This window comes from Pseudomonas sp. FW507-12TSA (assembly GCF_058781435.1).
This window is the reverse complement of the sequence record NZ_JBYSWT010000030.1, coordinates 1-96,200: the sequence shown is the minus strand read 5'-3', so window position 1 is coordinate 96,200 and position 96,200 is coordinate 1. Positions and strand designations below refer to the sequence as shown.

At 64.6% G+C, this 96,200-nt stretch carries 98 protein-coding genes, 1 tRNA gene and 1 riboswitch; of the genes, 49 read left to right on the top strand and 50 right to left on the bottom strand.

What is annotated here, in order from left to right; genetic code table 11:
* From AC3WK8_RS24950 to AC3WK8_RS24940, 3 genes are all read right to left on the bottom strand, one after another.
* Positions 1–763, bottom strand: a 763-nt coding sequence (locus AC3WK8_RS24950) for a glycine betaine ABC transporter substrate-binding protein (protein ID WP_103326109.1), incomplete at its 3' end; no start/stop codon positions are given.
* A gap of 126 nt (positions 764–889) precedes the next feature.
* Complete coding sequence (locus AC3WK8_RS24945; protein ID WP_022643983.1) at positions 890–1,096, bottom strand: hypothetical protein; 207 nt, start codon at positions 1,094–1,096, stop codon at positions 890–892.
* On the bottom strand, positions 1,093–1,563 hold the full coding sequence (locus tag AC3WK8_RS24940; RefSeq protein ID WP_083456875.1) for a hypothetical protein: 471 nt from the start codon (positions 1,561–1,563) through the stop codon (positions 1,093–1,095). The genes AC3WK8_RS24945 and AC3WK8_RS24940 overlap by 4 nt, the downstream gene beginning before the upstream one ends.
* A gap of 638 nt (positions 1,564–2,201) precedes the next feature.
* On the opposite strand from AC3WK8_RS24940, the gene AC3WK8_RS24935 reads away from it, so the two are divergent.
* Complete coding sequence (locus tag AC3WK8_RS24935; protein ID WP_022643981.1) at positions 2,202–2,432, top strand: hypothetical protein; 231 nt, start codon at positions 2,202–2,204, stop codon at positions 2,430–2,432.
* 15 nt (positions 2,433–2,447) lie between these two features.
* On the opposite strand, the gene AC3WK8_RS24930 is transcribed toward AC3WK8_RS24935, so the two are convergent.
* From AC3WK8_RS24930 to AC3WK8_RS24875, 12 genes are all read right to left on the bottom strand, one after another.
* Positions 2,448–2,663, bottom strand: coding sequence for a hypothetical protein (locus AC3WK8_RS24930; RefSeq protein ID WP_085599938.1), 216 nt, complete (start codon positions 2,661–2,663; stop codon positions 2,448–2,450).
* 124 nt (positions 2,664–2,787) lie between these two features.
* Positions 2,788–4,023 (bottom strand): methyl-accepting chemotaxis protein, encoded by a 1,236-nt coding sequence (locus tag AC3WK8_RS24925; RefSeq protein ID WP_371857928.1) that lies wholly within the window; start codon positions 4,021–4,023, stop codon positions 2,788–2,790.
* A 690-nt stretch (positions 4,024–4,713) separates the two neighbouring features.
* The gene (locus AC3WK8_RS24920; RefSeq protein WP_022643977.1) at positions 4,714–5,118 is read right to left on the bottom strand and encodes a TraR/DksA family transcriptional regulator; all 405 of its coding nucleotides are present in this window, start codon (positions 5,116–5,118) and stop codon (positions 4,714–4,716) included.
* 353 nt (positions 5,119–5,471) lie between these two features.
* A complete protein-coding gene (locus tag AC3WK8_RS24915) occupies positions 5,472–6,494 on the bottom strand; it encodes an ABC transporter permease (RefSeq protein WP_178088055.1) in 1,023 nt (340 codons plus the stop codon).
* A gap of 70 nt (positions 6,495–6,564) precedes the next feature.
* Entirely contained in the window at positions 6,565–8,112 is a 1,548-nt protein-coding gene (locus tag AC3WK8_RS24910) for a sugar ABC transporter ATP-binding protein (RefSeq protein WP_103326107.1), read from the bottom strand.
* 66 nt (positions 8,113–8,178) lie between these two features.
* Entirely contained in the window at positions 8,179–9,105 is a 927-nt protein-coding gene (locus AC3WK8_RS24905; RefSeq protein WP_103326106.1) for a sugar ABC transporter substrate-binding protein, read from the bottom strand.
* Positions 9,106–9,540: 435 nt separating this feature from the next.
* Positions 9,541–10,551 carry a bifunctional inositol 2-dehydrogenase/D-chiro-inositol 1-dehydrogenase gene (gene iolG, locus AC3WK8_RS24900; RefSeq protein ID WP_103326104.1) on the bottom strand — a complete coding sequence of 337 codons (1,011 nt, stop codon included), beginning with the start codon at positions 10,549–10,551 and terminating at the stop codon, positions 9,541–9,543.
* A 33-nt stretch (positions 10,552–10,584) separates the two neighbouring features.
* Positions 10,585–12,522, bottom strand: coding sequence for a 3D-(3,5/4)-trihydroxycyclohexane-1,2-dione acylhydrolase (decyclizing) (gene iolD / locus AC3WK8_RS24895; protein WP_085599928.1), 1,938 nt, complete (start codon positions 12,520–12,522; stop codon positions 10,585–10,587).
* Positions 12,523–12,562: 40 nt separating this feature from the next.
* A complete protein-coding gene (locus tag AC3WK8_RS24890) occupies positions 12,563–13,384 on the bottom strand; it encodes a TIM barrel protein (RefSeq protein WP_103326103.1) in 822 nt (273 codons plus the stop codon).
* 30 nt (positions 13,385–13,414) lie between these two features.
* On the bottom strand, positions 13,415–14,224 hold the full coding sequence (iolB, locus tag AC3WK8_RS24885) for a 5-deoxy-glucuronate isomerase (RefSeq protein WP_085599924.1): 810 nt from the start codon (positions 14,222–14,224) through the stop codon (positions 13,415–13,417).
* Positions 14,221–15,126, bottom strand: a complete 906-nt coding sequence (gene iolE, locus AC3WK8_RS24880) for a myo-inosose-2 dehydratase (protein WP_053130668.1) — start codon at positions 15,124–15,126, stop codon at positions 14,221–14,223. The genes iolB and iolE overlap by 4 nt, the downstream gene beginning before the upstream one ends.
* Before the next feature lie 68 nt (positions 15,127–15,194).
* Positions 15,195–17,132, bottom strand: a complete 1,938-nt coding sequence (locus AC3WK8_RS24875) for a bifunctional 5-dehydro-2-deoxygluconokinase/5-dehydro-2-deoxyphosphogluconate aldolase (RefSeq protein ID WP_103326102.1) — start codon at positions 17,130–17,132, stop codon at positions 15,195–15,197.
* A gap of 308 nt (positions 17,133–17,440) precedes the next feature.
* Here AC3WK8_RS24875 and AC3WK8_RS24870 point away from each other — a divergent pair, with 308 nt between their 5' ends.
* Positions 17,441–18,361: a MurR/RpiR family transcriptional regulator gene (locus tag AC3WK8_RS24870; protein ID WP_103326101.1), complete on the top strand. Its 921-nt coding sequence runs from the start codon at positions 17,441–17,443 to the stop codon at positions 18,359–18,361.
* Positions 18,362–18,377: 16 nt separating this feature from the next.
* Here the strand turns inward: AC3WK8_RS24870 and AC3WK8_RS24865 are convergent, their stop codons facing one another.
* From AC3WK8_RS24865 to pdxR, 3 genes are all read right to left on the bottom strand, one after another.
* Positions 18,378–18,620 carry a DUF7660 family protein gene (locus AC3WK8_RS24865; RefSeq protein ID WP_022643966.1) on the bottom strand — a complete coding sequence of 81 codons (243 nt, stop codon included), beginning with the start codon at positions 18,618–18,620 and terminating at the stop codon, positions 18,378–18,380.
* 2 nt (positions 18,621–18,622) lie between these two features.
* The gene (locus AC3WK8_RS24860) at positions 18,623–19,555 is read right to left on the bottom strand and encodes a DHH family phosphoesterase (RefSeq protein WP_103326100.1); all 933 of its coding nucleotides are present in this window, start codon (positions 19,553–19,555) and stop codon (positions 18,623–18,625) included.
* Between the two features lie 76 nt (positions 19,556–19,631).
* Positions 19,632–21,104, bottom strand: a complete 1,473-nt coding sequence (gene pdxR / locus AC3WK8_RS24855; protein WP_103326099.1) for a MocR-like pyridoxine biosynthesis transcription factor PdxR — start codon at positions 21,102–21,104, stop codon at positions 19,632–19,634.
* Positions 21,105–21,194: 90 nt separating this feature from the next.
* Between pdxR and AC3WK8_RS24850 the strand changes: the two genes are divergently transcribed.
* Positions 21,195–22,415 (top strand): multidrug effflux MFS transporter, encoded by a 1,221-nt coding sequence (locus tag AC3WK8_RS24850; protein ID WP_103326098.1) that lies wholly within the window; start codon positions 21,195–21,197, stop codon positions 22,413–22,415.
* Between the two features lie 59 nt (positions 22,416–22,474).
* On the opposite strand, the gene AC3WK8_RS24845 is transcribed toward AC3WK8_RS24850, so the two are convergent.
* Together AC3WK8_RS24845 and AC3WK8_RS24840 are read right to left on the bottom strand one after the other, a co-directional pair.
* Entirely contained in the window at positions 22,475–23,653 is a 1,179-nt protein-coding gene (locus tag AC3WK8_RS24845) for a pyridoxal phosphate-dependent aminotransferase (protein ID WP_103326097.1), read from the bottom strand.
* 83 nt (positions 23,654–23,736) lie between these two features.
* A complete protein-coding gene (locus AC3WK8_RS24840; RefSeq protein WP_085599908.1) occupies positions 23,737–25,362 on the bottom strand; it encodes a methyl-accepting chemotaxis protein in 1,626 nt (541 codons plus the stop codon).
* Between the two features lie 22 nt (positions 25,363–25,384).
* Between AC3WK8_RS24840 and AC3WK8_RS24835 the strand changes: the two genes are divergently transcribed.
* The 7 genes from AC3WK8_RS24835 (at position 25,385) to AC3WK8_RS24805 (ending at position 32,389) form a co-directional block, all read left to right on the top strand.
* Positions 25,385–25,573 (top strand): hypothetical protein, encoded by a 189-nt coding sequence (locus AC3WK8_RS24835; protein WP_103326096.1) that lies wholly within the window; start codon positions 25,385–25,387, stop codon positions 25,571–25,573.
* Positions 25,574–25,761: 188 nt separating this feature from the next.
* On the top strand, positions 25,762–27,324 hold the full coding sequence (hpaB, locus tag AC3WK8_RS24830; RefSeq protein ID WP_085599906.1) for a 4-hydroxyphenylacetate 3-monooxygenase, oxygenase component: 1,563 nt from the start codon (positions 25,762–25,764) through the stop codon (positions 27,322–27,324).
* A gap of 54 nt (positions 27,325–27,378) precedes the next feature.
* Entirely contained in the window at positions 27,379–27,891 is a 513-nt protein-coding gene (hpaC, locus tag AC3WK8_RS24825; protein ID WP_053130693.1) for a 4-hydroxyphenylacetate 3-monooxygenase, reductase component, read from the top strand.
* 171 nt (positions 27,892–28,062) lie between these two features.
* Positions 28,063–29,040, top strand: a complete 978-nt coding sequence (locus AC3WK8_RS24820) for a helix-turn-helix transcriptional regulator (protein WP_103326095.1) — start codon at positions 28,063–28,065, stop codon at positions 29,038–29,040.
* Positions 29,041–29,177: 137 nt separating this feature from the next.
* Positions 29,178–30,050, top strand: coding sequence for a transporter (locus tag AC3WK8_RS24815; protein WP_085599902.1), 873 nt, complete (start codon positions 29,178–29,180; stop codon positions 30,048–30,050).
* 23 nt (positions 30,051–30,073) lie between these two features.
* Complete coding sequence (locus AC3WK8_RS24810) at positions 30,074–31,240, top strand: MFS transporter (protein ID WP_103326094.1); 1,167 nt, start codon at positions 30,074–30,076, stop codon at positions 31,238–31,240.
* A gap of 27 nt (positions 31,241–31,267) precedes the next feature.
* Positions 31,268–32,389: a class II histone deacetylase gene (locus AC3WK8_RS24805; RefSeq protein WP_178088054.1), complete on the top strand. Its 1,122-nt coding sequence runs from the start codon at positions 31,268–31,270 to the stop codon at positions 32,387–32,389.
* A gap of 182 nt (positions 32,390–32,571) precedes the next feature.
* On the opposite strand, the gene AC3WK8_RS24800 is transcribed toward AC3WK8_RS24805, so the two are convergent.
* Positions 32,572–33,546, bottom strand: a complete 975-nt coding sequence (locus AC3WK8_RS24800) for an AraC family transcriptional regulator (protein ID WP_103326092.1) — start codon at positions 33,544–33,546, stop codon at positions 32,572–32,574.
* Positions 33,547–33,827: 281 nt separating this feature from the next.
* Between AC3WK8_RS24800 and AC3WK8_RS24795 the strand changes: the two genes are divergently transcribed.
* The 5 genes from AC3WK8_RS24795 to AC3WK8_RS24775 are packed head-to-tail and all read left to right on the top strand — an operon-like array spanning position 33,828 to position 39,772.
* Complete coding sequence (locus tag AC3WK8_RS24795; RefSeq protein ID WP_103326091.1) at positions 33,828–34,361, top strand: 2,4'-dihydroxyacetophenone dioxygenase family protein; 534 nt, start codon at positions 33,828–33,830, stop codon at positions 34,359–34,361.
* A 32-nt stretch (positions 34,362–34,393) separates the two neighbouring features.
* Positions 34,394–35,659: an MFS transporter gene (locus AC3WK8_RS24790; protein ID WP_103326090.1), complete on the top strand. Its 1,266-nt coding sequence runs from the start codon at positions 34,394–34,396 to the stop codon at positions 35,657–35,659.
* Positions 35,656–36,720 (top strand): 2,3-butanediol dehydrogenase, encoded by a 1,065-nt coding sequence (locus AC3WK8_RS24785; protein WP_085599891.1) that lies wholly within the window; start codon positions 35,656–35,658, stop codon positions 36,718–36,720. Before AC3WK8_RS24790 ends, AC3WK8_RS24785 begins: the two co-directional genes overlap by 4 nt.
* A gap of 53 nt (positions 36,721–36,773) precedes the next feature.
* Complete coding sequence (locus AC3WK8_RS24780) at positions 36,774–38,075, top strand: carbohydrate porin (RefSeq protein ID WP_103326089.1); 1,302 nt, start codon at positions 36,774–36,776, stop codon at positions 38,073–38,075.
* A 35-nt stretch (positions 38,076–38,110) separates the two neighbouring features.
* The gene (locus AC3WK8_RS24775; protein ID WP_103326088.1) at positions 38,111–39,772 is read left to right on the top strand and encodes a GMC family oxidoreductase; all 1,662 of its coding nucleotides are present in this window, start codon (positions 38,111–38,113) and stop codon (positions 39,770–39,772) included.
* Between the two features lie 8 nt (positions 39,773–39,780).
* Here the strand turns inward: AC3WK8_RS24775 and AC3WK8_RS24770 are convergent, their stop codons facing one another.
* The gene (locus AC3WK8_RS24770; protein ID WP_103326087.1) at positions 39,781–40,872 is read right to left on the bottom strand and encodes a DUF1176 domain-containing protein; all 1,092 of its coding nucleotides are present in this window, start codon (positions 40,870–40,872) and stop codon (positions 39,781–39,783) included.
* A gap of 110 nt (positions 40,873–40,982) precedes the next feature.
* A complete protein-coding gene (gene hpaA / locus AC3WK8_RS24765) occupies positions 40,983–41,903 on the bottom strand; it encodes a 4-hydroxyphenylacetate catabolism regulatory protein HpaA (protein WP_103326086.1) in 921 nt (306 codons plus the stop codon).
* A 204-nt stretch (positions 41,904–42,107) separates the two neighbouring features.
* Here hpaA and AC3WK8_RS24760 point away from each other — a divergent pair, with 204 nt between their 5' ends.
* The 8 genes from AC3WK8_RS24760 (at position 42,108) to hpaI (ending at position 49,483) form a co-directional block, all read left to right on the top strand.
* Positions 42,108–42,779: a fumarylacetoacetate hydrolase family protein gene (locus tag AC3WK8_RS24760; RefSeq protein ID WP_103326085.1), complete on the top strand. Its 672-nt coding sequence runs from the start codon at positions 42,108–42,110 to the stop codon at positions 42,777–42,779.
* Complete coding sequence (locus AC3WK8_RS24755) at positions 42,776–43,555, top strand: fumarylacetoacetate hydrolase family protein (RefSeq protein WP_103326084.1); 780 nt, start codon at positions 42,776–42,778, stop codon at positions 43,553–43,555. Before AC3WK8_RS24760 ends, AC3WK8_RS24755 begins: the two co-directional genes overlap by 4 nt.
* A complete protein-coding gene (gene hpaE, locus AC3WK8_RS24750; RefSeq protein ID WP_103326083.1) occupies positions 43,552–45,012 on the top strand; it encodes a 5-carboxymethyl-2-hydroxymuconate semialdehyde dehydrogenase in 1,461 nt (486 codons plus the stop codon). Before AC3WK8_RS24755 ends, hpaE begins: the two co-directional genes overlap by 4 nt.
* Before the next feature lie 114 nt (positions 45,013–45,126).
* Positions 45,127–45,984: a 3,4-dihydroxyphenylacetate 2,3-dioxygenase gene (gene hpaD / locus AC3WK8_RS24745; protein WP_085599879.1), complete on the top strand. Its 858-nt coding sequence runs from the start codon at positions 45,127–45,129 to the stop codon at positions 45,982–45,984.
* Between the two features lie 133 nt (positions 45,985–46,117).
* Positions 46,118–46,504: a tautomerase family protein gene (locus AC3WK8_RS24740; RefSeq protein WP_068588180.1), complete on the top strand. Its 387-nt coding sequence runs from the start codon at positions 46,118–46,120 to the stop codon at positions 46,502–46,504.
* A gap of 54 nt (positions 46,505–46,558) precedes the next feature.
* Positions 46,559–47,866 carry an MFS transporter gene (locus AC3WK8_RS24735; protein WP_103326082.1) on the top strand — a complete coding sequence of 436 codons (1,308 nt, stop codon included), beginning with the start codon at positions 46,559–46,561 and terminating at the stop codon, positions 47,864–47,866.
* Positions 47,867–47,868: 2 nt separating this feature from the next.
* On the top strand, positions 47,869–48,672 hold the full coding sequence (hpaH, locus tag AC3WK8_RS24730) for a 2-oxo-hept-4-ene-1,7-dioate hydratase (protein WP_031319953.1): 804 nt from the start codon (positions 47,869–47,871) through the stop codon (positions 48,670–48,672).
* 10 nt (positions 48,673–48,682) lie between these two features.
* Entirely contained in the window at positions 48,683–49,483 is an 801-nt protein-coding gene (gene hpaI, locus AC3WK8_RS24725; protein WP_103326081.1) for a 4-hydroxy-2-oxoheptanedioate aldolase, read from the top strand.
* 172 nt (positions 49,484–49,655) lie between these two features.
* Here hpaI and AC3WK8_RS24720 read toward each other — a convergent pair whose 3' ends face one another.
* Both AC3WK8_RS24720 and AC3WK8_RS24715 read right to left on the bottom strand, forming a co-directional pair.
* On the bottom strand, positions 49,656–50,807 hold the full coding sequence (locus tag AC3WK8_RS24720; protein ID WP_103326080.1) for a glycerate kinase: 1,152 nt from the start codon (positions 50,805–50,807) through the stop codon (positions 49,656–49,658).
* A gap of 208 nt (positions 50,808–51,015) precedes the next feature.
* Entirely contained in the window at positions 51,016–52,149 is a 1,134-nt protein-coding gene (locus AC3WK8_RS24715) for a sugar diacid recognition domain-containing protein (protein ID WP_103326079.1), read from the bottom strand.
* Between the two features lie 190 nt (positions 52,150–52,339).
* Here AC3WK8_RS24715 and AC3WK8_RS24710 point away from each other — a divergent pair, with 190 nt between their 5' ends.
* Positions 52,340–53,650 carry an MFS transporter gene (locus AC3WK8_RS24710; protein WP_103326078.1) on the top strand — a complete coding sequence of 437 codons (1,311 nt, stop codon included), beginning with the start codon at positions 52,340–52,342 and terminating at the stop codon, positions 53,648–53,650.
* A 62-nt stretch (positions 53,651–53,712) separates the two neighbouring features.
* Here AC3WK8_RS24710 and AC3WK8_RS24705 read toward each other — a convergent pair whose 3' ends face one another.
* Positions 53,713–54,123 carry a VOC family protein gene (locus tag AC3WK8_RS24705; protein WP_022639094.1) on the bottom strand — a complete coding sequence of 137 codons (411 nt, stop codon included), beginning with the start codon at positions 54,121–54,123 and terminating at the stop codon, positions 53,713–53,715.
* Entirely contained in the window at positions 54,120–54,851 is a 732-nt protein-coding gene (locus AC3WK8_RS24700) for an SDR family oxidoreductase (RefSeq protein WP_103326077.1), read from the bottom strand. The genes AC3WK8_RS24705 and AC3WK8_RS24700 overlap by 4 nt, the downstream gene beginning before the upstream one ends.
* 100 nt (positions 54,852–54,951) lie before the next feature.
* Here AC3WK8_RS24700 and AC3WK8_RS24695 point away from each other — a divergent pair, with 100 nt between their 5' ends.
* The 3 genes from AC3WK8_RS24695 to rarD all read left to right on the top strand — a co-directional run bounded on the left by AC3WK8_RS24695 (position 54,952) and on the right by rarD (position 58,012).
* Entirely contained in the window at positions 54,952–55,851 is a 900-nt protein-coding gene (locus tag AC3WK8_RS24695; RefSeq protein ID WP_103326076.1) for a LysR family transcriptional regulator, read from the top strand.
* 76 nt (positions 55,852–55,927) lie between these two features.
* A complete protein-coding gene (locus AC3WK8_RS24690; protein ID WP_103326075.1) occupies positions 55,928–56,941 on the top strand; it encodes an aldo/keto reductase in 1,014 nt (337 codons plus the stop codon).
* Positions 56,942–57,130: 189 nt separating this feature from the next.
* Positions 57,131–58,012 (top strand): EamA family transporter RarD, encoded by an 882-nt coding sequence (gene rarD, locus AC3WK8_RS24685; protein WP_085599867.1) that lies wholly within the window; start codon positions 57,131–57,133, stop codon positions 58,010–58,012.
* Positions 58,013–58,091: 79 nt separating this feature from the next.
* Here the strand turns inward: rarD and hpaR are convergent, their stop codons facing one another.
* The 3 genes from hpaR to AC3WK8_RS24670 form a co-directional block, all read right to left on the bottom strand.
* Positions 58,092–58,514 carry a homoprotocatechuate degradation operon regulator HpaR gene (hpaR, locus tag AC3WK8_RS24680; RefSeq protein WP_085599865.1) on the bottom strand — a complete coding sequence of 141 codons (423 nt, stop codon included), beginning with the start codon at positions 58,512–58,514 and terminating at the stop codon, positions 58,092–58,094.
* Positions 58,515–58,642: 128 nt separating this feature from the next.
* Complete coding sequence (hppD, locus tag AC3WK8_RS24675; RefSeq protein WP_022639100.1) at positions 58,643–59,719, bottom strand: 4-hydroxyphenylpyruvate dioxygenase; 1,077 nt, start codon at positions 59,717–59,719, stop codon at positions 58,643–58,645.
* A gap of 247 nt (positions 59,720–59,966) precedes the next feature.
* Positions 59,967–60,923, bottom strand: a complete 957-nt coding sequence (locus tag AC3WK8_RS24670) for a DMT family transporter (protein ID WP_103326074.1) — start codon at positions 60,921–60,923, stop codon at positions 59,967–59,969.
* 86 nt (positions 60,924–61,009) lie between these two features.
* On the opposite strand from AC3WK8_RS24670, the gene AC3WK8_RS24665 reads away from it, so the two are divergent.
* The 3 genes from AC3WK8_RS24665 to AC3WK8_RS24655 all read left to right on the top strand — a co-directional run bounded on the left by AC3WK8_RS24665 (position 61,010) and on the right by AC3WK8_RS24655 (position 64,112).
* Complete coding sequence (locus tag AC3WK8_RS24665; RefSeq protein ID WP_103326073.1) at positions 61,010–61,903, top strand: LysR family transcriptional regulator; 894 nt, start codon at positions 61,010–61,012, stop codon at positions 61,901–61,903.
* 62 nt (positions 61,904–61,965) lie between these two features.
* A complete protein-coding gene (locus AC3WK8_RS24660) occupies positions 61,966–63,504 on the top strand; it encodes an EAL domain-containing protein (protein ID WP_103326072.1) in 1,539 nt (512 codons plus the stop codon).
* A gap of 242 nt (positions 63,505–63,746) precedes the next feature.
* Entirely contained in the window at positions 63,747–64,112 is a 366-nt protein-coding gene (locus AC3WK8_RS24655) for a histone-like nucleoid-structuring protein, MvaT/MvaU family (protein ID WP_022639105.1), read from the top strand.
* 244 nt (positions 64,113–64,356) lie between these two features.
* On the opposite strand, the gene AC3WK8_RS24650 is transcribed toward AC3WK8_RS24655, so the two are convergent.
* Complete coding sequence (locus AC3WK8_RS24650; RefSeq protein WP_085599948.1) at positions 64,357–64,884, bottom strand: DUF4946 domain-containing protein; 528 nt, start codon at positions 64,882–64,884, stop codon at positions 64,357–64,359.
* Positions 64,885–65,081: 197 nt separating this feature from the next.
* Between AC3WK8_RS24650 and gloA the strand changes: the two genes are divergently transcribed.
* Positions 65,082–65,603 (top strand): lactoylglutathione lyase, encoded by a 522-nt coding sequence (gene gloA, locus AC3WK8_RS24645; RefSeq protein WP_022639107.1) that lies wholly within the window; start codon positions 65,082–65,084, stop codon positions 65,601–65,603.
* An 87-nt stretch (positions 65,604–65,690) separates the two neighbouring features.
* Here gloA and ahpF read toward each other — a convergent pair whose 3' ends face one another.
* From ahpF to AC3WK8_RS24630, 3 genes are all read right to left on the bottom strand, one after another.
* Positions 65,691–67,256: an alkyl hydroperoxide reductase subunit F gene (ahpF, locus tag AC3WK8_RS24640; RefSeq protein WP_103326071.1), complete on the bottom strand. Its 1,566-nt coding sequence runs from the start codon at positions 67,254–67,256 to the stop codon at positions 65,691–65,693.
* Between the two features lie 120 nt (positions 67,257–67,376).
* A complete protein-coding gene (ahpC, locus tag AC3WK8_RS24635) occupies positions 67,377–67,940 on the bottom strand; it encodes an alkyl hydroperoxide reductase subunit C (protein ID WP_017907017.1) in 564 nt (187 codons plus the stop codon).
* A 150-nt stretch (positions 67,941–68,090) separates the two neighbouring features.
* The gene (locus AC3WK8_RS24630) at positions 68,091–69,029 is read right to left on the bottom strand and encodes a site-specific integrase (protein ID WP_103326070.1); all 939 of its coding nucleotides are present in this window, start codon (positions 69,027–69,029) and stop codon (positions 68,091–68,093) included.
* Between the two features lie 179 nt (positions 69,030–69,208).
* Here AC3WK8_RS24630 and AC3WK8_RS24625 point away from each other — a divergent pair, with 179 nt between their 5' ends.
* Positions 69,209–70,213 carry a DNA-binding protein gene (locus AC3WK8_RS24625; protein WP_103326069.1) on the top strand — a complete coding sequence of 335 codons (1,005 nt, stop codon included), beginning with the start codon at positions 69,209–69,211 and terminating at the stop codon, positions 70,211–70,213.
* Here the strand turns inward: AC3WK8_RS24625 and gorA are convergent, their stop codons facing one another.
* Both gorA and galU read right to left on the bottom strand, forming a co-directional pair.
* A complete protein-coding gene (gorA, locus tag AC3WK8_RS24620) occupies positions 70,214–71,572 on the bottom strand; it encodes a glutathione-disulfide reductase (RefSeq protein WP_085599855.1) in 1,359 nt (452 codons plus the stop codon).
* Between the two features lie 132 nt (positions 71,573–71,704).
* Positions 71,705–72,544, bottom strand: coding sequence for a UTP--glucose-1-phosphate uridylyltransferase GalU (gene galU, locus AC3WK8_RS24615; RefSeq protein ID WP_022639112.1), 840 nt, complete (start codon positions 72,542–72,544; stop codon positions 71,705–71,707).
* Positions 72,545–72,971: 427 nt separating this feature from the next.
* Here galU and AC3WK8_RS24610 point away from each other — a divergent pair, with 427 nt between their 5' ends.
* Positions 72,972–73,253: a hypothetical protein gene (locus tag AC3WK8_RS24610; RefSeq protein ID WP_103326067.1), complete on the top strand. Its 282-nt coding sequence runs from the start codon at positions 72,972–72,974 to the stop codon at positions 73,251–73,253.
* Positions 73,254–73,259: 6 nt separating this feature from the next.
* On the opposite strand, the gene AC3WK8_RS24605 is transcribed toward AC3WK8_RS24610, so the two are convergent.
* From AC3WK8_RS24605 to AC3WK8_RS24590, 4 genes are all read right to left on the bottom strand, one after another.
* Positions 73,260–73,490, bottom strand: a complete 231-nt coding sequence (locus AC3WK8_RS24605; RefSeq protein ID WP_103326066.1) for a hypothetical protein — start codon at positions 73,488–73,490, stop codon at positions 73,260–73,262.
* A 69-nt stretch (positions 73,491–73,559) separates the two neighbouring features.
* Positions 73,560–74,411, bottom strand: coding sequence for a c-type cytochrome (locus AC3WK8_RS24600; RefSeq protein ID WP_404696088.1), 852 nt, complete (start codon positions 74,409–74,411; stop codon positions 73,560–73,562).
* 65 nt (positions 74,412–74,476) lie between these two features.
* Positions 74,477–75,127 (bottom strand): c-type cytochrome, encoded by a 651-nt coding sequence (locus AC3WK8_RS24595; protein ID WP_085599847.1) that lies wholly within the window; start codon positions 75,125–75,127, stop codon positions 74,477–74,479.
* A 208-nt stretch (positions 75,128–75,335) separates the two neighbouring features.
* Positions 75,336–75,689, bottom strand: coding sequence for a hypothetical protein (locus tag AC3WK8_RS24590; RefSeq protein WP_022639118.1), 354 nt, complete (start codon positions 75,687–75,689; stop codon positions 75,336–75,338).
* A 215-nt stretch (positions 75,690–75,904) separates the two neighbouring features.
* On the opposite strand from AC3WK8_RS24590, the gene AC3WK8_RS24585 reads away from it, so the two are divergent.
* The 5 genes from AC3WK8_RS24585 (at position 75,905) to ada (ending at position 79,051) form a co-directional block, all read left to right on the top strand.
* A complete protein-coding gene (locus AC3WK8_RS24585; protein WP_022639119.1) occupies positions 75,905–76,207 on the top strand; it encodes a DUF1883 domain-containing protein in 303 nt (100 codons plus the stop codon).
* Between the two features lie 38 nt (positions 76,208–76,245).
* Positions 76,246–76,416, top strand: a complete 171-nt coding sequence (locus AC3WK8_RS24580) for a hypothetical protein (protein ID WP_022639120.1) — start codon at positions 76,246–76,248, stop codon at positions 76,414–76,416.
* Positions 76,417–76,505: 89 nt separating this feature from the next.
* Positions 76,506–77,222, top strand: a complete 717-nt coding sequence (locus AC3WK8_RS24575; protein WP_085599845.1) for a 2OG-Fe(II) oxygenase — start codon at positions 76,506–76,508, stop codon at positions 77,220–77,222.
* Positions 77,212–77,946, top strand: a complete 735-nt coding sequence (alkB, locus tag AC3WK8_RS24570; protein ID WP_085599843.1) for a DNA oxidative demethylase AlkB — start codon at positions 77,212–77,214, stop codon at positions 77,944–77,946. The genes AC3WK8_RS24575 and alkB overlap by 11 nt, the downstream gene beginning before the upstream one ends.
* Before the next feature lie 31 nt (positions 77,947–77,977).
* Positions 77,978–79,051: a bifunctional DNA-binding transcriptional regulator/O6-methylguanine-DNA methyltransferase Ada gene (gene ada, locus AC3WK8_RS24565; RefSeq protein ID WP_085599946.1), complete on the top strand. Its 1,074-nt coding sequence runs from the start codon at positions 77,978–77,980 to the stop codon at positions 79,049–79,051.
* On the opposite strand, the gene AC3WK8_RS24560 is transcribed toward ada, so the two are convergent.
* On the bottom strand, positions 79,015–79,503 hold the full coding sequence (locus tag AC3WK8_RS24560) for a GyrI-like domain-containing protein (RefSeq protein ID WP_022639124.1): 489 nt from the start codon (positions 79,501–79,503) through the stop codon (positions 79,015–79,017). The genes ada and AC3WK8_RS24560 overlap by 37 nt on opposite strands.
* A 214-nt stretch (positions 79,504–79,717) precedes the next feature.
* Between AC3WK8_RS24560 and AC3WK8_RS24555 the strand changes: the two genes are divergently transcribed.
* The 7 genes from AC3WK8_RS24555 (at position 79,718) to AC3WK8_RS24525 (ending at position 87,054) form a co-directional block, all read left to right on the top strand.
* Complete coding sequence (locus AC3WK8_RS24555; protein ID WP_103326064.1) at positions 79,718–80,782, top strand: NAD(P)H-dependent flavin oxidoreductase; 1,065 nt, start codon at positions 79,718–79,720, stop codon at positions 80,780–80,782.
* Between the two features lie 178 nt (positions 80,783–80,960).
* Positions 80,961–81,728 (top strand): molybdate ABC transporter substrate-binding protein, encoded by a 768-nt coding sequence (gene modA / locus AC3WK8_RS24550; RefSeq protein WP_103326063.1) that lies wholly within the window; start codon positions 80,961–80,963, stop codon positions 81,726–81,728.
* Positions 81,729–82,409, top strand: coding sequence for a molybdate ABC transporter permease subunit (gene modB, locus AC3WK8_RS24545; RefSeq protein ID WP_103326062.1), 681 nt, complete (start codon positions 81,729–81,731; stop codon positions 82,407–82,409). It begins immediately after the preceding gene.
* A gap of 4 nt (positions 82,410–82,413) precedes the next feature.
* Positions 82,414–83,496 carry a molybdenum ABC transporter ATP-binding protein gene (gene modC / locus AC3WK8_RS24540; protein WP_085599836.1) on the top strand — a complete coding sequence of 361 codons (1,083 nt, stop codon included), beginning with the start codon at positions 82,414–82,416 and terminating at the stop codon, positions 83,494–83,496.
* Between the two features lie 238 nt (positions 83,497–83,734).
* Entirely contained in the window at positions 83,735–84,772 is a 1,038-nt protein-coding gene (locus tag AC3WK8_RS24535; protein WP_103326061.1) for a DNA topoisomerase IB, read from the top strand.
* Between the two features lie 175 nt (positions 84,773–84,947).
* Positions 84,948–86,588, top strand: a complete 1,641-nt coding sequence (locus AC3WK8_RS24530; RefSeq protein WP_103326111.1) for an ABC-F family ATP-binding cassette domain-containing protein — start codon at positions 84,948–84,950, stop codon at positions 86,586–86,588.
* Between the two features lie 76 nt (positions 86,589–86,664).
* Positions 86,665–87,054: a VOC family protein gene (locus AC3WK8_RS24525; RefSeq protein WP_103326060.1), complete on the top strand. Its 390-nt coding sequence runs from the start codon at positions 86,665–86,667 to the stop codon at positions 87,052–87,054.
* A gap of 21 nt (positions 87,055–87,075) precedes the next feature.
* Here AC3WK8_RS24525 and AC3WK8_RS24520 read toward each other — a convergent pair whose 3' ends face one another.
* From AC3WK8_RS24520 to AC3WK8_RS24500, 5 genes are all read right to left on the bottom strand, one after another.
* Positions 87,076–87,396, bottom strand: coding sequence for a YbjQ family protein (locus tag AC3WK8_RS24520; protein ID WP_022639133.1), 321 nt, complete (start codon positions 87,394–87,396; stop codon positions 87,076–87,078).
* Between the two features lie 120 nt (positions 87,397–87,516).
* Complete coding sequence (locus tag AC3WK8_RS24515) at positions 87,517–87,675, bottom strand: hypothetical protein (protein WP_177409191.1); 159 nt, start codon at positions 87,673–87,675, stop codon at positions 87,517–87,519.
* A 221-nt stretch (positions 87,676–87,896) separates the two neighbouring features.
* Positions 87,897–88,283, bottom strand: coding sequence for an MliC family protein (locus tag AC3WK8_RS24510; protein ID WP_085599830.1), 387 nt, complete (start codon positions 88,281–88,283; stop codon positions 87,897–87,899).
* Between the two features lie 74 nt (positions 88,284–88,357).
* Positions 88,358–89,134 (bottom strand): APH(3') family aminoglycoside O-phosphotransferase, encoded by a 777-nt coding sequence (locus AC3WK8_RS24505; protein WP_103326059.1) that lies wholly within the window; start codon positions 89,132–89,134, stop codon positions 88,358–88,360.
* A 6-nt stretch (positions 89,135–89,140) separates the two neighbouring features.
* Positions 89,141–89,767 carry a GNAT family N-acetyltransferase gene (locus AC3WK8_RS24500; RefSeq protein ID WP_256592368.1) on the bottom strand — a complete coding sequence of 209 codons (627 nt, stop codon included), beginning with the start codon at positions 89,765–89,767 and terminating at the stop codon, positions 89,141–89,143.
* Between the two features lie 187 nt (positions 89,768–89,954).
* Here AC3WK8_RS24500 and AC3WK8_RS24495 point away from each other — a divergent pair, with 187 nt between their 5' ends.
* From AC3WK8_RS24495 to AC3WK8_RS24485, 3 genes are all read left to right on the top strand, one after another.
* The gene (locus tag AC3WK8_RS24495) at positions 89,955–90,890 is read left to right on the top strand and encodes a hypothetical protein (protein WP_103326058.1); all 936 of its coding nucleotides are present in this window, start codon (positions 89,955–89,957) and stop codon (positions 90,888–90,890) included.
* A gap of 196 nt (positions 90,891–91,086) precedes the next feature.
* Positions 91,087–91,173, top strand: a tRNA-Leu gene (locus AC3WK8_RS24490).
* A gap of 258 nt (positions 91,174–91,431) precedes the next feature.
* Positions 91,432–91,851 carry a hypothetical protein gene (locus tag AC3WK8_RS24485; protein ID WP_103326057.1) on the top strand — a complete coding sequence of 140 codons (420 nt, stop codon included), beginning with the start codon at positions 91,432–91,434 and terminating at the stop codon, positions 91,849–91,851.
* 166 nt (positions 91,852–92,017) lie between these two features.
* Here the strand turns inward: AC3WK8_RS24485 and AC3WK8_RS24480 are convergent, their stop codons facing one another.
* From AC3WK8_RS24480 to AC3WK8_RS24470, 3 genes are all read right to left on the bottom strand, one after another.
* Positions 92,018–93,202, bottom strand: coding sequence for an MFS transporter (locus AC3WK8_RS24480; RefSeq protein ID WP_256592367.1), 1,185 nt, complete (start codon positions 93,200–93,202; stop codon positions 92,018–92,020).
* A 174-nt stretch (positions 93,203–93,376) separates the two neighbouring features.
* Positions 93,377–93,760 carry a fluoride efflux transporter CrcB gene (gene crcB, locus AC3WK8_RS24475; RefSeq protein ID WP_085599680.1) on the bottom strand — a complete coding sequence of 128 codons (384 nt, stop codon included), beginning with the start codon at positions 93,758–93,760 and terminating at the stop codon, positions 93,377–93,379.
* Positions 93,761–93,899: 139 nt separating this feature from the next.
* Positions 93,900–93,960: riboswitch (Fluoride riboswitch) on the bottom strand.
* A gap of 180 nt (positions 93,961–94,140) precedes the next feature.
* The gene (locus AC3WK8_RS24470; protein ID WP_085599678.1) at positions 94,141–94,404 is read right to left on the bottom strand and encodes a DUF1652 domain-containing protein; all 264 of its coding nucleotides are present in this window, start codon (positions 94,402–94,404) and stop codon (positions 94,141–94,143) included.
* Positions 94,405–94,758: 354 nt separating this feature from the next.
* On the opposite strand from AC3WK8_RS24470, the gene AC3WK8_RS24465 reads away from it, so the two are divergent.
* Positions 94,759–95,247, top strand: a complete 489-nt coding sequence (locus AC3WK8_RS24465; protein ID WP_103326054.1) for a P-loop nucleotide/nucleoside kinase family protein — start codon at positions 94,759–94,761, stop codon at positions 95,245–95,247.
* 49 nt (positions 95,248–95,296) lie between these two features.
* Here the strand turns inward: AC3WK8_RS24465 and AC3WK8_RS24460 are convergent, their stop codons facing one another.
* Positions 95,297–95,566, bottom strand: coding sequence for a hypothetical protein (locus tag AC3WK8_RS24460; RefSeq protein ID WP_103326053.1), 270 nt, complete (start codon positions 95,564–95,566; stop codon positions 95,297–95,299).
* Positions 95,567–96,200: the final 634 nt, after the last annotated feature.

Sequence of the window (96,200 nt, the reverse complement as noted above, 5' to 3'; positions counted from 1 at the left end):
GACGGGGGTTGGGCTCGGCGGGATCGGTCAGGGTCTTCCAGGCCTGGGCATCGAAGGGCGGCTCCTGCAACTGGACCAGCTTGAAACGCCCCAGCAACGGCGTTGGCGACCAGTAGTAGAACAGCACCGGCTTGCCACGCCGGATCGACGAGCTGATCTCGGCGTCCAGGGCCGCTCCGGAGCCGCTACGAAAGTTCACGTAGCTGTCCTGCAGGCCATAGGCCTTGAGCTTCTGCTTGTTGACGATCTCCGAAGTCCAGCCGATGGGGCTGTTGAGAAAGCGTCCCTTGTCGGGGCTTTCCGGGTCCTTGAACACTTCCTTGTAGCGCTTGAGATCGGAGACGCTACGCAGCTCGGGGGCCAGGGGCTTGATGCCCCGCTGCGGATCGCCCTTGATCACGTATTCGGGAACCCACCACCCCTCGGTGGCGCCCTTGACCGTGTCCCCCAGCGCCACCACCTTGCCCTCGGCCTCGGCCTTGACCCATACCGGGCTGCGCCCTGCCCACTCCTCGCCGATGACCTGGATGTCGTTGTTGGCCAGGGCGGTTTCCAGGGTGATGGTGGTGCCGGGCAAGGTATCGGTGGGCAGGCCATAGCCGCCCTCGACCACCGTGCGCAGGATCTCGGTGATCAGGCTGCCGCTCTCCCAGTTCAGGTCGGCGAAATGGATCGGCTGCGGCGCCGCAGTCGCCGCTGGCGCCGCGCCAAGAGCAGCAAGGGTCAACAGGCTGCTGGCCAGCAGCGCACGTAATCCGTTCATGGCAAGCACCTCTCTAGGTCGAGTCCTGGGCAAGAGGGACAGCGACGCACCAGCGCAAGGCCCCTGAAGCATTAAGTCAACTGACTGTAGTAGAGGTTCCGTGTTTTCAAGCACCCACGGATGGCATCAGGAGTCCGGCGGCTCCTGCAGGCACTGCAATTCGCGGCGCACCATGCTGGCGTAGGCCGCTGGCCGCAGGTTGTAGATCTGCGCGGCCACCCAGCTCAACCAGGCACCTTGCAGGACGGGCTTCTGTGCGAACAGGCGCTGGGCCTCGCTACGCGCAGCGGCCAGATGCTGCTGGTGGAATTCGGCGCGGCTCTGGCTCGTCACTCGCTGGCCTTGAAGCTGATCAGTTCGCCCTTGCGCCACTTGGCGGCCTTGGCGGATATGGCCTTGAGGGTCTTGGTCAGGCCTTCCTGCAACTGCTCGTTGGCGGCGAAAACCATCACCACCGATTGCCCTTCCCTGAACACTATCCCCTGCCCCAGGGGGCTGGCGACGAAGGCGTAGTCGCCCAGGCCATAGACCGTCAGCTTGATCTCGCGAAAGCGGATTTCCATCTTGCCGCCTTCGCGGCTGGGCAATACCGCAGCGCGAAAATGATCTCCCACTTTCAGTTCCAGGCGGGGCTTGTCGTCCACCACCATGGCCGTCTCGGTATCGAGTTCGGCGATGTAGATGCCTTCGGCGGATTGTTCGGTGACATAGACAAAACGAGATTGAAACTGCTTGACCAGCTTTGCGCGCAAATCACCCAAGACAAACAACGCGTGCATTTCAAGATTACTTACTGCCAAGGAAAGGCTCCCCGATACTCAAAATGATGCTGTCCTTAAAAAAACGGGCAGCACAAAAAAACGCCATGACGGCGTACTCACTCCAATCACTCAACCAGAAGTTCATTCAGTTGGACCTGCTACTCCGGCGGCCATGGACACTGGGCAAGGGGAGATTCCACCATTGCATAGGCACATGTCGAAGGCTGGAGAATAGGCTCTGAACCCGAAAAACGTGGCGCCGCGCAGTAGGGAACGAGTGCTGGAACAGGCCTGCTGGCCGCAAACACCCTGGTCAATTCCCGAAATCGGCAGCCACTTCGGGCGGCTAGGGGCAATTCTAGAGCAACTTTGTGTACTTCGACTATGCAAAGCGCAGGTCCATCACCCTTTGCACCAGTCAAGCAAAGACCAGTACCGCACTCCAACCGGTAACGTTATCCCAGGCATGTTACCGGCTGGCGTCATTCCAGTGCGCCGCCTCACTCCTGTCGTGGCATGACTGCTGCCTATACTTGAGCACAGCTCTTTAGGAAAATACTTACAAGCTGATCTGACTCAGGATCCGGTTTGCCCATCCACGCAATACTCGACGCCGGGTCCACCGGCCAGACTCCGTGGGCACCCGAGACTCAACGAGCCAAAGGAGCAGAGAGGAAATGAAAGAGCTGGATATTGGCGAATTCTTCATCCGCGGCCAGTGCCGGGAAGTCAGGGGCGAATACCAGGCCGTGATCGCCCTGCGCACCAAGGTGCCCAAGAGCCGGTTCCACTTCTACCAGGTGGAACGCGACCGCTGGTTCAAGACCTCGGAGGAAGCCGCGGCAGCAGCCCGGGAACAAGCCAGGGCCCTCAAGCAAGCGATCGACCAGGGCGCGCTGGCCCCTTGAGCCAGTGGAGCCGGCCTAGGCCGAGTGCTTGAAACGCTCCCGGTCGGGGGCAAGCCCTGCCAGTTGCTCCTGCCAGGCCAGCTGGCATTCCTCGGCGTCGGCGCGACTGGCGAACGCGGTACCCCGTTGTTCGCCATTGACCAGCACCACCCAGCACACCTTGCGCCCCAGTGCTTGCAACGAGCCGGGCACGCCGCTGCCTATCATCACCGCTACATCGACCTTGTACATGGCTATCCCCGCGGAAATAGTTAGCAACCTAACGATATAGGCATGCTAAATGATTTCCGTCTCTGGACAACAGCCGGTTATTGCACATCAGCATTACGCCAACGGTAACAATCGCCGCTCGCCATCAGGTCCGTCGGGATGGCGCCTGCTCGGGTTTGTAGCCCAGGCGCAGGCCGCCCCAGTGGCGTCCCTGGACCATGATCGGCACCGAAAGATCGTGCATCAGCTCGCCGGTATCACGGGTGTAGGTCTGCAACAACAGCGGCTGCTGATGGCTGCCGCAGCGAATACCGGTGCGATCGGCGAACTTGCGCTTGCTGCGGTTGTGCAGGTTGTCCACCTGGGGATCGCCGGTCAAGGGTTGGGAAAACGCCTGGTTATGGGTCGGCACGTAGCCTTCCTGGGTACAGGCGATGGCGAACACCAGGCCGTCATGGCGTGGCAGCAAGGACTCCTGGATCGCTGGCAGCACCTGGTCGGTATAGCGATCGAAGCGGGTGTGATACCTGCTTGGCTCGGTGTTGGGAATCAACTGGTAATTGCGGTCGAACAGCTCGTCGAGGCTGATGCGCTGGGCCGCGAGGTCGGCCTCGAACTGCTCGGCGATGCGTCGCGCGCCTTCGCGGGCCAGGTCGTAGATGCGCTGGTGATATTCATCCAGGCCCACCGCGGCCAGGCGCTCGCTGATGGTTTCCGCCTGCCCTTCCATTTGCACCGCCGCCTCGGCAAGGCTGCGGGTCTGCTGGTCACTGACCGCCAGGTCGCTGCGCATCTGCTCCACCGCGTGGAACAGGCTATCCAACTGTTCGCGATTGGTCTCGGCGCCCCGGGCGATCTCGCTGACCTGCTCCTCGACCCCGGCCGCCAGGCGGGCGATGTTGTCCAGGTGGCGACCGGTATGCTCCACCTGCTCGACCCCAAGATTCAGGTCATCGGACAACTGGCGGATCTGTTCCACTACATCACCGGTGCGCTGCTGGATATCGGCCACCATCACCCCGACCTCATCGGTGGCCACCGCCGTGCGCCCGGCCAGTCCGCGCACCTCGTCGGCGACCACGGCGAAACCGCGGCCATGCTCGCCGGCCCGGGCCGCCTCGATGGCGGCATTGAGGGCCAGCAGGTTGGTCTGGCTGGCAATGGACTGGATCACCAGGGCCACGCGCTGGATCTCCTCGCTGCGCTGGCTGAGGGCCTCGATCGACTCACGGCTGTCGTTGGCGCGCTGGCTCAGAAGGTGCATGCGGTTGATGGACTCGCCCAGCACCGTGCGCCCTTCGGCACTGCTGGCATGGGCTTCGCTGGCGGCTCCCAGCGCTTGGCGGCTGAGCTGCGAGGTGACCTGCTCGGTCTTGATCATCACCTCGGCGTTGCCGACGATACGCACCGCTGCATCCAGCTGGGATTGCAGCTTGTCGGCCAAGCGGGTTACCGAATAGGCCACGCCAGCGGCGGACAATGCATTGTGGGAAGTGCTGTAGGACAGATCGCGGGTCAGCGCCGACATTTCGCCATCGCTGGCCGCCAGCACCGCCCCCGTCACCTTGCGGCTACGCAGCCGGGGCAACCAGATCACCACCACCGCCAGCGGCAGGCACAGGTACAGCGGCCAGTCGCCCAGGGCCTGGCCGGCCAACAGCGCCATCAGGGCCGCACTCTGTAGCGCCGGAGCCCACCAACGGGCAGGTTCGGGAGTTGCCAGCGCCTGCGCCACAGGCACCGCGAGAGATCCATCTCTTGACATGTTGCTCACCCCATATCGTTCTAATTGTTTTGCCGCATTAAACGCCACTATAACGCCATGATCCATGGTCCCTTAGTCGGAACAGGCACAGCGGCAAGCTTGCAGCCTCAAGCGGCAAGAAGCGCGTGCGGGGCATTATTCAGGCTCTGGCGGGATGGGTATTGCAACAGATCAAGGGAACGGTGGCCGTGGCGCGGCTCCCGAAGGGAAGGCAATTGTAGCGAGGGGTTTGCACTCCAGGGACGCAGCGCCGGCTAGGCTGCGCCCCTGAAGGCATCAATGCACTTGAAACACTTGCAGCGGCTGTCAGGCCTGGCGCTGGTGCTTGTCGATCTGCTCGTGACGCTCTTGGGCTTCGATGCAGTACTTGGTGGTAGGACTGATCAGCAGGCGCTTGAGGCCGATCGGCTCGCCGCTGTCGTCGCACCAGCCGAAGCTGTCGTCACTGATCCGGCCCAGGGCCTGCTCCAGCTGCGGCAACATGCGCTGGTCGCGATCGATGGCATTGACCAACCAGGTGCGCTCTTCTTCGACGGAAGCGGCGTCGGCCGGGTCAGCCGGGGTATCCAGGCTTTCAATGGCGATCCGGTTCTGCTCGATGCGCTCGTGGGTTTCCACCTTCATGGCTTGCAACAGCTCAGTGAAAAAAGCGTGTTGCTCGGCATTCATGTAGTCATCCGCCGGCATGGCCAGCAACTTTTCCTTGGTCATTGATTTCTCTATAAAAAATACGTGCATTAAGGCGAATTCAAACTGTTTCCGGTTGACCTTCAAGGTCATCAGAAAGGCGCCATACCTTCCAAGCGCCACCCGGCACTCAATTTACGAGGGGCGGCAGTCTAAGGCCGGTTTGAGGGCTCAGCAACTGAAATGACAGCGAATCTGTCCGACAAACCGCACAAAGCCCGCAATTGCGGGCTTTGGGGCTGGTGATCGGAGTGCTTTTATAACAAAAAATTCCATGCGCGCAGGTCTTTTAGAAGACAAACGGCAGTACCGGACAGCGGATTTGGCCATTTTTGCGACAGATTACCGCCCTGCCCGTCCGCCTCCAGGCATCGACATCAGCGTTTGAGCTTGCGTTTGTTGCGGTACTGGTCGATGACCACCGCCACCACGATGATCAACCCCTTGATGATGTCCTGGATGTAGGCATCGATACCGACGAAAGTGAAACCGCTGGCCATCACCCCCAGGATCAGCGCGCCGATCACCGTGCCGGTGATGCGTCCCACGCCTCCGGCCAGGCTGGTGCCGCCGATCACTGCAGCGGCGATGGCATCCAGTTCGTAGGACATGCCCATCCCCGCCTGCCCGGTGGCGGCCCGCGCCGAGGCCACCACCCCGGCCAACCCGGCCAGCAACCCGGCGATGCTGTAGACGATCACCAGGTGGCGCTTGACGTTGATCCCCGACGTGCGTGCCGCCTGCATGTTGCCGCCGATGGCGTAGGTGTACTTGCCATAACGGGTGTAGCGCAGGGCGACATGGAAAATCACCGCCACCACCAGGAAGATCACCACAGGCATCGCCCCATGGCCAATGGCAGTGTAGGAATCGGACAGCATGCTCACCGGCTGGCCCTGGGTGTAGTAGCGCGCCAGGCCACGGGCCGAGACCATCATTCCCAGGGTGGCGATAAAGGGCGGGATGCCACTGAGGGCGATGATGCTGCCGTTGATCGCCCCCGCCAGCAGGCCGACTCCCAGCCCCGCCAGTACCGGGATCCATACCGGCAGATCGGTCAACCCGGGGAACACCGCGCGGCTGAAGTCGGAAGTCTGCGCCAGGCTGGCGGCGATCATCGCCGACAAGGCCAGCACCGAGCCCGAGGACAGGTCGATGCCGGTGGTGATGATCACCTGGGTCACGCCGATGGCCAGCAGGCCAATGACCGAGACCTGGAGGATCATCAGCACCAGGCGCTGGGAATTGAGCAAGAAGCTCTGCTCGCGGACCACCCAGCCGGACAGCTCGAACACCAGGGCGATGCCGATCAGCACCAGGAAGATACTCAGTTCGGTCGGCAGGCGCCGACGGCTCTTGGCCGGTGCCAGGGCCGGTTTGTTTTCCAGTATTGCGTTCATCACCGTCCACCTTGATCAGGGGCGGCGCCATTGCAGGCGGCCGGCCCAGGTTGAATGTCGTGTGTCGCCGCTAGTGTTCCAGGGCCAGGCCCGAGGCCAGCTGCATCACCCGCTCCTGGCTCGCTTCGCTGCGGTCCAGGGTGCCCATCAGTTGCCCCTCGTGCATGACCAGCACCCGGTCGCTCATGCCCAGGACCTCGGGCAGCTCCGAGGAGATCATCAGCACCGCCATGCCTTCGCCGGCGAGTGTGGCGATCAGGCGATAGATCTCGGCCTTGGCCCCGACATCGATGCCTCGGGTCGGCTCGTCGAGGATCAGGATCCGTGGCCGGGTCATCAGCCAGCGGGCCAACAGGGCCTTTTGCTGGTTGCCGCCAGACAGGGTGTCGATGCACTGCTCCAGCGACGGGGTCTTGACCCGCAACTGGCGACACATGTCCTCGCACAGCGCGCGCAGGGCCTTGTGCTTGACGAAACCCGCCCCGGCATAGTGCTTGAGCACCGCCACTTCCATGTTCTCCAGCACCGAGAGGCAGGGGAACAAACCACTGAGCTTGCGATCTTCGGTGAGCAGCGCCAGGCCCTGGCTGATGGCCACGTGGGGCTCGCCAATGCGCAACACCTGGCCATCGAGGATGATCTGCCCGCCATCGGCCGGGGTGATGCCGAACAGGGTCTCGGCCACGTTGGTCCGCCCCGAGCCCATCAGCCCGGCGATACCGAGGATCTCGCCGGCATGCAGGTCGAACGACACCCCCTCGAACACCCCGTCCAGGCGCAGGTCGCACACCTGCAGCAAGCGCTCGCCGATGGGCTGGTCACGCGTGGGAAACAGCTGGCTCAACTCGCGCCCGACCATCATCGAGATCAGGCTGTCGCCGTCCAGGTTCTCGGCCCGTTGCAGGCCGATGTAGGTGCCATCGCGAAACACCGCCACCTCATCGGCGATGGCGAACACTTCGTTCATCTTGTGGGTGATGTAGATGATGCCCTTACCCTGGGCCTTGAGGTCGGCGATGATCGAGAACAGATGCGCCACCTCCTTGTCGGTAATGGCCGAAGTCGGCTCATCCATGATCAGCACATCGGAGTCATAGGACACCGCCTTGGCGATCTCCACCATCTGCCGCTCGGCGATGCTCAGGTGGCCCACCTGCTCCTGGGGATCGAGCTCGATGCGCAGGCGCGCCAACAGCGCGGCGGTGGCGCGATGCATCGCCCGATGATCGACCAGGCCCAGCCGGCCCAGCGGCTCGCGGCCGATCCAGATGTTCTCGGCAACGCTCATGTGCGGCATCAGGTTGAGCTCCTGGTGGATCATCGCGATCCCCGCCTCCAGGGCCGCTAGTGGCGAGGCGAAGCTCACTGGCCGGCCCTTGAGGCGCAACTCGCCGGCATCGGGCTGGTAGATCCCGGCGATGATCTTCATCAGGGTCGACTTGCCGGCGCCGTTCTCCCCCATCAACGCCAGCACGGTGCCGGGACGCACCCGCAGCTGCACCTCGGACAGGGCCACCACCCCGGGAAAGCCCTTGCTGACATTGATCACCTCCAGCAGGTAAGGCTCGATGACGGGGGTGATCCCGGCCGGATTCGAAACGGACGCACAGGCGTTCATGCTCAGTTACTCCCGCCGCCAGGCACCCAGGGCACCCGGTCGGCTTGCTCGGTGAATGAGGCCCGGCTACTTGAACTGGGCGACGTTGTCCGGGGTGATCAACCGATACGGGATCCACACCGCAGCCTCCACCGGCTGCTGCTTGATCATCTTCATCGCGGTCTCCACCGAACCTTCGGCCTGGCCCTTGGCGTCCTGGAATACCGACATCGCCAGCTCGCCGCGCTGCACCGCGCGCAGCCCGTCGGGGGTACCGTCGACCCCGGCGATCAGCACGCTGCCGCGTTCCACCCCGGCCTGGTTCAAGGCCATGGCGGCGCCGATGGCCATCTCGTCGTTGTTGGCCACCACGGCGTTGAACTCGCGGCCCTGGGTCAGCCAGTCATTGACCAGGGTCATGCCGCGGTCGCGCAGCCAGACCCCGGTCTGCTCCTGGTCGATCCGGATGCCCGGGTACTTGGCCAGCACCTCCTTGACGCCCTTGGTGCGATTGGCCGTGGAGTTGTTGGCCAGGTCCCCCAGCAGGATCACCACGCTGCCCTTGCCACCCATCTTGTCCGCCAGGTACTGCATCTGCATCCGCCCGGCCTCCAGGTCGTCGGAGGCCACGGTGACCACCCCCTTGGGCAGGGCCAGGTCATCCGGGCGACGGTTGACGTAGACCAGCGGGATCCCGGCCTTGACCGCCGCCTCGGTGATCTTGCGAGTGGCGGCGGTATCCACCGGGTTGACCACGATGGCGTCGACCTTCTGGCTGACGAAGCTTTCGACCTGGCTCAACTGCTTGACCACGTCGCTGCGGGCGTCCTCGAACTGCAACTGCACGCCCTCGGGCATGGACTTGGCCTTCTGGTCCATGGACTCGCGCAAGTAGGTCAGCCAGGTGTCGTCGAACTGCGACATGCTCACGCCGATCCGCACCTGGGCCTGGGCCACGCCGCTGGACAGCAGCAAGGCCAGGGCCAGGGAAACCACTCGGGTCTGGATATTCATCAAGGGTGCTCTCCACGTTGTTGTCGGTTGGCGGCTCGGGCACCGCCGCGGCTCAGGCGCGTGAATACAGGACCGGGGCGCCGGGCATGCAGCCCAGCAGCGAACCTTGGTGTTCGACACACAGGCAACCCAGCAGCGACAGCAAGCGGGAGGACCAGGGAGTGCGAGGCATCTCGCAAGAAGGAATTGCACCTGCCCGGGAGGGCAATGGCGTGGCAGAGCGAGGGATCTTCATCGACGGCACCTGTGTTGTTTTTGTTGGATGGCTGTCCAGGGCACCAGGCAAAACCTGAGGACCCCGGCAGCCTGGGTAGTCGGCAACCTGGAAATGACTCTATTGGAAAATATTTTCTATATCAACTCATTTTAGAATTTTGTTGCAGACGCTATTCAATCCCCATTCAAGGGCCTGCCCAGGGCCCTGGCCCGGGCCTCTCAGCCATAGAATGCGGGGCGCGGCGGCAAGTGCACCGGCACGATGGCCCCGCCCTGCTGGGCCTGGATGCAAGCGTCGGCAGCCACCGCCGCCGCCAGGCCGTCCCAGGCCGAGGGGCCTCCCACCTGCCCTGCCGCCACGGCATCGATGAAGGCTTGCAGCTCGACGTCATAGGCGGCGATGAAGCGCTCCTTCCAGTCCATGAGGATGGCGCTGGACAGGTTGGCGGCGCTGCGCAGTTGCACCTGGGGCGGCTCGGGCAGGCGCGCGATACCGCTCTCGCCCACCACCTCGCACTGGATGTCGTAGCCGTATTGGCAGTTGACGAAAATCTCCACATCGATCCGCACCCCACGGGCGGTCTCCAGCAGGACGATCTGCGGGTCGCGCAGTTGCCCATGGGCCTTGCTCGAAACCCGGGGGAACAGCACCTGCACCGAGACGTAGTCGTCGTCCAGCAACCAGCGCAGCACGTCCAGTTCGTGGATCAGGGTGTCGGTAATGGCCATGTCGGTCTTGTAGTTCGGCCCTACCCGCGGATTGCGGTGGGCGCAGTGCAGCATCAGCGGCGTGCCGATCCGACCGCTGTCGACCACGGCCTTCAGCGCCTGGTAGCCAGCGTCATAAGGGCGCATGAAGCCCACCTGGACCAGGCGCTTGCCGTGGGCCAGCTCGGCCTCGACGATGCGCCGGCAGCCTTCGGCGGTCACCGCCAGGGGTTTCTCGCAGAACACCGGCTTGCCGGCGGCGATGGCCGCCAGCACGAACTCCTCGTGGCTGGGGCCCCAGGACGTGACCAGCACCGCCTGCACCTGCGGCGAGCGGATCAAGGCATGGCCGTCTGCATGGACTTCAGCCTGCAATTGCAGGTCGTCGACCACCCGCGCCGCCTGTTGCCGATCGATGTCGGTCACGGCCACGACCCGGCTGCCCTGCAGGGTCTGGCTGCAACGCCGGATGTGATCCTGGCCGATGGCCCCGGTCCCGATAACGCCTAGCTGCAAAGACATGGATGTACTCCTGTGGTTGTTCGTGGCAAAGGATCAATACTGGCGAGCCCTGGCCAGTTCGGCGGCAATGGCCCGGGACGCGGCGGCAACCCGCTCGCTGTCAGAGACTTGGGCCACCCCCACATGCCACCAGGACTGGTAGCCATGGAGCATGGTCTTGGGCAGGACCTTGATGTCGATCAGGGTCGAGACCGTCTGCCGGCGGGCATCCGCCAGGGCCGCCTGCAACTGCTCGAGGCTGGTGACCCGGTAGGTCTTGCAACCGTAGGCCGCGGCGCTCATGGCGTAGTCCACCGGGATCAGGCCGCCGTCGAGCCGGCCCGTGAGCGGGTCGCGATAGCGAAATTCAGTGGCGAAGCTGTCCTGGCCCTGGCCCAGTTGCAGGTTGTTGATGCAACCGAAGGCCATGTTGTCCAGCAATACCAGGTTGATCTTGCGCCGCTCCTGGAGCGAGGTGACCAGCTCCGAATGCAGCATCAGGTAGGAGCCGTCCCCCAGCAGCGCATAGACCTCGCGCCCAGGCTCGGCGAGCTTGACCCCCAGGGCCGCGCCGACCTCGTAGCCCATGCACGAATAGCCGTACTCCACGTGGTAGCTGTTGAGCCCCTTGCTGGCCCAGCTGCGCTGCAAGTCGCCGGGCAGGCTGCCGGCGGCGGCGACGATCACCGCGTCTTCGTCCAGCACCTGGTTGAGCACGCCCAGGACCTGGCTCTGGGTCAGGCAGGAGCCGGTGAGCTCGATGAACTCGCGCAGCACCGCCGGGTCCAGTGAGTCGTCGACCTCGGGCACGAAGGCCTGCGCCGAATACTGCACGCCATGCAGGCGCTGCACCTCGGCCGCCAGCTGCGCCTTGGCCGTCGCCACCTGCTCGCCCCAGCCGGCGCGATAGTCACGCTCCACCAGGACCTGCGACAGGCCCTGCAAGCCGGCGCGGGCATCGGCCAACAGTTGCACGCCATCGAGCTTCAGGGCGTCGCCGGGGTTGACGTTGAGATTGAGGAACTGCACCTGCGGATGCTGGAACAGCCATTTCGAGGACGTGGTGAAATCGCTGTAGCGCGTCCCCACGCCGATGATCAGGTCGGCCTCCCGGGCCAACAGGTTGGCCGCCAGGCAGCCGGTCTCGCCAATGCCGCCGACGTTCAGCGGATGGCTCGAGAGCAGCGCGCTCTTGCCCGCCTGGGTCTCGGCCACGGGAATCGCGAAACGCTCGGCGAACGCCTGCAGCGCCTCGCCGGCGGCGGAGTACTTGACCCCGCCACCGCAGATGATCAGCGGCCGGCGCTTGCCCAGCAGCAGCGCCGTGGCATCGGCCAGCATGGCCGCGGTGGGCAGGCGCCGATCGATACGGTGGACCCGGCGGGCGAAGAACGCCTCGGGATAGTCGTAGGCCTCGGCCTGTACGTCCTGGGGCAGCGCCAGGGTCACCGCGCCAGTTTCCGCCGGGTCGGTCAGCACCCGCATGGCCTGCAATGCGGCACTCATCAATTGTTCCGGACGGTTGATCCGGTCCCAGTACTTGCTCACGGCCTTGAAGGCATCGTTGGTGCTGATGCCCAGGTCATGGAACTGCTCGATCTGCTGCAACACCGGGTCCGGCTGGCGGCTGGCGAACACATCGCCGGGCAACAGCAGCAAGGGGATGCGATTGGCCGTGGCGGTGGCGGCCGCGGTCAGCATGTTCGCCGCACCAGGCCCCACCGAGGCGGTACAGGCATAGACCTGCCGACGCAGGCGCTGCTTGGCGAAACCGATGGCCGCGTGGGCCATGCCCTGCTCGTTGCGCCCCTGATGCACCTGCAGGCCACCCGGGTCCTGCTGCAGGGCCTGGCCGATGCCCAGCACGTTGCCGTGGCCGAAGATGGTGAAGACTCCGGCGACGAAGCGGCTCTGTTGTCCATCCACCTCGACGTACTGGTTGTCGAGGAACTTCACCAGGGCCTGGGCCATGGTCAGGCGTAGCGTGCTCATTTCAGCTCCTTGCAAGGTATAGGGACGTCGCGCCGGGCACTCATTCCAGGGCCCGGCGCAGATGGTCGATGCTGGCGCCCAGGGCCTGGCGGACATCCACCAGGCCATGGACGCAGGCGGCGAAAGGCTCGAACGACAGGTAGCCGGTGTAGCCCTGGTGCAACAGCGCCTTGAGTTGCGCCACGTTGCCGAGCCGATCCGCCGCGCCCACCAGCACCCGATGGCCATCGCGCAACAGGCCCAGGGGCGCCTGCGCATCCTCGACCCCAGAGATATGCACCAGGCCGGTCAGTTCGGCGAACAGCTCCTGCTCTCCAGCCAGGCGGTGATGGAAGGTGTCGTGCAGCAGGCGCAGGACATCCAGGCTGGCGGTATCGCGGACCGCCTCCAGCGCCAGGCGCTTGCTGCGCAAGGCGCTCTCCTGAAAACCCAGGGGCTCGATGAAGCCGTACAGGCCATGCCGGCGCAGTACCGGGGCGATTCCCTCGAGGGCACTGCGCAGCGCCAATGCCCGCTGCGCGGCATCGCGCGGGTCCCCGGCCTCATTCAGCGGACACAGCACCAACCCCCTGGCACCGCAGGCCACGGCATACTCGGCCAATTGCCGCAGTTGCCGCTCGCGCTCCGGGTTCCAGACATCGAAGGGGTACAGCGCATTGATCGACAGCACCCGCACGCCACGGCTCGCGCACAGCTCGCGAACCCGCTCCGGCGGCGTGCCATCGGTGATTTCCACGCCCGGCAGGTCGTTGCGCAACTCGATGGCATCGATCCGCAACTCCAGCGCCAGGTCGAGGAATTCCACCAGCGACAAGCTCGGCGCGACCATCCGGTTCAAGGCAAAACGCAAGGGCCGGGGCATGTGGCTGACTCTCCCTATGGCGTGGCGCTCTCAGAGATCGAGCAGCCAGCTGTGCTGCGGATCGTTGTGGAATTGCCAGGCGCGTTTCGGCCCGGCCATGACATTCAGGTAGTAGGACTGGTAGCCGTACGGCACGCACACCGGGTGATAGCCCTCGGGGACCACCACCAGGTCGTGGTGCTCCACGGCCATGGCTTCGTCCAGTCGTCGATCGTCGGTGTACACCCGCTGGAACACGAAGCCCTGGGGCGGGTCGACCTGGTGGTAGTAGGTCTCTTCGAGAAAGCTCTGGTGCGGCAGGTCGTCGGTATCGTGCTTGTGGGGCGGGTAGCTGGAGGAATGCCCGGATGGCGTGCGCACCTCCACCACCAGCAGCGAATGCGCAGGCTCGCTGGCCGGCAGGATGTCGCAGACATAACGGGTATTGGCGCCCTTGCCCCGTACGCTGCGCGCGCACTGCTGCGGGCGGATCAGCCGCGGCGCCAGCCCGGCCTCGCGGCAACCGGGGGCTGCGCAGACCGCCAGCTGCACCGGGTCCAGCGCGGTGATCCGGGCCTGGCAGCCCGGCGGCAGGTAGACGGCGAACGGCGCCAGGTCCTCGAACACCGATTGGCGCTCGCCGATCCCCTCCCAACGGAACGCACCATGCCCCGGTGCCTCGCCCTCGACCCGCACATGCCCGGCCAGCAACACCAGGCATAGCTCGCGTTCACCGGCACTGACCGGCAGGCTTTCGTCCGGGCCCAGGCGGTAGGCGGCGAAACCCACGTACTGCAAACGGCCTTCCTCAAGTCGCACCAGCTCCTGGCCCGCGCTCGTGCCCTTGACCAGCAGGCTCATCGAGCAGCCCTCCCGTGCCCGGCACTGGCCAGCAAGGCGCGCAGGGTGTCATAGCCTTTGCGGGCATAGACCTCGCTGGGGGCCACCGCCGGGTCCTGCTCGGCCTCCACCACCAGCCAGCCCTGGTAACCAGCGCCCAGCAACACCTGCAGCAACGCGGCAAAATCCAGGTCGCCATCACCGGGCACGGTAAAGGTGCCGTTGACGATACAGTCGGGAAAACTCCAGAGCTGGTTGCGCGCCAACTGCACCACCGGCTTGCGCACATCCTTGAAATGCACATGGCAGACCCGCCCGACATGCCGGCGCAACACTTCCAGGGGCTCGCCACCGCCCATGTAGCAATGCCCGGAGTCGAACAGCAGGCCCACCTCGGGGCCGCTGCGGCGCATCAGTTGGTCGATGTCCTGCGGCGATTCGACGTAGGCGCCCATATGGTGGTGATAGGCCAGGCGCACGCCCTGGGAGAGGGTGAAACGGGCCAGCTCGGTGAGCTTGTCGGCATATTCCTGCCAGGCCTGTTCGGCGTGAAAGCGCGGGCGCTCCACCAGGGCGATGGGTTGGCCCTGGATCGAGTCGGCCACCTCGCCATAGACCAGCACCGTGGCGCCATTGTGCGCCAGCAACTGCACGTGGGCGGCGATGGCTTCGATCTCCTCGGCCACCGAGCGCCGCGCCAGCTGGCCGCTGTACCAGCCGGAAACCAGCGCCAGCTCGTAGGGCCGCAGCACCTCGGCCACCCCCTGGGCATCCCTGGGGAACTTGCCGTTGAGCTCGAAGCCCTCGTAGCCGATGGCCTTGCCTTCGGCCAGCGCCGTGTCCAGGGGCGTCTCGCCCCCCAGGGACGGCAGGTCGTCATTGCTCCAGGAAATCGGGTTGATGCCAATTCGGATCGCGGGCATGGCTGCACCTTTTATTGTTGTTCGGATCGCACTCTAAAAAACCGCCTTGCCACCAAGGCCTGGGGCGTTCACGGGCGGGCGCTGCGCCAGGCCTCGATCAACTGGACGAACGTGCCCTGTACTTGCTTGATCAGCTGCTGGTCGTCGATCTCCCCTGCCAACCAGGCACGGCTGGGCTCCTGGAAGATCGTGCGACCCACGGCGAAGCCCCGGCAACTGCTGCTGCCGGCAGCCTGGCGAAAGCCCTCGGCCAGGGCCTGGGGCGAGGCGTTGAGCCCCAGCAATACCACCCCGCGGCAGTAGGGATCACGCTCCTGGATCAACTGGTCCAGGCGCTGCCACTGCTCGCGATCCTGGGCCTCGATCTTCCACCAGGCCGGGTAGATGCCCAGGTTGTAGAGGCGCTTGATGGCCCGGTACAGCACCTCGGGATGGGCCCCGGGCAAGTCCTTGGGCGGGATGACCTCCAGCAGCAACTCATGGCCGCTGGCCTGGGACGCCTGGTACAGGGCGCGGATCTGCGCCTCCTGCTCCAGGCGCAGCATGGGTTCGTCATCGGGATGAAATTGCACCAGGCACTTGATGATCTGCTCCTGAGGCCAGGCAATCAGGTTGCTGCCAATGGCCCGGCCCTGCTCGAACACCAGGGGCCGCGAACCCTGCAGTTCCACCGGGCGTGCCACCCACCAGCCACGACCGGTGGCGGCGTTCAATGCATCCTGGCCGAAGCGCTGGTCCGCCAACACGCCGACATCAGCCTCGACGCCTTCGCGTCGCAGGCCGGCCTCGACCCGCTGCACCGCCTCGACGAACAGCAGCTTGAGTTGCTCGATGACCTTGAGCTCGCGCCCACCCTGGCGGGCCAGCTCCACCAGTTGCCCGCGATGATCGAAGGCGAAGATGAACAGCGGCCGCCACGCCTTGCGCGGCACGCTGACCTGGTGCAGGCGCCGCAGGGTCGGGTCTTGGTCCGGACGGGTGATGGGCCGCGGGCTGCCGAACAGGTAGTCGAGCTCGGCACGGGTCGGCATCGCCGGGGCACAGGCATGGCGCGAGACCACCAGGGCGCCGCAGGCATTGGCCAGTTGGCAGCAGCGCTCATCGTCCGCCCCCTCCAGCCAGCCACTGAGAAAGCCGGACATGAACGCATCGCCGGCGCCCAGCACGTTCAGCACCTCGACCTGCACGCCCTGGTGCACCTGCAACGCCTCCAGATGGCCGGGAATGGCCCCATGGATCACCGTGCAGCCCCTGGGCCCGAGCTTGACCACCAGGGTCGCGGCCGTGAGCTCGCGCACCCGGCGCAGGGCCGCCAGCAAATCCGGCTCGCCCCCGGCGATCAGGAACTCCTCCTCGGTGCCGACGATCAGTTCGAAGCGCGGCAGGATGCCCTGCACATGCTGGCTGACCTGGCGGTCGGCGACGAAGCGGGTCTGGCCATCGGCCTTGGCCGCCAGGCCCCAGAGCACCGGCCGATAGTCGATGTCCAGCACTCGCCGCACCCCGTGGCGCTGGGCATAGTCGAGGGCCTGGATGCTGGCCCGGTAGACCTGGTCGCTGGAAAAATGCGTGCCGGTGATCAGCAGCGCCTTGCTGGAGGCGATGAAGGCCTCGTCGATGTCCTCGGCGGCCAGGGCCATGTCGGCGCAGTTCTCGCGATAGAACACCAGGGGAAAACTCTCGCGGTCCTTGAGGCCCAGCAGGACCAGGGCCGTCAGGCGCTCGGGATCGACCCGCACGGCGCGGGTGTCGCAGCCTTCGCGCTGCAACGACTCCAGCAGGAAGCGCCCCATGTGGTCGTCGCCGACCCGGGTCAGCATCGCCGACTTCAGGCCCAGGCGCGCGGTACCGAAAGCGATGTTGGCGGACGAGCCGCCAAGGTACTTGGCAAAACTGGCGACATCTTCCAGGCGGGCCCCCACTTGCTGCGCATAGAGGTCGACGCCCAGGCGTCCGAGGCAGATCAGATCCAATTGACGCCCACTGGCAAAGCGGTCCTGGCCCATGCTGGCTCCTGTTATTGTTATCAGCCGCTGCCTGCCGCCGGTTCCTCGGCAAGCACTCTTGATGGGTGCAGACTAGAACGGCTTTCACTGCCAGATCAATATTTATTCTAAATTTTTTTACATGGAATATTTTTTCCACTAAAGTTCGCTGCACGCCGGAATCTGTGCCCTGCATCGTTTCAGCAATGCGCTGCAGGCCCCGGCCGGCAAGATTTTCCCGGCGCCGACCCTGTAGACTGCCCGCAGTCCGCCTAGTCTCAGGGGCACTACCCAGGCTCGCCCCATCAGCACCGCAAGAAGGATTGACCATGCCCCATACCGATCAGCCGGCCTTGTCCGAAGGCACCCCGGACAGCGACCTCGCCACTCGCCCGCTCGATGCCGAGGGCCTGCTGCAACTGATCGCCCGGGAATACGAAAGCCTGCCGCGCCAGCTCAAGCGTATCGCCAGCTACATGAGCCAGCAGCGCGACCGGATCATGGTCGATCGCATCAGCGACATCGCCCGCGAATGCGAAGTGCACCCCTCGGCCATCGTGCGTTTCTCCCAGCGCCTGGGCTTTCGCGGCTTCAGTGACATGCAGGCGTTGTTCCGCGAGGCCTATACCCACAAGGCCACGCCGGTACAGAACTACCAGCAGCGCATCCGCAGCCTGATCGCCAACAAATCACAGAAGGCCAGCAGTGCCGACCTGGCTCGCGACTGCATCGGCGCCACCCTCTCGGGGATCGAGCGCCTGGAACAGGAGCTGGACGAGGCGGCCCTGGAGCAAGCCGTGGACCTGGTGGTCAATGCCGAGAACATCTACGTGGTGGGGGTGCGGCGCTCCTTCGCGGTGGCCGACTACCTGGTCTACAACCTGCAGCACACCAACAAGCGCATCCACCTGGTCTCGGGGCTCGGTGGCAGCTACCGCGAGCAGATGCGCAGCATCCGCCCCGGCGACCTGGTGATCGCCATCAGCTTCACGCCCTACGCCAAGGAAACCCAGCACTGCCTGCGGATTGCCCAGCACCACCAGGCCAGGACCCTGATCATCACCGACAGCACCCTCTCGCCCCTGGCCAAGCGCGCCAACAGCGTGCTGCTGGTCAACGAGGGCAGCTCGTTCGCCTTCCGTTCGCTGAGCGCCACCTTGTGCCTGTGCCAGGCGCTGTTCATCGCCGTGGCCTACCGCCTGGAGCTGAAGATGGATGAAATCCACGAGCAGAGCGGCTTCGAGGATTAGCCGCGCAGCGGGCGCCTCATTCGTAGATCTTGCCGCAGTACAGGAACACCGCGAAGCGCTTCCACGGTGAGGCGTCGGCCAACCCCTGGCTGGCGCCCATGGCACTGGCTTCGGCCCAGGCATGGGCGGAGTCGAGGAAGTCCTCGATGGAGTCGTTCTGCCAGTCGCTGGCTTGGCGCCGGTCGGCACTCAAGGCCTGGACGAACGCCAGGAAACTGTGCTCATCCACCACTTGCTGCAAGGCTTGATCCAGGTCCACGGTTACCTCGGGGTCATCGGTGCCTGCCAGGCCAGGCCCATGCGCAGCAACTCCTTGCGCAAGATCGGCCGGTCCAGGCAGTGCAGGCCATTCACGGCCGGGCACTCTAGCAGCCGGTCCAGCTTCTGCGCACTCGCGGCTCCACCACTGAGCAAGTAGCTGCGCCCCTCGCCGAGGCTGATCAGGTTCAGCAGCCAGTCATCGCCCCACTGCCCCAGCACCTTTTCGATCAAGGGCCGTTGCTGGCGCAGCAAGCGATCGGCATTCCACAAGGTCAACTGGGCGAAACGCCTGGGCAGGTTGCTCTCTTCCCCGAGGACTTTCAGGTCCTTGTGCAGGGCCTGCTCCAGTTGTTCCTCGATCTGACGCTGGCACTGGTCGAAGTAGCATGCAGGCCATTGCTCGTCCAACCCGGCGTGCCGGGCCAGCATGGCATAGGCCTGGCGATCGGCATCGGTGCAGATCCGGGCGGTGAAGTTCAGGGTGTTGTCGAGAATTCCCGCTGCCAGCAATTGCGCACTGTCGCGGCTCATCTGCGCCAGCAGCCCCGAGTCGCGCCAGCGCTCATAGACCTGGGTGCAGGCGGCGCCGATCCGGCGGATATCCGCACGCGGCCCCAGGCGCTCGGCCCAGAACCCTTCGAACCCGGGATGATGGTCGATGACCTCCACCACCCGTGCAAGATCCACCAGCGGGTCCAGGTGCAGGTGATTGGAAACGTCCACCAGCACGAACACATCGTCGTCGCCGATCGGCACCGATGCATCCAGCCCCTTGCAGTTATGGCGCAGGGCCTGGGGAATGCTTTCATTCAGCGGCGCGCTGCTCAGGGCCCGGGCCGGCTGGCCGCGCAGGTTGAGCCATTCGGCGTAGGCGATGCAGCCGGCGTAGGCGTCCATGTCCAGGTAGGCCGCGCCGGAGGTGACAATGATCATGACGTCCTTGTGCAATACGAAGGCCCTGGGGCCGGGGTGCCGAGCATGGCCGGCGAATATGACAGCGCCATGACAGTCATGCCCCGGCCCGGGCTTGCCGGGCCTCATCCACCAACAGGGCCGCCAGGCGCGAGCCACTGAAGCGGATCTGCGCCAGGCTCAAGGCGGCATAGCCGATGATCACCGCCGGGCCCGGGCGCACCTGCTGGCAATGCTCGGCCAGCCCTTGCAGGACGATCCCGAGCGCAGCGGCGCGCTGGCGCAACCGCGCTTCATCGCCACCCGGCGGCAGGTGCAGCAGCAGGTGCAGGCCCGCTTGTTGCCCGCTGATGCTGTAGCAGCCCGGGGCCTCCCGGGCCAGGATCGCCAGCAGCAGGTCGCGGCGCTCCTGGTAGGCCTGGCGGGCGGCCCGCAGGTAACGCAAAAAGGCGCCGCTGGCGATGTAGTCGGCCAGGGCAAGTTGCTCGATCACCCCCACTGAGCGCCCGGTGCTCTGCAAAGTGGCCAGCAGCCGCTCGCGCAAGGCGTCGGGCACCAGCATGAAGCCCACCCGCAGGCCGGCGAACAGGGTCTTGTTGAAGCTGCCGCAGTAGATCACCCGATCGTCGCGATCCAGGGACTTGAGCGCCGCCAGGGGGGCGCTCTGGTAATTGAACTCGCTGTCGTAGTCATCCTCCACCACCCAGGCGCCACTGCGCCGCGCCCACTCCAGCAACGCCAGGCGCCGAGACACCGGCATGGTCATGCCCAAGGGCGCCTGGTGCGCTGGCGTGACGTAGACCATCCGCGCCGCGCCATGCTCATGCAGGCGGTCCACATCGATGCCCTCCTCCAGCACCGGCACCGGTATCGCCTGTGCCCCGGCCAGGGCGAACAGCTCCCTGGCCGACAGGTAGCCGGGGTCTTCCAGGCAGACCTCGTCCCCCGGTCGCAGCAGGCTGCGGGCCAGCAGGTCGAGGCCATGGCGAATGCCGGTGGTGACCATCACTTGCGCAGGCTCGCAAGCGATACCCCGATGCTGTCCCACGTACTGGGCGATCTGCTGGCGCAGTTGCGGCAGGCCCCCGGGGTCGTGGTCGCACAGCGACTGGGCCGGGGCACTGGCCAGGGCCCGGGTCAGGGAGCGGGTCCAGCGCGCCAGGGGGAACAGCGCCGGGTCGGCCAGGCGCGCGACGAAGGGCTGGCCGGCACGCACGCCCTGGGGCTGCGGCCTCGGGCCATCCTCGTCACTGGCAGCAGGCGCCACGGCAAGCGGCGTACTCAGGTAGAGATCCGGCACCACCGCGCAGACCCGGGTCCCGGAACCTGCGGCCCGGCTGACGTAACCCTCGCTGCGCAAGCGGTCGAACACCACCTCCAGGGTGCCCCGGGACATGGCCCAGCGCTGGGCCAGGGTCCGCGTCGAAGGCAAGCGGCAACCCGCTGCCAGGCGCTTGTCCAGGATCGCCTGGCGCAAGGCGCCATAGGCGCTGTCCTGCTTGCCCAAGCCCTCGCCCAGGGCCTGTGGCAGCGGCAAGTCCAGGGGAACGGGGTATTTGCCACGGCTCATAGTGGTCCACTCGAAATGACGGTAAATGGCTCTGCGCATTAAACCATAAAGCCCTTAACGTCCCGGCCAAGCCCTTGTTGCGAGCCGACCATGCGACCGACCACCGATACCCCGCCCCTCTCTCCCGCCGCCGCGCAAGACCTGGCCCCCTGGCTCTGGACCTTGCTGTTGCTGGTGGTGGTCTGCCTGCCGCGGATCAGCATCGACCTGTATCTGCCGGCCTTGCCGGCCATGGCCGACGAACTGGGGGCCAGCGATGCCCAGCTGCAACTGACCCTGAGCCTGTACATGCTCGGCTACGCCCTGTCGATGCTCCTGGGCGGACCGCTCTGCGACCGGTTTGGCCGGCGTCCGGTGCTGCTGTGGGGCATGGCGCTGTTCCTGCTGGCCACCCTGGCCTGCATGTTCGCCAGCCGGGTCGAGGTATTGATGGCCGCCCGCCTGCTACAGGCCCTGGGTGGCTGCAGCGGCACCCTGGTGGGCCGGGTCATGGTGCGTGATCGCTGCCCGCCGGCGGAACAGGCGCGGCTGCTGGGCCTGTTGTCCATGGGCATCGCCTTGTCGCCGATGCTGGCACCAGTTCTTGGCAGCCTGCTGGAGCAATTGCTGGGCTGGCGCGGCCTGTTCCTGGCCCTGGGCCTGGTGGCGGCCGCGGTGTGGCTGCTGATGCTTGCCAGGCTGGCGGAGACCCGCGTGCCCCAGCCCCTGGCGACGCCCCGGGAAAGCCTGCCACGGCTGTACCTGCGCTTGCTGGGCACGCGCTACTTCATGCGTTACTCCCTGGCCATCGGCTGCCTGTACTGCACTTATTTCCCCTTCATCCTGCAATCGCCGACCTTGCTCCAGCGCGGCCTGGGCCTGTCCTCGGGCAGCTATGCCCTGGTGTTCGCCGTCACCGTGGCCGGTTACCTGCTGGGCTCACGCCTGTTCCAGCACCTGGCCCCCAGGCTCGGCGCCGACCACCTGATCGCCCGCGCCACGCTGCTGAACCTGCTGGCGGCAGGCTTGCTGCTGGCCACCCGCAGCTTGTGGCCCGACAGCTTGCTGGCCATCGTCCTGCCGATGCTGGCGATCATGCTGTCGGTGGGCCTGGCGATTCCCGCCTGCCAGCTGGCGATCCTGCAACCCTACGCGGCGGTGGCCGGCAGTGCCTCGGGCCTGTTCTTCTTCATCCAGATGGCCATGACCGCTGCTTGCGGGCTGCTGGCCAACGCCCTGGCCGACAGTGCTGCCGGGTCCTTGCAAGCCCTGACCGGCCTGTTCAGCCTCGCCCTGGGCCTGGCCTGGTGCGCCCTGCGCCCCAAGCCATAGGCCAGCCGGCACGTCATCGACGGCCACCGCGAAGCGGATCGATCGCATGACAGCTCTAGTCATTGCGCAGGCAATTGCGCGGTGAAGCGGACGATGCGCCGGCAAGCTTCGGCCAGCAGCTGGCAATCCAGCACCAGGGCGATACGCACGTGCCCGACAACGCTGGGGCCGAAGGCATCCCCGGCCAGCACCGAAACGCCATGGCCCTCCAGCAGGCCATCGGCGAAGGCCTGGGCACCAAGGCCGGTGCGGCGGATATCGACCATGACGAACATGCCGCCATCGGGACGCACCGGTTGCAAGCCGGGGCACTCTTGCAGCATCGAACACACCAGGTCGCGGCGCCGGCGGTACTCCTGGCGCATCTGCACCAACTCCGGCAAATCGCTGGACAGCGCCACCACCGCGGCGTTCTGGATGAACTCGGGCAAGCCGTAGAGCATGCACAGGGCCAGGTTGGCCAGGTGCCCGGCCAACACCGTCGGGGCGATCACCCAACCGATCCGCCAGCCGCTCATGGCATGGGACTTGGACAGGCTGTTGATGGTGGCGGTGCGCTCGCCCATGCGGGGCAGGCTGCCCGGACTCAGGTGCTGCCCCTCATACAGCAAGTCGCTGTAGACCTCATCGCAGATCAGCCACAGGTCGTACTCCAGGCACAAGCGCGCCAGGGCCTGCCAGTCATCCAGGGACAGGCTGGCGCCGGAGGGATTGTTCGGGCTGTTGAGCAGCATGGCCCGGGTGCGCGGACCGATCCGCGCGGCGACGTCCAGCGGATCGACGCAGAAGCCGCGCTCGGCCCGCACCGGCACCGGCACCACGGTCGCGCCACAGGCGCCGATCACCCCTTCGTAGGTGACGTACATGGGTTCGGCCACCAGCACCTCGTCACCTGGGCCCACCAGGCACTGGGCCACCGAGAACACCGCGCACTGCGCCCCCGGCAGCACCACCACATGCTCGGCATCCACCACCTGGCCACTGCGTTGGTGATGGCATTGGGCGATGCAACTGCGCAAGGCCAGGTTGCCGCGTACGTCCGAATAATGGGTATCGCCGGCCAGCAAGCTGTCGATCGCCGCCTGGACCACCAGGCCTGGAGTATCGAAGTCCGGGTCGCCCACCGTCAGCAGCAACACATCGCGTCCCTGCTCACGCAGGGCCAGGGCCCGGTAATGGATGTTCCAGGCCGCGGAACCTTCGCCGGCGATCCGCTGGGTCAGGGCTGAGTAGCGCATGGCTTTCTCCTTGAAAGACGCCTCAGCCCAAACCCTAGGTGCTGCAACCCGACTCGTCGAGCGCCGCCCGCGGCGGCGTCAGGTCAGATCACGAAGCGCGCAACCATGGCGTTGAGCTCCACCGCCAGGCGCGACAGCTCGTGGCTGGCGGCGCTGGTCTGGTTGGCCCCGGCCGCCGACTGGGTCGCCAGGTCGCGGATGTTCACCAGGTTGCGGTCCACCTCGCGGGACACCTGGGCCTGCTCCTCCGAGGCGCTGGCGATCACCAGGTTGCGCTCGTTGATCTGGTTGATGGATTCGGCGATCTGCTCCAGGGCCTCGCCGGCGGCGCGAGCCAGGTCCAGGGTGCTCTGGGTGCGCTGGTTGCTCTGCTGCATCGACTCCACGGCGTGGCCGGTGCCGTTCTGGATGCCGGCCACCATCTTCTCGATCTCCTGGGTCGACTGGGCGGTGCGATGGGCCAGGGCCCGCACTTCATCGGCCACTACCGCGAAGCCGCGCCCGGCCTCGCCGGCCCGGGCCGCCTCGATGGCGGCGTTGAGCGCCAGCAGGTTGGTCTGCTCGGCGATCGCCCGGATCACGTCCAGGACCTTGCCGATATCCCGGCCCTGGGTGGCCAGGCCCTCGATCATCACCGAGGTGTTCTGCACGTCGTGGGCCATGGTCTGGATCGCATCGACGGTCTGCACCACCCGGTCGCGGCCGTCACGGGCGGCCTGGGTCGATTGCTGCGAAGCCTCGGAAGTCGACACCGCGTTGCGCGCCACCTCCTCCACCGCCGCGGTCATCTCATTGACGGCGGTAGCGGCCTGCTCGATCTCGGTGTTCTGCTGCTGGACGCCACGGGAGGTTTCCTCGGTCACCGCGCTCAGTTGCTCGGAAGCCGAGGCCACCTGGGTCGCCGAACCGGCGATCTGCTCGATGGTGCGGCGCAGGCTCGCCTGCATTTCGGCCAATGCCCGCAGCAGCCGCGCCGGTTCGTCCTTGCCGTCGACTTCGATGCTCTGGCGCAGGTTGCCGCCGGCGATCACCTCGGCGGCGTTCAATGCCTTGTTCAACGGACTGACGATGCTGCGGGTCAGCAGCAACGCCAGGATGATGGTCAGCGCGGCAGCGATCAGCGCGACGATGACGATCCCGGCGATCGCGCTGCCGTAGTGCTCGCCGGCGGCCTTGGAGGCGGCCGTGGCATCGGCGGCGTTGATGGCGATCAACTGGTTCAGTTGCTCGCCCATCTGGTCGGTGCCGTCCTTGATCCGGGTGTTGATCAGCTGGCGCATTGCATCGAGGTTGTCCTGGCGCGACAGCTCGAGCATCTCCTTCTGAGCCTGCAGGTAGTTCTCCAGGGTCGTGGAGAAGGTCTTGTACAACGCCGCCTCCTGGGGCCCTGCCGGCAGCGCAGCGTAGCTGGCCTGGGCCTGGCGCACCTTGTCCACCAGCACGCCGATGCGCGTCTGTGCTTCGGCCAGGCCCGCCGGTTCGCGGTTGACCAGCACCCGGAACGACAAGATCCGCAGGCGCAGCACGTTCTCCGTGAGGTTGCCCAGGTAGCTGACGCTAGGCAGTTGGTTGCCTTCCATGTCGACCGAGGCCTCGCGGATGATCGACATGCGATTGACCGCGAACACCCCCAGCACGACGACCAGCAAGGCAATGAAGGCAAAACCGAGGAAAGCTCGAGGGGCGATATTCAGGTTACGCAGGGTCATAGGGCGACTCTCGCAGGAGAACATGACGATCAGCATCCTTGCCATTGAATGCTCCGCGCATCAGCGCTGCGCCGACGTCGGAAACCTTGGCACCGGGGTCCTTGGGCCTATCCTGGATATCGGCCGAAGTTGCGCTTTCATATGGCTGATTCGTAAAAAAATCCCGGAAATGACCGCTGACTCAGGACTGAAACGCCACAACGCGAAGTGAATCGATAAAGCACTGATGGCGGTCCAGGGATGGGCCAAAACGCGCTGCCCAGGAGTTTTTGCCCCGGTTCGCGGCAGTTCCCGGCAAGCCCATGGAAAGTGCAAGCCATTCGCCGAAAAAGCCATTTCTGCGCCGCCCGCCGCTGCCCATCATGGTCCCGGTCAATAAAAACAACGCCGAGACTGGATATGAAACCCGAAGACTTTCGTGCCTCCTCCGATCGCCCGCTGACCGGTGCCGAATACCTGGCCAGCCTGCGCGACGACCGTGAAATCTACATCTATGGCGACCGGGTCAAGGACGTCACCACCCACCCGGCCTTTCGCAACTCGGCCGCCTCCATGGCCCGCCTGTACGACGCCCTGCACGACCCGGCCACCCATGAGCAACTGTGCTGGCCCACCGACACCGGCAATGGCGGCTACACCCACAAGTTCTTCCGTTCGGCCAAAAGCCCCGACGAGTTGCGCCAGCAGCGTGACGCCATCGCCGACTGGTCGCGCCTGACCTACGGCTGGATGGGCCGCAGCCCCGACTACAAGGCGGCCTTCGGCAGCGTCCTGGGAGCCAACGCCGAGTTCTACGGCCCCTTCGCCGACAACGCGCGGACCTGGTACAAGCGCATCCAGGAGGCCTGCCTCTACCTCAACCACGCCATCGTCAACCCGCCCATCGACCGCGACAAACCGGTGGACCAGGTCAAGGATGTGTTCATCTCGGTGGACGAGGAAGTCGAAGGCGGGATCATCGTCAGCGGCGCCAAGGTGGTGGCCACCAACTCGGCGCTGACCCACTACAACTTCGTCGGCCAGGGCTCGGCCCAGTTGCTGGGGGATAACACCGATTTCGCCCTGATGTTCATCGCGCCGATGAACACCCGGGGCATGAAGCTGATCTGCCGTCCCTCCTACGAACTCCAGGCCGGCATGAGCGGTTCGCCCTTCGACTACCCGCTGTCCAGCCGCTTCGACGAGAACGACGCGATCCTGATCATGGACAAGGTGTTCATCCCCTGGGAGAACGTGCTGATCTACCGCGACTTCGAGCGTTGCCGGCAGTGGTTCCCCCAGGGCGGGTTCGGCCGGTTGTTCCCGATGCAGGGCTGCACCCGGCTGGCGGTCAAGCTGGACTTCATCAGCGGCCTGCTGGTCAAGGCCCTGCAATGCACCGGCGCCCTGGAGTTTCGCGGGGTCCAGGCCCAGGTCGGCGAGGTGGTGGCCTGGCGCAACCTGTTCTGGTCCCTGACGGACGCCATGCACGGCAATGCCAGCGAGTGGCAAAACGGTGTCTACCTGCCCAGCGCCCAGGCCCTGCAGGCTTACCGGGTGCTGGCGCCCCAGGCCTATACCGAGATCAAGAAGATCATCGAGCAGGTGGTGGCCAGCGGCCTGATCTACCTGCCCTCCGGTTCCCGGGACCTCAAGGACCCCGTGCTCAACCAGTACCTGGGCACCTATTGCCGCGGTTCGGGAGGCATGGGCCACGAAGAGCGGATCAAGATCCTCAAGCTGTTGTGGGATGCCATCGGCACCGAGTTCGGCGGCCGCCACGAGCTGTACGAGATCAACTACGCCGGCAGCCAGGACGAGATCCGCATGCAGTGCCTGCGCCACGCCCAGGCCAGCGGCTCGATGCAAGCCATGACCGCCCTGGTGGACAAGTGCCTGAGCGACTACGACCTCGACGGCTGGACCGTGCCGCACCTGACCAACCCCGACGACATCAACATGCTCGACCGCATCCGCCAGTAGTCGTGCGCAGCGAGGGCCACGTGCCCTCGCCACCCAGGCCTTCGGAGAACCCTCATGTCCGTACTCGACCCCAAGCAACTCGCCTTTCGCAACGCCATGGCGCACATGACCGCGGCGGTCAACGTCATCACCAGCAATGGCCCGGCCGGCCGTTGCGGCATCACCGCCACGGCGGTGTGCTCGATCACCGACAGCCCGCCGACGCTGATGGTCTGCGTCAACCGCAACAGCGCCCTGAACCCGGTGTTCAAGGGCAATGGCCGGCTGTGCGTGAACATCCTCAGCGGCGCCCATGAAGACCTGGCCCGGCACTTCGCCGGCATGACCGGCGTGGCCATGGACCAGCGCTTCGGCCTGCACCCCTGGCGCGACGGCCTGCAGGCCTTGCCGGTGCTGGAGGATGCCCTGGCCAGCCTGCAGGGACGGATCACCGAGGTCCAGGAAATCGGCACCCACTCGCTGATGCTGGTGGAGCTGGACGAGATCAGCGTGCAGGAGCGCGGTGATTCGCTGGTGTACTTCAGCCGCAGCTTCCACCGCCTGCCCCGGCCCTGCCAGGCCGCCTGAACCCCGCCCTACCGGCCTGGCCCCCGCGCCGCCTCCTGCATCTGTAGGATGGCGGCCAGAGGTCCAGGCGCCGATACTCGACCCAGGCCCTGCCCACGCCTGCCCTGGCGTACCGGCCGTCGATCCTTCAGTGACGAAAACAATAACAACGTCGCCCCGAGGTACCGCGCCATGAGTCGATCCCAGCCCCCTGCGCCCGGCCGCTTGCAGGCCTTCAGCGAACTGGTCCTGGCCTTGCAGCAACTGGCCCAGAACAAAGACATCGAGCACCTGCACCAGCACGCCCTGGCCCGCATCGCCAGGTTGCTGCCCTTCGACAGCGCCTGGTGGGGCCGCTCGGCCCTGGTAAACGGCGTGCCGGACGAGCACAGCTGCTACCTGTACCGCCTGCCTCCCAGCTACCTGCCGGACTGGCAATCGATCCGCCATGTCGATGTCACCGTGAGCCGGGTGCACCAGGTCCCGGGCCGGTCGGTGATCGTCGATATGGCCGCTCCGGACAACGGCGCCGGCCTGAACTGGCTGGGGCGCCTGTACAACATCGGCGAGCTGTTGTGCGTGGTGCACATCGACCCCCATACCCACCTGAGCAGCCACCTGGCCCTGTATCGCCAACCCGGCGCAGCGCGTTTTACCGCGCACGACCGCGAGCTGCTGGACAACCTGATGCTGCACCTGGTGGCGGCGGTCTCGGCCAACCAGATCCGCACCCTGGTGGCCACCCGCGAGCAACTCACCCGGCCGCGCAACCTGGCCCTGGCGGTCTGCGACCAGCGCGGCGTGCTGCACTGCGCCGAGAGTGGCTTCGTCGAACTGCTGCTCAACGAATGGCCGCACTGGAGCGGCCCGCAGCTGCCGCAATCCCTGGAGCTGGGCAACTACGAAGGCAAGTGCCTGCAAGTGGAGTCCCAGGCGGTGGGCGACCTGTTCCTGCTGGCGGCCCGCAGCCGCACCTTGCTGCCCCAGCTCAGTCCCCGGGAAAACGAGGTCGCGCAAAGCTTCGGCGACGGCAAGACCTACAAGGAAGTGGCGCGCGACCTGGGCATGTCGCCCAACACCGTGCGCCATCACATCCGCGCCATCTACAGCAAGCTCGGGGTCAAGGACAAGGCGCGCATCGCCCAGCTGCTGCACGCCCCGCCCGACTGACCCTCGTCGCGCTTTCCCACGCTGATTCGCGCCGTCACCCGTGACGGCCACGGGCAGCCCTTGCCCGGTTTCCAGCCCCTGCCGCCTGCCGGCAAGCCCTGCGCCGCACAACAACGCCAACAAGAGACGCATCGCCCATGACCAGGAACCTCATCCGTACCGCGCTCGCCGTGGCCAGCACCCTGGCCAGCCTGTCGCCCCAGGCCGCCGATCTCAACGCCCGGGACTTCTTCGCCGCCCCGGTAGGCACCAGCCTCGGCGTGCTGTACCTGCCCGCCACTCGCGCCGGCAGCTTCCATGGCCCGGCCGACACCACCGGCAAGGCCGACCTGCGGGTCAATGCCATGGCCTACCGCCAGGTGTTCTTCAGCGACCTGTGCGGCACCCTGTGCACGCCGCAGTTCATCGTGCCCTTCGTCGACACCGATGCGCGCCTGCCCGGTGCCACGCGCCGTAGTCGCGAGAGCGGTTTCGGCGATCCCCAGGTGGGCGGCACGCTGTTCTTCATCAACCAGCCGCAAAGTCGCACCTACAGCGGCTTGCTGACCCTGATCACGCTGCCGGTGGGCGAGTACCACAGCCGCGAGCCCGGGGTCTCGCCAGGGGCCAACCGCTGGGGCGCGACCTTCGTCTACAACTACACCCAGGGCCTGGGCGAGAAGTGGGTCCTGGAGGCCAACCTAGAAGCCCAGTTCTACGCCACCAACGATGACTACCTGGGCAGCGACCTCAAGCAGGACCCGCTGTACCGCCTGCAAGCCTTCGCGTCCTACGACTTCACTCCCAGCACCTACGGCGCCCTGCGGCTGATCCAGGCCGATGGCGGCGAACTGCGCATCGACGACCGACGCATCGACGACACCCACCGGCGCTACACCCAAGTCGGATTCGAGCTGGGCCACTGGCTGGATTCGCGCAACCAACTGATGTTCAGCCTGTCGCGCAACGTCGCCACCGACAACGGTTTCGCCGGCACCGACGCCCTGTTGCGCCTGGTCCACGTGTTCTGACCCCCGCCCGAGGAAGATCGTCCATGCATAGCCACAACCCTGCCCTGAGCGACACCGCGCCATCTGCCCGCCAACCCCTGGGGCTCCTGGCGGCCATCGTGCTGTTCGCCGCCATCACCCCCGCGGTGCTGCTGATGGCCCCGGCCATCGCCGCGCAACTGGCCAGCCAGTGGCAACTGAGCCCGACCCAGATCGGCGACCTGTTCAGCGCCGAGCTGGGGGCCATGAGCCTGGCCACCCTGCCCGCCATCTGGTGGCTCAAGCGCCTGGACTGGCGCCGCGCCGCCTTGTGCAGCGCCGTGCTGTTCATCGCCGCCAACCTGCTGTCGATGCTGGTCCATGGTTATTGGCTGTTGCTGGTGGCGCGTTTTTGCAGCGCCCTGGCCGGCGGCTCGCTGATGATCATCTGCCTGGCCAGCGCCGCCGCCAGCCCCAACCCCAGTCGCGCCTACGGCTTCTGGGTGATGGGCCAGCTGGTGCTGGGGGCCATTGGCCTGAGCCTGCTGCCGCTGCTGTTCGAGCACTTCGGCCTCGGCGCCTGCTACCTGATCCTGGCGCTGCTGATGGTGCTCTGCCTGCCCCTGGCCCGCTGCTTTCCCGCCGGCGCCGAACAGTCACTGGACGCCGCCACGCCAGCCCCGCCGATCTCCTGGCTCAAGGCCGGCCTGGGCATCCTCGGCATCCTCGCTTTCTACATCAGCCTGAGCGGGGTCTGGACCTTCATCGGCGCCATCGGCAGCCAGGCCGGGCTCTCGCCCCAGGCCAGCGGCGACATCCTGGCCATCGCCACCTTGATGGGCATCGTCGGCGCCCTGTGCGCCACCTTGTTCGGCGACCGCCTGCCCGGCAGCGGCCTGCTGTGGCTGGGCTACGGCCTGATGGCCGGCTCGGTGCTGTTGCTGTACGGGCAACCGCAACTGGCGCGCTTCGCCCTGGCGGCCCTGGTGTTCAAGTTCACCTGGACCTTCATCCTGCCCCTGGTGTTGGCGCGCATGGCGCAGATGGATCGCAGCGGACGGCTGATGAATGCCTCCAACCTGGTGATCAGCGTCGGCCTGGCCATCGGCCCCGCCCTGGCCGGGCGCCTGATCGAAAGCAGCGGCGGCTTCCACGGCCTGTTGCTGGCCGGCGCCGCCCTCACCCTGTTGTCCCTGGCGCTGGTCCTGGGCTGCCGCCCCACCCGCTCGTAACCGTTTTCTTGAACGATGGATATCACCATGACCTGCAAAACCGCGTTTTTCTTCGATGAACTGTGCCTGTGGCACAGCGCCAGCCCCCACAGCCTGACCCTGCCGGTAGGCGGTTGGGTGCAGCCACCAGCCGCGGCCGGACATGCCGAGTCGCCGGAAACCAAGCGCCGGCTGAAAAGCCTGATGGATGTCAGCGGGCTGACCCGCCAACTGCAACTGCGCAGCGCCGAACCGGCCAGCGACCAGGACCTGCTGCGGGTCCATGGCGCCGCCTACCTGCAACGCTTCAAGGCCCTGAGCGATGCCGGCGGCGGCGAGCTGGGCGACCAGGCACCAGTGGGGCCCGGCAGTTATGAAATCGCCAAATTGTCTGCCGGGCTGGCCATCGCCGCGGTGGATGCGGTGCTCAGCGGCGAGGCCGACAACGCCTACGCCCTGTCCCGGCCACCGGGACACCACTGCCTGGCCGACCAGGCCATGGGGTTCTGCTTCCTGGCCAACATCGCCATCGCCATCGAGGCGGCCAAGGCCCGCCACGGCCTGGGCAAGGTGGCGGTGATCGACTGGGACGTGCACCACGGCAACGGCACCCAGGCGATCTTCGAGGAGCGCGCCGATGTACTGACCCTGTCCCTGCACCAGGACGGCTGTTTCCCGGTCGGCTACGGCGGCGAGCAGGACCGTGGGCGCGGCCCGGGCCTGGGCTGCAACATCAACGTTGCGCTGCTGCCCGGCGGCGGGCACGACGCCTACCTGCAAGCCATGCAGCGCATCGTGGTGCCGGCGCTGGAGCGCTTCGAGCCGCAACTGATCATCGTCGCCTGCGGCTACGACGCCAACGCCGTGGACCCGCTGGCGCGGATGCTGTTGCACAGCGACTCGTTCCGCGAAATGACCCAGTGCCTGCGCGACGCCGCCGCGCGCCTGTGTGGCGGGCGCCTGGTGCTGGTGCATGAAGGCGGCTACTCCGAGGCCTACGTGCCGTTCTGTGGCCTGGCGACCCTGGAGGCATTGTCAGGCATCCGCACGGCGGTCACCGACCCGATGCTGGAGTTCGTGCGCCTGCAGCAGCCCAAGGAACCGGTCCTGGCCCTGCAACGCCAGCTGCTGGAGCGCCAGGCCCAGGCCCTGGAGGCCTTCGCTTACTGAGCCCTGCGGCGCCCGGCCACTCAAGGGCGCCTCTAAAAACTACCTGCGTTGTCATCGCTGCGTTAAAAACCGACTGGTGCGCCAGCCCGGTCAAAATGCTCATTTACCACTTGTAAACTGCGCTTTTTCGCCCGGGTTTTGCCTTGCGCTGGCTGCCTCGCCTACGTTTTTTTAAGGCGCCCTCAAGCTGGCGTGGGGCCGTGGCGCCGCGCTTCACTGGGCGTGAGTTGGTAGCGGGCCTTGAAAGCCCGGGCAAAGTGCGCCTGGCTGGCAAAGCCATGGCGATAGGCAATCTCGCTGATATCCAGCGCAGCCCCCCGGGGGCTGCACAGCAGTTGCTGGGCCTGTTGCAGGCGCTTCTCCAGGATGAAGCGGCTGGGCAGCCACTCTTCCAGGGCGAACAACCGGGCCAGGTGGCGCGGCGACACGCCGACCTGCGCCGCCACCCGCTCGCAACTCAACTCCGGGTCCGCCAGGTGCTCCTGGATGTACTGCTTGGCCGCCAGCAGGTAGGAGGCACTCAAGGCGTTGATCGGCCGTTGCCCCACTTGCCCGGCGATCAGGCTGGCCAGCAGTTCGAAGGCGTGCTCCTGGTAGTCCTCGGCCGCACCGCACAAGGGTTGCTGGAAAAAACCCCGGGTGCGCTCGGCCAGGGTGCGCAACAACAGACGCTGGCCACCGCCCTGCACGCCGATCTTCAACGGCTGGTCGAAGCGCCGCAGGCAACGGCGAGCGAACTGCTCCTGGGGAATATCGAAGATGAACTGGCGCATGGCTGCGGAAAAACCGAACAGGTAGGGCTTGTCGGTGCGATACACCACCAGCTCGCCCGGCTCCAGCAACTGGCAGGTGCCGCCCTGGTAGAAGAACGAACCACTGTCGGTGACCAGGGAGACGAAGATCGACTCCTTGGGCACGCCACGGATCATCGAACGGTCACGCTCCACGACATGTTCATTGCCGACGATCCGCGCCAGGCGCATGGCGCTCAAGTGCAGGTTGTCCTGGCGGGCGGTGAAGCCGCTCTCGGCGTAGGAGTTGCATTTGAGCCCTACCAGGGTGCTGGCGTTGTAGTCCTCCCAGAATGCCAGGCGCAGGTCCCGGTCGATGGCCTGGGTACTGGCGTGGCGGGTTTCGAGCAAGGCGCATGGAGACATTGTTGTTCTTCTCATGGCAGCGGGATGTTTCCCGGGCGGCAAGGCTCCGTCCAGGCACCTGGAGCCACGGAACCCGTGGCCTGCGGCCATTCATTAATATCTGAATGATTTGCCCTGTCAACTTCCCCCGCCCACTGGCAACCGCCGTGGTGCAACCGTCCGAAACCGACAACAAAGCGGTCCGATCCGGACAAACCGCCCGCCCCCGGCCGGCCTAGAGTCGTGCCGTCAGCCCCGCTGGCATTGCACCGACGACTCCACGACAACAAGAGAGACCGACCATGCCTGAAGCCGCCACCCGAGAGTTCTGGAAAGACCTGCAGCCCATCGCCAACTGCTTCAAGCCCGACGCCAAGCCCGAGGTCTACCTGCCCGACGCCGCCAGCGACGACCTGAGCCTGTACGTGCCCTTCACCGAGACCGTGTCTTCGCGCCCGCTGTGGATCGCGCCCAGCGAGAACCGCTGGTGCGACATCCTGATGGCCAGCAGCGCCGGGCTGGTCAACCGCCACTACCACCCCCACGAGGTCTTCGCCTACACCCTGTCCGGCAAGTGGGGTTACCTGGAGCACGAATGGACCGCCACCGCCGGCGACTTCGTCTACGAGACCCCAGGCGAAGGCCACACCCTGGTGGCCTACGAACACGAGCAGCCGATGCGGGTGTTCTTCATCGTCAAGGGCCCATTGATCTGGCTCGACGAACAGGGCGAGCCCGACGGCTACTTCGACGTGCACTCCTACATCGCCCTGTGCCGTGCGCACTACGAAAACATCGGCCTGGGCGCGGCCCATATCGACACCCTGTTTCGCTGATCACGGCCTCGACCTGCGTGCGGAGAATCACCATGGCTTATAAAAACAACAAGGCCAGCTACGAGAACACCTTGCTGGGGGTGCTGTTCCTGACCTTCGGCTTCGTGTTTTTCGACCGCCTGGCGCTGTCCTTCCTGTTCCCCTTCATGGCCGACGAGTTGCAACTGGGCAACCGCCACCTGGGCTTGCTGTCTTCGGTGCTGGCCCTGGCCTGGGCGGTTTCCGGGGCGCTGGTAGGGGCCTGGTCGGACCGCCGGGGCCGGCGCAAGCCGCTCTTGATCGTCGCGGTGTTGCTGTTCTCGCTGTGTTCGGCGCTGTCGGGGCTGGTCACCGGCTTCCTCAGCCTGCTGCTGTTTCGCGCCATCATGGGCCTGGCCGAAGGGCCGATCCTGCCGCTGTCGCAATCACTGATGGTGGAAGCTTCCTCGCCTCACCGTCGGGGCCTGAACATGGGCCTGCTGCAAGGCTCGGCCGCCGGCCTGCTGGGGGCGGTGATCGGCCCGCCGGTCCTGGTGGCCCTGGCCGAGGCCTACGGCTGGCGCCATGCGTTCATCATCTCGCTGGTGCCCGGCTTGCTGATCGCCCTGCTGATCTGGCGCTACGTCCAGCCGGATGCGCCCAGCCGCGCAGCATCCGTACAGGGCCCGAGCGGCAACGGTATCAGTCGGCTGGCGCTGCTCAAGAGCCGCAACATCCTGCTGTGCACCCTGATCAGCTGCTTCTTCCTGACCTGGTTCATCGTGTTGATCTCCTTCACCCCGACCTTCCTGGTCAAGATCCGCGACTACAGCCCGGCCAGCATGGGCACGGTGATGAGCTGCCTGGGCGGTGCCTGGGTGCTCTGGGGGTTTGGCGTACCGGCGATTTCCGACCGCATCGGCCGGCGCCCGACCCTGGTGCTGTTCTCGCTGGTGGCGGCCTGCTGTCCCCTGGCCCTGCTCTTCGCGCCCACGCCGTGGCTGCTGGGCGTGCTGATGCTGCTGACCTACACCGGGCTGGGCTGCTTCACCCTGTTCATGGCCACCATCCCGGCGGAGACCGTGCCGCGGGAAGTCATGGCCACGGCCCTGGGGCTGATCATGGGCATCGGGGAGCTGGTGGGTGGTTTCGTCGCCCCGACCCTCGCCGGCTTCGCCGCCGACCGCTTCGGTTTGTCGATCGTCATGTGGATGTCCTGCGCCGGCGCGCTGCTGGCCGCGGCCCTGGCCCTGCTGCTCAAGGAAACCGCGCCGGCGGTGCTGGCCCGGCGCCAGGCCACGAACCTCCACTCACCGACCCTGCAAGGAGAACGCCCATGAAAGCACTGCGTTGGCACGCTGCCCGCGACCTGCGCCTGAGCCAGGTACAACTGCGCCAGCCCGGCCTTGGCCAGGTGCTGCTGCAAGTCGCCTATTGCGGCATCTGCGGCAGCGACCTGCACGAATACGCCAATGGCCCGCACTCCATCCCCCAGCAGCAGGCGCATCCGCTGTCCGGTTGCCGGGCACCCTTGACCCTGGGCCACGAGTTCTGCGGCCAGGTGCTGGCCCTGGGACCCGGGGTCGATCCCGGGTTGCTCGGCCAGCGGGTGGTGGTGGAACCGGAATACCGTTGCGGCCAATGCCGGTATTGCCAGGCGGGCCAGTACAACCTCTGTGAGTCCATGGGTTTCATCGGCCTGATGGGCGACGGCGGTTTTGCCGAACAGGCGCTGGTGCCGGCCTACATGCTGCACCGGCTGCCCGATAGCGTCAGTTTCCGCCAGGCGGCGTTGCTGGAACCGGCGGCCGTGGCCTGCCACGCCCTGAACCAGAGCAGCCTGCAACCCGGCGCCAGCTGCGCGGTGTTCGGCCTGGGGCCCATTGGCCTGCTGCTGGTAATGCTGGCCCGGCTCCGAGGGGTCGAGCGCATCTATGCCGTGGACCTGGACCCCGGGCGCCGGCAACTGGCCCTGGAACTGGGCGCTACCCAGGCCCTGGATGGCGCGGCGCCCGACTTGCGCCAGCGACTGCGGCAGTTGAGCGATGGCGGGCTGGACAGCGCCTTCGAGGCGGCCGGTAGCCAGCAGACCCTGGACCATGCCCTGCACAGCCTGCGCAAAGGTGGCGAAGCGGTGCTGGTGGGGCTGATGGGCCAGGTGCAATTCGATGCCTTCCACCTGGTCAACAACGAGCTGCGCCTGCTGGGCAGCGTCGGCTACCGCGACGTCTATCCGCCGTTGCTGGAGCTGCTGGCCAGCAAGGACCTGGACCTGTCGCGGCTGGTCAGCCGCTGCCTGTCCCTGGAGCAGGCGGTAACGGAGGGTTTCGAGGTCCTGCTGCAGGACAAGCGCCAGATCAAGGTGCTGGTCAACCCCAGCCCGGCCCTGGCCGAAGCCTGATCGAGGCGCTGTTCATCACTCACCACAAGAACAACAACAAACGAGTACCCGACATGAATGCCACCCATGCACTCGGCCCGCTGCTGGCCGCCCTGCTGTTGCCCCTGCACGGCCTTGCCGCTACCGCCAGCGAACCGCGCAGCGGACCGCTGGCCGGCCTGGGCGACTACCTGGCCGGACAAGGCATCACCCCGCATATCCAGTTCCTCAGCCTGTCCATGAAGAACCTCGATACCGGCCCCCGGCCCCACAGCTTCGGCAACAGCGGCGACCTGTTCGTCGGCGCCGATATCGACCTTGCGACCTTCGCCGGCCTGGACGGTGCGGCCCTGCATGTCGAGCAGACGCTGTTCATCCTCGACGAGGGGACCGGCGTGCCCACCTCGCGCAACTGGCAAGGGGCCGCCGGCAGCTACTTCGGCGGCGCGCCGATCCACAACGACCTGACCAGCAACCAGCTGAGCCTGTTGACCTACCAGCAGAGCTGGCTCGACGGCCAGGTCGACCTGACCCTGGGGCGGACCAACGCCCGGCGCTATTTCTACATCTACAACTGCGAGAGCACGGTGACCTGCAACGACCCGATCATCGAGGCCTCCACCGGTATCCTGCCGCCACCCTACGGGGCCTGGGGCGGCTACCTGAAGTACCAGGCGACGCCGCAGTGGTACCTGCATGGCGGTGCCTTCGAATCCAACCCGGTGGACTACCTCAAGCATCGCCAGGGCCTGGACTTCAGCACCGACGATGCCAGCGGCACCAGCCTGCTGCTGGGCGTGGGCAGCCAGCGGCAGGACGGCTATGGTTTTCACTACGAGCTCAACGGCTACTACAACACCTCCAAGCAGGAAGACCCACTGACCGGCGCCACCGCCTTCGGCAGCGCTGGCGCCTTCTTCAAGTTCCAGCAGGCTGTGTGGCGCGCCGACGGCGGATCAGGCAGCGCGCCACAGGCCCTGCTGTTGTTCGGCTCGCTGTCGGCGGCGGCCGATGCCAAGCAGCCCTTCAGCCACTTCGCCGAGGCCGGCCTGACCTATCTCGCGCCCTTCGACCGTCCGCAAGACAAGCTCAACTTCAAGGCCAGCTACCTGCGCCTGAACGATCACCAGCTGCGCTTCCAGCAGCAGGCACGGATCGCCAACGACGGCGACTCGCGCCTGGGCCGGCGCAATGTCTATGCCCTGGAAGCCAACGCGAACATCGCCCTGACCCGGCAACTGACCCTGGAGCCGAGCGTCCAGTACTTGATCAACCCGGACAATTTCTACAACCCCGAAGCCCGCGAGCTGAGCGGCAACGGCTTTGTCGTCGGCCTGCAAGTGAGCCTGGACGTCGGCTCGCTGCTGGGGTTGTGAGATGGATTTCCCCGACTGCCCAAGAGGTCACCGCCATGCCTGAAACTCCACCCCACAGCTACGACTACATCGTGGTCGGCGCCGGCTCCGCCGGTTGCGTGCTGGCCAACCGACTGTCCGCCGACCCCAGCCTCAAGGTGTGCCTGATCGAGGCCGGCCCCAGCGACCGCAGCCTGCTGCCGGGCGCCTACATACGCACGCCGGCGGGCATCATCCGCCTGATCGCCAACCCGCGCTGGAACTGGATGCATGCCTTCAGCGCCCAGGCCACCAGCGGCGGACGCCCGATCCCCTGCCCCCGGGGTCGGGTCTGGGGCGGCTCCAGCGCCATCAACGGCATGATCTACATCCGTGGCCATCGCCACGACTACGACCAGTGGGCCGCCGCCGGCAACCAGGGCTGGAGCCATGACGAGTTGCTGCCCTACTTCAAGCGCTCGGAACACTTCGAGCCCGGGGACGCGCCCTGGCATGGCCGTGGCGGCGAACTCAACGTCGCCGAGCAGCGCAGCCCCAGTCCGGTCAACCGGGTGTTCTTCGAGGCGGCCACGGAGTTGGGCTGGAGCTACAACCCGGACTTCAACGGGCCGGAGCAGGAAGGTTTCGGCCCCTTCCACGTCACCCAGGTCAACGGCGAGCGTTGCAGTGCAGCCCGGGCTTTCCTGCACCCGGTGCTGGAGCGCCCGAACCTGACGGTGCTGAGCAGCACCCTGAGCCATCGAGTGTCGCTGCAAGGCAACCGCGCCTGTGGCGTGGAGGTCAGCCAGGACGGCCAGGTGCGCCAGCTGCTGGCGCGGCGCGAGGTGATCCTCTGCGCCGGGGCGATCAACTCGCCGCAGTTGTTGCTGCTCTCGGGGATCGGTCCCGCCGAGGAGCTGCAACGCCATGGCATCGCCCAGCGCCATGCCCTGCCCGGGGTCGGTCATAACCTGCAGGACCATCAGGACATCGTGTTGATGTACCGCTGCCGTCCCGAGCTGAGCTACGGCCTGTCGCCCCGGGGCTTGCTGCCCCTGGCCCGCTCGCCCTGGCAGTACCTGGCCCGGCGCCGGGGGCCGTTGACGTCCAACACGGTGGAGTCCGGGGCTTTCTTGCGCCTGGACCCGGGCTCGCCGGTGCCGGAGCTGGGCCTGATCGTCGCCCCGGCGTTGAAGAACCAGCCGCAACGCCTGGTGCCGGTAGGCCATGGCATCAGCCTGCATGTGGCGGTAATGCACCCGCAAAGCCGCGGCCGGGTGCGCCTCAACTCGGCCGACCCGCAGGACAAGCCGCTGATCGAGGCCAACTTCCTCAGCCACCCGGAGGACATGCGCAAGCTGGTGGCCGGCCTGCGCCTGGTGCGCCGGCTGGCGGCGACCCGGGCCTTCGCCCAACACCTGCAGGACGAGCTGGTGCCCGGGCCGCAGGTGCAGAGCCAGGAACAGATCGAGCAGTGGATCCGCCACAACCTGGGCACGGTGTTCCACCCGGTGGGCAGCTGCAAGATGGGCCATGACGAATGGGCGGTGGTGGACGACCAGCTGCGGGTCCATGGCCTGCAGGGGCTGCGGGTGGCGGACGCCTCGATCATGCCGCAGCTGATTACCGGCAACACCAACGCCGCAGCGATCATGATCGGCGAGAAGGCCGCCGACCTGGTGCTGGCCAGCGCGCGGGCGCAAGCGAGCCTCGTGCCCCAGGGTGAGGCTTGCACCTGATGCCGGACTCAGGAGCGCTTCGGCGCCTCAGCGCTCCAGAGCACCGGCCATTGGTCGTAGCCCAGGCCACTGCAGTTGGGCATGCGCCGGTAGTCGGTGAGCTGGAAGGCCTGGCCGTCGAAGTGCCAACTGGCCATTTCACCGCAGTCGCCTATGCCGCGCCCCATCAGGTAGCTGCTGAGCAGGCCGGTCTCGGGGTCATAGTTGAGGCCACCGGCATGATCGACACTGCCAGCCGGCAACGCCTGTATCTGCAGGGCTTGCAGCCCGTATGGCGCGCTCCGCGAGCGGCTGCTGATATCGAACAGGCAGGTGTAGGCGCCGCAGTCGGAGAACTCGAACACCAGCGCCTGCTGCTCGGTCAGGGGATAGACCTCGATCCTCGGCGGCATGACGTAGTCATCGTCTTGCGCGGCCTTCGGTGCCGGCAATGCCGCCTGCACCGCCGCCAGCAGCCCTGCACGTTCCTGAGCGCCAAGGGGCGTCACCCCCGGGTAGGGACGCAATGCCCGGGGCGGCTGGACCCGGGGCACCGAGCTCGCTGGCTGCTCGCCGGGTTCGGCCAGGGCGCTGGCCGTGCCCTGGCGGTGCTGGACCTGGTCCACCCGGTGCAGCAAGTGCGGCAGAGTCGCCAGGAGCACTTGGGCCGGCTCCTCACCGGGCAGCTCCAGCACCTGCCCGGCCTGCAGCCGTGCCAGCCACTGGCGGGCCAGGGCCTGGTCGTCAACCCGGTAATACTGTTGCTCTGGCTTACCGTCGGGGCCCTGCGGTTCCTCGACCAAAGCCGCCAGCAAGGCTGGTTCCAGCGGCTGGCCATCCAGGCGCAACGCCTGCAGCTGGAATGGCGCCCCCTGGTGCTCCAGTTGCAGTTGCACCCGCCCCGCGGGGCCGGCCTGGCTGCGGATGATCAGCGTCAGGTGGTTGACCTGCTCGGCAAACTCGATGTTCGGCACGTAGAGCAGTTGGCAATCGCGGCGGTTGTCGCACGCGCTGATCCAGCCCTTCTGCTGCTGCCACAACGGCGTCAGCTCGGGCAGCTCCCGGGCCTGGCAGGCCATGGCGCCAAGCATCAGCAGGGACAACGCAACGGGACGCAACATGGCGACGCTCCTTGTCGGAAAAGGCGCGGATTCTGCCACGCTCGCCAGGTTTCGAATACCACCGGCAAGGCCTGCGGGCGGCGCCTGCCCACCCAGCCCGGCTGCTGCTCTCAGTGACCCGGCACAGGCGACGTGACCAGCCCCTGGCGCGCCCGATACTCGCCCGGGGCGGCCTTGGCATAACGCTGGAAGAACCGGCTGAAATAGGCCGGATCCTTGAATCCCAGCTGGTAGCAGATTTCGCTGGCCGAGCTGCCGGTGAACAGCAACAGGCGCTTGGCCTCCTGCATCAGGCGTTCGTACACCAAGTGCTTGGAAGGCAAGTCGGCGATGCGTCGGCAGACATCGTTGAGCCGCGCCTCGGTCACCCCGATCTGCCCGGCATAACGCCCCAGGGGCCAGTGCTCCAGGTAGTGGGCCTCGATCAGCTCGTTGAAGCGATGGAAGATCTGCAGGTCTTCATGGCGCGCCGGGCGGGCTTCCAGGGAGTTGGCCGAGAGCCGCAGCAGGCTGATCAGCAGCAACCGGGTCAAGGCTTGCAGCGCCGGCTCGCGCCCGGCCCCCTGCCCGTCGATCTCCTGCTGCAACTCATGGAACAGGCATTCCAGGCGCCGCACCTCGCCAGCGAACCCGGCACCGAGCCGGCCCAGGGCCACGCACGCCGGCGGTACCTGGGGAGCCGGGGCCAGGGCCGGGTCTGCGCCGATCAACTCCCATACCAGTTGCTGGCGCACCGTGAGCACATGGCCCTCGGCATCGGCCTCGGTGACGAAGGCATGGGCGATGGTCGGCGGCGTGAGGAAGAACATCGGCCCGGACTCCAGGTATTGCCGGTCGTCGAGGTAGACGCGCACCGCGCCGCTTTGCACGTAGTGCACCTGGAAGAACCGGTCATGGCGGTGCACCGGCATGTTGCGACCGAAAAAACCGGCCAGGTTGCTCAGCTTGTCGTAATGCACCTGGGCATCGGCGTAGCGCTGGTCGTAGACCTGGCCGATGTTGATGTTGGGGATCGGTTGGCGTGGGTGCATGGCGCCCCTCTCTTGTTGTTTTCAGCACGCGGGCCTGGGCCATCCTGGGTGATTCGCCGCTTGCCCGCCAGGGTGCGGCACAACATGCAAGACAGCTGCTTGACGATCGTTAACATATTAAATATAACGTTAACACATTAACGAATTCATCCCGCGACCGGCAAGCGCCGCACGGGCCCGAGACCCGCAACCAGGAGACGCTCGATGAGCCGAGCCTTGAACGACCACGCTGGCGGCACCCTGTTCGGCGTGGCGCTGAACTACCAGGGGTTGCTGCACGAGCACCTGGAGAGCTTCAGCCTGCCGCCCTACCAGAAGCCGCCGGTGAAGCCGGTGCTGTTCATCAAGACCCCCAACACCCGCAACCAGCACGACGGCGCTGTCGAGCATCCGGCCGGCGAACGCCTGCAACCGGGCCCGGCCCTGGCCGTGGTGATCGGCAAGCGCGCCAGTCGGGTCAGCGAGGCCCAGGCTCTGGAGCACGTGGCCGGTTACACCATCGCCAACGAATTCAGCCTGCCGGAGGACAGCTACTACCGCCCGGCGGTCAAGGCTAAGTGCCGCGATGGCTTCTGCGCCCTGGGCCCGGTCCTGGTGCCGGCCGCCGAGGTCGCCGACCCGCAGGCGCTGACCATCAAGCTGCTGGTCAATGGCCAGGTGGTGCAGGAAAACACCACTGCCAACCAGGTCCGCAGCGTGGCCCGGCTGATCGCCGAGCTCAGCGAATTCATGACCCTGGACGTCGGCGATGTGCTGCTCACCGGCACCCCCGAAGGCCGGGTCGACGTGCAGCCCGGTGATCGCGTCGACATCGAGATCAGCGGCCTGGGCCGCCTCACCAACCACATCGTCGCGCCACAGGAGGCTCGCCCATGAAACACGCCCGCATCCTGTTCGAAGGAAAGGTTCACAGGGTCCAGGTCGACGACCAGCACAACGTGCGCCTGGCCGATGGCCGCGTGCTCGGTGAGCAACAGGTCACCTGGCTGCCGCCCGCCACCGGCAACATGTTCGCCCTGGGCCTGAACTATGCCGACCACGCCCGCGAGCTGGCCTTCACCCCGCCCACCGAGCCCCTGGCGTTCATCAAGTCACCGGGCACCTACACCGGCCACAACCAGCGGACCTGGCGTCCGGATGGCGTCGCCTACATGCACTACGAGTGCGAGCTGGTAGCGGTCATCGGCAAGCCGGCGAAGAACGTCAAGCGCGCCGACGCCCTCGACTACCTGGCCGGCTACACGGTGTGCAACGACTACGCCATCCGCGACTACCTGGAAAACTACTACCGCCCCAACCTGCGGGTGAAGAACCGCGATGCCACCACCCCGGTGGGCCCCTGGATCGTCGACGTCGGCGACGTGCCCGATCCCGGCAACCTGAAGCTGCGCACCTGGATCAACGGCGAACTGAAGCAGGAAGGCACCACTGCGGACATGATCTTCGACATTCCCTACCTGATCGAATACTTCTCCAGCTTCATGACCCTGCAACCGGGCGACATGATCGCCACCGGCACCCCCGAGGGCCTGGCCGACGTGATGCCCGGCGATGAAGTGGTGGTGGAAGTGCAAGGCGTGGGGCGCCTGGTCAACCGAATCGTCTGCGAAGCCGAGTTCTTCGCCCATCCAGCACAAGGGGCAACAGCATGATCAAGCATTGGATCGACGGCCGCGAAGTCGCAAGCCGCGACACCTTCGTCAACTACAACCCGGCCACCGGCGAGGCCATCGGCGAAGTCGCCAGCGGCGGCGCCGAGGAAGTGGCCCGTGCGGTGGCCGCGGCCAAGGAGGCGTTTCCGAAATGGGCCAATACCCCGGCCAAGGAACGCGCGCGCCTGATGCGCCGCCTGGGTGAGCTGATCGACCAGAACGTGCCGCAACTGGCGGAGCTGGAGACCCTGGACACCGGCCTGCCGATCCACCAGACCCGCAACGTGCTGATTCCCCGGGCCTCGCACAACTTCGATTTCTTCGCCGAGGTCTGCACCCGCATGGACGGCCACAGCTACCCGGTGGACGACCAGATGCTCAACTACACCCTGTACCAGCCGGTGGGGGTCTGCGCCCTGGTGTCACCGTGGAACGTGCCGTTCATGACCGCCACCTGGAAGACCGCGCCCTGCCTGGCCCTGGGCAACACTGCGGTGCTGAAGATGAGCGAGCTGTCGCCGCTGACCGCCAATGAACTGGGACGCCTGGCCGTGGAAGCCGGCATTCCCAACGGCGTGCTCAACGTGATCCAGGGCTATGGCGCCACCGCCGGCGATGCCCTGGTGCGCCACCCGGATGTGCGCGCCATTTCCTTCACTGGCGGCACTGCCACCGGCAAGAAGATCATGCAGACCGCGGGCCTGAAGAAGTACTCCATGGAACTGGGGGGCAAGTCGCCGGTGCTGATCTTCGAGGACGCCGACCTGGAGCGGGCCCTGGACGCCGCGCTGTTCACCATCTTCTCGCTCAATGGCGAGCGCTGCACCGCCGGCAGCCGGATCTTCATCCAGCAAAGCGTGTACCCGCAGTTCGTCAAGGAGTTCGCGGCCCGGGCCAAGCGCCTGATCGTCGGTGACCCGACCGACCCCAAGACCCAGGTCGGCTCGATGATCACCCAGCAGCACTACGACAAGGTCACCGGCTACATCCGCATCGGTATCGAGGAAGGCGCGACCCTGCTGGCCGGTGGCCTGGAGCGGCCGGCCGGCCTGCCGGCGCACCTGTCGCGCGGGCAATTCATCCAGCCCACGGTGTTCGCCGACGTGGACAACAAGATGCGCATCGCCCAGGAAGAGATCTTCGGCCCGGTGGTGTGCCTGATCCCGTTCAAGGACGAAGCCCAGGCCCTGGCCCTGGCCAACGACACCGAGTACGGCCTGGCGTCCTACATCTGGACCCAGGACATCGGCAAGGCCCACCGCCTGGCCCGGGGCATCGAGGCCGGCATGGTGTTCATCAACAGCCAGAACGTACGCGACCTGCGCCAGCCATTCGGCGGCGTCAAGGGCTCGGGCACCGGGCGCGAAGGGGGTGAATACAGCTTCGAGGTGTTCGCCGAGATCAAGAACGTCTGCCTCTCCATGGGCAGCCACCACATCCCGCGCTGGGGCCTGTAACGGGCCGTTGAAAAACTACCTGCGTTGGCTGCCTCGCCTACGTTTTTCAACGCTCTGGTAAGGTTCAGGACCGTCCCGGATCCCCCAACAATAAGATGTTTCAGGAGAAGCACCATGGGCGAAGTCGTCATGGCCGCCAAGGTCTGCCACGTTCCATCGATGTACCTGTCCGAGTTGCCGGGCAAGCACCACGGCTGCCGCGAGGCGGCCATCGCCGGGCACAAGGAAATCGCTCGCCGGGCCCGGGCCCTGGGCGCCGACACCGCGGTGGTGTTCGATGTGCACTGGCTGGTCAACAGCGGCTACCACATCAATTGCGGCGAGGTGTTCAACGGCACCTACACCAGCAACGAGCTGCCGCATTTCATCAAGAACATGACCTACGACTACCCGGGCTGCCCGGCGCTTGGGGAGTTGATCGCCGCCGAGGCCAACGCCGCCGACGTGCGCACCCTGGCCCATAACATCCCCAGCCTGGAGCTGGAGTACGGGACCCTGGTGCCCATGCGCTACATGCACATGGACGTGCCCGCCGCCGAGCATTTCCAGGTGGTGTCCATCGCTGCCTGGTGCGCCTGGCACAAGCTGGCCGACAGCTTCACCTTCGGCGCCGCCGTGCGCCGGGCCATCGAGAAGAGCGACCGCAAGGTCCTGGTGCTGGCCTCCGGCTCCCTGTCCCACCGGTTTTCCGATGACCGCGAGGCCGAGGCCAACATCCACAACTGGACCCGGGAATTCGACAAGCAGGTCGACCAGCGCGTGGTGGAGTTGTGGCAGCAGGGCCGCTTCCGCGAGTTCTGCGCGATGCTCCCCGACTACGCCGAGCACTGCTATGGCGAAGGCAAGATGCACGACACCGCGATGCTCCTAGGGCTGCTGGGCGGCCCCGAGTACAACCGCCCGGCCGAGATCGTCACGCCGCTGTTCGGCAGCTCCGGCACCGGCCAGATCAACGCCATCTTTGCGTTGTGAACGCAGCGCCAAGCATCTAGCGACACGCTGCAAGAAAACATCAAGAGCAGCGGTGAGCCGCGAGCTACAGCCACAGGAGATCCCTCTTGCGGCTTGTAGCTTGTAGCTTGCAGCTGCCTCCAAAGGAGGTCCCATGCCGCATTTCATCGCTGAATACACCGACAACATCGAAGCCCAGGCCGATCTGCCGGGACTGTTCGAAAAGGTCCACGACTACCTGGGCGCCAGTGGCGTGTTCCCCCTGGGTGGCATCCGCAGCCGCGGGGTGCGCCTGGACACCTGGCGCATGGCCGACGGCAAGCACGACTACGCCTTCGTCCATATGCGCCTGCAAGTGGGGGCCGGGCGCGACCTTGAAACCCGGCGCCAGGTGGCCGAGGGCCTGTTCGAGATCATCAAGGCGCACTTCGCCCAGTTGCAGGCCCAGCGCCTGCTGGCCCTGTCGTTCGAGATGAGCGAGCTGGAGGCCGAGCTCAACTTCAAGCACAACAACGTCCACGCCTTCCTCAAGTCGCTGTAGCCGCCGTAGCCGGCGGCTTGCGCAACCCACAAGAACAACAACGAGGCCATGCCCATGTCCCGCCCTGCCATTGCCCAGGCCCCGCTGGCCGAGGCCAACGATTGCTATCGCAAGATCACCTGGCGCCTGATGCCATTGCTGTTCGTCTGCTACATCTTCGCCCACCTGGACCGGATCAACATCGGCTTCGCCAAGTTGCAGATGACCCAGGACCTGGGCTTCAGCGACAGCGTCTACGGCCTGGGCGCCGGGTTGTTCTTCATCGCCTACGCGCTGTTCGGCGTGCCCAGCAACCTGGCCCTGGAGCGGGTCGGGCCACGGCGCTGGATCGCCCTGCTGATGCTGGTCTGGGGGCTGTTGTCCAGCGCCTTGATGCTGGTCCAGGACGCCTGGGGTTTCTATGTGCTGCGCTTCTTGCTGGGGGTGGCCGAGGCCGGCTTCTTTCCCGGCATCCTGGTGCTGCTCAACCGCTGGTTCCCCGCCGACCGCCGTGGCCAGGCCACCGCGCTGTTCGCCATCGCCGTGCCCATGGCCGGGGTCCTGGGCGGCCCGCTGTCGGGCTGGATCCTGGAGAATTTCCATGACCGGGGCGGCTTGCGCGGCTGGCAATGGATGTTTTTGATCGAGGGCCTGCCGGTGGTGCTGCTCGGGCTGTTGGTGCTCAAGGCGCTGCCGGACAGCATCGACCAGGCCACGTGGCTCAGCGCCGCGCAAAAGGCCTGGTTGCACAAGGCCCAGCAGCAAGAGGAGCAGCGCAAGTCCATCAACCGCTTCAGCGACATTCTCAAGGACCGCCACGCCTGGTTGCTGGTGGGCATCTATTTCGCGGTGATGCTGGCGGTCAATACCATCGCCTTCTGGATGCCGACCCTGATCCACCATTCTGGCGTGGCCGGGGACGGCGACGTCGGCCTGCTCAGCGCCCTGCCCTACCTCGCCGGTTGCCTGTTCATGCTGGCGGTCGGCCGCTCCTCGGACCGCCTGCGCGAGCGGCGCTGGCACCTGGCTGTGCCGCTGCTGATGGCCTGCCTGGGCCTGGCGCTGACCGCCCTGGCGCCACAGAACCCCTGGCTGGTGATGTTCGGCCTGCTGGTGGCGGGCATGGGCGCCAGCGCCGCATTGCCGATGTTCTGGCAACTGCCGCCGGCCTTTCTGGCCAGCAATACCCAGGCTGCGGGCATCGCCCTGATCAGCTCCTTCGGCAGCGTCGCGGCCTTCCTCGCGCCTTACCTGATCGGCGTGGTGCGTGACGCCACCCAAAGCGCCAGCCTGGCGCTGTATGCCCTGGCCCTGCTGATCGCCCTGGGCGCCTGGCTGGTGCTCTGGGTGCCGGCCCCTATCGTCAACCCACAAGAGAAATGAACATGCTCAGCCCCTCCGCCATCCAACAGGCCGCAGCGCGCCTCGATGCCGCCGAACGCAGCCGCGAACAGATCGGCCAGCTGTCCCTGGAATACCCGGATATCCGCATCGAGGATGCCTATGCGATCCAGCGCAGCTGGGTGGAACGCAAGATCCGCGACGGCCGCCGGCTGGTGGGCCACAAGATCGGCCTCACCTCCCGGGCGATGCAGGTGTCGTCGAACATCAGCGAGCCGGACTTCGGCGCCCTGCTGGACGACATGCTGTTCGATGAAGGCAGTGATATTCCCTTCCAGCGCTTCATCGTGCCGCGGGTCGAGGTGGAACTGGCGTTCATCCTCGGCAAGCCCCTCAAGGGCCCCGGCTGCACCCTGTTCGATGTGCTGGAGGCCACCGACTGGGTGATCCCGGCGCTGGAGATCATCGACGCGCGTATCCAGCAGGTGGACCCGCAGACCCAGGCCACGCGCAAGGTCTTCGACACCATTTCCGACAACGCCGCCAACGCCGGGGTGGTAATGGGTGGCCGGGCCGTGCGCCCCGGCGACGTGGACCTGCGCAAGGTGCCGGCGGTGCTGTACCGCAACGGCGTGATCGAAGAGTCCGGGGTCTCGGCCGCGGTGCTCAACCACCCGGCCAAAGGCGTGGCCTGGCTGGCCAACAAGCTGGCGGCCTACGACGTCGGCCTGGAAGCCGGGCAGATCATCCTTGGCGGCTCGTTCACCCGTCCGGTGGCCGCGCACCCGGGGGATGTATTCCACGTCGACTACGACCAACTGGGCAGCATCGCCTGCCGTTTCGTCTGAGGAGAACGCCATGGACATGCCGCAGAACCTGTTCAAGCAACGCCTGCAAGGCAGCGAGCCACAGATCGGCCTGTGGCTGGGCCTGGCCAATGCCTACTGCGCCGAGCTGGCGGCCAATGCCGGTTTCGACTGGCTGCTGCTGGACGGCGAGCACGCCCCCAACGACCTGCGCAGCTTGCTGGGGCAATTGCAGGCCATCGCCCCCTACGGCGCCCACGGCATCGTCCGCCCGCCGATCGGCGATACCGCGCTGATCAAGCAGTTGCTGGATATCGGTGCCCAGACCCTGTTGGTGCCCATGGTCGAAAGCGCGGCCCAGGCGCGCCAGCTGGTCAGCGCCATGCGTTATCCGCCCCAGGGCATTCGCGGGGTCGGCAGCGCCCTGGCCCGGGCCTCACGCTGGAACAGCATCCCCGGCTACCTGGACCAGGCCGACGAACACATGTGCCTGCTGGTGCAGATCGAGAACCTGGAGGGCTTGCGCAACCTGGACGAGATCGTCCGGGTCGAGGGTGTCGATGGCGTGTTCATTGGCCCCGCCGACTTGTCGGCGGCCATGGGTCATCGCGGCAATCCCGGACATCCGCAGGTGGTGGCGGCGATCGAGGACGCCATCCTGCGGGTGCGCCAGGCCGGCAAGGCCGCGGGCATCCTCAGCGCCGACCCGGGCCTGGCCCGGCGTTGCATCGAGCTGGGAGCCAACTTCGTCGCGGTGGGGGTGGACACCACGGTGCTGATGAAGGGTTTGCAGAACCTGGCCGGGCAGTACAAGGCCCAGGACGCCCCCAGCAGCGAGGGTGGGGTCTACTGAGCGGGGCTTGCGCTAGCAGACCGTTGAAAATCTGCCTGCGTTGCCATCGCTGCGTTGAAAACAGGCTGGTGCGCCAGCCCGGTCAAAATGCTCATTTACCACATGTAAATTGCGCTTTTTCGCCTGTTTTCGCCTTGCGCTGGCTGCCTCGCCTACATTTTTCAACGGCCTGTTAGACACTGGCCTGGCGGGTAGCGGCCAGGCGCCAGAGCCGGGCGATGTCCGCCGCCCGTTCGCGCAACAATCGCGGGGCCTCGGCGCAGGCTTGCTCCAGGCTCATGGGCCCGGAGGTCAGGGCGAAGGCCGCGTCCACGCCATGGGCGTACATCTGCTGGTAGCCCTCGCCGAGGGTGCCGGCGATGACGATCACCGGCACCCCTTGCTGGCGAGCGATCCGCGCCACGCCGAAGGGCGTCTTGCCACGCAGGGTCTGGGCATCGAAGCGTCCTTCGCCAGTGATCACCAGGTCGGCGCCACGCACCGCCTGTTCCAATCCCACCAGCTCGGCGACCACTTCCACCCCGGGGCGGAACCTCGCGCCGAGAAACGCCTTGGCGGCGAATCCCAGGCCACCGGCGGCGCCACTACCGGGTTCGTCACGCACGTCCCTGGGCAGCACCTGGGCGCAGAGATCGGCAAAGTGCCCCAGGGCCTGGTCCAGGGCCTGGACCTGCTGCGCCGAGGCACCCTTTTGCGGGCCGAAGATGGCCGAGGCCCCCTGCTCGCCACACAGGGGATTATTGACGTCGGCGGCGATCTCGAAACGCACCTGGGCCAGGCGCGGGTCCATGGCGTCGAGCTCGATGCTGGCCAGGTCGGCCAGGGCCAGGCCACCCCGGGGCAGCGCCTGGCCCCGGCGGTCCAGCAGCTTGAGCCCCAGGGCTTGCAGGGCTCCGGCCCCGCCGTCGTTGGTGGCGCTGCCGCCGATGGCCAGGATGATGCGCCGGGCGCCGGCGTCCAGGGCCGCCTGGATCAGTTCACCGGTACCGAAGGTGCTGCTGTGGCAGGCATCGCGCTGGCCTGGCGGCACCCGTTGCAGGCCGCTGGCCTCGGCCATTTCGATGATCGCCGTGTGGCTCGATGCCAGCCAGCCCCAGCGGGCCTGCACTTCGCTACCCAGCGGGCCCTGGACCCGGGTGCTGCGCAGTTGCCCCTGGCATGCGGCGAGTACCGATTCCACCGTGCCCTCGCCACCATCGGCCATCGGGCACTGCAGCACCTGGGCTTCGGGCCAGGCCTCGGCCAGCCCTTGGGCGATGGCCTGGGCCACGCCTTCGGCACTCAGGCTGTCCTTGAACGAGTCGGGGGCGATGATGATCTTCATGGGGCTATCTCCGGTTCTTGTGGCGCCATGCTGCCATTTGCCGCAGCGGCTGACGCCGGTCCGCTGCACAAGGGCGCAGGCACTTTATTGTTCATTGCTACAAGCTGCGCAGTCGGGATGAAGGGGCGCCATTATCCAGATGGAACCCATGGACCGCGTTGGCGAGGCTGCGACCGCGGGCGCAGCACCCGTAATACCGGCACCGCCGTTATTCAGGTACGAATTGGGTGGCGGGTTGCTGGGGCAGCAGTTGTACGGCCAGGTACAGCGACAGCATGCCGTCCAGGCGCAACGGGTCGACGCCGCTGAGTTCGGCAATGCGCTCCATGCGGTAGCGCAGGCTGTTGCGGTGGATGCCCAGGGCGTCGGCACAGGCCTGGCTCTGGCCGTCGTGTTCGCACCAACTGCGCAGGGTCGCGAGCAACTGACCGTTGCCGTCCTTGGCCAGGACCTTGTGCAAGGGGCTGAGCAACTCGTCCAGGGCATCCTCGTTGCGGTGGCGCCAGAGCATCACCGGCAGCCGGTAGCGATCCAGGGTCAGCAGGCGGCTAGCGGGCAGGATATCGCGCCCATAAGCCAGCAGGTCGCTAACCCGTCGGTAGCAGCGGCGCAACCCCGAGAGGCCCTCGGCCGGCCCGCCCACCGCCACCCGCTGGATATCCCAGCCCAGGCCGACGAGCCGCTCCAGCAGGCGCGGGTCGTCCAGGGTCAGGCTCGCCGGCCGGCACCAGAGCAACGACGTTTGCGCGGCACTGACGCACCAGCTGTCCGGATAGCGGGACATCAACCAGGCGCTGAGGGCATCGACGTCCTGCCCCGCCCCGGCTTCCAGCCCCAGCTCGAACAGATAGGGAATGCGCGCCAATTGCGGCTTGAGACCCATCTGCCGCGCCTCGTCCACCAGGCGCGGCGAGTCGCCACCCTCGCCCAGCAGCAATGCCAGCAGGTCATCGCAGCGCTGGCGGCGCCATTGCTGTTCGGCCTGCTGGTGTCGCTGGCTCACCAGCATTTCGGCGGTCATGCGTACCAGTTCGGCGTAGGTGCGCAGCAACGCCGGATCACCGGTGATGCCCAGCACTCCGATCAAGCGCTGGTCGTGCAACAGCGGCAGGTTGATCCCCGGCTGCACGCCCTTGAGCCGGCGGGCGGTGGGTTCGTCGATCTCCACCACCCGGCCGTTGGCCAATACCAGCTGCGCACCCTCATGGCGGGTATTGATGCGCTCCGGCTCGCCGCTGCCCAGGATCAGGCCCTGGCTGTCCATGACGTTGACGTTGTTGGGCAGGATGGCCATCGTGCGGTCGACGATGTCCTGTGCCAGGTCATGATCGAGTTCGAACATGCTCGGTGATCCTTGGGTTGGCTACGACAGGGCGGGCCACGGCACGCGCGGCGTTGTTCAGTGGCACAGGGGGGGCACGGCATTCGCTGTGCGCCGGCACAAAGACAGCGGCGCCAGGGTGGCCGAGACTCTCGGGGCGGTCAACGTTACCCTTTGCACCGTGCAAAATCATAATAAAGAGAGATCCAGCATGTCACACAGAGCCGCTGCCGCCCTGGCCCAGGCTGACGACAAGAACGCCGTCTACAAGCGCATCACCCTGCGCCTGATCCCCTTCATCTTCATCTGCTACCTGTTCAACTACCTGGACCGGGTCAACGTCGGCTTCGCCAAGTTGCAGATGCTCGACGCCCTGAAGTTCAGCGAAACGGTCTATGGCCTGGGCGCCGGGATCTTCTTCATCGGCTACGTGCTGTGCGGCGTGCCCAGCAACCTGGCGCTGACCCGCTTCGGGCCGCGGCGCTGGATCGCCCTGATGATGATCGCCTGGGGCACGCTGTCCACCTGCCTGCTGTTCGTCACTACGCCAACCCAGTTCTACACCCTGCGCCTGTTCACCGGCGCTGCCGAAGCCGGCTTCTTCCCTGGCGTGGTGCTGTACCTGTCGCAGTGGTTCCCGACCTTCCGCCGTGGCCGGATCATGGCCCTGTTCATGTCGGCGATCCCGGTCTCGGGCCTTTTGGGCAGCCCGTTCTCCGGCTGGATCCTCAATCATTTCGCCGCAGGCCAGGGTGGCCTCGCCGGCTGGCAGTGGATGTTCCTGCTGCAGGGCATCCCCACCGTGGTGCTCGGCGCCCTGGCCTACTTCCTGCTGAGCGACGGCTTCGCCCACGCCAAGTGGCTGAGCCCGGCCGAGCGCGCCATGCTCGAGGCCGACCAGGCCGCAGACGCCGCCAACCAGCCCAAGACCGCCAGCGACTCCCTGGCCCAGGTGTTCAAGAACCCGGCGATCTGGGCCTTCGGCCTGATCTACTTCTGCATCCAGAGCGGGGTCTACGCCATCAACTTCTGGCTGCCGTCGATCATCAAGAACCTGGGGTTCGCCGATAACCTGGTGATCGGCTGGCTCAGCGCTATTCCCTACCTGCTGGCGGCCGTGTTCATGCTGCTGGTAGGACGTTCGGCGGACCTGAACAAGGAGCGCCGCTGGCACCTCGTGGTACCCATGCTGATGGGCGCCGTGGGGCTGCTGATCGCGGTGAACTTCGCCGCCAACCCGGCCATCGCCATCCTCGGCCTGAGCATCGCCACCATGGGTGCCCTCACCGGCCTGCCGATGTTCTGGCCGGTGCCTACCGCGCTGCTCAGCGCCGGGGCCGCCGCCGGTGGCCTGGCATTGATCAACTCCATGGGCCAGATGGCCGGCTTCCTCAGCCCCTACATCGTCGGCTGGGTCAAGGACAGCACCGGTTCCACCGATGCCGCCCTGTACCTGCTGGCGACAGTGATCGTCGCCGGCGCCCTGTTGGCCCTGCGCATGACCCGTACCTTGCATCGCTGAGCCCCGGCTGCGGCAAAAGCCCGTTCGAGCATCGGCTGGAACGGGCTTTTTTCGTGGCGGCTTCAGTCCGGCGCGCCAGGATGCCGGGCGTAATCATGACTGCCGGTCAACGCCCCCGATGCCGGGGCGTCCAGCTCCAGCAGCAGGCCACCGGGCAGGCGCACGAAGATCTGCCAGAGGCCATCTTCCGGCACCTGCGCCACTTGGTACTCAAGACCGCTGGCCTGCACCCGCAGCAAGACCGCGGCAGCGGCCTCCTGGGTGCTGAAGGCGATATGGCTCAGCTGTGGCGCGGGGCAAGCATCCTGCTCGATGACATGCACCAGCGCCTGATCATCCTGGTACAGCCAGCGCCCGGGGAAGGGAAACGGCGGACGGCGGCCCGCTTGCAGCCCCAATAGCTCGGCAAAGGCCTGGGGCAGGGTCGAGCCACCATCGGTGTTGAAGGCCAGGTGGTCGAAGCGCCAGTTCATAACAGGCCTCCACCGTCGACATCGATCAGGCTGCCGTTGATGAAGCCGTTCTCCATGGCCAGGATGAAAGCCGCCGCCACCTCCCCCGGCTCCCCGACCCGACCGACCGGCAAGCTCGCGGCCGCCTTGGCGAACATCGCCGCTCGGGCATCGGCGGGCATGCCGGCGTAGGCCTCGGTATCGGTGATCCCCGGGCTGATCACGTTCACCCGCCGTGGCGCCAGCTCCTTGGCCAGGTGCTTGCCCAGGGCATCGAGGGCGGCATTGAGGGTGGTCTTGAGCACCTGCCCCGGGACCATCTTGCGCGACAACATGCCCGAGGTCAGGCTGATGCTGCCCCGTGCCGCCAGGTATGGCAGCGCGGCCTGCACGGCGCGCCAGATACCCCAGAACTTGACCTCGAAGGCCCGCTGGGCGTCCTGCAGGTCAGTGTCGGCCAAGGGTTTGGGAGCAATGGCCGGACCGGCGCTGATCACCAGGTGATCGAAGCCGCCCACGGCCTGGAACAAGGCCTCCAGGCTGGCGCTGTCGGTGATGTCCACGCTCAGCGCCCGGGCCGACTCCGGCAGGCGTGCCTGCTGGCGCTGCAAGGCCTTGAGATCGCGCCCGGCCAGCACTACCCGGGCGCCACGGGCGGCGGCCTGGTGCGCCACGGCGGCGCCGATGCCACTGCCGGCCCCGATCACCACGACGGTCTGCTTATGCAAGCCTGGATTGGAAAGAGTCATTGCGATCACCTGTTGTGAAGTAAAGGGATTACATCTTCACCGCTTGCCAATCGAAGAAAAATCCGCTTAAAACGCAAGGATCTTTAAAGGATTTTTATCAATGAGCTCGATCCTCGACCTGGAGATCTTCGTGCGCATTGCCGACGAAGGCAGTATTTCCGCGGCGGCGCGCAGCCTTGGCCTCACCGCAGCGGCGGCCAGCATCGCCCTGAAGCGCCTGGAAACCCGCCTGGGCAGTCGCCTGCTGGCCCGCTCTACCCGCAGCCTGCGCCTGACCCCGGAAGGTCGCCGCTACCTGGACAGCGTGCGCCTGGCCCTGGCCGCCCTGGAGGATGGCGAACAAGCGCTCGGGCAGCAGGGCCAGGGCCTATGCGGGGTGCTGCAGTTGTCGGCCCCTTCGGATTTCGGGCGCAACGCGTTGCTGCCCTGGCTCGACGAATTCAAGGGCCAGCACCCGCAACTGCGCCTGCAACTGCAGCTCAACGACCGCCATGCCGACCTGTTTCGCGAGAGCGTGGATGTGGCGCTGCGCTTTGGCGTGCCCAGGGACTCCAGCCTGGTGGCCCTGCCGATCCTGGCGGCACATCGACGGGTGGTCTGCGCCAGCCCGCAGTACCTGGCCCGCCATGGCGCACCGCAGGTGCCCGAGGACCTGGCTCGGCACAGCGCCCTGCTCTACCTGCGCGACGGCCAGCTCTACGACCTCTGGCGCTTCAGCCGGGACGACCAGGTGCGCGAGGTCCAGGTGCGCGGCGACTACTCGTGCGACGACGGCGAGGTAGCCCGGCGCTGGGCCCTGGCCGGCCATGGCCTGGTCTACAAGGCAAGGCTGGATGTGGCCGAGGACCTTCGCGCCGGGCGCCTGGTGCCACTGCTCACGGATTGGCAAGGGGAGCCACTGCCCTTCAACCTGCTGTGCCCGCACCGCCTGCAGGTGTCCGAACGGGTGCGCTTGCTGCACGGCTTCCTGGTCCAGCGCTGCCGCGAACTCTGTCCGTGACAGGCATTGCCCCGGCGTGCGGTTCTGGTATTTGATGGGCGGCCCCGCCACCTATCCAGCACAAGGATCCCGCCCCATGAGCTATCGCATCCTCGGTCACTCCGGCCTCAAGGTTTCCAGCCTGACCCTGGGCACCATGATGTTCGGCGAGCAGACCAGCACCGAAGACTCGCTGCGCATCATCGACAAGGCCTGGGACCAGGGCATCAACTTCATCGACACCGCCGATGTCTACAACCAGGGCCGCTCCGAGGAGATTGTCGGCGAGGCCATCGCCCGCCACCGCCATGACTGGGTGCTGGCCTCCAAGGTCGGCTTCGGCCCGGCCGACGGCGTGCCCAATCGCAGCGGCCTGAACCGCAAGCATATCGGCAACGCCATCGAGGCCAGCCTGACCCGGCTCGGCACCGATTACCTGGACATCTACTACCTGCACCGCGAGGACCACGACACGCCGCTGGAAGTGAGCATCGCGGCCATCGGCGACCTGCTGCGCCAGGGCAAGATCCGCCACTGGGGGTTATCCAACTACCGGGGTTGGCGGATCGCCGAAGCGGTACGCATTGCCGACCAGCTGGGCGTGGAGCGCCCGGTGATCAGCCAGCCGCTGTACAACCTGGTCAACCGCCAGGCCGAAGGCGAGCAGATCACCGCGGCCCGTGCCTATGGCCTGGGCGTGGTGCCCTACAGCCCACTGGCCCGCGGCGTGCTCAGCGGCAAGTACGCACCCGACGCGACCCCGGACAGCGACAGCCGCGCCGGCCGCCAGGACAAGCGCATCCTGGAGACCGAATGGCGAGTGGAGTCCCTGCGCATCGCCCAGCAGGTCCAGCAGTACGCCCAGGGCCGCGGGGTGGGTATCGTCGAGTTCGCCATCGCCTGGGTGCTGAACAACCAGGCGGTGAGCTCGGCCATCGTCGGCCCGCGCACCGAGGCCCAATGGGACGCCTATGCCCGGGCGCTGGCCGTGCGCATCAGCGCCGAGGACGAGGCCTTCGTCGACTCCCTGGTGACCCCGGGGCACGCCTCGACGCCGGGCTTCAACGATGTCAGCCATTTCGTCCCGGGGCGTTTTGCCCGTCTCGACTGAGAGCTGCCGGTGGCGGTCCGAGGGCCGCCGCCGGCGATTGCTGGAGGCGGCCTCAGGGACGAATGAAAAAATATCCCGCCGGCATGTCGCAAACAGAGCAAAAATCTCGCGCCAAACCCTCTATATTGCCCTCGCTTGTTTACCCCCCAACTCCCGGCGCCCTGCGCATCCGGGTCTTACGAGGACAGTGTGTCTAAAGGTATTGCGTTATCGGTCCTGGCGTCGGTGCTGTTCGCCGTCATGTATTTCTACACGTCGCTGCTGGCGCCCCTTACCGGGGTGGAGATCTTCGGCTGGCGAATGCTCCTCACCCTGCCCTGCATGACCCTGTTCATGCTGCTCACCGGCGAATGGCCAAGGGTCGGCGAAGTCTTGCGCCGGGTGCGCGCCAGGCCGGCCATGGCCCTGGCGCTGCTGTTGTCCTCGGCCCTGGTGGGCGTGCAGTTGTGGCTGTTCATGTGGGCGCCGCTCAACGGCTACAGCCTGGATGTATCCCAGGGCTACTTCCTGCTGCCGCTGACCATGATCCTCACCGGACGCATCGTCTATGGCGAGCGCCTGTCGCGCCTGCAAAAGGTGGCCGCAACGCTGGCCTGCATCGGCGTGCTCAACGAGTTGTACCAAGCCGGCAGTTTTTCCTGGGCGACCCTGGTGGTGGCCGTGGGCTACCCGCTGTACTTCGTCCTGCGCCGGCGCTTGCACAGCGATCACCTGGGCGGATTGTGGCTGGACATGGCGCTGTTGATACCGGTGGCGCTATGGGTGGTGCAAGGCGGCGAACAAGGCTTCGCCGTGCTGGATGCCCAGCCCCGGCTGTACCTGCTGATCCCGCTGCTGGGCCTGATCAGCGCCTCGGCGCTGGTGTGCTACATCATCGCCAGCCGCCAACTGGCTTTCAGCCTGTTCGGCCTGCTCAGCTACGTGGAGCCGGTGTTGCTGCTGATGGTGGCCCTGTTGCTGGGGGAAAGCATCAAGGAGGGCCAATGGCTGACCTACGTGCCGATCTGGCTGGCGGTGCTGGTGCTGATCACCGAGGGTGCGCGCCACCTGCTGCGCCAGCGACGCGGGTAATGGGATAGCCAAAGAGCTTCTGCAAACCTGCCCGCAGCCTCGCCCTGGCTCGAGCCCGGCTACTTTCGCCAGTGCCGCGTCAGGGCTTGATCTGCTTCAGTTCGTTGAGCAGTGCCAGCAAGGCTTGCATCTTTTCCTCGCCGAACTGCTGCTGGATCCTCTGGTAGTTGACCTCCATGTCGTCGCTCATGGATTCGAAGCAGGCATGGCCCCTCTGGGTCAGGGTGATGAACAGGCGGCGCTGGTCCTCCGGCGACTTGCGCCGGCTGACGTACTCATCGCGCTCCAGGCGCGTCAGCACCCCGGTCATGCTTGGCGGCAGGATGCAGGCCATCTTCGCCAGCTGGTGGCTCTCCAGTTCGCCGTTCTGGCGCAGGATGCGGATCACCCGCCACTGCTGTTCGGTGAGCTCGTGCTGGTTCAACGAAGGACGGAAAAACGCCATGGCGGCCTCACGGGCCTGCAGCAGGGTCAGGGTCAGGGAAGGTCTGGGGGTTTTCATCAAGGAGTCGGTCGGGGCCTGGAAACAGAGGCGAGAACATTAACACATTCACAATCGCCAACCGACAGGCAAAACAAAGCCCGGCCAGGAAAGACCTGGCCGGGCTTGGGCTTCAAGCGCTACGCGGCTTATTCGGTGGCGAGCACGCCACGTCGTACCTGGTCACGCTCGATCGATTCGAACAATGCCTTGAAGTTGCCCTCGCCGAAACCATCGTCGCCTTTGCGCTGGATGAATTCGAAGAACACCGGGCCCATCAGGGTTTCCGAGAAGATCTGCAGCAGCAGGCGCTTGTCTTCTTTATCCGAGGCACCGTCGAGCAGGATGCCGCGCGATTGCAGTTGATCAACCGGCTCGCCGTGGTTTGGCAGGCGCCCTTCGAGCATTTCGTAGTAGGTATCAGGCGGTGCGGTCATGAAGCGCATGCCGATCTTCTTCAGGGCGTCCCAGGTCTTGACCAGGTCGTCGGTGAGGAAGGCCACGTGCTGGATGCCTTCGCCGTTGAACTGCATCAGGAACTCTTCGATCTGGCCTGCGCCCTTGGACGATTCCTCGTTCAGCGGGATGCGGATCATGCCGTCCGGAGCGGTCATGGCCTTGGAAGTCAGGCCGGTGTATTCGCCCTTGATGTCGAAGTAGCGGATCTCGCGGAAGTTGAACAGCTTCTCGTAGAAACCGGCCCAGTAGGCCATGCGTCCGCGATACACGTTGTGGGTCAGGTGGTCGATGATCTTCAGGCCCGCACCTGGTGGGTTGCGGTCCACGCCTTCGAGGAACACGAAGTCGATGTCATAGATCGAGCTGCCTTCGCCGTAGCGGTCGATCAGGTACAGCGGCGCGCCGCCGATGCCCTTGATCGCCGGCAGGTTCAGCTCCATCGGGCCGGTGGCGACGTGGATCGGCTGCGCACCCAGTTCCAGGGCGCGGGCGTAGGCCTGCTGGGCGTTCTTGACGCGGAACGCCATGCCGCATACCGACGGGCCGTGTTCCGCGGCGAAGTAGGAAGCGATGCTGTGGGGTTCGTTGTTGAGGATCAGGTTGATCGCGCCTTGGCGATACAGGTGCACGTCTTTTGAACGATGGGTCGCGACTTTGGTGAAACCCATGATCTCGAAGATCGGTTCGAGGGTATTGGGGGTGGGCGATGCGAATTCGATGAATTCAAAGCCCATCAGGCCCATCGGGTTTTCAAAGATATCTGCCATGGTTGGCGCCTCATCATATTTTTAGAATTAACGGATCGTTAGTTGCTATCAATGCTGAGGAAGGCAGGTGGTGCGCAAGAAATGCCCCGCACGCTGCGCGCGAGGAAGTCACCATAGATGAGTTGGAATCCGAGAATCTTCATATCGGTCCTGTCTTGCCGGCTGGCCAGGCTTCTGCTGCCAGAAGACTTTATTATTGTATGCGTAACCAGATTCTACACAGCGTAAAAGCCTTTGTCCGCACTCTTTATGAAATCGCCTTTCTTGTCCCCTTCGCAAGGGGCCGGTTGCACTGGTAGATGCCGCCCAGGATCAGCGCGCCCCCCAGCACCATCACCAGGCTCAGTTGCTCGGCCAGCAGCAGCGCCCCGAGAATCACCGCCGTCAGCGGGTTGAGGGCGATGAATACCCCGCTGCGGGTAGCGCCGATCCGCCGCAGACCGTCGTAGTACCAGATGTAGGCCAGCGCCGAGCCCAGTACGCCCAGGTATAGAAGAGCCAGGCCCTGGGCCAGGTCCAGGTGGAGCACCGCTTGCAGGTCGAATTCGCCGCGCACCAGGGTCGCCGCGCACAGCATCAAGGTTCCCAGCACCACCGAGTAGGTCACCGTCTGCAGCGGTCCCAGGCTCTGGTTCAGTTCCTTGGAAAACAGCGAATACACGCCCCAGCCCAGGACACAACCGAGGATCAACAAGTCGCCGCGCCAACTCCCCGCCCGGCTGGCCAGGGCCGAAGGATCACGACTGCAGATCACCAGGGCCGCACCTCCCAGGCACAGGCCGATACCCAGCAGCTTGCGCCGGTCCAGGCGTTCCTTGAACAGTGCCCAGGATGCCAAGGCGATCACCGCCGGGTTCAGGGCGACGATCAGCGAGGCCCGCGAGGCGTTGATCTGCTGCAGGCCGAGGAAGAAGCACAGGTTGTAGAAGAAGATCCCGAAGAACCCCAAGAGTGCCAGTTGGCCGAGCTGCCTGAAGCTCGGGCGCGCCAGGGGAATTCGCGCCAGGGCCATGAAACCCAGCAGGGCCAGGCTGGCCAGGAGAAAACGCAAGCTGGCGGCCAGCAACGGCGACAGCCCCGAGGCCAGGTAGCGCCCGGCGACGAAGGTGCCGCCCCAGATCATGGTCACCGCCGCCAACTTGCAATAGACCCCCAGGTCGTGGTGCCTGGCAGCCAGTGGGGCAAAGAAACTGCTCTCGCTCATGTTGATCGCACTCGAAGAAGGTCGGATTTGTCTTGCCGGAATATTCTTTGTCTAATGCCTGATCATCGTAAAATGAGCTTTTACTCATGACCCTGACCCAGCTGGAAATCTTTTCCCGGGTGGCCCAGTTCCAGGGCTTCACCAGCGCCGCCACGCGCCTGGGCATCAGCCAGTCGGCGGTGTCCCACGCCATCAGGTCCCTGGAGCAGGAGCTGGGGGTGGAGTTGTTCCGTCGGCACCAGGCCCAGGTCGAGCTCACCGACATCGGCCAGCAATTGCTGGCACGGGCCCGGGCCATGCTCGGCCTGGCAGCGACGTTGGAACAGGAGGCCGCCGATGCCCGGGGCATGAAGCGTGGGACCTTGCGCATCGGCTCGTTCGGCCCCACCTCCTCCATCCGCCTGCTGCCACCGATCCTGGCGCAATACCGCACCCAGTATCCGGGGATCGAAGTGCATATCGACGAAGGACCGGACCGCCAGGTCCTGCAGTGGCTGGAGGAGCGGCGTATCGACCTGGGCTTCGTGGTGCTGCCCCAGGAACGCTTCGACAGCTTCCCCCTGGTGCAGGACCAACTGCTGGCCCTGGTTCCGGCAGGCCATCCCCTGGCCGGCGAGTCGCAGCTGAGCCTGGAGCAGCTGTGCCAGGATCCCTTCGTCCTCACCGAGGCCGGCTCTGCGGAACTGGTGTCGCGGTTGTTCATTGGCGCCGGGCTGGTCCCCAACATTCGCTATCGCTGCTCACAATTGCTCAGCACCCTGGAAACCGTGGCCCGGGGCGATGCCCTGAGCATCGTCGCCCAATTGTCGTTGCCCCAAGGGGCGGACCCGCGCTATACAAGTCGCCCATTGGTGCCAGCGGTACAACGCAAGATCGGTGTCGCGGTGCTGGACCGCCGCCAGTCATCGCCAGCGACCCTGGCCTTCATCGACCTTGCCCAGGGTCTCTGTAGCCAGGCAAAGCCGTCTATCCTGCGATGATCCAGGCAATATCGCGTCCGTGACCGGCGCCCTGCCCTTCTCCCTTGCCACAGGTCCGACCCATGCCGCTGACCGCCAAAGGTCCACTCCAACGCTCCACCCACACCTTCTGGACCTTGCTGGCGATACTCCTGCCGATCGTGCTCGGAGCCGTCATCCTATATCTCCAGGCGCAACGGACCTTGTTGCACAACAGCCAGGAAATCGCCGAGGAAGCCATCGAGCAGTTCGACCAGATGCTCGACCACTCCGACAGCGCCGCCCGTGCCCTGCTGCCCCTGGCCGGACAGGAGTGCGACGCCGCCCGGCAACTGGCCCTGCGCGAACAAGTGACCCGGCGCCCACTGGTGCGCTCCACCAACCTGGTGTGGCGCGACAACAACTACTGCAGTTCATACCTGGGCAGCTACGCGGCGGTCCTCGATCCCCGGGACTACGTGGATGGCCGGCTGCGCCTGATGGATGGCAACCATGTCACTCCCCAGACCCCGCTGCTGGTCTACCGCTCGAGCGCTGGCGAAGGCGCGGCCCTGGCGGCCATCAACGGTTATCATCCGACCAACACCCTGCGCATGCTCAGCCGTTTCGCTCAGTTGCAACTGCAAGTGGGCCGGCATTGGTTGTCCAGTGACGGCCAGGTGCGCGAAGGCAACGCTCCCCTGGCAGCGGTGGCCAGCCAGCAACTGAGCTCGTCACGCTATCCCTACAGCGTCAATGCCGGGTTCGCCCAGGGCAGTGTCTGGCGCTATATGAAAAGCCAGTATCCGGCGCTGTTCAGCTTGCTGATCTTCCTCGGCGCCGCCGCCGGCGGCCTCGCCCACTGGCTGCAACAACGTGCCGTTTCCCCCAGGCACGAGTTGCAGCGGGCACTGATGGCGCGGGAGTTCATCCCGTACTTCCAGCCGATTGTGCGCGGCGACAGCCTGCAGTGGGCCGGTATCGAAGTGCTGATGCGCTGGCAACACCCCAGGGAGGGCCTGGTCCGTCCTGACCTGTTCATTCCCTTCGCCGAACATACGGGGTTGATCGTGCCCATGACCCGTTCGTTGCTGCGCCAGACCCGAGAGGTACTGGCGCCCTGGGCCGGGAACTTCCCCGACGGCTTTCATATCGCGATCAATATCACCGCGCGCCATTGCCAGGACCTGCAATTGCTGGAGGACTGCCGGGAGTTCCTGGCGGCATTCGAGCCGGGCAAGGTGGTCCTGGTGCTGGAACTGACCGAACGCGAACTGATCGAGCCTACGACCGTCACCCAGCAGTTGTTCGCTGAATTACGTGAACTGGGGGTGATGATCGCCATCGATGACTTCGGCACCGGCCACTCCAGCCTCGGTTATCTGCGCACCTTCAATGTCGACTACTTGAAAATCGACCAGAGTTTCGTGGCCATGATCGGTGCCGATGCACTGTCGCTGCATATACTGGACAGCATTATCGAACTCTCACTCAAACTCGACCTGAGCATAGTCGCCGAAGGTATTGAAACTGCCGAACAACGGGATTACCTGACAGCCAAGGGCGTGCATTTGCTCCAGGGTTACTTGTTTGGAAAGCCCATGCCCAGCTCAGAATTTGTTACAGCTATAGCGCGCCATTAAATAGCCATGTCAGAAAAATAATGCTCGACAAGTAACTCCGGGCATGAGCAGCTTTGCATCAATTTACAAATATGGCCTGGAACAAGAACAACACGATTTACTCGCGGCGCGTTAACTACTACAATTTTTCACGCCTGTACAAGATTCACAGGTAGGCCAGTTAATCGAACCTTAACCAGTTCATGGCTTATAGCTTTGTTTGTGCTGTGTATTAGCCAAAATAGACTATTGGAGTGAAGATATTGTCCAGACTTGCTGAATTCCGTGCTGCCGAGAAAGCACTTCAAGAACAGCTCGCCCAGCTTGAATCCCTGAAGAACGACGCCGGGCTCAAGAAGGAAATCGAGTTCGAAGAAAAACTCCAGGCTCTGATGAAGTCCTACGACAAGAACCTGCGTGACATCATCGCGATCCTCGATCCGAACCTGGGCAAGGCCGGCCTGCCACAGGCCAGCGCCCCTAAACAGCGCCGCGCCCGTGTGGTCAAGGTCTACCAGAACCCGCACACCGGCGAGCTGATCGAAACCAAGGGCGGCAACCATCGCGGCCTGAAGGCTTGGAAAGAACAATACGGCGCCGCTACTGTGGACTCCTGGCTGCGCGCTTGAACAAAGCCGCACCTGAAAAAGGCCCTGCACATGCAGGGCTTTTTATTGAGCGGAATAATTTTAGTGCCCCAGAGTCAAAGGAAAGATCTTACGCACATTGCAGGCAGACTCCTGCATCACATCTGCCCTCTCGCGAGCTGCAGCCAGCGCGGAATAAGGGCCGGGCATGCTCAACTTCACGCTTAATGCCTTTCGATAACGAACCTGCAACACGCAGAAAGCAAACGATGAGCCTTAAACCCGCTTAAAGTTTCAGGTTATTTCGAATGGCGAGTACTTCATCCCGACTATCGGCATAAGCCGCTGCCTGGCCAGCGTATGAAAGTACATAAGCCTTATCCCCATCCAATGCGGCCACCAATGTTTGTGACAGCACATGCCGGCCATTCTGGGTAATAGTGCAAGTGGTTTCCAATGCTTCGAGGCGACTCAACTGCGCGGCATGGATCTTGTTGCACACGCTCTGGTAACCACCTTGGGCAAAGTCCTTCTGTACTGACTTGCGCATCTCCAGCAATACCCCCTGGAGATTGACTACATGCCCGGGCTCGACCTGGCTCATGGTCAACTCCATGACCAGTTGCGGATTGCCCGCGGCGTCGTTCTTCACCGCCCGCTGGCGCGACACCTTGGCGGCCTGGTCGGCCTCCTGGGAGGGCACCGGTTCCACCGTCCAGCCCTGGGGCCAGCTGATTTCGGGAGCCGCCTGGGCGGCACCGGCGAGCATTGCCAGGAACAGGGCTACAACGGGGGTTCTGAACGACAGGATCATGTTCTGTACACTGGAAAAGGGAGCCTGGAGTCTGAGCCCGGCGCCAGGAATGGGCAATAGATCAAGAGCTTTGGGTTTGGCCCATCCCAGGCACTTGCGTATCATTGGCCAATCCCAAGGATATCCGAACCATTGCCCCGGCAAGCCGCTGCCCGAGCCTTCGACCAGCCCTTGCCGTCTCATTTCCCGGAGGGCCCATGAGCCTCAACGAACTCAACACTTTTCCCGGCGTAACCGCCCAGCCTGACGCCGCCACCGCCCGCTTCGTGTTCAACCACACCATGTTGCGCGTCAAGGACATCACCCGCTCCCTGGACTTCTACACCCGGGTCCTGGGTTTCTCCCTGGTGGAGAAACGTGATTTCCCCGAGGCTGAGTTCAGCCTGTACTTCCTGGCCCTGGTGGACAAGGCGCAGATCCCGGTCGACGCTGCAGCGCGTACCGAATGGATGAAGTCGATCCCCGGCATTCTCGAGCTGACCCACAACCACGGCACCGAGAACGACCCGCAGTTCGCCTATCACAACGGTAATACCGACCCTCGCGGTTTCGGCCACATCTGCATCTCGGTACCGGACATCGTCGCCGCCTGCGAGCGCTTCGAAGCCCTGGGCTGCGACTTCCAGAAGCGCCTGAACGACGGCCGCATGAAAAGCCTGGCCTTCATCAAGGATCCGGATGGCTACTGGGTCGAGATCATCCAGCCAGCTCCGCTGTAAGGCAGCACCCAGCCGGGCCTGGTTCGCCAGGCAAGAAAAAACCCCATGGGCCATGGCTCATGGGGTTTTGTTGTTCCAGGGGGCGGCTCAGTCCGGCGCCGAGGTCCGGATCAGGTGGTCGAAAGCACTCAGGGATGCCTTGGCCCCCTCGCCCACCGCGATCACGATCTGCTTGTACGGCACCGTGGTGACGTCACCTGCCGCAAACACTCCAGGCAAGGAAGTCTCGCCGCGCGCATCGACGATGATCTCGCCACGTGGCGACAATTCAACCGTGCCCTTGAGCCAGTCGGTGTTGGGCAGCAGGCCGATCTGTACGAAGATGCCTTCCAGTTCGACGTTGTTGAACTCACCCGACTGGCGATCCTTGTAGACCAGGCCAGTGACCTTCTGCCCGTCGCCCTTGACTTCGCTGGTCAGGGCACTGGTGATGACCTTGACGTTGGGCAGGCTGAACAACTTGCGTTGCAGCACAGCGTCGGCACGCAGTTGGCTGTCGAACTCCAGCAGGGTCACATGGCTGACGATACCCGCCAGGTCGATGGCCGCTTCGACACCGGAGTTGCCGCCGCCGATCACTGCCACGCGCTTGCCCTTGAACAGCGGGCCATCGCAGTGCGGGCAGAAGCACACACCCTTGGCCTTGTACTCTTGCTCACCGGGCACGCCCATTTCACGCCAGCGCGCACCGGTGGCCAGGATCACCGACTTGGCCTTGAGGCTGGCGCCGCTCTCGAACCGCACCTCATGCAGGCCACCCGCGTCCTTGGCTGGCACCAGGGCACTGGCACGCTGCAGGTTCATGATATCGACGTCGTATTGCTTGACGTGCTCTTCCAGGGCCGCGGCCAGTTTCGGGCCTTCAGTCTCCTGCACCGAGATGAAGTTCTCGATGGCCATGGTGTCCAGCACTTGCCCACCGAAACGCTCGGCGACCACACCGGTGCGGATCCCCTTGCGCGCAGCATAGATGGCTGCCGCAGCGCCGGCCGGGCCACCGCCGACCACCAGCACGTCGAAGGCTTCCTTGGCGCTGAGTTTCTGCGCTTGTTTCTCCAGCGCGCCGGTGTCGAGCTTGGCCAGGATTTCTTCCAGGCCCATGCGGCCTTGGCCGAAATTCACGCCATTGAGGTAGATGCTGGGCACGGCCATGACCTTGCGCTCGTCAACCTCGGCCTGGAACAGCGCGCCATCGATGGCCACGTGGCGAATATTGGGGTTGAGCACCGCCATCAGGTTCAGTGCCTGGACCACGTCCGGGCAGTTCTGGCAGGACAGCGAGAAATAGGTTTCGAAGTTGAACTCGCCCTTGAGCGAGCGGACCTGCTCGATCACTTCCGCGCTGGCCTTGGATGGATGGCCACCCACTTGCAACAGCGCCAGTACCAGGGAAGTGAACTCGTGGCCCATGGGGATACCGGCGAAACGCAGGCTGATATCACTCCCCGGGCGATTCAACGAGAACGACGGCTTGCGCGCATCGGTACCGTTGTCGAGCAAGGTAATTTGATTGGAAAGACTGACGATGTCTTTGAGTAGAGCGAGCATTTCCTGGGATTTCGCACCGTCGTCGAGGGAGGCGACGATCTCGATCGGCTGTGTGACCCGCTCCAGGTATGACTTCAACTGAGATTTAAGATTGGCGTCCAACATACGGGCGATTTCCTTTGGTTCGGTAAAAAAACAACGCCCGGGCGAATCTCGCCCGGGCGTTATTTGAGGGCGGTGCGGCTTACTTAAGTGCGGATGACCGCCTCTGCATGACGCATGGACTTAGATCTTGCCGACCAGGTCCAGGGACGGAGCCAGGGTGGCCTCGCCTTCTTTCCACTTGGCTGGGCAGACTTCGCCTGGGTGGGCAGCAACGTACTGGGCGGCCTTGATCTTGCGCAGCAGCTCGGAAGCGTCACGGCCTACGCCGCCATCGTTGATTTCAACGATCTTGATCTGGCCTTCCGGGTTGATCACGAAGGTACCGCGGTCAGCCAGGCCGGCTTCTTCGATCAGCACGTCGAAGTTGCGGGAGATGGCCAGGGTCGGATCGCCGATCATGGTGTACTTGATCTTGCCGATGGCTGGCGAAGTGTTGTGCCAGGCAGCGTGGGCGAAGTGGGTGTCGGTGGAAACGCTGTAGATCTCAACGCCCAGCTTCTGGAATTCGGCGTAGTTGTCGGCCAGGTCTTCCAGCTCGGTCGGGCAGACGAAGGTGAAGTCAGCTGGGTAGAAGAACACTACGGACCACTTGCCTTTCAGGTCGGCATCCGATACTTCGACGAACTCACCGTTTTTGAATGCAGTAGCTTTGAACGGTTTAACTTGGCTGTTGATGATAGGCATCGTTGACTCTCCATCAGTGGTTGAAGACATTGGGTGAAAACTTGATGGGGAGAATCCTAGCCAATGAGTCGCCATCTGGCTCATTGGTAAACCTGATGCTCTCGATTGGTTTTGGCTATGAGCCCTGAGTATTAATAGAAAAAACCTTGCCTAAGGGGCGACCGCCTTCTCCCTGAGCTGCGCCATGCCCGCGAAGGGCTCTGCCTCGACATAGCGCATGGCCGATTTCAGGTCCTTCCACCCCACGTAGGCCATCAGCGACTTCAGGTCCCAGCCGCTGCGCTGGGCCCAAGTGGCGAACCCGCGGCGCAGGGAATGGCTGGTGTAGCACTCGGCGGCGATACCGGCCTGCTCCAGCACCTGGCGCAACAGGGGAATCACACTGTTGGCATGCAGCCCCTGCTCGCCCAGGTTGCCCCAGCGATCGATGGCGCGAAATACCGGCCCGCGTACCAGTGCGGCGGTATTGATCCATTCGATGTAGGCCTGCACCGGGCACAGGCGCTGCAAGGCCGGCGTGCTGTAGGTACGGCCCAGGTTGTCCCGATCGCCCTTGCTGCGCGGCAAGTACAGGCTGATGCCGGAGCCGGCGTGGGCCTGCACATGCTCGACCTGCACACGACAGAGCTCGTCGCTGCGAAAGCCACGCCAGAACCCCAGAAGGATCAACGCCCGATCCCGCCGCGCCCGCAGCAGGCCGGCCTGGCAACGCTCGGCCAGAGCTTGCGACGCCTGCTCATCGAGCCAGCTGGCCACCCGCTCCAGGTCCTGCAGCTGCAAAGGCACGGCCTGCTTCTCCTGGGCTGGGTGCACGGCCCGAATCCCCTTGAGTACCTGGCGCACCACCGGGGCCTTGGTCGGGTCGACGAAACCCTGGCTGTTATGCCACTGCGCCAATGCCGACAAGCGCAGCTTCAACGTGTTGATCGACAACTCGCCGGCATAGGCCGCCAGGTAACGGGCGACGCCTTCCGCCGTCGCCGGCAGGAAGCCTCCCCACTGCACCTCGAAATGCTCGATGGCCGCTCGATAGCTGCGGCGTGTGTTGTCGCGGGTGGCCGCTTGTAGATAACGATCCAGTTCACTCATGGCGCCTTGACTCCAGCAAGTACAGGGCAAAATCGGCAGGAAAACCCGATGCAGGTCGCTGAGATTGGATAATACTAAAATATCCACTGTCATGATCCTGCTATCTGGCATGCAAATTCATATGTACAATTACCTAAATTACATACCACGTAACACAGTACTAAATCGTTGGAGGCAAGATGGCTCGCGGAGGCATAAACAAAGCGGTGGTGAAAAAGGCGCGCCAGGCGATCCTTGCCCGCGGCGGGCACCCCAGCATCGATGCAGTACGTATAGAAATGGGCAATACCGGCTCGAAAACCACCATCCACCGCTACTTGAAAGAGCTGGATGACGGCGCCGGACAACGGGATTCCGGCCCGGTACCGCTGGACGAAGAGCTCGCGGAGCTGGTCAGGCGCCTCGCCCGGCGTCTTTCGGAGCAGGCCCAGGAGCCACTGGAACAGGCCCTCGCCCACTTCCAGGAGCAGAAGCAGGCGCTGGAACAGCAACTGGAGGAAATGCGCCGCCACGAAGAGCGACTGCAGCAGCAAATACAGGACAAGGTCGCGGCACTGGCCAACGAAAGCGCCACGCTACACGACACCCGCAACATGCTGCAGGGCGAACGGACCCACAATGCCGAACTCGGCCAGGCCCTCAAGGATTACGACCTGCGCCTGGCCGACAAGGAACAGCAGATCCGTTCCCTGGAAGAAAAGCACCTGCATGCCCGCGACGCCCTGGAGCATTACCGCGCAGCCAGCAAGGAGCAGCGCGACCAGGAACTGCGTCGCCACGAGGGGCAAATGCAGCAAGTCCAGATGGAGTTGCGCCAGGCCCAGCAGAGCCTCCTGGTACGCCAGGATGAGATCACCCAGTTGCACCGCGACAACGAACGCCTGCTCGGCGAGCAACGCACCACTCTCAAGGCGCTCAAGCAGACCCAGGAAGCGCTGAGCCAGGGCAGCGCCCAGCAGGCGCAACTCAATGAGCAACTGGCCCGCCAGGGCAACGAAGGCACCCTGCTTCAGGAGCGCTTGCGCGTAGCTCTGGAAGAGATCCAGGCACTCAAGGAAAAGAATCGGCAACAAACCCGGGCGGGCAAGGAACTGGAAGCACGCGTCACCAAGGCCGAAACCAGCCTGGAGGCGCTGCGCCTGGCTGCCGACAAGGCCCAGCCAGGCCCAGCAAAGGACGCCTGATCAGCCGACGACCGGGGTCCGCATGGTGACGAACTCTTCAGCGGCGGTCGGATGCACGCCGATGGTTTCGTCGAAGTCACGCTTGGTCGCCCCGGCCTTCAGTGCAATGGCCAGGCCCTGGACGATCTCACCTGCGTCCGGGCCGACCATGTGGCAACCCAGCACCTTGTCGGTCTCGGCATCCACCACCAGCTTCATCAGGGTGCGCTCCTGACAGTCGGTCAGGGTCAGCTTCATCGGCCGGAAACGGCTTTCGAAAATCTGCACCTGGTGCCCGGCCTCGCGCGCTTGCTCTTCAGTGAGACCGACGGTGCCGATGTTCGGCAGGCTGAACACGGCAGTAGGAATCATCCGGTAATCCACCGGGCGATACTGCTCGGGCTGGAACAGGCGGCGCGCCACGGCCATGCCTTCGGCCAGGGCCACCGGGGTCAACTGCACCCGGCCGATCACATCGCCAATGGCCAGGATCGACGGCTCGCTGCTCTGATACAGATCGTCGACCTCGATGAAGCCGCGCTTGTCGAGCTTGACCGCGGTGTTCTCCAGGCCCAGGTTGTCGAGCATCGGCCGGCGCCCCGTGGCATAGAACACGCAGTCGGCCGCCAGCTTGCGACCATCCTTGAGGGTAACCTCGAGACTGCCGTCGGCTTGCTTGTCGATACGCTCGATGTCGGCATTGAACTGCAACCCCAAGCCGCGCTTGGTCAGCTCTTCCTGGAGGTGCTTGCGCACCGCGCCATCGAAGCCGCGCAGGAACAAGTCGCCGCGATACAACAACTGGGTATCCGCCCCCAGGCCATGGAAGATTCCGGCGAACTCCACCGCGATGTAGCCGCCACCCACCACCAGGATGCGCTTGGGCAGTTCCTTGAGATAGAAGGCTTCATTGGAGCTGATGGCATGCTCGCGCCCCGGGATGTCCGGAATCTGCGGCCAGCCGCCAGTGGCGATCAGGATGTGCCTGGCGGTATAGCGTTGGCCATTGACCTCCACCTGATGCGGATCGATCAACTTGGCGTGCCCTTCGTGCAGGGTCACGCCGCTGTTGACCAGCAAGTTGCGATAGATGCCGTTGAGGCGATGGATTTCCCGATCCTTGTTGCCGATCAGGGTCGCCCAGTCGAAATTCGCCGCACCAAGATCCCAGCCGAACCCGGAGGCCTGCTCGAAGTCTTCGGCGAAGTGGGCGCCGTACACCAACAGCTTCTTCGGCACGCAGCCGACGTTGACGCAGGTGCCTCCCAGGTAACGGCTCTCGGCCACCGCGACCTTCGCCCCGAAGCCTGCGGCAAAACGTGCGCAACGTACACCGCCGGAACCGGCGCCAATTACATACAGATCAAAATCGTAGGCCATTTCACTCTCCCAGGCAGGCTGACAAGCATAACCGCAGATGGCGAAGCGGTCAGCGCAGTGGATGGACATATGGGCGATAAATGAAAAAGCCACCCGCAGGTGGCTTTTCCAGAGAAAACCGTGCAGCGACTATCAGTAAGCCTTGCCGGTCTTGTAGAAGTTCTCGAAGCAGAAGTTGGTCGCTTCGATGTAGCCTTCGGCGCCACCGCAGTCAAAACGCTTGCCCTTGAACTTGTAGGCCATCACGCAACCGTTTTGCGCCTGCTTCATCAGGGCGTCGGTGATCTGGATCTCGCCACCCTTGCCTGGCTCGGTCTGCTCGATCAGGTCGAAGATATCCGGAGTCAGGATATAGCGGCCGATGATCGCCAGGTTCGATGGAGCATCCTCGGGCTTTGGCTTCTCGACCATGCTGTGAACGCGATAGATATCGTCGCGGATCATCTCGCCGGCGATCACGCCGTACTTGTTGGTTTCCTGTGGGTCGACTTCCTGGATGGCCACGATCGAGCAACGGAACTGCTTGTACAGCTTGACCATCTGGGTCAGCACGCCGTCGCCTTCGAGGTTGACGCACAGGTCGTCAGCCAGCACTACCGCGAAAGGTTCGTCACCGATCAGCGGGCGACCGGTGAGAATCGCATGGCCCAGGCCCTTCATTTCGGTCTGGCGGGTGTAGGAGAACGAGCACTCGTCCAGCAGCTTGCGAATACCGACCAGGTACTTCTCCTTGTCGGTGCCCTTGATCTGGTTTTCCAACTCGTAACTGATGTCGAAGTGGTCTTCGAGGGCGCGCTTGCCACGACCGGTCACGATGGAGATTTCATTCAACCCAGCATCCAGCGCTTCTTCAACGCCGTACTGGATCAGTGGCTTGTTCACCACCGGCAGCATTTCTTTGGGCATGGCCTTAGTCGCTGGCAGGAAGCGAGTACCGTAACCGGCTGCAGGGAACAAGCATTTCTTGATCATATGAGTCCTTAAATAAGGCTGTGCGTACGAGTTTCGGCGCAGTCTAATCAGGCGGCGAGCACCTTACAATGCCCCACACTGGCTAACCGCTGCCATCATAGAGAAATAAAGCGCCAGATAGTTCCGCAGCGTCCAGCGGATCGCTTGGAGCATGAGCCCAAAGGCTTGCAGTGCGCTGCTTCCAGCCCGACCAGCGAGAGCGTAGACAGCCTGCTTGCGGGCGATCCCGGGTAACATCCAAGCCCCTTTCGGATAACCGGTGATGGCACCAGGCATGATGCCTGCGGCACCGATCTCGCAACACCGCCTGCAAGCAGCTACAACAAGAGCAAGGCCAAGAGCGATCAGCAATTCCTGTACCGCCATGGCCATTAGCTATAGCATCGCCAACCGATGTTCCCACCCCCTTCAAGACGACGAAAAATCCATGAACAAACTGCTGGTAATCTCGGCGATCCTGGCCCTGGGCGGCTGCGCCACCGTGTCCGATACCTACCTGGCCAATGGCGAACAGGCTTTGAGCATAGACTGTTCCGGGGAAGCCGGATCCTGGGCCGGCTGCTATGAAAAGGCCGAGGCCTCCTGCGCCGGTACCGGCTATCGGATCATCGGTACGCAAGGCACTCCTGCCCCCAATGAAAGCGACAAGACCCTGGGCGTGGATGTCGGCAACTACAAGAGCCGCAGCGTGGTAGTGGTCTGCAAATAGCGAGGCCTAGATATGGATCTCGGCAAACTTGATCCCCAGGCCGCGAATGGTCTCGATCAAGTCGTCCAGGCGCGTGAAGGATTCCACCTCGTCGCTGTCATCCACCAGGAAATAGCTGCGCCCAGCGCTTTTCTTGAAAAACACGATCCACTCCCCGGAGTTGGCCGGGTTCTGGATTACATGGGTGGCAGAGATCAAGCCCTCTGCATGCTTTTCCCTGACGTGTTCCCGCTTCATGCTTTCTCCCAAAAAGACGATGCCGCCAAGGCGGGAGCCCGGGCGGCATCGGTGACGATAGACGACAGTTTATCGGATGCCTTGGCCGATCAGTACGCCTTCTACCGTTTGCCCATACAGATTCACCCCATCGTTGGCGTGAAACTTGACTCGGGTCTTCTCGATCGAGCCATCCACCAGGCGCGGATCCTGAGGCCGTTCATGGCTGTTGACGAAGGCCGCGACGTCCCACGCTTGCTCATCGCTCAGGCTGCCCCCCTTGCCCAAGGGCATGTTGTGCTTGATGAATGACGCCGCGGTATTGATCCGGTGCATCCCTGCTCCCCAGTTGTAGGAGTCCTTGCCCCAGAGCGGCGGCATCACGTAGCCCCCCCCTGATTTCTGCCCCTGGCCTTGCTCGCCATGGCAGACCGAGCACTGCGCCTGGTACACCGCGGCGCCACGCTTGAGGTCATACCCCTTGGCCGGCTGCGGCACGTCGGGATAACCACGGCCCGGCAGCTCGGTGCCCAACGGCGCCTTGCTCGCCAACCAATAGGCGTATACCGACAACGCGGTGATTTCCGGACTGTCCGCCGCCGGCGGCTGGCCACCGTTCATGCTGAACTGGAAGCAGCCCTGCAAGCGCTCGGCGAAGGTATTGACCTTGTCGTTTTTCTTGCGATAGGCGGGATACATCGGATAGGCGCCCCACAGCGGAGCGGAGTTGGCCAGGCGCCCCTGGTCGAGGTGACAGTTACTGCAGTTGAGGCCGTTGCCCACATACTTCGGCGCCAGGCGCTTGGTATCGACGAACAATGCATGCCCCTCGCGCACCAGCTTGCCGTAGGCGTTGTCCGGCAGTTCACTCTCGGCCGGTGCCTGGAAATACCGGGTGCTGGCGGATGCGCTCGGCGCCTGGATCTGCGACTGGTCTTCCATGGCGATCCCGGCCGCTTGCACCTGGGCCGCCAGCGCCGCCAGCACCGCCCCTGCAATCATTGGCTTCATGGACGTGCCTCCTTCTGGCTCAGGTTGGCGAAGTAGTCCGCCACCGCGGTGACTTCCTCGGCACTCAGGGACTTGGCGATATGCCCCATCAGGTCATTGGGGTCATTGTGCCGAGCACCCTCGCGCCAGGCGTTCAGCTGCGCCGCCAAATAGGTAGCAGGCTGCCCGGCCAGCGGTGGAAAAGCCTGGCCGACACCCGCACCCCCTGGGCCATGACAACTGACGCACTCGGGTACCTGGCGATCCCAGGCTCCGCGCAAGGCCAGGCGCTCGCCCACCCCGACCGCAGGCTGGGCGCGACTGGTAGCAGGGGTTTTCGAGGCAGGCATGGCAGCGAGGGTGGCGGTCACGGCGGAGATTTCATCTTCGGTCAGGGCCTTGGCCAGCGGTTGCATGACCGGGCTGGTACGAGCACCACTGCGAAAATCATGCAGTTGCTTGCTCAGGTACCCCGCCGGCAAGCCGGCCAGACGCGGAAAACCGGCTGGCCCCAGGCCCATCGCATCCGCACCATGACAGGCCATGCAGGCCGCGGCCCCCGGCTGGGAGCCGCCCTGGGTGAAGACTTTCTGCCCGTCCACGGCATGGGCAGATTGCACAAAAAGCAGCATCAGGCCACTCAATAGCATTCGATCCAGTGGGATCATATGAACTCCATTATTCTAGTTATATGCTTAGACTTACTTGATATAAGCAGCAGAATAGTAGGTCAATAGATCCACACCGACAACGCCCAATTACCCTCTACAGCCCGAAAAGCCGGGGTTGCCCGGTCTTTCCAGCAGGCAAAAAAAAGCCTGCCGGCTTCCTGTCGAGTAGCGCAGGAAACCTTGCAGGCGTGCCGTTACACGCCCTTCAACCGGAGATGCAGCGCTCCCCGGCCTTGAGCACATCCCCAGGACGCAACGGGTTGTTGGACATCTGCTCGTGCAGCTTGATGCTGCTACCACCAGAACGTTCATCGATATAGAAAATCGCCGCCGGGGCCGGCGACAGGCTTTGCGGGACTATCACTCGATAACCGCCGGACTTGTTCGCCTCAAGCTGCAAGGCACCACGGCTGTCGGCCAGCCTCGCGCTCAGGCACTTGGCGTACTCTTCGGGCTTTTTCCCGGAAATGACATTCAGGGTCGGTGGCGTCTGGTTGATATCCGAGACGGTGGAACAGCCACCGATTGCCAATGCCAGTACCCACACCCACCGCTTCATATGAAATCTCCAATGAAAAACCCTCCGACAGCCAGCACGCCATTTTTCTCCGGAGGCACGGCTTTATCGCCGATAAAAATCCAAATAACTGTTTTAAATTGTCAAAGCCCGACAGCGGGGCCGGATAATAAACCCTTCAGCCTGATAAACTGCAGCACTGCCCACGCAAACGTTTTTTGCTTTAGCCGCAATCGGCTTCCTGGAGTCCCCCCTACATGAAATTCATCCATCAGCGCGAGCACCTCAACGAGGACGACATCGTCGTCATCGAATGCTCCCAGACCTGCAACATCCGCCTGATGAACGACGCCAACTTCCGCAGCTTCAAGAACGGCGGCCGGCACACCTATCACGGCGGCGCCTTCGACAAGTTCCCGGCGAAGATCACCGCCCCCAGCACCGGCTTCTGGAACATCACCATCGACACCGTTTCCCGGCGCGCCATCAGCGTGACCCGCAAGCCGAACCTGACTCACTCGATCCGCATCATCCGCCGCTCCACTTCGAAATTGCGCTAGGTAGCGCTTTCCCCTCCTTGTGACAAACAGGTAGCCCCGTGCCCAACACCACCAAATACGTCATCAAGTACAAGCTAAACGGCGAGCGTCGCTTCGAATTCGCCCAGCTCGAAACCGGTACCGCCGAAGAAGCACTGACCGCCCTGCTGGCCCTGCACGGCCAGAGCGACGACGTCATCAGCGATGTCAGCGTGAGCAAGGCCCTGTAATCGGATTCAAGCGCAAGCAGCGGAGTGCCCGCCACTTCTCGGGGCCGCAGAATGACTGCAGTCCGCCTTCTGTCCAGGAAACTTGCGCCATGACCGTCTCCCCCCTGCCCCATCGCCTGCAACGACTGGACTGGGCCTGCATCGACCAGGCCCTCGACCAGGACGGCTGCGCCCGTCTCCAAGGGCTGCTGAACGTCGATGAATGCCAGGCCCTGAGCGAACTCTACCCCCACAGCGAGCTGTTTCGCTCCAAGGTGCTCATGGCCCGCCATGGCTTCGGGCTCGGCCAGTACCAGTACTTTCGCTATCCGCTGCCCGAGCTGGTAGCCCAGTTGCGCCAGCAGCTGTATCCACGCTTGGTGGCGATCGCCAACCGCTGGAACCTGGCCATGGGCATCGACACCCACTACCCCGAACAGCACCCGCAGTTCCTGCAGCGCTGCCATGAGGCTGGGCAGCAACGCCCCACGCCGCTGTTGCTGCAATACACCACCGGGGACTACAACTGCCTGCACCAGGACCTCTACGGCGAACATGTCTTTCCCTTGCAGGTGGTGTTCTTGCTGTCCCAACCCGAAAAGGACTTCACAGGTGGCGAACTGGTGCTCACCGAACAGCGTCCACGCATGCAATCGCGCCCCCAGGTCATTGGTCTGAAGCAGGGTGATGGGCTGGTATTCGCCGTGCATCATCGACCGGTCAAGGGCTCTCGCGGCCATTACCGGGTGACCATGCGCCATGGCGTCAGCCGTGTGCACAGCGGCCAACGCCATACTCTGGGAGTTATTTTCCACGATGCGCTCTAGCGATACCGCCCCTGGCAACCTCGGCCTGTTCAGCGAGGAAGAACTGCAGCAGCCCCCACGCATGGAGCATCTGGGGCCACAATCCCTGGCGCTGCGCGGGTTTGCCTTGCCCTGGATCGAACGCCTGCTGCCGGCACTGGAGCAAGTGCTGGCGCAGGCGCCCTTTCGCCAGATGCTCACCCCCGGCGGCTTCACCATGTCGGTGGGCCTGAGCAGTTGCGGGCAACTGGGCTGGACCACCGACTTGACTGGCTACCGCTATAGCGCCACCGACCCGCAGAATGGGTATCCATGGCCGAGGATGCCCGAAGTCTTCCGCCAACTGGCCGTGGCGGCAGCGCACGCCGCAGGCTTCGCCGACTTCACCCCCGACTCCTGCCTGATCAACTGCTACCGTCCCGGGGCAAAGATGTCCCTGCACCAGGATAAGAACGAGCACGACTACAGCGCGCCCATCGTCTCCCTGTCCCTGGGCCTGCCGGCGGTCTTTCTGTTCGGCGGCTTGCAACGCAGCGATCGCAGCCTGCGGGTGCCCTTGCTGCACGGCGACGTGGTGGTCTGGGGCGGCGTGGATCGCCTGCGCTATCACGGCGTACTCCCCGTGAAGGATGGCAGCCATCCCTTGCTCGGCCAGCAACGGATCAACCTGACATTTCGCCAAGCCGGCCCGACCCTGGAATTAGACCGCAAGCGACGGAGTGCCGAGCAAGGGGGACAAGGTTAAGCTGGCCACCATTCCCAGCCGAGAACCGACCATGAATGCTCCGTCGCGCAAACAGCGCATCGAACAGGACCCCCGCTGGCAGGCCGTGCTCAACCGCGACGCCAGCGCCGACGACCGCTTCGTCTATGCCGTCAGGACCACCGGCGTGTATTGCCGGCCCAGCAGCCTGTCACGCCTGCCGAAGGCGGAAAACGTCGAGTTCTTCGACAATGCCGAGCAAGCCGAGGCCGCAGGCTATCGCCCGAGCAAGCGCCAGGCCGGCGACCAGACCCAGCTCGCGGCGCGCTATGGTGCGCTGGTGGCGGCGGCCTGCCGGCAGATCGAGAGCGCCGAGTCGGCGCCCAGCCTGGAGCAACTGGCACAGCAGGCGGGAATGAGCAGCTACCACTTCCACCGGGTCTTCAAGGCGGTCACCGGCTTGACCCCGCGGGGCTATGCCAATGCGCAGCGCTCGCGCAAGGTCCGCTCGCATTTGCAGCAGGGTCAATCAGTGACCGATGCCCTGTACGACGCCGGCTTCAATTCCAACAGCCGCTTCTACGAGGCGGCGGACCAGGTCCTGGGCATGAAACCCAGCGACTATCGCGCCGGCGGCTCCAACCGCGATATCCGCTTCGCCGTGGGCCAGTGCTCGCTGGGAGCGATCCTGGTGGCCCAAAGCGAGCGCGGAGTCTGCGCCATTCTCCTGGGAGACGATCCCGAGCGGTTGGTGCAGGAACTGCAGGACAAATTTCCCCGGGCCAACCTGATCGGCGCCGACCAGCAGTTCGAGCAACTGGTAGCCCAGGTGGTGGGCTTCATCGAGGCACCGGCCATCGGCCTGAACCTGCCCCTGGACCTGCGCGGCACCGCTTTCCAGGAGCGGGTCTGGCAGGCCCTGAGAACCATCCCGGCCGGCAGCACCGCCAGCTATTCCGAGATCGCCCAACGCATCGGCGCCCCGCGCTCGTACCGGGCAGTGGCCCAGGCTTGTGGCGCCAACAGCCTGGCAGTGGCGATTCCCTGCCACCGCGTGGTGCGCAGCGACGGCGACCTCTCGGGCTATCGCTGGGGTGTGGAACGCAAGCGTCAGTTGCTGGAGCGAGAAAGCTCGCCCGAGGCATGAACGCCGATATAGATCGCCACCGAGTCGGCGCTGGTATAGACCTCGAAGTCGGTGGCATAGGCGCGGCGCACCTGGGGGTTGTCCTGGAAGTACGCCCAGATGAATCCCCAGGCCTGGATCACGCACTCCGGCATTTCCCCCTTGGCGCTGAACACCAGGTAATCCCCTCCCTGGATATCCACCATCGGATAATCGGCGCAGGCCGCGTCCAGCGCCACGCCGGCGGTCACGTCGAAATACCCCGAGGCATCGGACTCGTAGTTGGAATACACCCCGTAGACGAAGGAATCCATTTGCCTTGGGGCAATCTTGTCGTACAGGTTCTCGACGTAGAAACGCTGCCACATCGGACCGATCCGCGCGGTATCCGCCTGTTGCTCCAGGGTGTTGAGGGTACGCACTTGCAATCCCGCCACCCTGAAAGGCAGCACTTCCCGCAGTTTTACTTCCATGGTCGGCCTTCCTTAACGAAACGATGAGTGGAAAATCCCGGCGCAGTCTAGCGCCTGGAAGCGACCGCAGACAGCCTGCCCGGTATCACCCGGCACGGCCGATCCACCGCGGCTTTCATGCAAGCCGGGCAAAACTCAGCTGGCCTTGGGCCGCTTTCTCCTGTTAAAAAACGCCGCAGCATCGTCTGAATCCGCCGCTGGAGAACCACTTCAAATGAGCCCATGGACCGATACTCGCCTGCTGGACCTGCTGGGAATCGAACTGCCGATCATTCAAGCGCCCATGGCCGGCCCCGCCGGTTCCGCCATGGTGATCGGCGCCTCCCGCGCCGGCGCCCTGGGCTCGCTGCCCTGCGCCATGCTCAGCCCCGAGCAGATCCGCCAGGAAGTACAGGTGATTCGTTGCGCCACGCACCATCCGTTGAATCTCAACTTCTTCTGCCACCAGGTGCAGGCCGTCGACAGCGAGCGCGAAAGCCGCTGGAAGAACGCCCTGGAACCCTACTATCGCGAACTGGGAGTCGACTTCGACGCACCGACACCGGTCAGCGATCGTGCCCCCTTCGATGAAACCGGTTGCCAGTTGGTGGAAGAACTGCGGCCCGAGGTCGTGAGCTTCCATTTCGGCCTGCCGGAGCCGGCGTTGCTGGCGCGGATCAAGGCCACTGGTGCGAAGATCCTGTCCTCGGCCACCACCGTCGACGAAGCCCTGTGGCTGGAAGCTCGTGGTTGCGACGCGATCATCGCCATGGGGTACGAAGCCGGCGGGCACCGGGCGATCTTCCTCAGCGACAGCCTGGATACCCAGGTCGGCACCATGGCCCTGGTGCCGCAGATCGTCGATGCCGTGAAGGTGCCGGTGATCGCCGCCGGCGGCATCGGTGATGCCCGGGGCATCGTCGCGGCACTGGCGCTGGGCGCCTCGGCCGTACAACTGGGCACCGCCTACCTGTTCACTCCGGAAGCCAAGGTCAGCGCCTCCCACCACAAGGCGCTGCGCACCGCCAAGGAAAGCCAGACCGCGCTGACCAACCTGTTCACTGGCCGCCCGGCGCGGGGCATCGTCAACCGCGTGATGCGTGAACTCGGCCCGATCAGCCCGCTGGCACCGGCCTTTCCCCGGGCCGGTGGCGCACTGCTGCCGCTGCGGGCAAAAGGCGAGGCGCAATTCGCCAACCTGTGGTCCGGACAAGCATTGCGCCTGGGCGTGGAGCTGCCGGCCTACGAGCTGACCCTGCGCCTGGCCGAACAGACCCTGGCACGACTGCGCAGGCATTGATGCCTGGTGGCCGTGATCGGGTCGCGGCCACCGCTTGCCGCACCCTGGGCGCAGTTCCGTTCGTCGGCAATTCGCTATATATTTCGCTATACAGCGATTTCTCCTCGCCTTGGTGCAGCCCTTGCATTCCCGCCCGTCACTGCCCAACGCTTCCTTTTCCCCTCAATGGAGCTGTTCGATGAACCTTCGCGTCCCAGGTTTCGCCCCGACTTGCCTCGCTACCCTGCTTGCCCTGTTCGCCTTCGGTTCGGTCCAGGCCGCCGAGGTCCAGGTGGCGGTCGCCGCCAACTTCACCGCCCCGATCCAGGCCATCGCCAGCGACTTCGAGAAAGACACCGGACACAAGCTGGTAGCCGCCTATGGCGCCACCGGGCAGTTCTATACCCAGATCAAGAACGGCGCGCCCTTCGAGGTCTTCCTCGCCGCCGATGACAGCACCCCTGAAAAGCTCGAGAGCGAAGGCGACATCGTCAAGGGCTCGCGCTTCACCTACGCCGTCGGCACGCTGGCCCTGTGGTCGGCCAAGGATGGTTACGTCGACGGCAAGGGCCAGGTGCTCAAGGACAACCAGTACCAGCACCTGTCCATCGCCAACCCCAAGGCCGCACCCTACGGCCTGGCCGCGACCCAGGTGCTGGCCAAGCTGGGCCTGACCGACAAGGTCAAGGGCAAGATCGTCGAAGGCCAGAACATCACCCAGGCCTATCAGTTCGTTTCCACCGGCAACGCCGAACTGGGTTTCGTCGCCCTGTCGCAGATCTACAAGGATGGCAAGGTCACCGGCGGCTCGGCGTGGATCGTGCCTGGCGACATGCATGACCCGATCAAGCAGGATGCAGTGATCCTCAACAAGGGCAAAGACAACCCTGCGGCCAAGGCCCTGGTGGACTACCTCAAGGGTCCGAAGGCCGCGGCGATCATCAAGTCCTATGGCTACCAGCTATAAATGAACCTCTCGAGTGCCGATTTCTCCGCGATCTGGCTGACCCTGAAACTGGCGTCCCTGACCACCCTCATCCTGCTGGTGGTCGGCACTCCGATTGCCCTGTGGCTGTCGCGCACCCGCTCCTGGCTGCGCGGTCCCATCGGCGCCGTGGTGGCCCTGCCGCTGGTGCTGCCACCCACGGTGATCGGTTTCTACCTGCTCCTGGCCCTGGGACCCAACGGGTTCTTCGGCCAGCTCACCCAATCCCTCGGGCTGGGCACCCTGACCTTCAGTTTCAGTGGGCTGGTGCTGGGCTCGGTGATCTACTCCATGCCTTTCGTGGTGCAACCTTTGCAAAACGCCTTCTCGGCCATCGGCAGCCGGCCCCTGGAAGTGGCCGCGACCTTGCGCGCCAACCCCTGGGACACCTTTTTCACGGTGATCCTGCCCCTGGCCCGGCCGGGCTTCATCACTGCCGCGATCCTCGGGTTTGCCCACACCGTCGGCGAGTTCGGTGTGGTGCTGATGATCGGCGGCAACATCCCCGCGAAGACCCGGGTGGTGTCGGTGCAGATCTACGATCATGTCGAGGCCATGGAATACGCCCAGGCCCACTGGCTGGCCGGGGCGATGCTGGTGTTCTCGTTCCTGGTGCTGCTGGTCTTGTACTCCAGCCGCAAGACCCGGGCTGGCTGGAGCTGACGGCATGAGCATCCAACTGCAACTGCAAGTGGGCTATGGCGCCTTCGCCCTGGATCTTGACCTGCAATTACCCGGGCGCGGGGTGACGGCGCTGTTCGGCCATTCGGGCTCCGGCAAGACCACCTGCCTGCGCTGCATCGCCGGCCTGGAGAAAACCGGGCGCGGGCGCATCCAGATCAACGACGAACTCTGGCAGGACAGCCAGCGCAAGCTGTTCGTCCCCCCCCACAAGCGCTCCCTGGGCTACGTGTTCCAGGAAGCCAGCCTGTTCCCCCACCTGTCGGTGCAGGCCAACCTGGAGTTCGGCCTGCGCCGTATTCCCAGGCAGCAGCGCCGGGTCGACATGGCCCAGGCCACCGAACTCCTGGGGATCGGCCACCTGCTACAGCGCCATCCGCAGCACCTGTCCGGCGGTGAACGCCAGCGCATCGGCATCGCCCGGGCCCTGCTCACCAGCCCACGGTTGCTGCTGATGGACGAACCCCTGGCGGCCCTGGACTCCAAGCGCAAGAACGAGATCCTGCCCTACCTGGAACGCCTGCATGACGAGCTGGATATCCCGGTGCTCTACGTCAGCCATTCCCAGGATGAAGTGGCGCGCCTGGCCGATCATATCGTCCTGCTCAGCGAGGGTAGGGCCCTGGCCAGCGGCCCGGTGGGCGACACACTGGCGCGCCTGGACCTGCCCCTGGCCCTGGGCGACGACGCCGGCGTGGTGGTCCAGGGCCAGGTCAGCGCCTACGACCCGGCCTACCAGCTGCTGAGCCTGCAACTGCCCGGCAGCCAGCTGCTGGTGCGCGTGGCCCATGAACCCGTGGCGCCGGGCCGGAGCCTGCGCTTCAAGGTCCAGGCCCGGGACGTCAGCCTGAGCCTGCAGGCCAGCGAGCACAGCAGCATCCTCAATCGCCTGCCGGTCACCGTCAGCGAGGAAATCCCGGCCGACAACACCGCCCATGTACTGGTGCGCCTGGACGCCATGGGCACGCCCTTGCTCGCGCGCATCACCCGCTTCTCCCGGGACCAGCTCGGCCTGCATCCCGGGCAACGACTCTGGGCCCAGATCAAGGCCGTGGCCGTCCTGGCATAGGGGCTTGGCAGGCCGTTGAAAAACTACCTGCGTTGCCATCGCTGCGTTGAAAACAGGCGGGTGCGCCAGCCCGGTCAAAATGCTCATTTACCACTTGTAATCTGCGCCTTTTTTGCCTGTTTGCGCCTTGCGCTGGCTGCCTCGCCTACGTTTTTCAACGGCCTGTTAGAAATCCGGCACCCCGGGGCGGCGGCGCGGTCCATTCCCTATCGGCCCGCCGCTCGAAGGATCCGCTGCCATGCCCGTTACCCCGGACACTCCCGACCTGCCCCCAGACCTGCACTACACCGACGACCGCCAGCCCGGGATCAGCCGGCGCAAGCTGCGAGGCAAGTTCGCCTATTACCAAGCCCAGGGCCAGCGCATCACCGACGTAGCCGAGATCCAGCGGATCAACGCCCTGGCGATCCCGCCGGCCTACGTCCAGGTATGGATCTGCGCCGACCCCAAGGGCCACTTGCAGGCCACCGGGCGTGATGCCCGCGGGCGCAAGCAGTATCGTTACCACCCACGTTGGCGCGAGGTGCGCGACAGCGACAAGTACGCCCGGCTGTTGCAGTTCGGCAATGCCCTGCCCCGGCTGCGCCGCCAGCTGCAGGCGCAACTGGCCAGTCCCGGGTTCAGCCGCGACAAGGTCCTGGCCACGGTCATCACCTTGCTCGATGAAAGCCTGATCCGGGTCGGCAACAGCCAGTACGCCAGGGACAATCGCTCCTACGGGCTGACTACCCTGCGTAACCGCCATGTCCAGGTCAACGGCAATGCCATTCACTTCCAGTTTCGTGGCAAGAGCGGCGTCGAGCACCAGATCACGGTCCGGGACCCGCGCCTGGCACGAGTGGTCAAGCGCTGCCGGGAGTTGCCCGGCCAGCAGCTGTTCCAGTACCTGGACGAAGACGGCCAGCGGCACTCGGTGAGTTCGTCGGATATCAATCTGCACCTGCAGCAACTGACCGGGATGAGCTTCACCGCCAAGGACTACCGCACCTGGGCCGGTAGCGCTCTGGCCCTGGCGCTGCTGCGGCGCCTGCCATGGCAGCCGGACTCGGAAGCCAGGAAACACCTGGTGGCCACCGTCAAGCAAGTGGCCTGCGAACTGGGCAATACCCCGGCGGTCTGCCGCAAGTGCTACATCCATCCGGCGCTGCTGGAGGGTTTCGCCCAAGGTGAACTGGCCCGCTTGCCACGCTCGCGCAAACGCCAGGGCCTGAAAGCCGAGGAAGCCGCCCTGGCACGCTTTCTCCGAGACCTTGGGCAGCCCAAGCCGCCGGCTTGAATACAAAACCCATACATTTAAGGCTTGGCAGCCGGAATCTTCCGGCGCTAGGCTACGCACCTTCCTAGCCGTCCAAGGGCGATTGCCAACGTGAACAACTAAGCCTTCCAGAAATGTATCCGCGACGAGCCCTTCCATGCTCGTTGGCCTGTTTGCGCATTTTCCGGAGGTGCTGATGACTCACGTCACCCGGCTGCCCGCACTGGTTTCCCTGAACCAGCTGACTTACCAATTCGCCAATGGCGAAACCCTGCTTGACGCCCTGAACCTGACTTTCGATCGCCAGCCAACGGCCATCGTCGGGCGTAACGGCATGGGCAAATCCCTGCTGCTGCGCTTGATCGCCGGCCAATTGCAACCCACTTCCGGCAGCATCCAGCGCAATGCCCACCTGGCCTACGTGCCCCAGGACCCGCGGCCCGAACCTGGGCAGAGCGTGGCCCAGGTCGCCGGGCTCGCCGAGGCGCTGGGCGCGCTGGAGCGCTTGGCGGCCGGCACCGCCAGCCTGGAAGACCTGCAACAGGTGGAGGAGCGCTGGGACCTGGCCGAACGCCTGCGCCAGGCCCTGGACGCTGCCGGCCTGCCGGAGGTCGGGCCGGACGATCCGGCCGCAGTCCTCAGTGGCGGGCAACTGGCCCGGGTGGTGCTGGTCGGCGCCCTGCTCAGCGCCGCCGAGTTGCTGTTGCTCGACGAGCCCAGCAACCACCTGGATCGCAGCGGCCGGCGCTGGCTCAGCGAGCAATTGCAGCAATGGCGTGGCGGGCTGATCCTGGTCAGCCACGACCGCCAGTTGCTGATGCAGGTGCAGCGTATCGTCGAGCTCAGCCCCCACGGGGTACAGGTCTACGGCGGCAACTACGAGCTGTTCCAGGCCCAGCGCGAGGCGCAGCATGAAGCGGCCCAGGCGGCCCTGGAACATGCGCGGACCCAGCGCAGTCGCGAGCACAAGCGCCTGCAACGGGAGCACGACACCATCCAGCGCCACGCCGCGGCATCGCGCCGGTACGCCAAGACCGCCAATGTCTCGGGTTTCGAACGGGCCAAGATGCTCGGCGCCGCCCGGGACATCATGGGCAAGGTGCGCCACACCCACCAAGGGCACAAGGACAACCTGGATGACCAGGTGCGCGAGGCCTTTGCCCGCGTCGGCCCGGAACAGCCGACGCTGCTGACCTTGCCCGCCACCACCCTGCCGGCGGGCCAGAGCGTGTTCAACCTGCAACAGGCACAGCTGCCCTGGCTGGATAGCCGCGCGCCATCGTCCTTCCTGACCTGCAATGTCAGCGGGCCGGCACGCATCGCTCTGGTCGGCCCCAATGGCTGTGGCAAATCCACCTTGCTGAAGATGCTCGCCGGCCAGTTGCAACCCGTGAGCGGCGAATGTCGGGTGGCAGTGGCCAGCGCCTACCTGGACCAGCACCTGGCGCAGCTGGACCCTGGAAACTCCCTGCTGGAGCAGTTGGCCAGCGTCACCTTGCCTCTGGAAGAGAGCGCCCTGCGCACTCGCCTGGCGCGCCTGCAACTGGACGCCCAGCGGGTGCAGCAACCCTGTGCCTTGCTCAGTGGTGGGGAACGCCTGAAAGCCGCGCTGGCGCTGGCGCTGTGGAATGGCAACCCGGCACGCCTGCTGTTGCTCGACGAACCGACCAACCATCTGGACCTGGAGTCGGTGCAAGCCTTCGAACGGGCCCTGCGGGACTTCCCCGGAGCCATGGTGGTGGCCTCCCATGACCAGGACTTTCTCCAGGCCCTGGCCGTGACCCATACCCTGCAATGGTCGGCCCAAGGCTGGCAGCTCCAGGAGCACCAAGCATGAGTTCACGCGTTACAGGCAGTGCGCGACTTCGTGCTAGATTCGCGTCCTCTCATCCAGTGACAGGGAGCGTCAACCCATGCAGTTCGGCTACACCATCATCTATGTTCCGCAGGTGGAAGACTCCTTGCGGTTCTTCGAGCAAGCCTTCGGCTTCAAGCGCCGCTTCCTCCACGAGTCCGGCACCTACGGGGAACTGGAGACCGGCAGCACCGCCCTGGCCTTCGCCGACCACCAGTTGGCGCAGATGAACTTCCAGGACGGCCACGTCGCCGCCCATAGCTCACGGCAACCCCTGGGCATGGAGCTGGGCCTGGTCACCGAGGATGTCCAGGCGGCCCACGCCAAGGCCCTGGAACACGGTGCGCGGGAACTGGCCGCACCCATCACCAAGCCTTGGGGGCAGACGGTGTCCTACGTCCGTTGCCCGGATGGCACCCTGGTGGAATTGTGCACCCCGATCGGATGAGCCTCGCCGACTCGCCGCCGGTTACTTGAGCTTGACCGCAGTGCCGGTGGCGAAGACCACCACCATGCCGCCGCGACCTGAAGGCATGCTGATCTCGAAATCCACACCGACCACGGCATCGGCATCCAGCCGACGCGCGCGATCCTTGATCTCGTCAGTGGCCTGGACCCGGGCCTCGCGCAAGGCACGTTCGAGGGTCTGGGAGCGCCCACCGAAGAAGTCGCGCATGCCGGCGAACAGGTCGCGGACCACGTTGATGCCCTGGACGGATTCCGAGCTGACGATATCCAGGTAAGCGGCGATTTCGCGGCCTTCGATCTGGGCGGTGGTGGTGACGATCATGGGTTTCTCCCTTAAGCGAACAACCCGTCCCGATACCCCGGGACGGCAACGCCGGCGATGGTACCAGAGCAGGCAGCCGGCACCAGGAACCACAACCCCGCTCGATGGCGGGGCTGTGGCTCAGGGTCTCAGGGGACGTTCTTCATCCAGCTCCGACAGGCTCTTGCCGTCGTCCGGATGCTTCCAGGTCTGGGGTGGCGGCTCCCAGTGCTCGACCTCGGGCTCCTCCACCTCCTCGTTGCTTTCGTGCTCGCCAGGGCGTTGCTGTTGCAGTGCCATGCCCACCTCTCTTCCTGAAGGGATTTGTGCTTCGCTTCTTGAGGTTAGAACAGTTACCGCAGCAGCCGGCCATTTGCCGACCAAATACGAAGCGGGGCCTGGATGAAACTTCTTTCATCCAGGCCCCGGCTCGGTCTCGGTATAGTCGCCTTGCTCATTCAAGCAACTAAGGTATTGGCCCGCGCTCTCCCGCGGGCATTTTTTTGCCTCCCGAACACCCCTTACTGAGGGTCCAGTTCCTGGCAGTCCTTGAGCAGGACCTGCTCCTTGGCAGTGTGATCGGCCTCCAGGAACGACAGCACGGCGCCCTTGCCCTTGGTATGCCAGCGGAAGCTGTTCTGCTCGTCGTCCGCCACATACAGGGCCCCGGAAGCCGAGCGTGCGATGTGCATCGGAATCAGTTGGTCCTTGTAGTAGAGGGTGGCGAAGGAAGTACCGTTGTCGATGTTCAAGTAGGCCGCGTCGATACGCACCTTGCCTTCGCACTGGTAGCGAGCGACCTGGCTCTGATAGGAGGGCTCTGCAACCTGTGGCTGCGCGGCGTGGGCCAGCATCGGCAGGGTCGAGGCCAGAACAGCGGCGCAGAGCGGTGCAAGACGGTTCTTCATGGTGTTTCCCCCAGACAGATAAAGACGTCCCATGGGACTGGCAGGACCGTTGTTAGTTCAGCCCATGGACCGCCCTAGAACAACTCATCCAGCTGTTCGAAGTATTCACGCCGGGCAGGCTGGTCGGGCAGCGGCAGGCCGGCCAGGAACTCATCGGCAAGCTGCGGGCCGAGCTGTTCGCGCAGGTCACGGTGGACGAAGGCGATATCCAGCCAAGGATCGGCCAGGCCGCCGCGCCCGAGATCGATGAAATGCAGTTCACCGCGCTGATCGACGAAGACATTGCTGTCGCCCAGGTCGCCATGGGAGAACAGCCGCTCTTCCCGGGGCCTGTTGCCATGCAAACGATCCCGTAGATCCTCGGCGCTGGTCAGGCCCGCCCATTGCCCGAGATCATGCTCCGCAGCACACAGTCCGTTGGCCAGCAGGTAGTCCAGCTCCGCGAGGCGCACCGCGATACCCGAATCCAATGGACAATCCATCACCGGCACCGCCTGTACCTGGCGCAATGCCTGTACGAACAGCTCCAGCACCACCGTTGGCTCGCCGAGCCACTCGGACAGCGGCACTCCAGGCACTTGGCGGGTGATCATGAACTCGTGCCCAGGGTCCTGCGCCACCAGTACCAGCTCGGGGACCTTCAGCCGCCCGGCCAGCCAGTCCAGGACCCGAGCCTCGCGCAATACGCTGTAGGTGGTGGGCGCGAAGATCGCCGGTGACGACTTGAGGAAAAACACTTCCCCCGAACGATGAAAGCTCTGCACCCGACAGGGCGACTCGCCTACGGTATCGGGCACCAGCTGAGCATCGCCGATGAACCGGACAATGCTGGACGGCAGTTTCATCGACATGGCGGCTTACTCATCTAGTGCAGGCCTGGACTTGGGTGGCGCCATGGAACCGCTCCGGTCATGGGGCATCAGTTCCAGGTAATCGGCAAGATCGCTCGGCACCAGTGGCTTGAGCATGATAGACACTTGATGGCGCAACAGACCCAGCTCGATATCGTCCCGGGTTCGCACCTGGGCGTAGCCGCATCGCCTCCAGAAGCCCTGGGCCCGCAGGTTGTCCTGCACCACCACCAGCCGTAGCCAGCGCGCGCCCTGTTCACCAGCCCAGCTTTCGAGCTGTTCATGCAGTTGCCCGGCGATGCCGCCGCCCTGGTGGGAGCTCGCCACCATGAACAAGCCGATATGCCATACCCCCTGGGCCAGCAGATCGCTGACCAGGCTGGCAAAAGCCACCAGCTCGCCCTGATCGTCGAAATAACCGATCTTCCATTTGCGGGTAAAACTCCAGCCTTCGGGCAGGCTGTCCTGGATCTCGTTGCGGGCTTCGTCCGGCTGCGGCGCGCAACCATGCACCAGATGGAAGTAGCCTGGGTTGGCGACAAAGAACCGCTGCAGCACGGCTTCGTCGGCCAGGGTGATTTCCCTGGCGTCCAGGCCCGTCGATGCCGCCAGGGGCAGTGGTGCTTGCAACATGTTCCGGCTCCGTCCCGCATGATCCAAGTGTGGTTTGCGGGCCGATCCTAGCCTGCGCGACAGTCCGGCAACAGGCTCTATTTGTTGGAAAACTGTACCGATCGCCCCGCCTGCGACGCCCTGCGGGTTTGTTATCATCGATCCGCCTTGAGCGCCCTGCCCCTACCCCCACCCGTGGATTTTCCCGATGTCCGATCCCTTGTCCTCTCCAGGCTACCAGCGGCTACTGGCGCTGCAGCAGCGCATTCATCAGTTCACTCGAGAGCAGGCCGCCGAGCGCGACGACGATCCCGATGACTTCACCACGCCGCTGTGGACCAGCGACTACAACTACCTGGCCCTGGCGCCCATGCGCGGTGGCTTGCATGTGGAGTTCCATGGTGAGCTGTGGGACGAGCCCCTGGCCTGGACCCTGGAGTGCCTGGCCGAGCAGGCCGTGGCCAGCGTCATCAGTTCGTTGCTGTTCTGCGGCCCCGACACCGGCGCCAACGGCACCCGCGAATGGGAGTTCACTCCGTTGCTGGACAGCGCCGTGACCTTTACCCAGCTCAGGTCCCTGGCGATCAGCCCCACCGCCCCCGAGCACCACAACACCTCGCTGGTGCAAAAGGCCGGCAGCATGATGGCAGAGGCCGGAGAGATCGCCCGCTTCGTCGCCAAGGCGCCCTACCTCAGCGAACTGACCTTGCCCAACGCTCCCAATGGCGATTTCTTCCAGGTGGACCTGTCACACCTGGAACTGCTGCGCATTGGCGCTGGCTCCGACACCCAGGGCTTCATCGACAACCTGGCCGCAGCGAACAACTTGCCAGGCTTGTCCACCCTGGACTTCAGCGAATCCAGCGAGCTGCAACAGACCTGGGCGCAGCGGCGCGAGGCCGGTGTCGTCACCGCGTTTTCCAGCTACGAAAAGCTGTTCGCCAGCCCCGCCATGGACTCGCTGCGGATACTGCGGCTGCGCAACACCTGCCTGAGCCTTGCGCAACTGCAAGCCTTGCAACAGATGCGTGCCGCTTTGCAGTTCATGGTGATCCAGGCCACGACAGGCGGCTACGTGAGTCATTTCGCCCGCGAGGTATTTCCCTGGCGGCACCTGGTGCAGCCGGACCCAGGACAGCGCTGAAGCAAAACCAGCCAAAATAATCGTAGCCCCATGATTTATCGCGGTTTTTTTCGTGCCTCCAAAGCGCCGGAAGAAGCCTTTTTGGCGGTTTCGACCTTGCTTCACAAGGAGTGGATGTATATATTCCACACCCTGTTTCAAGCACTGGCTGGCGCAATGCCAACTCAAGACCCCAGTGCCGCGTTATCGCGCTACCGCCCGAATGGCGAAACTGGTAGACGCATGGGACTTAAAATCCCCCGCTCGTAAGGGCGTGCCGGTTCGATTCCGGCTTCGGGCACCATATAAATCAAGGGCTTGCGTGATTTCATCATGCAGGCCCTTGTTGTTTTTGCTCCGCAATTTTAAAGCGTGCTCCGCAATTCTCATTTCCGCGGTTTCCCGGAATTTGACGCTTTTTCATTGCCGCTGTTATTTCTGCAGGACTGTGGATGCTGGCCAGGTATGTGCATACCTTGCGCTTCAGTAAATCCGTCAAACCGGAACCGGTAGTTCTGTCCTGACGCTCTTGCTGCTGAATATCGACTGATGGAACTGTCAAATGAAGGCTGCGCCCCTAAAGCTCGTAGTACTTTTTTACATCGGCATCTGCTCAGCGTTCACCGATGGCACGCCGGCGACAAACGCCCTGCGCGGGCCAGCCGGTATCATTGCCGGAGAGTCTTTGCTCACGGCCAGAGCCAAGCTGCTCGAACATGATTGGAAGCCGACACGGATACACGCCACTGATCACTATGAATACAGCGGGGTGGAACGGGAGCTGGCTATGCACCATTTGTTCGAGGTCGATACCTGCTCTTTTGATAGCTCGCGTTGCATCCTGTTCTACTCAAGGAAAGGTGCCTGCCTTCGTGTCGACACCATTGGCGAGCGACTCAACGACATGACCGTTACGCACTGGGCAGACATGTGCCCTGGTGCGCCGGCATCAGGCAAGGGTGGCACGCAACAACCACGATAATGCTGCCTTGTTGATCAGTCAGCCCATTCCCGACACCCCAATACGGGCCAACTAGTACCCTCTGGCTGGCAAAGGCGGCCATCAGCGAAAGGCCCGGCGGGTAATGAGATAAACCGGGCATGCCTCGGTATTTTCTGTTGCGCAGTCCTCTGTTTTTCCACCACTCTCATTGCTCCGGCGCGCTGCCACCCCCTCCTTCACAGGCCATCCCGGGCACCGCCGAAGTACGCGGTTCGCTACGCGAGCGCAAGCCCGAGATGATCATCAGCACGATCGCCGGGACGATCACCAGGCTGGCCGAGAGCATCGCGCCCTTGAACCCGGCCACATCCAGGGCCTGCCCGCCAATGATCACGCCCACCCCGATCGCGCTGTTGAGCACTGCGGTATGGATCGCGGTCGCCGGCACCGTGTGCTCGCCGGCGACCCTCAGGACCCAGGTCTGCAAGCCGGTGAACAACGCCGAGATCGACACACCCCAGAGCACCAGCAGGCCGACCACCAGGACGACGCCCAGCCGCGGCCCATAGCCCCCCAGGATCACCAGGGCCAGGGCCATGCCGAGCAACGCCACCAGGATGAATGCCTTCAGGTAGCGATCGATGAACAGCGCGCTCAACAAATTGCCCAGGAAACCTGCGGCTCCAAAGGCGAACAGCAGCACCGCGATCATGTAGGAGGTGATGCCCGGTACCTGGCCAATGAACGGCTCGACGAAGGTATAGGCGCTAAAGTGGGCGGCCGCCGTCAGCCCGGTGATGACGTAGGTGATCAGCAGGTCCTTGCGGCGCAGGACCACGGCGAAACCGCCGCCCTCGACCAGCGAGGGAATACGCATGCTCGGCAGCACCAGGGCCATTGCCGCGGCGCTGGCGACACACATCAGGGCCAGGCAGGCGAACGCCGTGCGCCAGCCATCGTACTGGCCTACCAGATTGATCAACGGCACGCCCATGACGGTGGCGATGGTGATCCCGCCCAGCACGATCGAGGTGGCCAGGCCCATGCGCCGTGCCGGCGCTATGTGTGCGGCGGTGGCCGCCACGGTTGCCCAGAACACCCCGTGGGCCAGGGCTCCCACTGCCCGGGCGCCGAGCAGCATCGAGAATTCAGGGGATAACGCCGCCAGTGCGTTGGATACCGCCAGCACCAGCATCAACACGATCAGCAGCGTCTTGCGGGCGATCCAGCGGTTCAGCCAATTGGACGACAAACCGCTGGCGGCACCGATCCACGCGTACAGGGTCACGGTCAGGCCGACGGTGGACGGTACCTGGTCAAGATCGGCAGAAATCTGCGACAACATGCCGATGGGGGCGAACTCGGAAGTCACCATCGTGAACGAAGCCACGCACAGCACGCTGACTGCACACCATATTCGCAAGGCCGTGTCGACCATCGGTAATACCCACCCCTGTCTGCTACGCCCCTGAAAATATCCAGAGACATGATTATTCAGTTATACGATTCAGCTCTTCGAAGATAGCTTTTCATCGCCCAAGCAATGGCACTTTTTCCGCATTCCTCATCGGGTACCGAGCAACTGGAAGGATGCCAGGCCCGCCGCCGTCATCAGCAACGAGCCCACCACATGCAGTGCCACCGAGCCCAAGGCCCACAGCAACTTGCCCTCCTGGAGCAGGGATACAGTCTCAGCGGAAAAGGTCGAGAACGTGGTCAGCCCTCCACAGAAGCCGGTGATGATCAATAACCGCCATTCAGGGCTCAAGGAAGGAGATGCCGCGAGGAAAGCCAGGGCCAGGCCAATGATGTAGCCACCGACCATGTTCGCCACCACGGTCCCCGGGGGGATGGCCGCAAACAACAGATTGAGCTTGAGGCCCAGGAACCAGCGTAACCAGGCACCGGTCGACGCGCCCATGGCAATGACCAGGAGTGATTTCAGCATGCTGGGCAAACCTCCATCGAGGGGCATGGCCGATGGGGAAAGCGAGAGGTGATGCAAGAAGGGAGTGCTAGAGCAGTCGGTATCATGGTCCTGTCCTGGTTGAGGACAGGGGCAGGCACACCTACGCACCCTGTCCAGGGTTCACGTAGGCATCATCAGCACGAAGCGGTTCAAGGAGGAATGCCATCTCCGGGGGCAAATCCTAGCGCAGGAGAAATCGCAGCTTCAAGGATCACGTGCAAGTCCCCAAGGGAGTTCGCCCAGTACAGATGACCTCGCCATCCATGAACCGGTAAAGAGCCACAGATACTGGGCGAACGGCTAAACGCTATGCCCTCGCCATGGGATGTTCAACTGTCAACAATGATCGGGCAGGCAAGTCAGCCGACAGGGCTGCCGAAGCCGCCGGCGAAAGCTCGCCGCCCTGCTCGCAGCTCGGTGCGCAATTCGCCGATCAGGTTGGAAATATCCCGCACGCTGGTGAGCTGCGCGGTGGAAACGCCCGGGAGCAGCAAGTCCACCCGGCCAGATACCGCATCGTAGATCTTGATGGTCAGCGATCCGCCAGGATTGACATTGCAGGCGCAGGAAAGCGGCAGGAAGCCGGATTCCAATATGTGGCACAGCTCATGGGTCGAGAGCATGGCATCCTAGCCTACGTAGTGTTGATGGGAATTTTTCCGATCCAGCATAGGCGAGCATGCGCCTTGTGTATCGGAAAAAACACACCCCGGTGTTAACTGCATCGCAGTTCCTGAAAATGGCCGACCACGAACTAGCCGCCACTATTTTGCTGCTGACAGCCCTTAAGGTTTTCCTGGGCATGGTTTCGCCAACTGTGTATGTTCGCTCCATGGACCGACTTCTTCAGCCCTGCCGCCCAGCGATTATTACCATCCTCTAGAGGGTGGGCCAGCGGCTGTCCGAACCGCAATCAACCCGCCTCGGAGGCGGGATTCATGACCGCTCTTGCGAGGCTTCAAGCAAGGAGACGAAGCATGAACCCTCCATCCAACCCGGTCTTGCACCTGCTATGCGGCAAGATCGCCTCAGGTAAATCGACACTCGCCCGGCAACTGGCCCAGGCCCCTGGCTGCGTGCTGATCTGCGAGGACCTGTGGCTGGCCCGGTTGTATCCGCAGATGATCCATTGTCTTGCGGACTATCAACTCCACGCCCGACGCCTGGGCGAGGCCCTGGGGCCGCTGGTCGTCGCCATGTTGCAGGCCGGCACCAGCGTGGTGCTGGACTTCCCCGCCAATACGCTGGCCCAGCGCGCCTGGTTGCGCGGCCTGGCGGACCAGGCACAGGTTCCCCATCGCCTGCATGTACTGAATGTCGCCGAGGGTGTCTGTCGCAGCCGGCTGCGTGAGCGCAACAACCAAGGCGAGCACCCGTTCGCCACCAGCGACGAACAGTTCGAGCTGATCTGCAGTTACTTCGTCGCGCCCCAGGCGGCGGAGGGGCTGAATATCGTCGAGGCCTGAAGCGACAGGCGGTGTGCGCAGCGGCTAAGGCGGTCGCTGCGCTGCAGGCTCAATAGGAGTGGCCGAACCGCCTGGCATAGTGGTCTTCCAGGCCGCGGCATTCATCCGCAGGTGAGGCGGCGTCGACCACAGGCTTGGTCGAAGGCAGGTTCTGCCGACGGCAGTGCAGGATTTCTTCCTGGGCCCGGGCACGCTCCCTGTCGACCTCGATGTTGAAGCGGACGATGCACGCTCCAAGGATCACGGCAATGCCCATCAGGGACAACGCCAGTGCCCTGAACCCGTCGCTGTCGGCCCTTTCATCCTCGTCCCGGATCATCAGCGTCCCACCGCACGCATACGTCCTCCTACTCAGCCTGCGTACTGTATCAGCTCCGGGAACCGGCACGAAAATGGCGACCCAAATGGTCAAAAGAACAGGGGATACCGGGCCAGGAGGCGCATGCGGCCAGTCCCTGGCAGCACTGGCCTGGGTAAATCGCAGGCAAAAAAAAGCCCAAGCAGCTGATGGACACTTGGGGCTAAAAATGCATAAACCGTGGTAGGTGAACGCGGAGCTATAGTAACGGGTTGGTACATTCTGTAACAAGTTATTTTTTGAAAAAAACGTAAATAAAAGCACTTAACCATTTAAATATCCACAATTTTTTTAAGTCATTATTTTTCAACAACTTAACTCTCCACCCTGGCCACCCGCCCTTTGAGCAGTACTACACAGGGGCTTCAGCCCCCGATTCCGGTTAAACGAAAATGCGCTGAAAATTCACACAATCGCAACAGACAGGCCCCTGGAGCCCCCTTACATTGCCGGCACCCACCTGAATGGACTGCGTTGGCATGAACGATTTTCTCGACACCCTGCCCCTGCTGCTTTGCCTGACCACCTTCGCCTGGTGCTGCTGGGGGTAGTCCCTGGAAACCCCGTCAATCGACCCCACTGCCCTCCCTGTTAC

Excerpts from the sequence above, each read along its gene's own strand:
- AC3WK8_RS24690 (WP_103326075.1), top strand. The coding sequence starts at position 55,928 with ATGAGCTATCGCATCCTCGGTCACTCCGGCCTCAAGGTTTCCAGCCTG.
- AC3WK8_RS24910 (WP_103326107.1), bottom strand. The coding sequence starts at position 8,112 with ATGAACGCCTGTGCGTCCGTTTCGAATCCGGCCGGGATCACCCCCGTC.
- ada (WP_085599946.1), top strand. The coding sequence starts at position 77,978 with ATGAATGCTCCGTCGCGCAAACAGCGCATCGAACAGGACCCCCGCTGG.
- AC3WK8_RS24845 (WP_103326097.1), bottom strand. The coding sequence starts at position 23,653 with ATGCGCTACTCAGCCCTGACCCAGCGGATCGCCGGCGAAGGTTCCGCG.
- AC3WK8_RS24665 (WP_103326073.1), top strand. The coding sequence starts at position 61,010 with ATGACCCTGACCCAGCTGGAAATCTTTTCCCGGGTGGCCCAGTTCCAG.
- hpaD (WP_085599879.1), top strand. The coding sequence starts at position 45,127 with ATGGGCGAAGTCGTCATGGCCGCCAAGGTCTGCCACGTTCCATCGATG.
- AC3WK8_RS24875 (WP_103326102.1), bottom strand. The coding sequence starts at position 17,132 with ATGGGCCAGGACCGCTTTGCCAGTGGGCGTCAATTGGATCTGATCTGC.
- AC3WK8_RS24820 (WP_103326095.1), top strand. The coding sequence starts at position 28,063 with ATGAGTCGATCCCAGCCCCCTGCGCCCGGCCGCTTGCAGGCCTTCAGC.
- iolG (WP_103326104.1), bottom strand. The coding sequence starts at position 10,551 with ATGTCTTTGCAGCTAGGCGTTATCGGGACCGGGGCCATCGGCCAGGAT.
- AC3WK8_RS24890 (WP_103326103.1), bottom strand. The coding sequence starts at position 13,384 with ATGCCCCGGCCCTTGCGTTTTGCCTTGAACCGGATGGTCGCGCCGAGC.
- AC3WK8_RS24920 (WP_022643977.1), bottom strand. The coding sequence starts at position 5,118 with ATGACCAAGGAAAAGTTGCTGGCCATGCCGGCGGATGACTACATGAAT.
- AC3WK8_RS24795 (WP_103326091.1), top strand. The coding sequence starts at position 33,828 with ATGCCTGAAGCCGCCACCCGAGAGTTCTGGAAAGACCTGCAGCCCATC.
- hpaB (WP_085599906.1), top strand. The coding sequence starts at position 25,762 with ATGAAACCCGAAGACTTTCGTGCCTCCTCCGATCGCCCGCTGACCGGT.
- iolE (WP_053130668.1), bottom strand. The coding sequence starts at position 15,126 with ATGCCCGCGATCCGAATTGGCATCAACCCGATTTCCTGGAGCAATGAC.
- AC3WK8_RS24790 (WP_103326090.1), top strand. The coding sequence starts at position 34,394 with ATGGCTTATAAAAACAACAAGGCCAGCTACGAGAACACCTTGCTGGGG.
- AC3WK8_RS24755 (WP_103326084.1), top strand. The coding sequence starts at position 42,776 with ATGAAACACGCCCGCATCCTGTTCGAAGGAAAGGTTCACAGGGTCCAG.
- AC3WK8_RS24515 (WP_177409191.1), bottom strand. The coding sequence starts at position 87,675 with ATGGCACTGCAACAGCAACGCCCTGGCGAGCACGAAAGCAACGAGGAG.
- AC3WK8_RS24740 (WP_068588180.1), top strand. The coding sequence starts at position 46,118 with ATGCCGCATTTCATCGCTGAATACACCGACAACATCGAAGCCCAGGCC.
- AC3WK8_RS24460 (WP_103326053.1), bottom strand. The coding sequence starts at position 95,566 with ATGATCCGGGACGAGGATGAAAGGGCCGACAGCGACGGGTTCAGGGCA.
- AC3WK8_RS24595 (WP_085599847.1), bottom strand. The coding sequence starts at position 75,127 with ATGATCCCACTGGATCGAATGCTATTGAGTGGCCTGATGCTGCTTTTT.
- AC3WK8_RS24505 (WP_103326059.1), bottom strand. The coding sequence starts at position 89,134 with ATGTCGATGAAACTGCCGTCCAGCATTGTCCGGTTCATCGGCGATGCT.
- AC3WK8_RS24555 (WP_103326064.1), top strand. The coding sequence starts at position 79,718 with ATGAGCCCATGGACCGATACTCGCCTGCTGGACCTGCTGGGAATCGAA.
- AC3WK8_RS24520 (WP_022639133.1), bottom strand. The coding sequence starts at position 87,396 with ATGATCGTCACCACCACCGCCCAGATCGAAGGCCGCGAAATCGCCGCT.
- AC3WK8_RS24935 (WP_022643981.1), top strand. The coding sequence starts at position 2,202 with ATGAAAGAGCTGGATATTGGCGAATTCTTCATCCGCGGCCAGTGCCGG.
- AC3WK8_RS24560 (WP_022639124.1), bottom strand. The coding sequence starts at position 79,503 with ATGGAAGTAAAACTGCGGGAAGTGCTGCCTTTCAGGGTGGCGGGATTG.
- AC3WK8_RS24470 (WP_085599678.1), bottom strand. The coding sequence starts at position 94,404 with ATGCTCTCGACCCATGAGCTGTGCCACATATTGGAATCCGGCTTCCTG.
- AC3WK8_RS24800 (WP_103326092.1), bottom strand. The coding sequence starts at position 33,546 with ATGTCTCCATGCGCCTTGCTCGAAACCCGCCACGCCAGTACCCAGGCC.
- AC3WK8_RS24650 (WP_085599948.1), bottom strand. The coding sequence starts at position 64,884 with ATGATCCTGTCGTTCAGAACCCCCGTTGTAGCCCTGTTCCTGGCAATG.
- AC3WK8_RS24630 (WP_103326070.1), bottom strand. The coding sequence starts at position 69,029 with ATGAGTGAACTGGATCGTTATCTACAAGCGGCCACCCGCGACAACACA.
- hpaA (WP_103326086.1), bottom strand. The coding sequence starts at position 41,903 with ATGCACCCACGCCAACCGATCCCCAACATCAACATCGGCCAGGTCTAC.
- gorA (WP_085599855.1), bottom strand. The coding sequence starts at position 71,572 with ATGGCCTACGATTTTGATCTGTATGTAATTGGCGCCGGTTCCGGCGGT.
- modC (WP_085599836.1), top strand. The coding sequence starts at position 82,414 with ATGAGCATCCAACTGCAACTGCAAGTGGGCTATGGCGCCTTCGCCCTG.
- galU (WP_022639112.1), bottom strand. The coding sequence starts at position 72,544 with ATGATCAAGAAATGCTTGTTCCCTGCAGCCGGTTACGGTACTCGCTTC.
- AC3WK8_RS24495 (WP_103326058.1), top strand. The coding sequence starts at position 89,955 with ATGTCCGATCCCTTGTCCTCTCCAGGCTACCAGCGGCTACTGGCGCTG.
- modA (WP_103326063.1), top strand. The coding sequence starts at position 80,961 with ATGAACCTTCGCGTCCCAGGTTTCGCCCCGACTTGCCTCGCTACCCTG.
- AC3WK8_RS24930 (WP_085599938.1), bottom strand. The coding sequence starts at position 2,663 with ATGTACAAGGTCGATGTAGCGGTGATGATAGGCAGCGGCGTGCCCGGC.
- AC3WK8_RS24840 (WP_085599908.1), bottom strand. The coding sequence starts at position 25,362 with ATGACCCTGCGTAACCTGAATATCGCCCCTCGAGCTTTCCTCGGTTTT.
- AC3WK8_RS24810 (WP_103326094.1), top strand. The coding sequence starts at position 30,074 with ATGCATAGCCACAACCCTGCCCTGAGCGACACCGCGCCATCTGCCCGC.
- AC3WK8_RS24610 (WP_103326067.1), top strand. The coding sequence starts at position 72,972 with ATGAACAAACTGCTGGTAATCTCGGCGATCCTGGCCCTGGGCGGCTGC.
- AC3WK8_RS24815 (WP_085599902.1), top strand. The coding sequence starts at position 29,178 with ATGACCAGGAACCTCATCCGTACCGCGCTCGCCGTGGCCAGCACCCTG.
- crcB (WP_085599680.1), bottom strand. The coding sequence starts at position 93,760 with ATGCTGAAATCACTCCTGGTCATTGCCATGGGCGCGTCGACCGGTGCC.
- AC3WK8_RS24590 (WP_022639118.1), bottom strand. The coding sequence starts at position 75,689 with ATGAAGCGGTGGGTGTGGGTACTGGCATTGGCAATCGGTGGCTGTTCC.
- AC3WK8_RS24870 (WP_103326101.1), top strand. The coding sequence starts at position 17,441 with ATGCCCCATACCGATCAGCCGGCCTTGTCCGAAGGCACCCCGGACAGC.
- AC3WK8_RS24705 (WP_022639094.1), bottom strand. The coding sequence starts at position 54,123 with ATGAACTGGCGCTTCGACCACCTGGCCTTCAACACCGATGGTGGCTCG.
- ahpC (WP_017907017.1), bottom strand. The coding sequence starts at position 67,940 with ATGCCTATCATCAACAGCCAAGTTAAACCGTTCAAAGCTACTGCATTC.
- AC3WK8_RS24735 (WP_103326082.1), top strand. The coding sequence starts at position 46,559 with ATGTCCCGCCCTGCCATTGCCCAGGCCCCGCTGGCCGAGGCCAACGAT.
- pdxR (WP_103326099.1), bottom strand. The coding sequence starts at position 21,104 with ATGAGCCGTGGCAAATACCCCGTTCCCCTGGACTTGCCGCTGCCACAG.
- iolB (WP_085599924.1), bottom strand. The coding sequence starts at position 14,224 with ATGAGCCTGCTGGTCAAGGGCACGAGCGCGGGCCAGGAGCTGGTGCGA.
- AC3WK8_RS24600 (WP_404696088.1), bottom strand. The coding sequence starts at position 74,411 with ATGGAAGACCAGTCGCAGATCCAGGCGCCGAGCGCATCCGCCAGCACC.
- hppD (WP_022639100.1), bottom strand. The coding sequence starts at position 59,719 with ATGGCAGATATCTTTGAAAACCCGATGGGCCTGATGGGCTTTGAATTC.
- AC3WK8_RS24835 (WP_103326096.1), top strand. The coding sequence starts at position 25,385 with ATGACGATCAGCATCCTTGCCATTGAATGCTCCGCGCATCAGCGCTGC.
- hpaR (WP_085599865.1), bottom strand. The coding sequence starts at position 58,514 with ATGAAAACCCCCAGACCTTCCCTGACCCTGACCCTGCTGCAGGCCCGT.
- AC3WK8_RS24465 (WP_103326054.1), top strand. The coding sequence starts at position 94,759 with ATGAACCCTCCATCCAACCCGGTCTTGCACCTGCTATGCGGCAAGATC.
- AC3WK8_RS24530 (WP_103326111.1), top strand. The coding sequence starts at position 84,948 with ATGACTCACGTCACCCGGCTGCCCGCACTGGTTTCCCTGAACCAGCTG.
- AC3WK8_RS24905 (WP_103326106.1), bottom strand. The coding sequence starts at position 9,105 with ATGAATATCCAGACCCGAGTGGTTTCCCTGGCCCTGGCCTTGCTGCTG.
- AC3WK8_RS24525 (WP_103326060.1), top strand. The coding sequence starts at position 86,665 with ATGCAGTTCGGCTACACCATCATCTATGTTCCGCAGGTGGAAGACTCC.
- iolD (WP_085599928.1), bottom strand. The coding sequence starts at position 12,522 with ATGAGCACGCTACGCCTGACCATGGCCCAGGCCCTGGTGAAGTTCCTC.
- alkB (WP_085599843.1), top strand. The coding sequence starts at position 77,212 with ATGCGCTCTAGCGATACCGCCCCTGGCAACCTCGGCCTGTTCAGCGAG.
- AC3WK8_RS24500 (WP_256592368.1), bottom strand. The coding sequence starts at position 89,767 with ATGTTGCAAGCACCACTGCCCCTGGCGGCATCGACGGGCCTGGACGCC.
- AC3WK8_RS24625 (WP_103326069.1), top strand. The coding sequence starts at position 69,209 with ATGGCTCGCGGAGGCATAAACAAAGCGGTGGTGAAAAAGGCGCGCCAG.
- AC3WK8_RS24510 (WP_085599830.1), bottom strand. The coding sequence starts at position 88,283 with ATGAAGAACCGTCTTGCACCGCTCTGCGCCGCTGTTCTGGCCTCGACC.
- AC3WK8_RS24775 (WP_103326088.1), top strand. The coding sequence starts at position 38,111 with ATGCCTGAAACTCCACCCCACAGCTACGACTACATCGTGGTCGGCGCC.
- AC3WK8_RS24925 (WP_371857928.1), bottom strand. The coding sequence starts at position 4,023 with ATGATCAAGACCGAGCAGGTCACCTCGCAGCTCAGCCGCCAAGCGCTG.
- AC3WK8_RS24715 (WP_103326079.1), bottom strand. The coding sequence starts at position 52,149 with ATGTTCGAACTCGATCATGACCTGGCACAGGACATCGTCGACCGCACG.
- gloA (WP_022639107.1), top strand. The coding sequence starts at position 65,082 with ATGAGCCTCAACGAACTCAACACTTTTCCCGGCGTAACCGCCCAGCCT.
- AC3WK8_RS24670 (WP_103326074.1), bottom strand. The coding sequence starts at position 60,923 with ATGAGCGAGAGCAGTTTCTTTGCCCCACTGGCTGCCAGGCACCACGAC.
- AC3WK8_RS24700 (WP_103326077.1), bottom strand. The coding sequence starts at position 54,851 with ATGACTCTTTCCAATCCAGGCTTGCATAAGCAGACCGTCGTGGTGATC.
- AC3WK8_RS24785 (WP_085599891.1), top strand. The coding sequence starts at position 35,656 with ATGAAAGCACTGCGTTGGCACGCTGCCCGCGACCTGCGCCTGAGCCAG.
- AC3WK8_RS24850 (WP_103326098.1), top strand. The coding sequence starts at position 21,195 with ATGCGACCGACCACCGATACCCCGCCCCTCTCTCCCGCCGCCGCGCAA.
- AC3WK8_RS24585 (WP_022639119.1), top strand. The coding sequence starts at position 75,905 with ATGAAATTCATCCATCAGCGCGAGCACCTCAACGAGGACGACATCGTC.
- AC3WK8_RS24770 (WP_103326087.1), bottom strand. The coding sequence starts at position 40,872 with ATGTTGCGTCCCGTTGCGTTGTCCCTGCTGATGCTTGGCGCCATGGCC.
- hpaH (WP_031319953.1), top strand. The coding sequence starts at position 47,869 with ATGCTCAGCCCCTCCGCCATCCAACAGGCCGCAGCGCGCCTCGATGCC.
- AC3WK8_RS24780 (WP_103326089.1), top strand. The coding sequence starts at position 36,774 with ATGAATGCCACCCATGCACTCGGCCCGCTGCTGGCCGCCCTGCTGTTG.
- AC3WK8_RS24860 (WP_103326100.1), bottom strand. The coding sequence starts at position 19,555 with ATGATCATTGTCACCTCCGGCGCGGCCTACCTGGACATGGACGCCTAC.
- ahpF (WP_103326071.1), bottom strand. The coding sequence starts at position 67,256 with ATGTTGGACGCCAATCTTAAATCTCAGTTGAAGTCATACCTGGAGCGG.
- AC3WK8_RS24605 (WP_103326066.1), bottom strand. The coding sequence starts at position 73,490 with ATGAAGCGGGAACACGTCAGGGAAAAGCATGCAGAGGGCTTGATCTCT.
- AC3WK8_RS24760 (WP_103326085.1), top strand. The coding sequence starts at position 42,108 with ATGAGCCGAGCCTTGAACGACCACGCTGGCGGCACCCTGTTCGGCGTG.
- AC3WK8_RS24915 (WP_178088055.1), bottom strand. The coding sequence starts at position 6,494 with ATGAACGCAATACTGGAAAACAAACCGGCCCTGGCACCGGCCAAGAGC.
- modB (WP_103326062.1), top strand. The coding sequence starts at position 81,729 with ATGAACCTCTCGAGTGCCGATTTCTCCGCGATCTGGCTGACCCTGAAA.
- AC3WK8_RS24805 (WP_178088054.1), top strand. The coding sequence starts at position 31,268 with ATGACCTGCAAAACCGCGTTTTTCTTCGATGAACTGTGCCTGTGGCAC.
- AC3WK8_RS24485 (WP_103326057.1), top strand. The coding sequence starts at position 91,432 with ATGAAGGCTGCGCCCCTAAAGCTCGTAGTACTTTTTTACATCGGCATC.
- hpaE (WP_103326083.1), top strand. The coding sequence starts at position 43,552 with ATGATCAAGCATTGGATCGACGGCCGCGAAGTCGCAAGCCGCGACACC.
- hpaI (WP_103326081.1), top strand. The coding sequence starts at position 48,683 with ATGGACATGCCGCAGAACCTGTTCAAGCAACGCCTGCAAGGCAGCGAG.
- AC3WK8_RS24720 (WP_103326080.1), bottom strand. The coding sequence starts at position 50,807 with ATGAAGATCATCATCGCCCCCGACTCGTTCAAGGACAGCCTGAGTGCC.
- AC3WK8_RS24575 (WP_085599845.1), top strand. The coding sequence starts at position 76,506 with ATGACCGTCTCCCCCCTGCCCCATCGCCTGCAACGACTGGACTGGGCC.
- AC3WK8_RS24660 (WP_103326072.1), top strand. The coding sequence starts at position 61,966 with ATGCCGCTGACCGCCAAAGGTCCACTCCAACGCTCCACCCACACCTTC.
- AC3WK8_RS24695 (WP_103326076.1), top strand. The coding sequence starts at position 54,952 with ATGAGCTCGATCCTCGACCTGGAGATCTTCGTGCGCATTGCCGACGAA.
- hpaC (WP_053130693.1), top strand. The coding sequence starts at position 27,379 with ATGTCCGTACTCGACCCCAAGCAACTCGCCTTTCGCAACGCCATGGCG.
- AC3WK8_RS24710 (WP_103326078.1), top strand. The coding sequence starts at position 52,340 with ATGTCACACAGAGCCGCTGCCGCCCTGGCCCAGGCTGACGACAAGAAC.
- AC3WK8_RS24535 (WP_103326061.1), top strand. The coding sequence starts at position 83,735 with ATGCCCGTTACCCCGGACACTCCCGACCTGCCCCCAGACCTGCACTAC.